At 43.1% G+C, this 115343-nt stretch carries 121 protein-coding genes, 1 tRNA gene, 1 other RNA gene and 1 pseudogene (1 of these 124 running past the window's edge); 40 read left to right on the plus strand and 84 right to left on the minus strand.

Translation table 11 applies throughout. The features are described from left to right. Positions 1-279 precede the first annotated feature (279 nt). Positions 280-726 (plus strand): YhjD family protein, encoded by a 447-nt coding sequence (locus J2Z20_RS12905; protein WP_209850842.1) that lies wholly within the window; start codon positions 280-282, stop codon positions 724-726. A 5-nt stretch (positions 727-731) separates the two neighbouring features. On the opposite strand, the gene J2Z20_RS12910 is transcribed toward J2Z20_RS12905, so the two are convergent. The 3 genes from J2Z20_RS12910 to J2Z20_RS12920 form a co-directional block, all read right to left on the minus strand. After that, positions 732-947, minus strand: coding sequence for a hypothetical protein (locus J2Z20_RS12910; protein WP_209850845.1), 216 nt, complete (start codon positions 945-947; stop codon positions 732-734). 89 nt (positions 948-1036) lie between these two features. Then, positions 1037-1369 carry a hypothetical protein gene (locus J2Z20_RS12915; RefSeq protein ID WP_209850849.1) on the minus strand — a complete coding sequence of 111 codons (333 nt, stop codon included), beginning with the start codon at positions 1367-1369 and terminating at the stop codon, positions 1037-1039. A 78-nt stretch (positions 1370-1447) separates the two neighbouring features. Continuing rightward, the gene (locus J2Z20_RS12920) at positions 1448-2029 is read right to left on the minus strand and encodes a xanthine phosphoribosyltransferase (protein WP_209850852.1); all 582 of its coding nucleotides are present in this window, start codon (positions 2027-2029) and stop codon (positions 1448-1450) included. A 165-nt stretch (positions 2030-2194) separates the two neighbouring features. On the opposite strand from J2Z20_RS12920, the gene J2Z20_RS12925 reads away from it, so the two are divergent. After that, positions 2195-3244: a YkvI family membrane protein gene (locus J2Z20_RS12925; protein ID WP_209850855.1), complete on the plus strand. Its 1050-nt coding sequence runs from the start codon at positions 2195-2197 to the stop codon at positions 3242-3244. Here J2Z20_RS12925 and J2Z20_RS12930 read toward each other — a convergent pair. Genes J2Z20_RS12930 through J2Z20_RS12940 form a run of 3 tightly spaced genes read right to left on the minus strand, consistent with a single transcriptional unit; the run spans position 3228 to position 8847 of the window. Continuing rightward, positions 3228-6419 carry an ATP-binding protein gene (locus J2Z20_RS12930; RefSeq protein ID WP_209850858.1) on the minus strand — a complete coding sequence of 1064 codons (3192 nt, stop codon included), beginning with the start codon at positions 6417-6419 and terminating at the stop codon, positions 3228-3230. The genes J2Z20_RS12925 and J2Z20_RS12930 overlap by 17 nt on opposite strands. Positions 6420-6424: 5 nt before the next feature. Beyond that, the gene (locus J2Z20_RS12935; RefSeq protein WP_209850861.1) at positions 6425-7708 is read right to left on the minus strand and encodes a metallophosphoesterase family protein; all 1284 of its coding nucleotides are present in this window, start codon (positions 7706-7708) and stop codon (positions 6425-6427) included. A gap of 14 nt (positions 7709-7722) precedes the next feature. Further along, on the minus strand, positions 7723-8847 hold the full coding sequence (locus tag J2Z20_RS12940; RefSeq protein ID WP_209850864.1) for a glycosyltransferase family 4 protein: 1125 nt from the start codon (positions 8845-8847) through the stop codon (positions 7723-7725). 102 nt (positions 8848-8949) lie between these two features. On the opposite strand from J2Z20_RS12940, the gene J2Z20_RS12945 reads away from it, so the two are divergent. Beyond that, on the plus strand, positions 8950-10110 hold the full coding sequence (locus J2Z20_RS12945; protein ID WP_209850867.1) for a GGDEF domain-containing protein: 1161 nt from the start codon (positions 8950-8952) through the stop codon (positions 10108-10110). A gap of 34 nt (positions 10111-10144) precedes the next feature. Then, on the plus strand, positions 10145-11515 hold the full coding sequence (locus J2Z20_RS12950; protein WP_209850870.1) for an RsmF rRNA methyltransferase first C-terminal domain-containing protein: 1371 nt from the start codon (positions 10145-10147) through the stop codon (positions 11513-11515). Between the two features lie 50 nt (positions 11516-11565). Here the strand turns inward: J2Z20_RS12950 and J2Z20_RS12955 are convergent, their stop codons facing one another. From J2Z20_RS12955 to J2Z20_RS12985, 7 genes are all read right to left on the minus strand, one after another. Further along, the gene (locus J2Z20_RS12955) at positions 11566-12552 is read right to left on the minus strand and encodes a hypothetical protein (RefSeq protein ID WP_209850873.1); all 987 of its coding nucleotides are present in this window, start codon (positions 12550-12552) and stop codon (positions 11566-11568) included. 84 nt (positions 12553-12636) lie between these two features. Beyond that, positions 12637-13437: a Cof-type HAD-IIB family hydrolase gene (locus J2Z20_RS12960; protein ID WP_209850876.1), complete on the minus strand. Its 801-nt coding sequence runs from the start codon at positions 13435-13437 to the stop codon at positions 12637-12639. A 44-nt stretch (positions 13438-13481) separates the two neighbouring features. Further along, the gene (locus J2Z20_RS12965) at positions 13482-14252 is read right to left on the minus strand and encodes a pseudouridine synthase (RefSeq protein ID WP_209850877.1); all 771 of its coding nucleotides are present in this window, start codon (positions 14250-14252) and stop codon (positions 13482-13484) included. Continuing rightward, complete coding sequence (locus tag J2Z20_RS12970; RefSeq protein ID WP_209850880.1) at positions 14249-15799, minus strand: RsmF rRNA methyltransferase first C-terminal domain-containing protein; 1551 nt, start codon at positions 15797-15799, stop codon at positions 14249-14251. The genes J2Z20_RS12965 and J2Z20_RS12970 overlap by 4 nt, the downstream gene beginning before the upstream one ends. Before the next feature lie 137 nt (positions 15800-15936). Beyond that, positions 15937-16410, minus strand: coding sequence for a DUF309 domain-containing protein (locus tag J2Z20_RS12975; protein WP_342454310.1), 474 nt, complete (start codon positions 16408-16410; stop codon positions 15937-15939). Then, complete coding sequence (gene yjbM, locus J2Z20_RS12980) at positions 16397-17203, minus strand: GTP diphosphokinase (protein ID WP_209850883.1); 807 nt, start codon at positions 17201-17203, stop codon at positions 16397-16399. Before yjbM ends, J2Z20_RS12975 begins: the two co-directional genes overlap by 14 nt. 21 nt (positions 17204-17224) lie before the next feature. Further along, complete coding sequence (locus J2Z20_RS12985; RefSeq protein ID WP_209851258.1) at positions 17225-18325, minus strand: quinone-dependent dihydroorotate dehydrogenase; 1101 nt, start codon at positions 18323-18325, stop codon at positions 17225-17227. 181 nt (positions 18326-18506) lie between these two features. On the opposite strand from J2Z20_RS12985, the gene J2Z20_RS12990 reads away from it, so the two are divergent. Continuing rightward, entirely contained in the window at positions 18507-18644 is a 138-nt protein-coding gene (locus J2Z20_RS12990) for a hypothetical protein (RefSeq protein ID WP_209850886.1), read from the plus strand. Here J2Z20_RS12990 and J2Z20_RS12995 read toward each other — a convergent pair. The 3 genes from J2Z20_RS12995 to J2Z20_RS13005 all read right to left on the minus strand — a co-directional run bounded on the left by J2Z20_RS12995 (position 18641) and on the right by J2Z20_RS13005 (position 21888). Beyond that, on the minus strand, positions 18641-20041 hold the full coding sequence (locus tag J2Z20_RS12995) for a L,D-transpeptidase (RefSeq protein WP_209850889.1): 1401 nt from the start codon (positions 20039-20041) through the stop codon (positions 18641-18643). The genes J2Z20_RS12990 and J2Z20_RS12995 overlap by 4 nt on opposite strands. Before the next feature lie 136 nt (positions 20042-20177). Beyond that, on the minus strand, positions 20178-20420 hold the full coding sequence (locus J2Z20_RS13000) for a ferredoxin (protein ID WP_209850892.1): 243 nt from the start codon (positions 20418-20420) through the stop codon (positions 20178-20180). 169 nt (positions 20421-20589) lie between these two features. Then, positions 20590-21888, minus strand: coding sequence for a DNA polymerase IV (locus J2Z20_RS13005; protein ID WP_209850895.1), 1299 nt, complete (start codon positions 21886-21888; stop codon positions 20590-20592). A gap of 211 nt (positions 21889-22099) precedes the next feature. Between J2Z20_RS13005 and cimA the strand changes: the two genes are divergently transcribed. Beyond that, entirely contained in the window at positions 22100-23716 is a 1617-nt protein-coding gene (gene cimA, locus J2Z20_RS13010; protein WP_209850898.1) for a citramalate synthase, read from the plus strand. 69 nt (positions 23717-23785) lie between these two features. On the opposite strand, the gene J2Z20_RS13015 is transcribed toward cimA, so the two are convergent. After that, complete coding sequence (locus J2Z20_RS13015) at positions 23786-24340, minus strand: TlpA family protein disulfide reductase (protein ID WP_209850902.1); 555 nt, start codon at positions 24338-24340, stop codon at positions 23786-23788. 190 nt (positions 24341-24530) lie between these two features. Here J2Z20_RS13015 and J2Z20_RS13020 point away from each other — a divergent pair, with 190 nt between their 5' ends. Next, a complete protein-coding gene (locus J2Z20_RS13020) occupies positions 24531-24986 on the plus strand; it encodes a M67 family metallopeptidase (protein ID WP_209850905.1) in 456 nt (151 codons plus the stop codon). On the opposite strand, the gene J2Z20_RS13025 is transcribed toward J2Z20_RS13020, so the two are convergent. The 3 genes from J2Z20_RS13025 to J2Z20_RS13035 are packed head-to-tail and all read right to left on the minus strand — an operon-like array spanning position 24972 to position 28215. Further along, on the minus strand, positions 24972-25709 hold the full coding sequence (locus J2Z20_RS13025) for an exonuclease domain-containing protein (RefSeq protein ID WP_209850908.1): 738 nt from the start codon (positions 25707-25709) through the stop codon (positions 24972-24974). The two genes, J2Z20_RS13020 and J2Z20_RS13025, sit on opposite strands and share 15 nt — an antisense overlap. Continuing rightward, positions 25706-26788, minus strand: coding sequence for a DUF294 nucleotidyltransferase-like domain-containing protein (locus tag J2Z20_RS13030; protein ID WP_209850910.1), 1083 nt, complete (start codon positions 26786-26788; stop codon positions 25706-25708). The genes J2Z20_RS13025 and J2Z20_RS13030 overlap by 4 nt, the downstream gene beginning before the upstream one ends. A 23-nt stretch (positions 26789-26811) precedes the next feature. Beyond that, complete coding sequence (locus tag J2Z20_RS13035; protein WP_209850912.1) at positions 26812-28215, minus strand: ammonium transporter; 1404 nt, start codon at positions 28213-28215, stop codon at positions 26812-26814. Between the two features lie 250 nt (positions 28216-28465). On the opposite strand from J2Z20_RS13035, the gene J2Z20_RS13040 reads away from it, so the two are divergent. Both J2Z20_RS13040 and J2Z20_RS13045 read left to right on the plus strand, forming a co-directional pair. Further along, complete coding sequence (locus J2Z20_RS13040) at positions 28466-28900, plus strand: MerR family transcriptional regulator (RefSeq protein ID WP_209850914.1); 435 nt, start codon at positions 28466-28468, stop codon at positions 28898-28900. 30 nt (positions 28901-28930) lie between these two features. Then, entirely contained in the window at positions 28931-29617 is a 687-nt protein-coding gene (locus tag J2Z20_RS13045) for a zinc metallopeptidase (protein ID WP_209850924.1), read from the plus strand. 27 nt (positions 29618-29644) lie between these two features. Here J2Z20_RS13045 and gltC read toward each other — a convergent pair whose 3' ends face one another. Further along, the gene (gene gltC / locus J2Z20_RS13050; protein WP_209850927.1) at positions 29645-30556 is read right to left on the minus strand and encodes a glutamate biosynthesis transcriptional regulator GltC; all 912 of its coding nucleotides are present in this window, start codon (positions 30554-30556) and stop codon (positions 29645-29647) included. A gap of 87 nt (positions 30557-30643) precedes the next feature. Further along, a complete protein-coding gene (locus J2Z20_RS13055; protein ID WP_209850930.1) occupies positions 30644-31267 on the minus strand; it encodes a rhomboid family intramembrane serine protease in 624 nt (207 codons plus the stop codon). An 87-nt stretch (positions 31268-31354) separates the two neighbouring features. Here J2Z20_RS13055 and tpx point away from each other — a divergent pair, with 87 nt between their 5' ends. Next, the gene (gene tpx, locus J2Z20_RS13060; protein ID WP_209850933.1) at positions 31355-31873 is read left to right on the plus strand and encodes a thiol peroxidase; all 519 of its coding nucleotides are present in this window, start codon (positions 31355-31357) and stop codon (positions 31871-31873) included. A gap of 52 nt (positions 31874-31925) precedes the next feature. Here tpx and J2Z20_RS13065 read toward each other — a convergent pair whose 3' ends face one another. The 3 genes from J2Z20_RS13065 to J2Z20_RS13075 form a co-directional block, all read right to left on the minus strand. Further along, complete coding sequence (locus J2Z20_RS13065; protein WP_209850936.1) at positions 31926-32318, minus strand: DUF1499 domain-containing protein; 393 nt, start codon at positions 32316-32318, stop codon at positions 31926-31928. A gap of 139 nt (positions 32319-32457) precedes the next feature. Beyond that, positions 32458-32648, minus strand: a non-coding RNA gene (gene ssrS, locus J2Z20_RS13070) — 6S RNA. A 61-nt stretch (positions 32649-32709) separates the two neighbouring features. Continuing rightward, the gene (locus J2Z20_RS13075) at positions 32710-33459 is read right to left on the minus strand and encodes a YesL family protein (protein ID WP_209850938.1); all 750 of its coding nucleotides are present in this window, start codon (positions 33457-33459) and stop codon (positions 32710-32712) included. A 176-nt stretch (positions 33460-33635) separates the two neighbouring features. Between J2Z20_RS13075 and J2Z20_RS13080 the strand changes: the two genes are divergently transcribed. After that, complete coding sequence (locus J2Z20_RS13080; RefSeq protein WP_209850940.1) at positions 33636-33740, plus strand: sporulation protein YjcZ; 105 nt, start codon at positions 33636-33638, stop codon at positions 33738-33740. Positions 33741-33842: 102 nt separating this feature from the next. Here J2Z20_RS13080 and cshA read toward each other — a convergent pair whose 3' ends face one another. Continuing rightward, positions 33843-35426, minus strand: coding sequence for a degradosome RNA helicase CshA (cshA, locus tag J2Z20_RS13085; protein WP_245252340.1), 1584 nt, complete (start codon positions 35424-35426; stop codon positions 33843-33845). Between the two features lie 310 nt (positions 35427-35736). Here cshA and J2Z20_RS13090 point away from each other — a divergent pair, with 310 nt between their 5' ends. From J2Z20_RS13090 to J2Z20_RS13105, 4 genes are all read left to right on the plus strand, one after another. Beyond that, positions 35737-36549: a YitT family protein gene (locus J2Z20_RS13090; RefSeq protein WP_209851265.1), complete on the plus strand. Its 813-nt coding sequence runs from the start codon at positions 35737-35739 to the stop codon at positions 36547-36549. Positions 36550-36769: 220 nt separating this feature from the next. After that, on the plus strand, positions 36770-36964 hold the full coding sequence (locus J2Z20_RS13095) for a hypothetical protein (protein WP_342454313.1): 195 nt from the start codon (positions 36770-36772) through the stop codon (positions 36962-36964). A gap of 158 nt (positions 36965-37122) precedes the next feature. Further along, positions 37123-38292 (plus strand): putative glycoside hydrolase, encoded by a 1170-nt coding sequence (locus J2Z20_RS13100; RefSeq protein WP_209850946.1) that lies wholly within the window; start codon positions 37123-37125, stop codon positions 38290-38292. Positions 38293-38328: 36 nt separating this feature from the next. Continuing rightward, entirely contained in the window at positions 38329-39681 is a 1353-nt protein-coding gene (locus J2Z20_RS13105; RefSeq protein ID WP_209850949.1) for an MATE family efflux transporter, read from the plus strand. Positions 39682-39753: 72 nt separating this feature from the next. On the opposite strand, the gene J2Z20_RS13110 is transcribed toward J2Z20_RS13105, so the two are convergent. The 3 genes from J2Z20_RS13110 to J2Z20_RS13120 are packed head-to-tail and all read right to left on the minus strand — an operon-like array spanning position 39754 to position 42050. Continuing rightward, a complete protein-coding gene (locus J2Z20_RS13110) occupies positions 39754-39963 on the minus strand; it encodes a DUF3906 family protein (RefSeq protein WP_209850951.1) in 210 nt (69 codons plus the stop codon). 11 nt (positions 39964-39974) lie between these two features. After that, positions 39975-40946, minus strand: coding sequence for a 6-phosphofructokinase (gene pfkA / locus J2Z20_RS13115; protein ID WP_209850955.1), 972 nt, complete (start codon positions 40944-40946; stop codon positions 39975-39977). Positions 40947-40961: 15 nt separating this feature from the next. After that, positions 40962-42050, minus strand: coding sequence for a tetraprenyl-beta-curcumene synthase family protein (locus J2Z20_RS13120; RefSeq protein WP_209850958.1), 1089 nt, complete (start codon positions 42048-42050; stop codon positions 40962-40964). A gap of 201 nt (positions 42051-42251) precedes the next feature. Here J2Z20_RS13120 and J2Z20_RS13125 point away from each other — a divergent pair, with 201 nt between their 5' ends. From J2Z20_RS13125 to J2Z20_RS13135, 3 genes are all read left to right on the plus strand, one after another. After that, a complete protein-coding gene (locus J2Z20_RS13125; protein ID WP_209850961.1) occupies positions 42252-43571 on the plus strand; it encodes an MATE family efflux transporter in 1320 nt (439 codons plus the stop codon). Beyond that, the gene (locus J2Z20_RS13130; protein WP_209850964.1) at positions 43568-44734 is read left to right on the plus strand and encodes an MFS transporter; all 1167 of its coding nucleotides are present in this window, start codon (positions 43568-43570) and stop codon (positions 44732-44734) included. The genes J2Z20_RS13125 and J2Z20_RS13130 overlap by 4 nt, the downstream gene beginning before the upstream one ends. Positions 44735-44817: 83 nt before the next feature. Next, positions 44818-45465 (plus strand): nitroreductase family protein, encoded by a 648-nt coding sequence (locus J2Z20_RS13135; protein ID WP_209850967.1) that lies wholly within the window; start codon positions 44818-44820, stop codon positions 45463-45465. Between the two features lie 201 nt (positions 45466-45666). Here J2Z20_RS13135 and J2Z20_RS13140 read toward each other — a convergent pair whose 3' ends face one another. Next, entirely contained in the window at positions 45667-45864 is a 198-nt protein-coding gene (locus tag J2Z20_RS13140) for a cold-shock protein (RefSeq protein ID WP_209850970.1), read from the minus strand. 183 nt (positions 45865-46047) lie between these two features. Between J2Z20_RS13140 and J2Z20_RS13145 the strand changes: the two genes are divergently transcribed. The 5 genes and pseudogenes from J2Z20_RS13145 to J2Z20_RS13165 all read left to right on the plus strand — a co-directional run bounded on the left by J2Z20_RS13145 (position 46048) and on the right by J2Z20_RS13165 (position 49899). Further along, positions 46048-46281 (plus strand): hypothetical protein, encoded by a 234-nt coding sequence (locus J2Z20_RS13145; RefSeq protein ID WP_209850973.1) that lies wholly within the window; start codon positions 46048-46050, stop codon positions 46279-46281. A 38-nt stretch (positions 46282-46319) separates the two neighbouring features. Beyond that, positions 46320-46505 (plus strand): hypothetical protein, encoded by a 186-nt coding sequence (locus J2Z20_RS13150; RefSeq protein ID WP_209850976.1) that lies wholly within the window; start codon positions 46320-46322, stop codon positions 46503-46505. Positions 46506-46700: 195 nt separating this feature from the next. Further along, entirely contained in the window at positions 46701-48497 is a 1797-nt protein-coding gene (gene pepF, locus J2Z20_RS13155; RefSeq protein WP_245252344.1) for an oligoendopeptidase F, read from the plus strand. Positions 48498-48576: 79 nt separating this feature from the next. Further along, positions 48577-48906: a LapA family protein gene (locus J2Z20_RS13160; protein ID WP_209850979.1), complete on the plus strand. Its 330-nt coding sequence runs from the start codon at positions 48577-48579 to the stop codon at positions 48904-48906. A 35-nt stretch (positions 48907-48941) separates the two neighbouring features. Next, positions 48942-49899 (plus strand): annotated as a pseudogene (locus J2Z20_RS13165) (M42 family metallopeptidase). 68 nt (positions 49900-49967) lie between these two features. On the opposite strand, the gene J2Z20_RS13170 reads toward J2Z20_RS13165, so the two are convergent. From J2Z20_RS13170 to hemE, 8 genes are all read right to left on the minus strand, one after another. Further along, positions 49968-51896 carry an ABC-F family ATP-binding cassette domain-containing protein gene (locus tag J2Z20_RS13170; RefSeq protein ID WP_209850982.1) on the minus strand — a complete coding sequence of 643 codons (1929 nt, stop codon included), beginning with the start codon at positions 51894-51896 and terminating at the stop codon, positions 49968-49970. Positions 51897-51987: 91 nt separating this feature from the next. Next, positions 51988-52794, minus strand: coding sequence for a DUF92 domain-containing protein (locus tag J2Z20_RS13175; protein ID WP_209851271.1), 807 nt, complete (start codon positions 52792-52794; stop codon positions 51988-51990). 7 nt (positions 52795-52801) lie between these two features. Continuing rightward, complete coding sequence (locus tag J2Z20_RS13180; RefSeq protein ID WP_209850985.1) at positions 52802-53425, minus strand: fumarylacetoacetate hydrolase family protein; 624 nt, start codon at positions 53423-53425, stop codon at positions 52802-52804. Between the two features lie 43 nt (positions 53426-53468). Next, entirely contained in the window at positions 53469-54209 is a 741-nt protein-coding gene (locus J2Z20_RS13185) for a glycerophosphodiester phosphodiesterase (RefSeq protein WP_209850988.1), read from the minus strand. Between the two features lie 27 nt (positions 54210-54236). Beyond that, positions 54237-55535 carry a CapA family protein gene (locus tag J2Z20_RS13190; protein WP_209850990.1) on the minus strand — a complete coding sequence of 433 codons (1299 nt, stop codon included), beginning with the start codon at positions 55533-55535 and terminating at the stop codon, positions 54237-54239. A gap of 133 nt (positions 55536-55668) precedes the next feature. Beyond that, positions 55669-57078, minus strand: coding sequence for a protoporphyrinogen oxidase (gene hemY / locus J2Z20_RS13195; protein ID WP_209850992.1), 1410 nt, complete (start codon positions 57076-57078; stop codon positions 55669-55671). Between the two features lie 7 nt (positions 57079-57085). Next, positions 57086-58027: a ferrochelatase gene (hemH, locus tag J2Z20_RS13200; protein ID WP_209850994.1), complete on the minus strand. Its 942-nt coding sequence runs from the start codon at positions 58025-58027 to the stop codon at positions 57086-57088. Positions 58028-58049: 22 nt separating this feature from the next. After that, the gene (gene hemE / locus J2Z20_RS13205; RefSeq protein ID WP_209850996.1) at positions 58050-59108 is read right to left on the minus strand and encodes a uroporphyrinogen decarboxylase; all 1059 of its coding nucleotides are present in this window, start codon (positions 59106-59108) and stop codon (positions 58050-58052) included. Between the two features lie 183 nt (positions 59109-59291). Here hemE and J2Z20_RS13210 point away from each other — a divergent pair, with 183 nt between their 5' ends. Continuing rightward, complete coding sequence (locus J2Z20_RS13210) at positions 59292-60503, plus strand: MFS transporter (RefSeq protein WP_209850998.1); 1212 nt, start codon at positions 59292-59294, stop codon at positions 60501-60503. A gap of 74 nt (positions 60504-60577) precedes the next feature. Here the strand turns inward: J2Z20_RS13210 and J2Z20_RS13215 are convergent, their stop codons facing one another. Then, the gene (locus J2Z20_RS13215; protein ID WP_209851001.1) at positions 60578-61207 is read right to left on the minus strand and encodes an O-methyltransferase; all 630 of its coding nucleotides are present in this window, start codon (positions 61205-61207) and stop codon (positions 60578-60580) included. A gap of 94 nt (positions 61208-61301) precedes the next feature. Here J2Z20_RS13215 and J2Z20_RS13220 point away from each other — a divergent pair, with 94 nt between their 5' ends. After that, complete coding sequence (locus J2Z20_RS13220) at positions 61302-62441, plus strand: THUMP domain-containing class I SAM-dependent RNA methyltransferase (protein ID WP_209851004.1); 1140 nt, start codon at positions 61302-61304, stop codon at positions 62439-62441. 103 nt (positions 62442-62544) lie between these two features. Beyond that, positions 62545-64533: an LTA synthase family protein gene (locus tag J2Z20_RS13225; protein WP_209851008.1), complete on the plus strand. Its 1989-nt coding sequence runs from the start codon at positions 62545-62547 to the stop codon at positions 64531-64533. A 42-nt stretch (positions 64534-64575) separates the two neighbouring features. Here J2Z20_RS13225 and J2Z20_RS13230 read toward each other — a convergent pair whose 3' ends face one another. The 11 genes from J2Z20_RS13230 to J2Z20_RS13280 all read right to left on the minus strand — a co-directional run bounded on the left by J2Z20_RS13230 (position 64576) and on the right by J2Z20_RS13280 (position 70947). Further along, positions 64576-65400: an aldo/keto reductase gene (locus tag J2Z20_RS13230; RefSeq protein ID WP_209851011.1), complete on the minus strand. Its 825-nt coding sequence runs from the start codon at positions 65398-65400 to the stop codon at positions 64576-64578. Between the two features lie 111 nt (positions 65401-65511). Continuing rightward, positions 65512-65796: a hypothetical protein gene (locus tag J2Z20_RS13235; protein WP_209851014.1), complete on the minus strand. Its 285-nt coding sequence runs from the start codon at positions 65794-65796 to the stop codon at positions 65512-65514. A gap of 72 nt (positions 65797-65868) precedes the next feature. Continuing rightward, complete coding sequence (locus tag J2Z20_RS13240) at positions 65869-66093, minus strand: YuzB family protein (protein WP_209851016.1); 225 nt, start codon at positions 66091-66093, stop codon at positions 65869-65871. 26 nt (positions 66094-66119) lie between these two features. After that, positions 66120-66425: a HesB/IscA family protein gene (locus J2Z20_RS13245; RefSeq protein ID WP_209851018.1), complete on the minus strand. Its 306-nt coding sequence runs from the start codon at positions 66423-66425 to the stop codon at positions 66120-66122. A gap of 112 nt (positions 66426-66537) precedes the next feature. Beyond that, complete coding sequence (locus tag J2Z20_RS13250; protein WP_209851021.1) at positions 66538-66780, minus strand: hypothetical protein; 243 nt, start codon at positions 66778-66780, stop codon at positions 66538-66540. Between the two features lie 36 nt (positions 66781-66816). Further along, complete coding sequence (locus J2Z20_RS13255) at positions 66817-68028, minus strand: M14 family zinc carboxypeptidase (protein WP_209851024.1); 1212 nt, start codon at positions 68026-68028, stop codon at positions 66817-66819. A 144-nt stretch (positions 68029-68172) separates the two neighbouring features. Beyond that, complete coding sequence (gene racE / locus J2Z20_RS13260; protein ID WP_342454311.1) at positions 68173-68979, minus strand: glutamate racemase; 807 nt, start codon at positions 68977-68979, stop codon at positions 68173-68175. Positions 68980-69206: 227 nt separating this feature from the next. Beyond that, positions 69207-69587 carry a YtxH domain-containing protein gene (locus J2Z20_RS13265; protein ID WP_209851032.1) on the minus strand — a complete coding sequence of 127 codons (381 nt, stop codon included), beginning with the start codon at positions 69585-69587 and terminating at the stop codon, positions 69207-69209. Between the two features lie 12 nt (positions 69588-69599). Next, complete coding sequence (locus J2Z20_RS13270) at positions 69600-70055, minus strand: DUF948 domain-containing protein (RefSeq protein WP_209851035.1); 456 nt, start codon at positions 70053-70055, stop codon at positions 69600-69602. Positions 70056-70213: 158 nt separating this feature from the next. After that, complete coding sequence (locus J2Z20_RS13275) at positions 70214-70633, minus strand: DUF86 domain-containing protein (protein ID WP_209851038.1); 420 nt, start codon at positions 70631-70633, stop codon at positions 70214-70216. A 26-nt stretch (positions 70634-70659) separates the two neighbouring features. Beyond that, positions 70660-70947, minus strand: a complete 288-nt coding sequence (locus J2Z20_RS13280) for a Dabb family protein (RefSeq protein ID WP_209851041.1) — start codon at positions 70945-70947, stop codon at positions 70660-70662. Between the two features lie 199 nt (positions 70948-71146). Between J2Z20_RS13280 and J2Z20_RS13285 the strand changes: the two genes are divergently transcribed. From J2Z20_RS13285 to J2Z20_RS13295, 3 genes are all read left to right on the plus strand, one after another. Next, entirely contained in the window at positions 71147-71740 is a 594-nt protein-coding gene (locus tag J2Z20_RS13285; RefSeq protein WP_209851044.1) for a helix-turn-helix domain-containing protein, read from the plus strand. Positions 71741-71795: 55 nt separating this feature from the next. Next, entirely contained in the window at positions 71796-71990 is a 195-nt protein-coding gene (locus tag J2Z20_RS13290) for a hypothetical protein (protein ID WP_209851047.1), read from the plus strand. A 139-nt stretch (positions 71991-72129) separates the two neighbouring features. Further along, positions 72130-72204 (plus strand) — tRNA-Ala (locus J2Z20_RS13295). Between the two features lie 58 nt (positions 72205-72262). Here J2Z20_RS13295 and nrdR read toward each other — a convergent pair. Next, positions 72263-72733, minus strand: a complete 471-nt coding sequence (nrdR, locus tag J2Z20_RS13300; RefSeq protein WP_209851050.1) for a transcriptional regulator NrdR — start codon at positions 72731-72733, stop codon at positions 72263-72265. 129 nt (positions 72734-72862) lie between these two features. Here nrdR and J2Z20_RS13305 point away from each other — a divergent pair, with 129 nt between their 5' ends. Beyond that, entirely contained in the window at positions 72863-73090 is a 228-nt protein-coding gene (locus tag J2Z20_RS13305) for an alpha/beta-type small acid-soluble spore protein (protein WP_209851053.1), read from the plus strand. Between the two features lie 47 nt (positions 73091-73137). On the opposite strand, the gene J2Z20_RS13310 is transcribed toward J2Z20_RS13305, so the two are convergent. The 16 genes from J2Z20_RS13310 to citZ form a co-directional block, all read right to left on the minus strand. Then, complete coding sequence (locus J2Z20_RS13310) at positions 73138-73716, minus strand: lytic transglycosylase domain-containing protein (RefSeq protein WP_209851057.1); 579 nt, start codon at positions 73714-73716, stop codon at positions 73138-73140. Beyond that, positions 73713-74309, minus strand: coding sequence for a dephospho-CoA kinase (gene coaE, locus J2Z20_RS13315; protein ID WP_209851060.1), 597 nt, complete (start codon positions 74307-74309; stop codon positions 73713-73715). The genes J2Z20_RS13310 and coaE overlap by 4 nt, the downstream gene beginning before the upstream one ends. A gap of 9 nt (positions 74310-74318) precedes the next feature. Continuing rightward, positions 74319-74990 carry a sporulation membrane protein YtaF gene (ytaF, locus tag J2Z20_RS13320; protein WP_209851063.1) on the minus strand — a complete coding sequence of 224 codons (672 nt, stop codon included), beginning with the start codon at positions 74988-74990 and terminating at the stop codon, positions 74319-74321. Positions 74991-75122: 132 nt separating this feature from the next. Next, the gene (mutM, locus tag J2Z20_RS13325; protein WP_209851065.1) at positions 75123-75965 is read right to left on the minus strand and encodes a DNA-formamidopyrimidine glycosylase; all 843 of its coding nucleotides are present in this window, start codon (positions 75963-75965) and stop codon (positions 75123-75125) included. A 51-nt stretch (positions 75966-76016) separates the two neighbouring features. After that, positions 76017-78677 carry a DNA polymerase I gene (gene polA / locus J2Z20_RS13330; RefSeq protein ID WP_209851068.1) on the minus strand — a complete coding sequence of 887 codons (2661 nt, stop codon included), beginning with the start codon at positions 78675-78677 and terminating at the stop codon, positions 76017-76019. Positions 78678-78785: 108 nt separating this feature from the next. After that, on the minus strand, positions 78786-79445 hold the full coding sequence (gene phoU, locus J2Z20_RS13335; protein ID WP_209851071.1) for a phosphate signaling complex protein PhoU: 660 nt from the start codon (positions 79443-79445) through the stop codon (positions 78786-78788). Positions 79446-79471: 26 nt separating this feature from the next. Further along, positions 79472-80227 carry a phosphate ABC transporter ATP-binding protein PstB gene (gene pstB, locus J2Z20_RS13340; protein ID WP_209851074.1) on the minus strand — a complete coding sequence of 252 codons (756 nt, stop codon included), beginning with the start codon at positions 80225-80227 and terminating at the stop codon, positions 79472-79474. A 137-nt stretch (positions 80228-80364) separates the two neighbouring features. Further along, on the minus strand, positions 80365-81516 hold the full coding sequence (locus tag J2Z20_RS13345; protein ID WP_209851088.1) for a methyl-accepting chemotaxis protein: 1152 nt from the start codon (positions 81514-81516) through the stop codon (positions 80365-80367). Between the two features lie 119 nt (positions 81517-81635). Beyond that, a complete protein-coding gene (locus tag J2Z20_RS13350; RefSeq protein ID WP_209851091.1) occupies positions 81636-82370 on the minus strand; it encodes a response regulator transcription factor in 735 nt (244 codons plus the stop codon). A 64-nt stretch (positions 82371-82434) separates the two neighbouring features. Next, positions 82435-84237, minus strand: coding sequence for a two-component system histidine kinase PnpS (pnpS, locus tag J2Z20_RS13355; protein WP_209851094.1), 1803 nt, complete (start codon positions 84235-84237; stop codon positions 82435-82437). Positions 84238-84271: 34 nt separating this feature from the next. Next, the gene (locus tag J2Z20_RS13360) at positions 84272-84616 is read right to left on the minus strand and encodes a cupin domain-containing protein (RefSeq protein WP_209851097.1); all 345 of its coding nucleotides are present in this window, start codon (positions 84614-84616) and stop codon (positions 84272-84274) included. A gap of 146 nt (positions 84617-84762) precedes the next feature. Further along, entirely contained in the window at positions 84763-85650 is an 888-nt protein-coding gene (locus J2Z20_RS13365; protein WP_209851099.1) for an SDR family oxidoreductase, read from the minus strand. Positions 85651-85792: 142 nt separating this feature from the next. Further along, a complete protein-coding gene (locus J2Z20_RS13370; RefSeq protein ID WP_209851102.1) occupies positions 85793-86218 on the minus strand; it encodes a hypothetical protein in 426 nt (141 codons plus the stop codon). Between the two features lie 133 nt (positions 86219-86351). Then, positions 86352-87293, minus strand: coding sequence for a malate dehydrogenase (mdh, locus tag J2Z20_RS13375; RefSeq protein ID WP_209851105.1), 942 nt, complete (start codon positions 87291-87293; stop codon positions 86352-86354). Positions 87294-87306: 13 nt separating this feature from the next. Beyond that, positions 87307-88602 carry an NADP-dependent isocitrate dehydrogenase gene (gene icd / locus J2Z20_RS13380; RefSeq protein ID WP_209851108.1) on the minus strand — a complete coding sequence of 432 codons (1296 nt, stop codon included), beginning with the start codon at positions 88600-88602 and terminating at the stop codon, positions 87307-87309. 115 nt (positions 88603-88717) lie between these two features. Then, positions 88718-89833 (minus strand): citrate synthase, encoded by a 1116-nt coding sequence (gene citZ, locus J2Z20_RS13385; RefSeq protein ID WP_209851111.1) that lies wholly within the window; start codon positions 89831-89833, stop codon positions 88718-88720. A 356-nt stretch (positions 89834-90189) separates the two neighbouring features. Between citZ and ytvI the strand changes: the two genes are divergently transcribed. Then, positions 90190-91308 (plus strand): sporulation integral membrane protein YtvI, encoded by a 1119-nt coding sequence (gene ytvI, locus J2Z20_RS13390; RefSeq protein ID WP_209851113.1) that lies wholly within the window; start codon positions 90190-90192, stop codon positions 91306-91308. Positions 91309-91335: 27 nt separating this feature from the next. On the opposite strand, the gene J2Z20_RS13395 is transcribed toward ytvI, so the two are convergent. The 7 genes from J2Z20_RS13395 to J2Z20_RS13425 all read right to left on the minus strand — a co-directional run bounded on the left by J2Z20_RS13395 (position 91336) and on the right by J2Z20_RS13425 (position 99864). Further along, positions 91336-91728: an FxsA family protein gene (locus tag J2Z20_RS13395; RefSeq protein WP_209851115.1), complete on the minus strand. Its 393-nt coding sequence runs from the start codon at positions 91726-91728 to the stop codon at positions 91336-91338. Positions 91729-91849: 121 nt separating this feature from the next. Continuing rightward, complete coding sequence (pyk, locus tag J2Z20_RS13400; RefSeq protein ID WP_209851118.1) at positions 91850-93277, minus strand: pyruvate kinase; 1428 nt, start codon at positions 93275-93277, stop codon at positions 91850-91852. A 98-nt stretch (positions 93278-93375) separates the two neighbouring features. After that, positions 93376-94380: an acetyl-CoA carboxylase carboxyltransferase subunit alpha gene (locus J2Z20_RS13405; protein WP_209851121.1), complete on the minus strand. Its 1005-nt coding sequence runs from the start codon at positions 94378-94380 to the stop codon at positions 93376-93378. Beyond that, positions 94381-95280 carry an acetyl-CoA carboxylase, carboxyltransferase subunit beta gene (accD, locus tag J2Z20_RS13410; protein WP_209851123.1) on the minus strand — a complete coding sequence of 300 codons (900 nt, stop codon included), beginning with the start codon at positions 95278-95280 and terminating at the stop codon, positions 94381-94383. It lies immediately after the preceding gene. Between the two features lie 83 nt (positions 95281-95363). Beyond that, a complete protein-coding gene (locus J2Z20_RS13415) occupies positions 95364-95552 on the minus strand; it encodes a glutamate decarboxylase (RefSeq protein WP_209851126.1) in 189 nt (62 codons plus the stop codon). A 104-nt stretch (positions 95553-95656) separates the two neighbouring features. After that, a complete protein-coding gene (locus J2Z20_RS13420) occupies positions 95657-96139 on the minus strand; it encodes a phosphatidylglycerophosphatase A family protein (protein ID WP_209851129.1) in 483 nt (160 codons plus the stop codon). A gap of 137 nt (positions 96140-96276) precedes the next feature. After that, positions 96277-99864 (minus strand): DNA polymerase III subunit alpha, encoded by a 3588-nt coding sequence (locus J2Z20_RS13425; protein WP_209851131.1) that lies wholly within the window; start codon positions 99862-99864, stop codon positions 96277-96279. 142 nt (positions 99865-100006) lie between these two features. On the opposite strand from J2Z20_RS13425, the gene J2Z20_RS13430 reads away from it, so the two are divergent. The 3 genes from J2Z20_RS13430 (at position 100007) to J2Z20_RS13440 (ending at position 101212) form a co-directional block, all read left to right on the plus strand. Next, the gene (locus tag J2Z20_RS13430) at positions 100007-100336 is read left to right on the plus strand and encodes a YtrH family sporulation protein (protein WP_209851134.1); all 330 of its coding nucleotides are present in this window, start codon (positions 100007-100009) and stop codon (positions 100334-100336) included. Between the two features lie 2 nt (positions 100337-100338). After that, positions 100339-100827, plus strand: a complete 489-nt coding sequence (locus J2Z20_RS13435) for a sporulation membrane protein YtrI (protein WP_209851137.1) — start codon at positions 100339-100341, stop codon at positions 100825-100827. Positions 100828-100906: 79 nt separating this feature from the next. Continuing rightward, positions 100907-101212 (plus strand): YtpI family protein, encoded by a 306-nt coding sequence (locus tag J2Z20_RS13440; protein ID WP_209851140.1) that lies wholly within the window; start codon positions 100907-100909, stop codon positions 101210-101212. 62 nt (positions 101213-101274) lie between these two features. Here J2Z20_RS13440 and J2Z20_RS13445 read toward each other — a convergent pair whose 3' ends face one another. The 3 genes from J2Z20_RS13445 to J2Z20_RS13455 all read right to left on the minus strand — a co-directional run bounded on the left by J2Z20_RS13445 (position 101275) and on the right by J2Z20_RS13455 (position 103446). Continuing rightward, the gene (locus J2Z20_RS13445) at positions 101275-102609 is read right to left on the minus strand and encodes a DRTGG domain-containing protein (protein WP_209851154.1); all 1335 of its coding nucleotides are present in this window, start codon (positions 102607-102609) and stop codon (positions 101275-101277) included. Between the two features lie 112 nt (positions 102610-102721). Continuing rightward, positions 102722-102970 (minus strand): hypothetical protein, encoded by a 249-nt coding sequence (locus tag J2Z20_RS13450; protein ID WP_209851274.1) that lies wholly within the window; start codon positions 102968-102970, stop codon positions 102722-102724. Positions 102971-103101: 131 nt separating this feature from the next. Beyond that, a complete protein-coding gene (locus J2Z20_RS13455; RefSeq protein WP_209851156.1) occupies positions 103102-103446 on the minus strand; it encodes a YlbF/YmcA family competence regulator in 345 nt (114 codons plus the stop codon). 177 nt (positions 103447-103623) lie between these two features. On the opposite strand from J2Z20_RS13455, the gene J2Z20_RS13460 reads away from it, so the two are divergent. Genes J2Z20_RS13460 through J2Z20_RS13485 form a run of 6 tightly spaced genes read left to right on the plus strand, consistent with a single transcriptional unit; the run spans position 103624 to position 110335 of the window. Continuing rightward, entirely contained in the window at positions 103624-105000 is a 1377-nt protein-coding gene (locus J2Z20_RS13460) for a YheC/YheD family endospore coat-associated protein (protein WP_209851159.1), read from the plus strand. Positions 105001-105014: 14 nt separating this feature from the next. Continuing rightward, on the plus strand, positions 105015-106136 hold the full coding sequence (locus J2Z20_RS13465; RefSeq protein WP_209851161.1) for a YheC/YheD family endospore coat-associated protein: 1122 nt from the start codon (positions 105015-105017) through the stop codon (positions 106134-106136). Further along, positions 106133-107512 carry a YheC/YheD family endospore coat-associated protein gene (locus J2Z20_RS13470; protein ID WP_209851164.1) on the plus strand — a complete coding sequence of 460 codons (1380 nt, stop codon included), beginning with the start codon at positions 106133-106135 and terminating at the stop codon, positions 107510-107512. Before J2Z20_RS13465 ends, J2Z20_RS13470 begins: the two co-directional genes overlap by 4 nt. Beyond that, on the plus strand, positions 107509-108633 hold the full coding sequence (locus J2Z20_RS13475) for a YheC/YheD family endospore coat-associated protein (protein ID WP_342454312.1): 1125 nt from the start codon (positions 107509-107511) through the stop codon (positions 108631-108633). The genes J2Z20_RS13470 and J2Z20_RS13475 overlap by 4 nt, the downstream gene beginning before the upstream one ends. A 17-nt stretch (positions 108634-108650) precedes the next feature. Next, positions 108651-109178, plus strand: coding sequence for a GNAT family N-acetyltransferase (locus tag J2Z20_RS13480; RefSeq protein WP_209851167.1), 528 nt, complete (start codon positions 108651-108653; stop codon positions 109176-109178). Beyond that, entirely contained in the window at positions 109160-110335 is a 1176-nt protein-coding gene (locus tag J2Z20_RS13485; RefSeq protein ID WP_209851169.1) for a YheC/YheD family endospore coat-associated protein, read from the plus strand. Before J2Z20_RS13480 ends, J2Z20_RS13485 begins: the two co-directional genes overlap by 19 nt. 86 nt (positions 110336-110421) lie before the next feature. Here J2Z20_RS13485 and J2Z20_RS13490 read toward each other — a convergent pair whose 3' ends face one another. From J2Z20_RS13490 to J2Z20_RS13520, 7 genes are all read right to left on the minus strand, one after another. Further along, the gene (locus J2Z20_RS13490; RefSeq protein WP_209851172.1) at positions 110422-111108 is read right to left on the minus strand and encodes an HAD family hydrolase; all 687 of its coding nucleotides are present in this window, start codon (positions 111106-111108) and stop codon (positions 110422-110424) included. Positions 111109-111258: 150 nt separating this feature from the next. Next, on the minus strand, positions 111259-111828 hold the full coding sequence (locus J2Z20_RS13495; protein WP_209851175.1) for a manganese catalase family protein: 570 nt from the start codon (positions 111826-111828) through the stop codon (positions 111259-111261). A gap of 44 nt (positions 111829-111872) precedes the next feature. Next, a complete protein-coding gene (locus J2Z20_RS13500) occupies positions 111873-112139 on the minus strand; it encodes a spore coat protein CotJB (RefSeq protein WP_209851178.1) in 267 nt (88 codons plus the stop codon). Continuing rightward, positions 112120-112380: a spore coat associated protein CotJA gene (locus tag J2Z20_RS13505; protein WP_415640014.1), complete on the minus strand. Its 261-nt coding sequence runs from the start codon at positions 112378-112380 to the stop codon at positions 112120-112122. Before J2Z20_RS13505 ends, J2Z20_RS13500 begins: the two co-directional genes overlap by 20 nt. Positions 112381-112524: 144 nt before the next feature. After that, positions 112525-113886 (minus strand): hemolysin family protein, encoded by a 1362-nt coding sequence (locus J2Z20_RS13510; RefSeq protein ID WP_209851184.1) that lies wholly within the window; start codon positions 113884-113886, stop codon positions 112525-112527. Positions 113887-113913: 27 nt separating this feature from the next. After that, positions 113914-115050: a radical SAM/CxCxxxxC motif protein YfkAB gene (gene yfkAB, locus J2Z20_RS13515; protein WP_209851186.1), complete on the minus strand. Its 1137-nt coding sequence runs from the start codon at positions 115048-115050 to the stop codon at positions 113914-113916. Positions 115051-115197: 147 nt separating this feature from the next. Further along, positions 115198-115343, minus strand: partial view of an undecaprenyl-diphosphate phosphatase gene (locus J2Z20_RS13520; RefSeq protein WP_209851189.1) — the end only. Its footprint extends 685 nt past the window's final position; only the last 146 of its 831 coding nucleotides appear in the window; its start codon lies off the right edge, out of view; it ends in the stop codon at positions 115198-115200.

The raw sequence follows: 115343 nt of genomic DNA on the forward strand, positions 1-115343 counted from the left end.
CGTAAAACCGCGGAATATCAACGCTTAGGCTATCGGACAGGCTCACGTTCACCTGAACCGTGCGCGTCTGCCAATTCCGCCACGACCGCAAGTATAAATGTACACTGATGTTCTTCAGCGACAATGTTTATGATATCACGCATAAAATGGAGAGTCAACCTTCTAAATGACCCCAATAATTTACAGCTTGAATGTATGGATTTCACCTTGATTAAATGACACATGTTCGGGTAAAATAGGAACGTAAGTTCGTATTTTTACATAAGGCAGGTGGGCATAATGGCATCGGTGCTTATCACTAACGATGAATTGTCACTGATTAAAAGTTATTTAATCTATATATTTATACAGCGTGTATTTGAACGGGATTCCAAAATTATGGAACAGAGCGGCGTATTTAAAACACCAGAACTATATATTGAAGTTGTTCAGACAGCTATTGACAGGGTATCACTGCTCCTTCGTGAAGCGAAGAAGCAGTTTCAGCAGCATCACATTCGTGTCTATTCGATTAAGCAAAGCGATGCTGGCATTACAGCGCATTACGAATGCCGTGGATATCACGGTCAAATGAATATTCTATGGTCGACATTTCGAGCTGAAATGATGAAACGGATGCGTGCTTATTTAGGATACAGACCTCGTGAAACAGTAGAAGAGCCGCTCCTTATAAACGACTCTCCTGTTTCATTCTATATTCATACATCGCCTTCAGAACACAGTTAATTCCTTCACTCGAAAGGATTACGGCGCGGAGTGCTAAAAGGCTGGATATCGTAGGATCGGTTTAATTTTACGACACGCCGATTTTGTCTGCGGATTAAGACGTGCTCCTCATCCCAAGCGACAACGATGCCAATCACATCATTCGTCTCAAGCGCATCGCGAACGACCCTCACCTTCTCTCCAGAAAGGCGGTATGTATTCAGTTGTTCATCGCTAATCATTACCTAATGTCTCCTCCTCAAAAAAGAGACCTAAATGATTCATCTCATTCAGGTCTCTGTACGTGTGTTCATTTCTAATATTCCTAAATTTATTGCCGCTGCGCATGCTCTTTGCTATCGTTATTCTCGAACCAGAAATCAAGCACTTTGGCAGACATCACTCGTTGTTCTAAGTATTCCACTTGGCTCGGAGTAAACTGTTTCTTCCAATCGAAAGACAGTTGTTCGCATAAGCTTACAATGGTCAACAATTCGGACCAAGCAACATAGCGTTTATACCAAAAGAACTGAGGATGTTCAATCATATAGGGATAAAGGTCATCAAATTCAGTATGTTTACAATCTACTGCACGCTCGAAATGAACCTTTGCTTCCGTTAATTTATCCATAAAGAATTGTTCAGTTACCGGTTCTTTCCCCATGTTACTGCCTCCTCTCCCTAGTTAACCCTATTATAAGCCATAAATTTATTGCTGCAAAGGAATTGTTGCCGTATAGGCTCAGGCTCGTTCGTCGGCAAATGTAATTTTACCATTCGCAAGCGAAGTGATTTTAGCTAGTGATTCAAGACGAATTCCTTGTTCACGTATTGAACTAGCCCCATTTTGAAAACATTTCTCCACAACGACCCCAACGCCAACCAGCGATGCACCGGAGCGCTCAACAATTTTAATAAGTCCTCTTGCCGCATCTCCATTCGCAATAATATCATCGATGAACAAAACTCGGTCCTCTTTCGATAGAAATTGGCGGGAGATAATAATATCTGTCACGATCCCCTTCGTAAATGAAGGGACACGTTCACTTAAGGAATCAGCATCTGCAAGCAGCGTCTTCTTTCTTCTTGCGAAGACGAGCGGTACGCCTAGCTCATAGGCCGTTGCAAAGGCAACTGCAATGCCTGAAGACTCTACGGTGACTACCTTAGTCACGCCTTCCTCGCGAAAGAGACTCGCAAATTCCTTTCCCATTTCCATCGTAAGCTGCGGATCTACCTGATGATTAAGCAGCGCATCCAATTTTAGAACGTCGTCTGATACGATGACGCCTTCGTCCGTAATTTTCCGTTTTAATAAATCCATGAAGGGTCCCCCTAAAATAGTTCCAGTTCCTTTCCGTAAAAGTAACACACCTATCTATGTTCTATCAACCGTTTTTACTGCTTTTTCTTCAGTTAAATACGTTCATAGTCATGTCCAGTTCTGTTGTGTCATAACTTGTACTATAAGAACATAAGGGGGATCAGTATGAAAAGTGTTGTCCGTGTGTTGCAAATTGCTTTTACATATATCGGAACGATCGTGGGCGCTGGCTTCGCTACAGGCCAGGAAATATTGCAATTTTTCACGCAATACGGCAGATGGGCGACTATAACGATCCTCGTATCTACGATTCTGTTCATTTGGCTCGGTACCAAAACGATGCTGTTAGCGAACACAATTAAAGCAACATCATATGAAAGCTTGAATAAACACCTATTCGGCGAACAAGCAGGCAAATGGATTAGTCTGTTCATGCTGGTTGTACTCATTGGAGTGAACAGTACGATGCTCGCTGGAGCAGGTTCTGTATTTATGGAACATCTAAATTTTCATTATCAAACAGGACTAATCATTACACTGGTAGGCAGTTATTTTCTGCTCAACCGCGGAATTGAATCCATCCTTCAAATGAATTCCATTGTCGTACCGATGATGCTCGCGCTGTCTGTCCTTATCATTTCTAACACCATCCATATGCCGAATGCAGACCGATTCATTCATTTAACCACTGACAGCAGTTTAACTGCAACGTGGGCTGCCCCTTTTATGTACACTGCCTTTAACTTATCGATGGCCCAAGCTGTACTTGTACCAATTGGTTCACATACGGAAAGCCGTAGAGTCATCCGCTTAGGCGGCATTATCGGCGGCATTGGCATTGGATTTATGTTAATGGCTGCACATTTTGCAATGTCTCCGCTCATGCCTGGCATTATGCAATTTGAAATTCCGATGGGCAATATCGCCTCCATGCTCGGTATCGTGATTCAAATCGTATATGTCATTCTTATTTACTTAGAAATCTTCACAACATTCGTTGCCGACATCTATGGCGTTACATTACAGCTTCAGCCGCGCATCTCGCTCTCACCGAAATTAATTCGGATAGCTCTCTTGTTCATCTGCTTCTTCCTGAGTCAATTTGGATTCAGCTCGCTGCTTTCCATTTTGTATCCATTGTTCGGTCTAATTAGTATGGTATGGATTGTTATGCTTGTTAGGGTCAATAATTCGAGTGTCAAGACGATAAAGTGATCAGCTTCGATTCGGGAATTACCTTCTTAATCTGCTCTACGACATGCTGATGGCATGTCATAAGAACGATTTGGTGCATTTCAGCTACCTGTTGGAGAACCGTTAGTGTCCCATCTAGCCTTGCCGCGTCGAAGTTCACGAAAATATCATCAAAGAGCAGCGGCAGCTTTGTCAGTCCGGACATAGAATCTGCTAGAGCAAAGCGCATAGCTAAATAAAGCTGCTCTGCAGTTCCTCGGCTTAATCTAGCGCTCTCGATCATACTGCCGTTGTTATGCTCAACGAGCAGTTCCTTATGTCCCACTTTCATCACAATTCGAACGTATCTTCCGCCTGTCATTGCCCAGAAATAGCTCGATGCCATTTTCAGCACTTGGGGCTGCTTCTCTTCTTCATATATTTTTTGAGTTCTTGCCATGAGCTCTCCGCATATCGCCATGACTGCGTATTGATCGACAATGCCTGCAAGCGCAGTACGCTGTTCCTCGAGTTGTTGCAGATGATCATCCTTATGATGAAGAGACTCTATCGATTCTCGTTCTTGGAGCAGACGTCCCCGCAGCTCCTGCAAGGCCGTTAGCTTCATCTCATGCTGCCTTAGCAGCGATCTCGAATGCTCAAGCTCTCTTTCCAGTTCATCCCCATCTGCATGAGTCAAGAGTTCATTTAATTCCTCTTGCTCTGTCTGATCGAGTCCAGTATATATAGCCAAGCTTAAATGCCGCGCCTCTTGCTCTAACTGTTTACGTCTTTCTGCCGCTGCCGCATTTCTTAGAAGACTTTCTTCATCGCTCGCTTGCCCTTCTTGCAACAGTCTGTCTTGGAGTGAACTGAGCTGCTGCAGACGATCGCGGTTTTGCGATAACTGAGTCTCTACAGCGTCCTTCTGTAAACGAAGCTTGTCCCACTCCTGCTTACGTCCTTTTTGTTCTTCCAGCGTTGCTCCAATTTGATGCAAATATGCGGCTGCAGAGACGCCTTCTTCTGGTCTGCGGCCCTCCAGCACTGCACAGCAAGCGTCCTCAAACAATTCACAATCCTGCTGAGTTTGGGCAAGCCTGTGATCCAGCTTACCTATTCGATGTACAATGTCCATCCCTTGCTCTGTAAAGGCGAATATGTCCAATACCGCCTCCGGTGAAAGATCAGGTTCCAATTTCCGCGTGACAAGCCACGCTTCCCAGTCTTGTTCCAATTGTTCAAATTTCTGCTCTTGCGCAGAAGTTTCGATCAGGACACGTTCCACTTCTGCCCTAGCAACTTCCCACCGGCTGCGTGCGGACTCCACATCGCGACGCAAGAGTTGATTATGCTGAATAAAGTGCTTAAAGCGGTCCATAAGCAGACGTATTTGCTGCAGTTCCCGCTCCATTTCACCGGCATCGATGATGAAATTGTCGGCCTTACCCGAACGTCCTGCCGCAGTAAACGGGTGATGAAATAGAGAAGAGAGCAGCTGCTGAAGCCGCTCTTCTGCCCCATTTTGTTCCCGACTTTTTGTTTTGTTAAATGAACCTCTTCTCGTAGACGTCTGTTTATTTTTCAACCCTTGCAGTAACAGGACATCAACAGCCAGCAGTACAGCCGCGGAAATAGCAGCTCCCCAAGTTGTACCTGACAGCCACAACAGCAAAGGCATAATTACAGTGAACACTGCACTCCCCGTGAACAGCTTTACATATAAGCTGCGCATTTTTCGGCTAAACTGGATTTCAGCTTCTTGCTGCTGTTCTCTGCTTACAATCGTCATTTTCTGTTCGCGCCATCGATCCAGCTCATACTGCAGTTCATTCCAGAGGCTCACAATTTGCTCTTCATCCGCAGGCTTCAGCATCGAAAATTGATTCTTCCCATCTGCAACGCTTTCCGATAAGCGGACTTCAGCAGACTTAACCTCCATCTCAGCTGCAGATAATCGGCGCCTGCTCTGCTGCAGATCGCTTTGCAAATGATCCATTTCACGATCATAGTTTGCGAACTGCTCAGCATAACGGCGAACGGCTTCCCTTTCGCCCACCGCTCCTGAGAAGGACTGAAGATCATCTTCATTCCAAGCTGCATTAATTTGGCGCAAGATTCTAGATAGCTGAAGCTGTAACGACTCTTTTTCCGCCTTTAACTGGGTCAGCTCTTCCTTACGCTTCTCATAGTTCTCCAGTCTGCTGTATAACTTATCGATAATAGCCGACTGTTCAAGCAGTGGTTCATCGAGTGTAATACTGTTTATTTCAAGAAGGAGACGATCTTTCGTACGCTGAAGTTCATTGATCGTAAGATGTATGTTGCTTAATTCCTGCTGAGTCATGTTCCAGCGCTCCACAATGTTTTCCGGGAATTGTGAAAATACAGGCAGAGAGGCAAGTTCCATCTTCACTTCTTGCAGCTTCAGCCACGCTTCCCGTACACTTATTGTTCTCTGAAGCTTCGTTACATCAGCTTGAAGCTTAGATTTGAGCTGCTCAAGTTCTGCCAAATGCTTATCGGTGCGCTCCAGTTCGGCAGCAAGCTCGTTAAACCGTCCTATATGCAGACGGCTCTCGGCTATGGTATCTTCCAGTTTCTCAATACTTTGTATAATTTTAGCTGCTTCTTGATTTCTTCCTCTCGGTTTATACAACTTGTCCATTTCAGCAGTCAGTTTACGTTCAGCATGAACGATCGATGAACCGCCGCCGATACCGGCATGAAATAAGAAGCTGCTCATTTCTTCGGATTGAAGAAGCGCAACCTCTTGCAGTTCCGTAAGTGATATCGCGAAAATTTGCTTGAACATTTCCCGGGACATACCACCTAGCAAAATACGTTCCATCTCACTCTGAGTCAACTGCTCTAAATTGCCTTCCGCATTCGTTCTTGTTATACGAAGACGTTCACTGCGGCCTCCTTGCAGCTTTGTCCCCTCAGGAGGCTGAGCGTAACGTTCGATAAGCCACTTAGTTCCCTCTTCATCCGAAGCGATCATGCTCCCTCCGTGTACTCCAGAGTGAACAGGTTCGTAACGTTCTTGCGTATATGTTCGACTAGGAATACCATAGAGCATCGATCGCATAAACCCTAGAACTGTACTTTTACCAGCTTCATTAGGACCATATAGAATCGTTACATTCTCATCCAGATCAAATTCTCTTTGCTGGATGTGGCCAAAACCTTCAATGTGCAATTTATGTATTTTCATAACCATCACCCCAGATCTGAATGATCATGAAGAAGCGCAGCTGCCATCTCCTTCGCACGCTTTATTAAATTTATTTTATCTTCATGGCTCATCTTATTTAGCAGCTGACGTATATGGCGATTCTCAGCTAAAGGCGCCAGTGCACTGTCGACAATTTCTTCACCTAGTTTTTCGTCCCGCTCAGCTTTCTGACCTAATCGAAACAGTTCGCCGAGAAAGCTGTCCTCTTCAATGAGCAGCTGATGGTCCACTTCAGCGCTGGTGGCCACCTTTATTTTCTCGATCCACACCAATTGGTGAACAGGATGAAGGGCCTCTCGTCTTCGTATTTCCTGAAGCAGATCCTCCAGCACATATCCTGCTTCCAGCTTATGATGCAAAATCCCTCGACCCGTTATATGAATCCGAACAAGACTCATTTTGCGTGCAGACTTCTCCCTAATGACGTCCAGGAGCTCCTCAATATTTAATTTCAAATCTTCTTCGGTCTGCATTCCGTCAATGGACAGTTCTTCTTCATACCAACGAACGTTGGCCAGTTCATGAAATGTAAGAGAACACTTGCTTTCCTCGTTTACATCTACAACGTAGCATCCTTTAGGGCCTGTCTCCTTAATATGCCGTCCCTGAATATTTCCAGGATACACGATTGCAGGTGACACACTCAGCACTTGCCTTTTATGAATATGACCTAATGCCCAATAATCAAACCCGGAACGGAATAAATCATTCCGGGTGCAAGGTGCATACGAATCATGCTCGTTATTTCCATCTACATTGGCATGCAGAATTGCAATATGAAAGAGATTGGATGCAGAATCCCGTGTGAAAGACAACGCTAAGTTATCCGTTATTGACGATGTCCGGTACGAAACACCGCCAACGACTGCAACGGGTTCGCCTGTGCCGCGATGGCAAGCGATCACCTTCTCAACTTCAGGTCCAAAAACATGAACATTGCTGGGCACACGCAAGTTAGCTTTCGGACTATCAAGCGGGTCGTGATTGCCGTGGATCATATATACTGGAATGCCGTGATGTTCTAACTGCTGCATTGCCTCTTGAAACCTTAGCTGAGCACGAAGCGAAGACTGCCCCGCATCATAAATGTCGCCGCTTAGTACGATAAAATCGACCTTTTCCTCTACTCCGAGCTGAACTAAGTTTTCTAAAGCGGCAAATGTAGATTCCCTAAGATGTGCCCTGACTTGATCTGTAACACCTGATAAGCCGATGAAGAGACTGTCTAGATGTAAATCTGCCGCATGTATAAAACGAAATGGCTGCATCACTACTCACTCTTTCATTTTTGATATTGCAAATATATTTTTTTCAATTCATGTACGACACGGCTTAGTGAATATTCTGATTTCGCCTTATCCCATCCCGATCTCGCTAATTCGTAGCGGTAGGCTGGGTCGATGATAACTTTCTCCATGGCATCCGCCAGAGCTATCGGGTCTTCAGGAGGGACAAGCAGTCCATTAACACCATCTTCAATTTGCTCAGCGATACCGCCGACGTTCGTTCCTATTAAGGTGAGCAGGCACAGTGCCGCCTCGGCGAACACAGACCCGAATGCTTCTGCCCTTGATGGAAGGACAAAGATATCAAAGAACGGCATAAATTCTTCGGGATGAAGCGTATATCCGTAAAAAATAGTTTCATTATATATTCCTAATTTTTTCGCGAGCTGCTCTAGTTCCATACGAATTGGACCATCACCAATAATATGAAGAACATAACTTTGCCCTCTATTTTTCAGCTCAGCACACGCATACAGCAAAATATCCAGCCCTTTCGCAGGAACTAAGCGGCATACTGTAATAAATTGCGGAACCTCATTCTCGTGAGGAATTGGCTTAAATCTTTTCTCGTCATAGCCGTTCGGAATGACTGTAATGTGATCCGGTTTATCCACGTAAGAGGATAAGTAATCTCGAAATGAATAAGACACGGTGAGGAGTCGATCCGCCCGGTGTTCTATTTCTCTATATATCGAAGTGAGAAATTGATGTTCCAGTCCGCCCTCCTCAATCCGTCCGTTGAGTATAAGCTCGCGTTCATAACTCGAGTGAATCGTCTGAATAACGGGCGTGTCTGGGAATACTTGCTTCATTACAAGTCCTGCAATGGGATGATGTGCATGAATAAGATCAAACGGCTTCGTTAATCTTAGTTTGGTCCACCACAAATAATCTTTGTACGTTTGTATATATTTTTGAACAATTGGACTTTGTTCATAACGTTTCCAATCAAAGGTATGAAACTGGATTTCCTCTTGACCTTTATTCCGAATCCGTTTTGGAAGAGAGAAAAGCTCCATCTCCCAGTGCGGTGAACTAAAACGTTCTTGTAAATGCGGAATCATTGAGGATACACCCCCCGGTTGTTCCGGCGGAAAGAATAGCGCCTGCAGTAATCTCATGAGGAGTTCCTCCTTTCAAAGTGTCTTTTCATAAGTTCTAAAATTATGATATATTAGAACATATGTTTCAGTAAAGGAAAAACAAACGTTGGAGTCGATGGAATGGCTGAAGCTTACACTAGCGGAATAACCGGCATCATCCCGGTCATTGCGGCATCATGTGCCCTGTATATCGTATTTCTTATGACCATCATGTCGGTCACCATGTACCGCAGACAACTCAAAAATAATGCCTATTTATTTATGATTGCTGCCTTTCTATTTATTATGACTTATGAAGGGCTGAACATCTATTTTAGTCTTTCTCCCAAACATGCAGAAGGAGACTATCCTTTATCGCAAACTGCGTTACAAGTCCTTTCTTTTATTCTGCTGAATACGGCTGTGTATCAGCTGTATCACCGAATGAACCAAACTGCAAATACATTGTTTGGGATAATGCTCGCCGTTCTTCTCATCCCTTTGATTCCAGATTCATTATTTCGGGTCAAAGGTCACTCTGAGTGGCGGTTCATATACCTAGATCTGTATCAGCTTGTTGTCATTTATTTGAGTGTCGTACTCATTGCCCCTCGGATCAAACAAAAAACGAAACTATTCGCAGGCTTAAGCATTTATTTTCTCATGCTCATCCTTGGACTGATGAAACGATACGTCATTCCAGACGAACCACTGCTCATGATTACAATTCAGCTTCTGCCGCTCGTATATTATACGCTCATTTTTTTAATTTTGTTTGAACGAATTGTTGAATTGATGCAAAACATTTATCGATCTTCAATTACTGACGGATTGACTAGCTTATACAACAGACGTTTCTTCTTGAAGAGCTTGACCAACTACATAAATGAAGGTTTGAAAGTATCGCTCATCTTCTGTGACATTGATAACTTCAAGAAATTAAATGACACAGAGGGGCATGCGAAAGCGGATCAAGTGCTTAAGCAAGTCGCAATGATCATCGACGAAGAATTAGCGGGAATCGGAGTTGCTGGAAGATACGGCGGCGAGGAACTTGTGGCACTCGTTGTCGATAAGAGGGCATCCGTTAGTCAAGTCGCTGAACAAATTAGATCTCGCGTGGAAAAAGAAACCATCGTAACCATTAGTGTAGGATACAGTGTATTGAAGAAAAATGTATCTACAGAACAATTTATAAAACAAGCGGATGAAGCTATGTATCGTTCGAAAACAACCGGCAAAAACAAAGTGACTGCCTTCCGCCAGTCTCCTTCAAGAGCCGCGGCTATAGAGGAAGGCTAATCTACTTCATTTATAGAAAGAGGTTACCGTGCTAATGGGACAGCAATCTTTACCTGAAGCTTATCGTGAACAAATGAGTTCGCTTCTAGGTGAAGAGACTAAGGCGTTTCTGGACAGCTATGATTCCCCCCGTACACAGGGACTAAGAATAAATACGCTTCGGACGTCTCTCACTTCACCGATCGTAGAGCAAATAAAAACAAGTTTTGGATTAAAACCGGTACCGTGGTGTCCTACCGGTTTTTATTATGAGGAGCAGTCTCGTCCTGGAAAGCATCCTTATCATGCAGCAGGACTGTATTACATTCAAGAGCCTTCGGCTATGTCCGCTGCCGAGCTGCTTGCACCGAACCCCGGTGAGACTGTGCTCGATTTGGCTGCCGCTCCTGGCGGTAAATCAACGCAGATTGCTGCCCGGATGCAAGGACAAGGTCTGCTTATCTCCAATGAAATTCACCCGCAGCGCGCAAAAATTTTAGCGGAAAATATAGAGCGAATGGGAATCACCAATGCCGTAGTGACGAATGCAGCACCGGGCGAGCTGGCATCGCGATTTCCTCAAGCTTTTGACCGAATTATGCTGGACGCTCCTTGTTCTGGAGAAGGCATGTTCCGTAAAGATCCTGACGCAATCAAAGAATGGTCCATTGAACATGTTCACATGTGTGCTGCGAGACAGTGGGACATTGTGCAAGAAGCGCTCAAAATGCTGAAGCCTGGCGGCACACTCGCTTATTCGACCTGCACATTCAATACGGAAGAAAACGAAGAAGTCATAGAGCGAATACTGAATGCCTATCCGGAAATGGAGCTCATCACCTCCAAGCGGATTTGGCCACACAAGGACATGGGAGAAGGTCATTTTGTAGCTCTTTTGCGTAAGAGCGAAGCATCGAACACATTGTCAGACAGACGTCCTGCTACATCATCACGTAAAAAGAGCGGAAGAGGCAAACAGCCTGATGCTCAAACGTATTGGAAGGAGTTTCTTACTTGGACGAAGGATGAGCTTCCTGGCTTCATCCCTCCACATGGCACACCGATTCTGTTCGGTGAATCTCTATATTTACTGCCGCAAAGCGCGAGCTTATCTCTTCAGGAGGAACATTTGCAAGGTCTCAAAATTCCGCGCGCAGGTCTTCACGTTGCTGAACTTAAGAAAAACCGCGTCGAGCCTGCTCATGCTTTAGCGATGGCTATTCAGCCTGATGCAGCAGCAAGAAGCATAAGTCTAGATGCGGACTCTGCCGAGGTTATGGCCTACTTGCGAGGAGAGACACTTCAGATTGAGGCGGATATGAAAGGCTGGACGCTTGTTACTGTCGATGGCATTCCACTTGGATGGGGTAAAGCAAGCGGCGGGCAACTGAAAAACCATTTGCCTAAAGGACTGCGGTTATTCTAAATCAAATGAAAATAACACAATCCCCCTCGTTCTATACGAGGGGGATTTGTCTAGATCAGTATCTCATCAATGACCTCATTACGATACAGCATCGTCAAATGCAGTGCATCGAACGTTTTTTCTTTTCTAAGCTCCTGCTTCAAGCAATTAGCAATGTTCTGTCTGCTCTGACTGGTTCCCGGAATATCAAAGTCAATAAAGCCGGATATTTGACGACCGCTAATATCGATCGTAGCCGTGCCGACAGGAAGTCCGCCCCTTTGCCTCTCATATACGGCGTAAGTCAGCATCTCCCCATCTTTTCGTGAAAGTGTCACATAGCATTCTTGGTCTTCTTTGTGGCCTGGATACTGATTATCCTGTCTATTGAAATCGTCATAAGCGAGTTCAATCCTCTCAAGCCAGCCTTCTTCCGTCTTCATATCTATTGAGAAGGTATCAATCTCCTGATCGTCCCATTCACGAATTAACAGATCAACAACCGCATCGATCTCGGCTTCACTTGGATCATACTTCCACTCTACTGTACCCACAATATCTGCGCCATATTGTTTCAGGGTCACTTCAGCTAGCAGACGGCCCTCTTCATCTTGAACTTCATATTGCGACACATTGCGGCCAGCACTGATCAGCTCCAATTGTAATTGCTGATTGTCATTATCATATACAAAAATGTCCGAAGAGGAATAAGGTAATGAGTTCATTTCCTCTTCATTCTCATCTTCTTCATTAAATAACCCTTTATTGCCGCTCTCATCGATTATTCGCTCGACCGTGCTGCACGTCACGAACACTTCATAGACATCCGTAGCGACTGCATCGCTTAATTGTACAACGTAATCCCGTATAAAGTTAATGACTTCATCCTTGGCGTGCTCCGGCAAATTTTCCTCGTCCAAATGTACACCGCCAGCTAGACGGTGACCTTCACGATATACTAAAGTGAGCGAACCTACATACTGATTGTGAAACATAATATCCTGCACTTCACCGTTCACAGTTCGCAGATCTGGACGCAGAGTCACGACAGGGTTCATGAGACATTTTTCCTCCTTTAATTTCCATTAGCTTAGACTAATTTCCATTAATAGCGTGTCCCATTCACGATAGACTATTCCAAATTAAGACAGACAGTACTTCACTAGCGCCTGATGAACACCATCTTCATTATTCGTAGCTGTCACATCATCAGCCGCTGCAATGACGCCGTCTGGCGAATTGCCCATCGCGATTCCAGTACCGGCATACGTAATCATCGAAATATCATTGAAATAATTTCCGATCGCGAGTACTTCGCTTGGCTTAATTCCTTTTTGCTCTGCTAGATACCTAAGTGCCGCACCTTTGGAAGCTTCCGGATGCATTAGATCAATAAAATATTCACCGCTGCGGAACATATTAAACTCTGGTGTCCATGTGCTCCATTCACTGTATACCTTATCGAGCACTTTCGCTTCACCAAAAGCTGTAAACTTTACTATTGGTTCGCTAAAATCAGCCCAAGCAGGCAGATCGAGCGGCTCCATTAAATACTTTTCATACATGGCAGCCGTTTCTAAGGCTAATCCTTTCACACTATCCACATAAAGACCAAATGCAGTATTCACATCGAAATGAATGCCGTGATCCCGGCAATAATGGATATATGGATCTAGTCCTTGCGGATTTAGCGGAAATTGATGAACGATTTCTCTTGTCTCAACATCAACAGTTGCCGCTCCGTTATGGGACAGCACATACCCTTTTAATCCAAGCTGCTTCATATACGGAATCGAATTGGCCGGTCCTCTTCCTGTACAGAGCACAATTTCTGTCCCCTGGGCTGCAACTTTCTTAATCGTCTCTGCAGTCCGGTCAGTCAGCTCATAGTTATCATTCAGCAAAGTTCCATCAATGTCTAAGGCAACCAGTTTGTATTTCATATCTCCATCCATCCTTTTATCTATCTGCTTTATCATTTATGTTATCAAAGATTTGTTTTCCCTTGATTAGCTCTCTGTAAAGACAACAGTTCTTCCTCAGTCAGCTCGCGGTATTCTCCTAATGGCAGAGATTCATCAAGCTGAAGAGGACCCATGGACATTCGTTTTAAGTAGACCACTTTCTTGTCTACCGATTCGAACATTCGCTTCACTTGATGGAATTTCCCTTCATGAATGGTCAGTAAAATATGAGAAATGACTTGTCCTTGGCGCTGCTGCTTCTCCTTCACAATGAGCTCAGCAGGCATTGTAACGTATCCGTCATCCAGCGTAACGCCTTTAGCAAACTGTTCAATATCAGCTTCCCCTACGTCTCCGGCAACATGAGCAAAGTAGGTTTTCGGAACATGCTTGCGCGGGGACAACAAATCATGGGCAAGCTGACCATCGTTCGTTAACAGCAGCAGCCCTTCTGTATCCTTATCGAGTCTCCCTACAGGAAACGGATCAAATACCCGATCATCAGGTGCGAGCAAATCCAGAACAGTTCGATCTCTTAAATCCTCCGTAGCGGATACGACGCCTTGCGGCTTATGAAGCATGAAATAAACGTATTCTCGGTATCTGATAGTATCGCCGCCGAATTCAATAACATCCTGATACGGATCAACTTGAATACCGCTATCCTTAACTACTTTTCCATTTACGAGAACGGCCCCTTGCTTTACGCTCTTCTTAATATCACTCCTAGAGCCATAGCCTAAATGTCCTAATATTTTATCAAGACGCTGCGTTTTTCTACCGGATCCACTCATGCTCCCATCCACCTCCATCCTGCAGGATATTCATTTTTCAGTATACCGTCCAGCCATTTTCCCCAGCCCATAGCATAGCCGTCAACACAGACGAGTACATAGCCTTTAGGCTCTGCATTTCCTTTACATAGAATTCGGTCCCTATCCACTTGCAGTGTCTCACCCTTCAAGTAACGGATTGCTTCAGGGTGATCTGAAGACAACTCAAGCACCCGCTTTGCTTCTTCTGGGTGAAGAGCAGCCGCTAGAGGATGTGAGGGCATAAACCGTCCATTCTTAACTGTTCCTGTATAAAATCCAGGGCGCACCACTTTCAGTCCCTGGAGCAGCGATGGATCAATGACCGTCTGATATACATGATCGCCATAAGTTACGGTTATACCTGGCAAATCAATATCAAGCTCTTGTTGGGCAAACCCAACATAGCTTTCAAGGTGTTCTTGAGCAGTATCTTTCCGCTGACCCGAATGCTTTTCTTTTTTGTTAGGGCGGCCTGATTTACGTTTTTGCTCTTCTCGCACATATGTACGATCCGCTCTGTTCGATTTCCAATGCTTTTCTATAAACTCATATCCAGAAGGTTCAGAGCGATCTCCGCCGTGCTTAAGTACAGTAACAAAATGTCCCTCGCCTTCGATTAAATGTGGCCACAGTCTGCCGCAGCCTGCCGTCTCTTCAATTGCTTCTTTAGAAAAATGAAACTCCGGATCCTCCTCTTGAAGCTGCTTAAGCCAATCTGGACGTCCTGGCGCAAAAGAACCCATACCTCCTATTGGCATAACATGGAACTCTTCGTGCGCATCTAGAAACTCAGCGATCATCGCCTCATTCTCCTCAGGGGAGAACGTGCATGTAGAGTACACAATCGTGCCTCCAGGAGCTAACAGTGATGCTGCCACCTTCAAAATATCACGCTGCATGAGCATGCACTTCTCTACCGAATGAGTTGCCCATTGCTTAGCCATATCTTCGTCCTTACGAAACATTCCCTCACCAGAACATGGCGCATCGATTAATATTTTGTTGAAAAAATGAGGGAGTACGTTTGCGATACGTTCTGGTGATTCATTCAGCACGACTGCATTTCGGACCCCGTACAGCTCAATATTTTTGGCCAGCGCCTTTGTGCGCTCTGAGTTAATATCATTCGTCACGAGCACACCTTGACCTTGCAGCTTGGCTGCAATTTGTGTTGATTTCCCTCCTGGCGCTGCGCATAGATCGAGCACTCGATCACCTGGCTCAACCTGAAGCACTTCCACTGGTGACATCGCGCTTGGTTCTTGGATGTAATATAACCCAGCATAATAATATGGATGTTTACCAGGCTTCACGTCGTCTTGAATATAATACCCTGTATCGCACCACGGAATTTGGCGAAGCGCAAACGGCGATATGTCCCTAAATTGCTCGTTTGAAATTTTCAAAGTATTTACCCGAATGCCAGCGTATTTGGGAGCCTCATAAGACTTCATAAAGGCATCAAATTCATCGCCCAATAACCGCTGCATACGATCTATAAATAATGGAGGCAACCAAATTGCCATTCGTGTCATCATCCTGTTCACATAAAAATCGTCAATGAAACTATTCTATCACATAATTGTCATAACTCTGAACAGATATAAAAGATGGCCCGCTTCAGATCAAGACATCTGAAATGGGCCATTCTTTATATCATCCTTTATTTGTGGGCAGCTTGATCTCTAGCCTTATGCTTATCGCCGCGCTCCGGCTTGCGCCGCTGCGGAATGTTAGGCGGTAAGCTGGCCGATCTTTCCTGAACGAGCCGTATTAATTCTGCGTCCCACATCTCAATCGTTAAATCATAGTACGGAAATGGTTTCTCTTCATATGACTTAAGAAGACTCAAGTAAGTATTCAACTCCGTTAGAAGCTGATCGAGCCTAATGCCTAAGCTGTCACCAGGATAGTCAGCCAATTTCGCTGCTGCTCCTGCCATCATTTTACGAGCACCGTGGATGTTGTTGTTCCGGAAATGGAACAAAGCAACTGCCACTTGCAGCAAGCCTTTGTAAATCGGTGGACGCCCCTTCTTAAGCCATAACTCCTCCAGCACTTCATGGCATTCAAAATAATCTTGGTCTCGATTAAAATATACTAGAAAATCGACATAAAGCGGTTCATAGTTCATCATCGTTATTCTTTCTCGTCTTAAGCGTCGCCATCACTTCATCAAGAAGCTGCTTCATCGCATCCATATCATGCTTCTCCCAGATGGCGTTAAATCTAGATTGAAAGTCAATCGCTTCATTTACCAAGTGGTAAAAATACAAATGGTGAATGCCGTCCAACACCTTCGCCACCGTGTTAGATTCATCTTCAAAACTGGTTTGCGCATTAATAATTTGCTTGCGAATCGCTGACATCTCGTTATCGAGTATGAATGCTGCTTCTGCCGTCTTCTTCAGACGTTCCCGCATCTCATCAGGCAGCAATTCACGATATTTATAGTTTAAGGAATGTTCGATCGTCGCCCAAAAGTTCATAGCAAGTGTACGAATTTGGATTTCAGCAAGCACCTTTTTTTGACCTAGGGCTGTTTGCACTGGATATTCAACGATCATATGAAAGCTGCGATAGCCGCTGTCCTTATAGTTCGTAATATAGTCCTTCTCATATAACACCGTTAAATCTTTACGATTCCGAATGTACTCGGCTACTCTCCGAATATCCTCAACGAACTGGCACATAATGCGAATGCCTGCGATATCCTCAATTCCCGTTTCGATTTGATCCATCGGGACATTCAAGCGTTTCGCTTTTTCCAATATACTGGTGATCTTCTTGACTCGTCCAGTAACAAATTCAATAGGCGCATACTCCTCAAGTTTTTTTAGCTCCGCACGCATCGTCTTGAACTTAACCTTCAATTCTTCAACAGCTTGTTCATATGGAAGCAAAAAAGTTCCCCAGTCTCTAACATCCATCATAATGCCTCCTATCTTCTGTTACTTTCCGTGATAGTCCGCACCAACGGCTTCGGAAATATGATTAAATCCGTCTTTACGCAGCAGCTCCATCAGTCCTGCATGCAGCTTGCGATTCACTTCAGGACCTTCATAAATAAGCGCTGTATAAATTTCTACAAGGCTTGCACCGGCTCTTATTTTGGCATATGCATCTTCACTGTCAAATACACCGCCGGAACCGATAATCGGGAGCTTACCGCTAGTTTGCCGGTAGATCCGTCCGATAATTTCAGTGGAACGTTTCAATAAAGGCCGGCCGCTAAGACCGCCTGTCTCTTTAGCGTTACTATGTGAGAGACCTTCTCTTGAGATCGTCGTATTCGTCGCAATAATTCCAGAAGCTCCGCTGACCTTAATCGTATCCACCATATATTCCAGTTGTTCATCTGTAACATCAGGGGCGATTTTGACAAGTACTGCTTTGGATGACCCATGAATACCGGCCTGGCGGTTCATTTCTTCTGTAACAGAACCTAACAGCAATGCAAGTTCACTACCATGCTGTAAGCTGCGCAAATCCGGTGTGTTTGGCGAGCTAATATTGACGACAAAAAAGTCGGCATAAGGATATAGTACAGAAATACAACGTCTATAATCCTGATCGGCCTGTTCATTCGGTGTAACTTTGTTTTTACCGATGTTAATGCCGAGCGGAATTCGTCTTGATTGTAATTTGCTAAGACGGCTAGCCATCGCTTCGGCGCCTTCATTGTTAAAGCCCATTCGGTTGACGAGTGCCTCATCTGGCGGCAGACGAAACAACCGAGGCTGCTCATTGCCAGGTTGACCTTTCGGGGTGACCGTGCCGACCTCCATAAAACCAAATCCAATAGAAGAGAATCCTTCAACGGCCTCACCGTTTTTGTCCAATCCTGCAGCAAGCCCAATCGGTGAAGGAAAGTGAATTCCAAATAAATCAGTCGCTAATTCAGGCGTTTCCTCAACACCGTAAATGCTTCTCAATAAGGACAGTCCGCCTGGAACTTTTCCCGCCTGATGTAACCCGTTAATGACGAGATGATGCGCTTTTTCAGGATCCATTTTAAAAAAAATCGGTTTTGCCAAATTGCGATAAAGCACTCCATCCACTCCGTTCTTGCCATACAAAATCATAAGAAACTTCTGCTATTCTCTATCCCTCAGTTTATCGTTTTCTTGGATAAAAGAAAAGTTCTTTGCATGGAACTTTGGAGGAAGTAGATTAATAATATAGAATTTCTATATATAGAGCATTTCATTTTTAAAGAGAGGACTGGATCATATGTCAAATAAACTTAAACCGCCCGTTATGCAAACGAGGAAAGAAGAAGTGAACAAAAAAATGCTTTATTGGATTGGTGGTATTTTATTTGTCATTGTTATTGCCATTACGGTTCTGCTTATTATATCCCCTAATTAATTAAGCCAATGATATACTTTGCCGGGGTTCGTCTGATCCTCTGCATGGTCCGTTCTATAGCGATTCATTGGAATGACCTTTTGAGCAGGCAAAACCCCGGATGTGATCGTCACTTTAGTACCTTTCGGAGCCAAATCAAACAGCTCTTCAATGTCCTCCTTCAACATCCGAACGCATCCCTTCGATACGTCCTGCCCAATACTATCCGGCTTATCTGTGCCATGAATAGCATAGTTCGTCTGTGACAATTGCATGCCTCGGCTGCCAAACTCACCATTAGAACGGCCGTTTGGATTCATTACCTTATCGGTAATCACAAATGTACCCTCCGGCGTCCGCTCTGCCCCAAGCCCAACGGGATAATTTCGCAATATAATATTGCCGCTCACCAGAGCAAGCCGATGGCTTTGTTTATCGACAATGATCTCAAGCGGTTTATTGAAATAAGGCTTGTTGCCTACCGTCATACTTAGCGGCGAAGGAACTGAGTCTACCTGCTCAGGCGACACCATTTTGCCGCTTGCTAATCGAAACCGCAATGCTTCAAACGAAGCATTCATCGTCTTGCTTTCCCCTGCAATCCAGTTATTTGGAAATGGCTTGATTAATTCCTGCGTACTCTGAGGCAATCTTCCTTTCTCACTTTGAAAATGGGTCATTGCTGAAGATAGTACGGCAAGCTGCTCTTGCTGCTTGCGCCACATTTTCGCTGGTTTGATCAGAGTGCTATGATCCGGAGGTGTGCACTTGCACAACTTCTTATCGTAAGACTGTACAATAGCCCGGCCATTCTCAGAGTCACGCTCTATGGTATATGCCACAGGCATGTTCTCATCCCAAATAAGCCAATTACCGCTTCGTTTCATACCGAGTACAACCGTATATAGCGGGCTGCCTTGTTCACTTGTTAATAGACTGGACAAACTGCTTGAACGTTGCACTGCATTGCTAATATCAATTGCCGTGAAAACAGGCATAATTTCACGAAACATCTCAGCAGGGTCATCGCTCTGAGGACGATTTGCGACCTTTTGGAGCTCTGTTATATGATCATAATCATTAGTATCTCCAGTTATTGCTTCATATTTCGGCGCCTCCACGGAGGGTAACCAAATAAGCACCAACAGAGTGAGCACTAACCATATTTTGCGGAATAAACGATATTTCCGTTCTTTTTGCTCCGCCATTTCACGAATTTTGGCCTCATAACTCATCCAAATTTCTGAAGGCACCTTACTGCTCTCGAACGCCTCATATACTTCACCAGCTTGGTTATAACAATAGTTCGCTTTCCCCATCAGTCCTTGGGCTTCGTACTCTTTCCCGAGCAAATACCAACCCATTTTATTATTAGGGTGCAGCTCAACATAATCTTTAAGGTGCATCGAAGTCTTCATCACGAGCGCCCTCCGCCAACATCTTCTATAACTTATATATCGGCAGAACGAGCTGGAAAATAAAAAACACCCCTCACGTCTGTTACTGTGAGAGATGTTATTCATTATGCCAATGAATCATAATATATGATAGGCATTAGCCTTCTGCATTAAATGGAGTATCCGCTATTTTAATAGAATCTGTAGGGCAACCATCAACAGCGTCTTGAAGATCGTCATGAAGATCTTCTGGAATTTCCGTAACACCACGGTTTCCATCGCCGTTATAGATTACTTCAGCAATTCCTTCATCATCATAGTCATAAATATCAGGCGCTGTTGCACCGCATGCACCACATGCAATACAAGTATCTTTATCAACCCATGTATACTTTGCCATTATAATTCTGCCTCCTGTAAAAAAACAAATACAATTAAGGTGTATAGTATTCCACCACATTCCAATATTAATACAAAAAAATATTGTTTTCAAATCATTTTCAAAATTATTCCTATATAAATACTATATAAATTCCATATAAATCCTTTATAAAATGAAAAGGTACAAATTATGGCAAATCCTCTTCATACTTGCGCTCCCGAACGAAATCCATCTGGAGTGATGTGCCTCTAACTTTATGGTTGCGAAGCAGTGTGGATGGATCCTCACCCAGCATGCCTGCCGTAAGCACAGCATTCTCACCAAATTTATCACGGAGAAGATCCATCGTTTTCGTCAGCTTTTCTTTCTTAGGCTGCTTCTCATAATCGAATAAATCGAGTTGAATCGCCGATTGATCTTTCGGTGACAAATTTTGCAAAGTTATGCCGAGCAACCGAACCGGCTTCTCATTCGTCCAATGCGTATGGAAAAGCCTGCAAGCTTCTTGATACACTTCATCTGTCGATTCGGTCGGTGTGTTTAACGCCCTTGAACGGGTAATAGTATGCATGTCAGGCGTGCGAATCGTAATCTGTACCGTCTGAGCCATTAGCTTCTGACGCCGCAATCTTCTTGTCACTTGATCCGCCAAATTTAAAAAGACCCGATGCACATCTTGTTCATCGCTAATATCATGAGGCAAAGTCGTTGTATGGCCTATTGATTTACTTTGTTCGCGTTCAGGGGAGACAGGCGAATGATCAATCCCATTTGCTGCCTGCTTCATCCATACACCTGTTACGCCAAACATTTCAGTAAGCTTTTTTTCATCTGCAGCAGCCAGCTGACCTATTGTATAAATATTTAATTTCTTAAGCTTTTGTGCAGTTTTACTGCCTATGCCGAATAATTCAGAACATGGTTTGTTCCAAAGTAAATTAGGAACATCACGAATTCTAAGTATCGTAATGCCACTCGGCTTTTTCATATCAGAACCCATTTTCGCCAGCAGTTTATTCGGGGCAATTCCAATCGAACAAGGCAAGGACAATTGTTCTAAAATACGTCTTTGTATCGCGGATGCAATTTCAAGCGGTGTTCCAAACTGCTTCGAGCCTGTAATATCCAAGTAGCATTCATCGATCGATGTTGCCTCAAGCAGCGGTGTATACTCATACGCAATTTTCATGAAAGCGGATGAATATTTCCGGTATAAATAAAAATTCGGCTGAATAACGATTAGTTCAGGACAACGCTTCATCGCTTGATTTACATGCATGCCCGTCGAAATGCCTAATTTCCTAGCTTCATACGAGCAAGTTACAATAATACCTTTCCGAAGCTCGATGCTGCCTGCTACCGCAGTCGGCTTGCCTCGGTACAATTCAGGCTGTTCGGCCGCATGAACAGAACAATAAAATGCATTCATATCGACATGCAGTACAACCCGGCCGTTAACTGGATAGTATTTGTCGACATTTCTCACCGGTGAACTCCCTCTTCATTATTACATTTTTTATTATTCAGCATACCTTTCTTCCCGATGCAGGTCAATTTCATCCAAGTAAAACAAAACAACGAAAATGAACATAAAAAATTTCAAATCTTTGGTTCCAATCGGGACAACAAATGCTATAATAATGAATTAAATTATACAAAACCCACATTTTGCTTATGATTCCAAAGGAGGACTTCCCATGTCAAACGCCATTTCCATCTTCGACACCACCTTACGCGACGGCACGCAAGGCGAAGGGATAAGCTTGTCTGCGGATGATAAACTCAAAATCGCCAAAAAATTGGACCAACTTGGTGTTCAGTATATAGAAGGCGGTATACCTGGCAGTAATGGCAAAGACATCGAATTTTTCAAACGGGTAAAAGACCTCAGACTTCAAGCTAAAATCGTCGCATTTGGCAGCACCCGCCGTAAGGACAGCATAGCTGAACATGATTCCAATTTGAATCAGATGATTAACGCAGGCGTACAGGCAGCAACACTCGTTGGCAAATCATGGGATTTCCATGTGCACACTGCACTACAAACATCACTAGAAGAAAATTTGGCAATGATTTATGATTCAATCGCTTATTTGAAACATAAAGGTCTGGAAGTTATTTTTGATGCCGAGCACTTTTTTGACGGCTATAAAAATAACCCAGACTACGCGGTCGCAGTGTTGAAGAAAGCAGAAGAAGCAGGTGCAGACTGGCTTGTCATGTGCGACACCAACGGAGGCACCATGCCTCACGAGATACATTCCATTGTTTCGACTTTAACACATCAACTTGGGGCAGCAAATTTGGGTATTCATACGCATAATGATTGCGAGCTTGCCGTCGCTAATACATTAAGTGCAGTTCAAGCTGGAGCACGTCAAGTTCAAGGGACGATGAACGGTTACGGTGAACGTTGCGGCAACGCTAATCTATGTTCCATTATTCCTAACCTGCAAATTAAACTTGGCTATGATTGTATCGACGAAGAACAAATGCAGCAGCTGACGAATACAGCACGTTACATTAGTGAAGTCGCAAACGTGCATATGCCTGTGAATCAGCCTTACGTTGGGAATGCAGCTTTTGCTCACAAAGGCGGTATACACGTCTCTGCTATCCTTCGCGATTCTCGCACATATGAGCATATCGTTCCAGAGCTTGTTGGCAATAAGCAGCGAGTGCTTGTATCAGAACTTGCTGGACAAAGCAATATCGTCTCTAAAGCCAATGAATTAGGGATTGAGTTTGATCCTGACCATCCGCGCACGAAAGAAGTCATTCAAAAAATTAAAGACCTAGAGCACCAAGGTTATCAATTCGAAGGCGCTGACGGTTCTCTTGAACTGCTCATTCGCGAAGCAAATGGCGAAATGAAAGAGCTGTTCAATTTTGAATCATTTAAAATTCTTGTGGAAAAATCCGCTGGTCAGCCATCTGTATCCGAAGCGTTCGTTAAAATTAATGTAGACGGGAACAGCGTTTATACAGCAGCTGAAGGCAACGGGCCGGTCAACGCTCTCGATAATGCTCTGCGTAAAGCATTAATTCAATATTTTCCGAATATTAAAGAAATGCATCTGTCTGACTATAAAGTTCGCGTACTCGATGAGAAAGATGCGGCAGCCGCTAAAGTTCGCGTACTCATCGAATCTCAAAATTATCAAAATTCATGGAATACGGTCGGCGTGTCAGGCAATGTGATCGAAGCGAGCTGGGAAGCTCTCGTAGACAGTATGCGCTATGCGCTCATCGGCAAAAAGAAAAGCGATTTCGCTCCAGATGTGCAAGAGCATCAGGGCATCATTAACCTTTAAGCTAAATTAGGTTATATAGCATACTAATAAAAACTCGGATTTCCAGATATAATGGAATCCGAGTTTTCATTATTTAATGAGTTTTTTGATTTTGCTTTCTAATTGATCTGGAGGCAGTATGCCCAAAATAACTTCTTGAATGACACCATGCTTGTCGACTAGCACATTTGTAGGAAAGGCCACACCTTTGTAAGCTTCATTCACTTTCCCTTCCTTATCGAACATAACTGGGTAGGTCAAATTAAAATGGTTCACAAATTGTTTCGCATTCTCTACCTTGTCAAACTTCGTTACATTGACACCATAAATGACTAGGTCATCTTTATATTTTTGTGCCAAACGATTAAGATCAGGAGCCTCTTCCTTACAAGGATCACACCAAGATGCCCAGAAATTAATCATGATCGCCTTATCTTGCTGTCCGCCCACTTTATATGTATTGCCGTCTAATCCTTGCAATGAGAAGGGCGGTGCTAGAAGACCTGCTTTCGGTCCCGTTTCAGCAGGCAGTTCTTTGGAAGATTCACTTTGGAACACCGCCGCGAATCCTGGACCGACATTTTGAAATAAAGCAACCCCTACAAGGACAAGTGCTGCAAGCAGAATATATAAATTACGTTTCATCACGCTCTTCCTTTTCGAGTAGATTGAACCCAACTCCTATTATTGTACCCTGATTTCACCCGAACTAACAGCCTCCCATCGCTTTGTAAAGAAATTGTTGAAATTGTGATAGGATAGAGTCGACATGAGCAAAAAAACGCCCACTGCATGCAAATGCACGCAAGCGGGCTAGTGAGAGGGGTAACGACGAATGACAGAACATTCATTTGATGAGATCAATGCGGTGTCCATGACTAGCTCTGTGTATGAACAAATCATAACAACAGTGCTCACTGCCTTACCAAATGAAGCCTGCGGGGTAATGCTGGGTACTGCCGCAGCGGGCGGCATACGAATCGATCAGTTCATTCCAATCCGTAACGTAGCGCCTAACCCGCTGCACTCTTTTGTCCTGGATCCAGGACAATTTATTCCCCTCTGCTTTCATCCTAATATGGTCGGGCTATTTCACTCACATCCAGCAACAATGCCAGAACCTTCTGCAGCCGATTATGAACAACTTCAGGGGTTTGGCAGTTTATTTAAAATATACTTGCTGGGAAGGCCGTTACCTCAACTTTCTAAGATTGAACTCAATAGTTATCTCATCACTAGAGATCATTCTTCAACTTATCAATTAAAGCAAGTCGCTTTAAGAACGACTTAAATAAGCGTATAGATCCCCTAAAGTGACCACCTGGCGCTGCCTTATTTGACTCAGATAAGAAATCCATAGCTGTGCGGTCATCTTCGCATCTTCTAATGCATGATGCCTTATCGTAATGGGAATCCCCCGATCTACAAGCAGCTCATCAAGACCGTAACTGCTTCGAGCAGGCTCGAGCCATCTTGCAATCATCACCGTATCGATCACTCGATGGCTGAAATGAAGTTTAGACGTTTTCCACAGCGCTGTATTGAGGAACGCTTTGTCATGACTGCTCGCATGAGCGAGCATGACGCGGCTGCCGACGAAGGACATAAACTGATGAAGCACATCCATGAGAGGCGGTGCTTCTGCCGCCATATCGGCTGTTATTCCTGTTAGTTCCGTAATCGCAGGCGAAATCGTCCCGCTTACATTCACTAAACTATAGAATGAGTCCTCCTCAATTATCGTATCGCCGATCACTTTCACCGCACCAAACGATAATATTTCATCACCATGCTGATAAAGAAACCCTGTCGTCTCTAAGTCGAACACAATGATTTCAAGTTCTGTAAGTGGAATGTGGAGTGTCTCTGGCTTCCTCTGCTCCTTGGATAAGGAACGCATAAACGCAATCTGTTGTGCGGTTGGTGTTCCTCTCATGGATGCGATAGCAGATGACATCCCTCCACTGCGAAGCGCACTCCAGAAGCTGTTATTCCCCCGCACCGGTTCTTTCATGTTCGTCTCCCTTCCGCAAAGCGAAGCCGCCTCTGCAGTGATCGATGAACGCGCCTTACAACGAGCAGGCTGTCTCGCAATTCATCAAATGTCGGTTTTTTCTTCCACTCGTCCTGAGGCAAATAATCACTGCTTACAAACAGTTCTTCTTCAACGGTGTACGGTGTACTCGCCCGAAATCGCAGCGCATGAATAAACGCTCTTTCAATCGAACTGAGCAGCGGATGCGGCTCTGCTTCCAGACTCATTAAATGTCTCACCCTATGCAGTGTCGACGTTTCCATTACTCCATGAAACAACGCCAAGTATCTTACGATGTTGACTAGCGGAATATATACACCGTACTTCACATCAAAATCACCTGCATGATTGCCAAAGCGTTCCGCGACCACCTGCCCTAAAATATTTAAAGTCGCTTTATGCTTCACTGTATTGCGCAGAACTGCAGATACAAGATCAACATTTCCTTCAAATCCTTCATAGAAAGAGCGCAACCACGCCTTCGAAAGTTCAATATCACCTGCAAGATAGCGTAAATCCGAAGCAATCGTAACATAGCGAACCGATTCCCAGCTATAATCACTCTGCCAAGATATAAGTTGCTGCTTCCAATGCGTTAAAGTCTTACACCACAGAGGCTCAGAACACATCACTTTACCGCGGCATTTAGGATAACCTACAAATTCCAGCAAATCGGACAACCTTTGTCCAAACAATCGAAAATAGCGCTCTTTTTCAGGGTGTTCTGCATCACTAATAATGATTCCATTATCTTGATCGCTCCATAGCGTCTGCTCGCACCTGCCGCCGCTGCCGAATGCGACAAATGCGTAAGATACCGGAGGTGGTCCATAGCCCGACTCAATCATCTCTTGTTCGCATATAATAACGGCTTGCTTCACGATTCTGTCATGCATCTCGTTCACTGCGCTCATCCAGTCCTGGGTCATCCATTCAGACAGAGCTTGCTGCAGCAAGCTTTGAAATTGAATTCGCCGTGCTCTAAGTGTACTCCGAGAATGCGCTTCTGAAATCATTTGAAAGGGTAGATTCCCGTGCATTTCGTTCACGGAGGCCATATCGCTTCTCCCCTTTTTTCAAGTTATGAAGACATCTTAGATTTATGATCTTCCGTATCAGCAATCATTTTCATTTGCTCCGGATAACCGTACGTTCCATGCTCACTAAGATCCAGCCCGATCATCTCTTCCTCTTCTGTTACACGGATGCCGATCGTCAATTTCATCGCACCCAAAATAATAAAGGATGCAGCAAACACGAACACAAATACGCCGACCAGACCAAGAACTTGAACACCCAATTGTTCAAAACCGCCGCCATAGAAAAGACCTGCCTTACCAACTCCCGTCTTCTCTACCAACGCCGGCGACCCGAAAAGTCCAGTTGAAACAGCGCCCCACATACCAGCAATACCATGGACTGAGAACGCATATACGGGATCATCAAGCCCTGCACGTTCAAACCACACAGCAGTGAAAAATGTAATTAACCCTGCAACTGCGCCGATCACCACTGCCGCCCAAGGATCAACGAAAGCACAAGCGCCTGTAATCGCTACAAAAGCGGCTAGCGTACCGTTTAGCATGCTCGGAATATCTGCTTTACCGAATATAACCCAGGAGGTAATCAGTGCCGCTACAGCACCTGCTGCAGCCGCAATGTTCGTATTTAGTGCCACGAAACCAAAGAAACTATCATTTAGAGGCGTTAAAGCACTGCCTGGGTTAAATCCAAACCAACCGATCCAAATGATGATTACGCCAAGTACAGATAATACTTGGTTATGTCCAGGGATGCTGTTTGGCTTCCCATCTTTATTGTATTTACCAAGGCGTGGTTTCAACAACAACGTAGCTGCAAGCGCCGCAGTTGCACCCGTTAAATGCACAACCGCAGATCCAGCGTAATCTTGCATTCCAAGGCTACCTAGCCATCCACCGCCCCATACCCAGTGTGCTACCACCGGATAAATAAAGATCATAAATAATGTACCGAAAATGATATACACGCTAAGTTTCGCTCTTTCCGCCATACCGCCGCAAGCTATAGCCAGTGAAACGGCAGCGAATGAGAGTTGGAACAAAAACTTAACTGTAAGAGCTACATCTGAAAATGCGAGTGAATCAAAAGCCTTTGCATCCCCTTCACCGCTTAGAAAAAATCCAGTCGTTCCAAAAAATCCATTACCATTGCCGAACGCGAGCCCAAAGCCTAAAGCCCAAAACGCGAGAACCGCGATTCCTAAAGTTAACACTGTCTTCCCTGCGACATGACCCGCATTTTTCATACGGACTGAGCCAGCTTCGAGCAATGCGAATCCAGCTTGCATAAAAAATACGAGCAATGCGGCCAAAAACGCAAATAACGTATCTAACCCTACTGTTAATACCGAATTTGCAGCTCCGCCATCATCAGCAAATGCACTGACAGGAAATGCTGTTACAGCAACTATGGTTGAGAGAATACCCAACATTCTTTTACTCATTTTCCCCACTCTCCATTCATTAATGTAATGTTTTCTAACATAATTCGAAATTATTAATGTCATTATACGCGTGTTAGCAAAATTTTTACAAGAGTATTTTCAGAAAATTTTATAAAAATATATTTTTTGAATCAATGTGCGTTACATAACCTTACATTGATTTACATTTTCAAAAGCATGACGTTTGACTGTATGGTTCTAATTCATGTATCATATTTATATAGAATAACGAGGTGATTCAATTGGGAATATGAAGCTTTATCGTATAGGAGAGTTGGCTAAAGCAGCCAATATAAGCGAGCGGACCATTGATTATTACACAAAGCTTGGTCTCATCCAGCCCGAAAAACGCTCCCAGAAAAATTACCGATTATATAGTCATGAAACTCTGCTTCGATTACAACGTATTAATCAATTGAAGCACGAGAAATATACATTGGAAGAGATCAAAAGTAAGCTGGATAGCTGGACCCAAGTTACTGATGAAGCCGTTTTGTCTGACAGACTTACATCACTCGAAATTCAAATGCAGCAGTTAGAGCGCGAGTTCAAAGAAATTGGTTCTATTGTAGGCAATATGAAACCAAGCCAAGCGAAGCTTGTTTTTATGAAGCTTTTACCGCAAAGCGCTGCATGTATTGAAGCTATTCGTATTCTTTTCGAGCAGGGTCCGCCAATGATGTAAACAAATGAAGTCTATTTTGGAGGTATGAATATGTATTTTAGCGGAATGTACTTACTCATTATTATTGCTTTCATCTTCTCCCTCTGGGCACAGTTTAGAGTACAAGGTACATTTAGACGTTGGTCCGAGGTTCGGAATTACAGTGGAATGACAGGCTATGACGCTGCACGGCATATGCTTGATGCGAACGGACTTTATGATGTCGCGATTGAACCTGTTCCTGGAGCATTGACCGACCATTACGATCCTATTCACCGTGTTGTTCGCCTATCTGAGCCTGTATACTACGAAAGCTCAATTTCAGCGATTTCAGTTGCATGCCACGAAGTGGGTCACGCGATTCAACATAAGGAAGCTTATCCAATGTTAGTGCTTCGTCACCGGATGTTCCCGGTTGTTAATTTCGCTTCCGGAATTGCGCCATTCCTGCTTCTTGCCGGTTTCTTGTTCAGCTCATTAAATTTAATTGGTCTCGGCATTATTTTCTTCTCCGCTGCCGTTGCTTTCCAAGTCGTTACATTGCCAGTGGAATTTAACGCCAGCAACCGAGCACGCGAAGTTATGGTTTCTGAAGGATATATTACGAATGAAGAAGAGCGAGGAGTAGCGAAGGTGCTAAATGCCGCAGCACTCACTTATGTGGCTGCAGCGCTAATCTCGATACTCGAGCTGATTCGATACATCTTAATATTCACAGGCAGCAGCCGCGACGAATAAGGTTAAATAACAAATACCCCAGTTCGGTCAAGAACCGACTGGGGTATTTCTATCTAATCCGAAATATTCAAGCAAAAATGTACGGAACGATTGAGCGACCTGCGGCAACTTATCATCTGCACGATGGATAAGACCTATTGTTCTCGTAATGCGCGGTTCAGAAATTCGTACACGAGCTGGCTGAAGCGGATTCGTCTGAAAGAGCGCTATCTCTGGCAATAGACTCACTCCCATACCAGCAGCAACCAGACCTCTGATCGCATCAGTCTCTTCCCCTTCAAAAGCGATTTTCGGTGTGAAGCCCGCTTCCAAACAAGCTTGCCATACAATGGGTCTGAGTGAATATCCACTGCTGAACATGACAAACTTGTCGTCCTTAAGCTGCTCTAATCGAATACTTTCTTCATTTGCTAAAGGGTGATTAGGAGGAAGAATGGCGAACAATTCCTCTGTCAGCACAACCTCTCCTGCCACTTGGTCATTTTTCTCGGGAAAAGGTGACACAAACGCTAAATCCACTTCTGCTGAAATGACATCTCGAATCAAGGAAGGGTACATTCCCTGTTTGAAACGAAACCTTACATTCGGATACTTCTTCCGAAATTCTGCTACAATTGAAGGAATTAAATGAATGCCTAAACTATGCGGAAATCCAATGCGAATTTCTCCCTTCTCAGGGTCAAGAAATTCATGAACTTCTAATACAGCTTTATCAATATCTTTTAGAATATTTTCAATACGTTTACAAAACATCTGTCCAACTGGCGTTAACTGCAAATTTCTGCCTTTCTGCATAAACAGACTCACGCCAATTTCCTCTTCAAGTTGATGGATTTGCCGGCTTACCGCCGACTGAGCCACATGCAGTTCTTCAGCCGCCTGTGTCACATGCTCTTTGTTAGCCACTTTCACAAAATACTGTAACTGTCTCAGTTCCACCTAACTGATCGCTCCATTCTGCACATTGCTGAACAATTTTTTCTATTCATGGTATAACTTAAATGTATCACGCGGTTTACCGCTTTATCAACGGATTTTCTTTGGTTTTTTGATACGAATCAGCAGGCCATAAATGAAAAAGCCGCCGATCAGACCACCCAAATGAGCCATCAAATTAATATTCGAAGCAACGAAAGAGTATACGATACCGATGATAAGCAATGTATACAACGTTTTACGCGATGCTTCGTCCATCATTCCTCTTTGGAAGAAAGCAATATATAAAAAGGCACCATAAACACCATAGATCGCACCTGAAGCACCTACAGTGTATGTAGGCTCTCCAAGATGGTTAAACTGTGCTATCGAAACGATATTGCCTAATAGTCCGCTTAGCAAGTAGAGAAGCACATATTTAAAGGAGCCTAGTAGCCGCTCAAGCGGAGGGGCAAATACTAGTAAGGCGAAGCAGTTAAATAACAAATGATCAAATCCATGATGTAAAAACAGCGACGATACATATCTCCACCACTCACTCGCATACGGACCGACATTCGTCAAAGCTCCAAACCGAATAAGCGTTTCATCATTCATAGATCCGCCGTTAAACATAAGCACGATGAACATAATGATATTGGCAAGTAGAATCAACGTCGTTATTGGATATGCTCTGACGTAGCCTTTACCATTTTCATAACGAATAAATATCATGACAACCTTCCTTTGCTCTTTTAAAAGGATTATAATTAATTTTGGAAATGAACACCAAACCATTTTCAATTAAGGAGGAGATTACATATGGCGCAAGAACGTACAGGTGTAGCTACGATTAAAGGCAACCCGCTTACACTAATCGGACCAGAACTCAAAGCAGGTGATACTGCACCCGATTTTACACTTAATAAAAGCTTATTTGAAGAAGTATCCCTCAAAGATTTCGAGGGCAAAATTAAATTAATTAGTGTAGTTCCTTCACTTGATACAGGTGTATGCGACGCTCAGACCCGTCGTTTTAACGAAGAAGCTGACAGTCTAGGCGATAAAGTCGTCATTCTCACCGTAAGTGTAGATACTCCATTTGCCCAAGAACGCTGGTGCGGAGCTGCCGGTGTAGACCGCGTCATTACATTATCGGACTACAAGAACAATTCATTCGGCGAAGCTTACGGCGTCCTTATTAAAGAACTCAAGCTCGACATGCGTGCTATCTTCGTGCTCGACGAGAACAACAAAATTCATTACGTACAATATTTGCGTGAAATGACTGAGCACCCAGATTACGAAAAAGCACTGGCTGCCGTTAAAGAGCTGCTGTAATATTCGAAAAATAAAAGCGAGTGAAGGAAAACCTTCCTCGCTTTTCTTCATTTCATTCTACGATTCTATAGCTCGCCAGTTTCTTATCTAATGCAGCATATAACTGAACAATTGTCCGATAATTCGAGCCAAGATCGCCCAATGATCCGCGGGAAGCTGAATAAATATCAACTGAGCTTCTTACAGGAGTTACCGAGATAATTGATACTGTAATATCCATCGTCCGACCGAACGCTGTTCGCTTCTCAAGTGTAATTTCACCTACACTTTTCACTTCATGCAGCACCTTATAGCCCGGAATTTTCTTCAAAGTGGAAGTTACTTCTTCCCAAATCTTATCTTTAGACAGGTTATAATAATGCGTTTTCAATTTCGGATCTTTTGCACGGTCGCTTGTTCCTTCTTGACTGCGTGCGAGTCCGACGAAAATTCTTTTGAGCGACAAGCCGCTTCCCCCTTTTCATTCCGCTTTATCTCTACTCTTTAGTTTATCATTGTTACTGCTGAAACAAAAGGGGAATGAAAACAAAAACACCATGCTTACCGACAAATGTCGATATCACATGGTGTTGACTCATTATGTAATTATACCCGCTTATGCCGTCCAGTTACATTGTCTCTGAACCTGCTACAGCAGGTGGGTGATCTCAGAACCGTTTTTGAAGTCCCCGCATCATATAGATAGGGCTTTCCAGCTGCGTTTCTATGTTGATCTCCCTAGACATCATCATTGGTTCAAAACAACGAAGAACCGTGACGTACATTGCAGGATGTATTGTTATTATAGCCTTTTCTATGTTAAAAGTAAACGTTTAAGACGGTTATAGACTCATCCATTATTCACCATTTTGCGTGCTCTGCATCTCTTCATTTTGCTTGGCTTGCTCGAGCTGATGCTGCATTTTCAAATATACAGCATAAAAATTAAAGAATGCCCACCAAGCGATTAGACAGCTGGCACATAGCACAAGAATGAATGTATATTTAAATCCAATAAAGATAATTGCAGCAGTTCCAGCAAGTGTCATGATCGCCCGAACAGGTCTGATGAGTGTCACGAGAATCGCATTTTTAATCATTTGAAATACACCCATATGGTAATGGACGAGCATAGAGAAGAAATTAAACAATGAAAGTGCTAATAGCAGCAGCATGAGCAGCATAACAATGCCTACAAATTGCAAATTGTCAAATTTGGTCATATAGACCGTATAGTCAATATAAATCACAAAAAAGAGCAGCGTATAGAAAACACCGCCAACAAGGCTTTGTTTGTAATTTTCTTTATATCCTAGGAAATATGTCTTAATGATAGGAACATCCGACTCACCCATTACCCATTTACGAACTAAGGAGAAAAGCCCCCCAGTTGCAGGGAATAATACAAATGGTGCAATAATCCCCATCGCCCAGTTCATCGATAAGGACTCGTTCGTCATTTCTGGATTTTGCATCAATAACAATTTCATGATCAGAAAAAATAAAAATGGAGATGAGCATATGAGCCACAGAAAATTGCCGCCCACGATTCTCATAATCCATTCTGATATTCTGTAAAGCCCGCCCATTGCTCCTTTAAATTCCAATGATAAGACGCCCCCTTAGTGAACATTTATTCTACTATCTATTTTAGCCTAAATAGAGAGCACAGTTCCACGCCCAATTTTTATAGAGTAGGTCATGGTTTAATCTTTAAAACAACGAACGCCATAGTATATAACGTAATTTCAAATGATTTGACTTGTTAAAGGAGGTTACAACAATGCATTACGGTTACGGTTACGGAGGAGGACTCTGGACGTCTACTGGTACAATACTGGTATTGTTCATTTTGTTAGTCATTATTACACGTACTTTCGTGTGGTAATGCATTCACTCGAAGTACCAAGATAACGAATAGGTTGTTCTCCTCAATTAAGCAAAGAAGACGAAGTGCGACCCACTTCGTCTTCTTGCTATTTATGAAACATTATTTTTCAAAAGATGCTTCTTCTTTTTTGGATGCTGGACGACGATTATTGTCGAAATCCGAACGCGGCTTGCGATCTCCGCGAGAGTATTCGCGTTCAGAGCTGCGACTGCCGTCTTTATTTCCGCGGTAACCTCCTCCGCGTCGATCTCCGCCATCACGGCCTTGTCGATTATAAAAACCGGAGCCATTGCCTCTGCCGCCATAGCCGCCAGATGGTTTACGACCGCTCGAACGAATATCCGGTTTGCGGCGTTTCACACGAATAGGCTCTTCAGGAGTAAGCTCGATTTGAGTGTTATCATTCTTATTGCCAGTCAGTAATTTCATCGCCGCAGAGAGCAATTGTACGGAATCATACTCTTCCAAAAGATGAATCGCAATTCCTTTATATTCATTGATTTCGCCTTGCTGAACAATTTCAAGCAGACGCTCTGCCATTAAACGTTGTTTACCTTCAATTGCTTCCGCAATGGTTGGAAGTGGTTTACGAGGAATGCGATGGCGCGTAACTTTTTCAATGAAATGAAGGTGTTCAATTTCACGAGGCGTTACGAACGACCATGCTTTACCTTCTTTACCAGCACGACCAGTACGTCCAATACGATGAACATAGCTCTCAGGATCTTGAGGAAGGTCAAAGTTAATAACATGAGTTACACCAGACACGTCCAAACCGCGAGCAGCTACGTCTGTAGCAACCAATACGTCGATGCTTCCATCACGGAACTTACGCATCACTGTATCGCGCTGATTTTGTGACAGGTCGCCATGAAGACCGTCCGCTGAGTATCCTCTCTTCTGAAGCGCTTCAGACAGCTCATCAACACGGCGTTTCGTTCTGCCGAACACAATAGCAAGCTCAGGTGATTCCATATCAAGTAAACGAGTAAGTGCATCAAATTTTTGACGTTCATGTACTTCGATATAAGCTTGTTCAATAAGTGGAGCACTAACCTGTTTCGGAATCACAGATACATGCTGAGGATTGTTAAGAAACTGCTGCGCAAGTTTTTGAATGTTCGGCGGCATCGTCGCGGAGAAAAGCATCGTTTGACGATCTTTAGGAACCAACTGTAAAATAGCTTGGATGTCGTCCATGAATCCCATGTCTAGCATTTCATCCGCTTCGTCCAATACAACCATTTTGACATCGTCAAGTTTAATCGTTTTGCGATTAATATGATCTAGAAGCCGTCCAGGCGTACCGATAATCACTTGTGGTTTTTTCTTCAGAGCGCGAATTTGGCGAACGATATCTTGGCCGCCATAAATCGGCAATGTGCGAATACCTTTAAAACGCGAAAGTTTTTCAATTTCATCTGCTACTTGAATCGCAAGTTCCCGAGTTGGGGTCATGATGAGTGCGACAATTCGATCTTCTTCTTTAGAGATTTTGCTAATTAGAGGAATACCGAACGCTGCCGTCTTTCCTGTTCCTGTTTGCGCTTGGCCGATCATATCACTGCCTGATAGCGCAATTGGAATCGACTGAGCTTGAATCGGTGTTGCCTCTTCAAAGCCAAGTTCTGTAATTGCTTGAAGCACTTTAGGCTCCAAGCCAAATTCTGCGAAAGTTTTCAAATTTTTCAAACTCCTTCTATATGGTGGACAATCCACTGGTCTTATCTGTATTCTTAAGTAGCGGTAAACATTTATAGGCTGTCCCATCATACAACTATCGTTGCACGGTATTGTTACATTTCATAAGGTTTAGCCGGGGGAATCTACCCCTGGGTTGTACAAAATTATTACATCCACATTGAAGCTTCTATCTTCAGGTGGAAGATCCCTACTCAAGAATATCCTTAACATTATATCACAAACCAATTGGTGAATACCAGTGAATCACCTTTTGGTATAATACATATTGAGGTGAAATATTTTGTTTAAAATGATTTGGACTTACTTTGTTATTTTCGTAGGCGCAGTCTCTATTGCCGTCGGCTTCAACTTATTTCTAGTGCCGCATCATTTACTGAGCGGGGGCGTATCAGGATTATCCATGATTGTCGGATACTTCACATCTTTAGACATAAGCGTGATGTATTTCGTATTTAATATTCCGCTGCTAGTTGCCGGCTGGTTCAAGCTCGGTAGACGCTTTGTATCGCTAAGCATTCTTTCCGTAATTTTAACAACTTGGATGATTGCTATGATCCCAGTTTGGCCAGCTACAGACGATTCACTACTCTCTGCAATATTTGGGGGAGTCCTTGTGGGTCTCGGCAGCGGCATTTCTTTTCGCGTTGGCGGTTCGTCCGGCGGATTTGATATACTCGGTTCTATCATTTCACATTCCCGTGATTTCCCAGTTGGCAGTGTACTCGTTGCCATCAATGGACTTGTCATTCTAGCTATGGGTTATCTTGAGAAAGACTGGAACTCAGCGCTCGCTTCCATGGCTTCTATTTATGTAGGCGGTAAAGTTGTTGATTTCATACATATCAGCCACATAAAAGTCACGGTATATATTATTACGAACCAAACAGAAGAACTTTTAAAAAGGCTGCTTACTCTGCACCGCGGTGTCACAAAAATTAAAACGGAAGGTGCTTATTCTCACGTTGAAAAGGATATGCTAATGACTGTGACAACTCGTTATGAACTAGCAGAACTGCAACGTATCATTAAAGAAACCGATCCTAAAGCGTTTGTGAATATTGTGGAGACAGTAGGTGTAATGGGATCATTTCGTAAAAATTGAATATTTGGAATAATTTTTTTAATTGTTTTCGCTTACAAAGAGAAGTTTGCAAAGGTAAAAATGATTGCATCATGGTATAATATTAATATGCCTTGCTGCCTTCTCGATTCATGAATTTCTAAGCTTCCGCTTTCCCCCTTTTTACACAGGTTCTTGCTTTTCCAAAGACTTTAGAATGATTCTTTACATGAATGATTCCAAGTTGGAAAGGGTGATTGTTGTGGAAATGGAAACAGTAAAACTGTCAGAGATTGTCATGAAGTGGTTCCCTGATATGATTCCTTTCTTAAAACAAAAGGAACTCAATTCCGTCATTGTACTCCGAGACGGAATGTCCATCTTGGAACCGGAAGATGCAATGGAGATTATTCAATACAGTATTCTTGAGCATCAAAATTCAGATCTTTTGCATTAAGCATGTAGAACATGCCGCTTATCTTAGCTTTGAGAAGATAAGCGGCATGTTTGTTTTTTCGTCAAAAAAATGTAAATGGTTACAAAGATTTAATTTTCGTCACTGTGTTCATCCGATATAATTGAGAGGAGATAACTTCAAGGGAGAGAGGACCGACAATGAACATCTTATGGGCACTACTACTTATGGCAATCGGAAGTTCGGGGAATCATGCAACTGCACCAGAGGACAGCAATTTTTCAAAAATTGTGCAATCTTCTGTGAGTGCGATCGTCATTCAATCTGGTCAAGGGCAAGTCAAGGAGGCAAGCGTATCCAATCCATCCGCAAAAGTTGATGCCCCCAAAGTAAAAGGCATTTATGCTACCGCATACAGCGCCGGGGGTTCTCGCATGAATCAATTGATTGATTTGGTAGACAAGACGGAATTGAATGCAATGGTTATCGATATAAAAGATGACGCAGGATACATAACGTATAAGACAACAAATGAGAAGCTGAACAAGCTTGGCAATCCACAAAATTTCATATCTGACATGGATCAATTAATGCTTCGTCTCAAGAAACATAACATTTATCCCATCGCCAGAATTGTTGTATTCAAAGACACCGTGCTCGCCAAAAAAAATCCTAAGCTCTCCTTCGTTCAAAAAGACGGCAAAATATGGACGAACGGTAAAGGAGATGCGTTTGTAAATCCATATAACAAAGAAGTATGGGATTACAACGTCGAAATAGCCAAGGAAGCGGCAAAACTCGGATTCAAAGAAATCCAGTTTGACTACGTTCGTTTTCCTGAAGGCTTCGAGAAAAGAGCAAATTCTTTAACTTATACCAAGAACAATGAAACTCGTGTTCAAGTTGTTTCCGATTTTGTACAGTATGCCCGCACACAATTAGCTCCGCTTGGAGTACGTGTCTCAGTAGACATTTTTGGCTATGCTGCATCCGTACCTGCTGCTGAAGGCATTGGCCAAGATTTTGTGAAAATTTCCAAAAATGTAGATGTCATTTCTCCTATGATCTATCCAAGTCATTACACAACCGGCTGGTTTGGTGCGAAAGACCCAGATAAAGCTCCTTATCAAACGATTAAAGGGTCCTTAGAGGATACACATAAAAAACTAAGTACGATCAGTAATGAGAAACCTATTATTCGTCCATGGATACAGGATTTTACTGCAAGCTGGCTCGGAAAAGGGCACTATATTAAATATGGTAAACAAGAAGTTGAAGAACAGATACGCGCTCTCAATGAAATGAACGTTGACGAATACCTTTTATGGAATGCCAACAATCGTTACACACCAGGTGTTGATTACAAATAATAAGATCGTCAATTTAGAAGGGACCTCTGCTGTACCATGAAAGAAACATTTTCTATAAAGCAAAAGTTTAAGCAATTTTTCATCATACTTATTCCAATATTAATTACACAGATCACCATGTCAGCGATGTTGTTCTTCGATACGTACATGTCAGGCAGATCGAGCGCTGAAGATTTAGCTGGCGTAGCCATTGGTTCTAGCTTATGGGTACCGATGCAAAGCGGTCTCAACGGCATTTTGATGGGCATATCACCAATTGTATCTCAGCTGGTCGGAGCTGGTAAACGTGACAAAGTTGCGTTTAATGTGATGCAGGCATTAATGCTGTCATTCGTTGTATCAGTTGTTGTTCTGCTCATAGGGGGATTTCTGCTTTCCCCCGTGCTGGCAGGGATGAAATTAGAGAGTTATGTACATCATGTCGCCTTCTATTTTCTCGTTTCACTTGCAGCGGGAGTTATTCCGCTGTTTGGTTACACCGTACTGCGAAGCTTTATCGATGCTCTAGGACAAACGAGAATATCGATGCGAATTACATTAATATCATTGCCGCTCAATGTAGCGGCTAATTATGTTTTGATCTACGGGAAGCTTGGCTTTCCTAGGTTTGGAGGAATAGGCGCAGGAATGGCATCAGCCTTTACGTACTGGTGCATCTTCACAATCGCCACCCTATGCGTCCATCGTTTGCAGCCATTTGCTGGATATGGAGTATTCCGCAAATGGTACAGAATCTCTCTAACCAAATGGAAAGAGCTCTTGAAAATTGGTGTCCCCATTGGCTTTGCGACGTTCTTCGAAACAACGATTTTCGCAGCTGTTACACTGCTTATGAGTCGGTTCGATACAATTACCATCGCATCTCACCAAGCAGCGATGAACTTCGCAACCACTTTGTATATGATTCCGCTAAGCATCTGTTTGTCATTAACGATCTTGGTAGGCTACGAAACAGGAGCTAAGCGGCTTAAAGATGCTAAACAATACAGTATTATCGGCATTAGTACGGCTGTCTGCATGTCGATATTGACGGCGGTGTTCCTTCTTCTGTTCAAGCATCAAGTGGCTGCTCTCTATTCAACAGAAAATCGTGTCATTGAGCTCACGCAGCATTTTCTCCTGTACGCCATTTTCTTTCAGTTGTCCGATGCGATTGCAACCCCGACTCAGGGCGTGCTTCGAGGCTATAAAGACGTAAATCCAGCATTTATCATTACGTTAATCTCCTACTGGATTATCGGACTGCCGACAGGGTATTACCTGGGTAATTATACTTATTGGGGCGCTTACGGTTATTGGATCGGTCTAATTACTGGACTTGCCGTTGGAGCTGTACTTCTGCTCCGAAGACTTGTCATCGTGCAGCGCAAAGTTGTGCTTGAGAGCTGAGTTATTGTTTCCGCAAATGAAAAGGCCGTTCCCATTCGCTATGGGACGGCCTTTTCTGTTTATGAAATGAATTTATGAGTTCTTTGTTTCAATGAGGTAACCTGAGCCAGGATTCAGTCGTTTCTTCTCCACAATACTAATTTCCTTTAACTGCGGGACGCTTAAGAAATGACGCTCTACGTGTTCCTCAACACTGCTAAACGCTTGTTCATCTGTTTCAGCAGCGACGATCAACGTTAGGAATCCTTTATCTGTGTCCACTTCAATACGGTATAATAACATTTGCAATCCTCCTACTGAGATAAGCGTTGTGCCAATTCATACATTTCCATATTGAATTCTTTTTTCGTATTCACGACTATATCGAAATCGGTGAGTACTAATTCTCCTTTCACAAGCCCGCACGCTTTGCCAGACTCACCTTCGATCAGTTTGCGTACTGCAAAGTCGCCGAGACGACTAGCGAGATTGCGATCAAATGGTGTTGGCGCTCCTCCGCGCTGAATATGGCCGAGAACTGTAACTCTTGGTTCATAGTCTGGACAGAGCTCATGGATCAATTTCCCAATGTCTTCTCCGCGTCCAACCCCTTCAGCCACTAAGAGAATGGAGTGTCTCTTCCCTTTTTCAAAATTGTTACGCATTCGATCTGCTACTTCCTGCATATTGTATGTTACTTCCGGTACGAGGATGGTTTCAGCACCAGAGGCGAGCCCAGCATGCAGAGCGATATCACCGCAGTAACGGCCCATGACCTCAACAATCGAAGAACGCTCATGAGATGACATCGTATCGCGTAATTTGTTCACCGCGTCGACGACAACATTTACGGCCGTATCAAATCCGATCGTAAAGTCTGTATATGGAATATCATTGTCGATCGTACCCGGCAGTCCCATCGTTCGAATACCAAGCTTGTTTAATTTATTAGCTCCTTGATATGAACCGTCACCGCCAATCACGACAAGACCGTCAATTCCTCGTTCTCGTAAAATTTCCGCAGCCTTTTGCTGACCTTCTGCTCTCATAAATTCCATACACCTGGCTGACTGGAGTATCGTACCGCCACGCTGAATGATATCTCCTACACTTCGGAGGTCCATTGGAAAAATATCATCGTGAATGAGTCCATGATACCCGCGCTGAATTCCAAAAACCTCTAAGCCAAAATATAACCCGCTCCTTACTACGGCACGCACAGCTGCATTCATACCTTGAGAATCACCGCCGCTAGTTAATACTGCAATTTTCTTAACTGCTGACATGATGTACTCCTCCTCTTATTTCTCATACATATGTTTACGAATCCAGCGACTGTTCACAAAAAAGAACAAACGCGTCATTGGACTCTTCTTCATCAGACGTTTGGAAACGGCGCGAACTTCTTGCTGCTCGCTTACTTTCGGATCGGATAAGTATAATGCCAAGAGTCCTTCGATGATCATACGATGAAATGATGAAGCAGGTATAGTTGTAGCATCCTTTCTCGCCCATTCTACAATTTTGGCGATTCGGTCTAACATCATTTGGCTGTTGTCATAGTAGTTACAGAAATTCAAGTCACCGCCAATTCGATCCTCGTCTTGATCAATTAAGTAATCCAACATAATATGCAGGCTGCAAATATGCGGAAAATAAGCAGCATAAATTTGTGATGCTTCATCGTCATGCAAGCGAGGTTGACTCGCAGCTAAAAACAGCATAAATACACCAAGTGTAGAGCCTGTTGCAGCTGCAAATTCGTTCCACTGTAAATGAGGCGTTCTATGCTTATGAATAGTCCACCATTTGAGCAGTGCTGGTTCCCTAAGTTCAGGACGAATATGCTTGTACACCTGCAAATCTGTGTAAAGCTTCACCAAATCCTGAATATAAGGCAGCACAGAAGGATAGCTGGGCAATTGCCGGATATATGTCTGACAAGTTGTAACTAATGCATGCAAATATCCGCCGTCATTCTGCTCTTGATGCAAAGCATAATAGTTCACCAGCTCTGCAGAAGGATCGACTGCATCTAGCATCGATTGATGGAGCAACCGAAAATCATCGCCATCCATCGACGTGCTTCGATCACACAAATTGTCTAAATAATCGCTAATTGTCTGGTAGGCAACAATTAAAGGAATGAGAATATGTCGACCTGGCAAATTCACTGCCGCGTAAACAGCCCCGCCTTCACAGTGGAACTGTTTAGTTGCTATGCTTGCGAGCGCTTGTTTTCTTAGCTCAGGATCAGGAATCAACTTAGCGGTTTCACGCCACTTGTCTAATTCCGTCCTTACTTCAGGCAATATGTATTTGTACACCCGGTTCATAAGAACTACAGCACTTCGCGGAGCTTGGTAACGACGATCCTCTTTGTAATTCAATGGTTGTGCCTCCACATTTCTGTCTACAAATCATATATCTAAATACATCTATTATAATATGTTCCCACTTATTCGACAATTAACAAAAATACAGTCGTCATCACATTCATTCTTTTGAAGGCAGCACTTCAATATTACTCCGAAAATGTCGACATTATGTTATACTAGCTTTATTTCAAATGCACAAAGGAGTCGTTTGCCATGACATCTCAGAAACCGCTCTCATGGGGACGGTTATTTTCTTTTTTTGTGCCGCTTGGGATCTCTGCATCTCTTGTAACGATCTCGCATGTTATTATCAACAGTACCCTTGCCCAATCTGCAGACCAGGCGACTGTCATTGCCAGCTATTCCATAGCACTTAGTTTGCTGACCATCACGGAACGTCCATCGACGTTACTTCGGCAGACTTGTTCAACCCTAGTTCGAGATCGAACTTCTTTCCGCGCTATAACTCAGGTGACGAACATCTTTCTAGCATTCGTGCTGCTCATCGGATTTCTAATTGTATATACTCCTGTCGGAACTAGTATTTTCGGCTCTATATTTGGAGTAGAGGAACATATGCTCCCGCATGTTGTGGCGGTCTATCAAGTGTTAATGTTCGTTAGCATTTTTTCAGTCATTCGTAATATCTATCAAGGCGTTCTCATTACCAATAATCATACAAAATGGCTTACGATTGGGATGGTCATTCGGCTGGCAGGGATGTACTTTCTCTCGCTATATTTCATTCACACTAACAACGTGAAGAGCGGTACCGTCGGAGCGGTCATCTTCTTAGCCGGCATGATCATTGAAGCAGCTGTGAGCTTCTGGGAAGGACGAAGCATTGTAAAGCGAATGCCTGTTAGATCAGAACATCTTCCCTCCCAAACAAGGGCAGATATTTACCGATTTTATAAACCGCTGCTCTTATCTTCTGTAGTCGCTTTATTCATCAGCCCAGTAACCAATATTATTCTCGGTAAAACAAGCGGCGTTGCCCTAGCCATATCCGCTTTTGCGGTAGCGGGCAGCTTGATGCAGCTGATGCTCAGCTTTTTTACATACATCCATCAAGTCGTCCTCAACTATTATCAAGTCGACGCAGTAATCGTGAGGAAATTTATTCTTGTCATCGGTTTCATTCCATTTCTTATGCTGATTGGAGTCGCATATACTCCTATCGGATATTGGGTGCTAGAAGTCGTCATGCATGTAAGAGGAGAGCTTCTAATACAAAGCTTACATACTTTGCAAACATTTATCCTTTATCCGCTTATTATGCCGTGGCTTGATTATGGAAATGGACTAATTCTTCTAAGCGGACGAACGAAAACGATGTTTCGCTCACAAACGGCTAACGCGATCTGCACAATTGTCATTCTTTTGTTGCTTGCTGCAACTGTACCTGAGTGGAACGGTATGATTGGAGCAATCGCTCAGTCATTCGGACTGCTCGCTGAATTTACGATTGTAACTCTCGTCAATAGACTATCACATAAACAATATTCAACAGATCGGAGTTTTGACGCATGAACCAGCGCTCTGAAGCCCACGCTGAACAAAATTGGCTGAGGGCATTTACATTTATGTTATTTGGAAACAGTGTCCTTGTCGTATCTTTCTTCCCGCTTTTTTACAGCCACATAGGCTTCAGCAGTTCACAAATCGGACTGCTGTATGCGATTGGGCCGCTCATCTCCATTTTCTCCAATATGTTCTGGAGCATTGCGAGCGATCGGTATAAGACGATCAAAAAAATACTAATCATCCTTACGATTGGCCAGCTTATTATGGCTTTGGTTTTGTATACGGCTTCATCGTTTGCAGTTGTGTTCGTCGTCATATCGTTTCTTTATTTTTTCTATTATCCTGCTTTTCCGTTAACAGATACGTTATCTATCGTAACCGCACATAAATATGGAAGAAATTTCACTGTCATTCGTATTTTCGGATCTATCGGCTACGCCTTTTTTGCACTGACCGTCGGATACATATTAACGAACATAGGAACCACTTGGACGATAGCCATTTGTGCAGCTATTACTTTTACCGCTCTTCTCTTTGCATTCAAAATTAAAGATCAACCAGGCTCGGTCAACAAAATGGATCTGTCGGGATTATGGGGAATTATTCGGAGTAAAGAGGTATTGTTATTTTTCATTTTTGTATTCTGCCTTGCGCTTGGTCATCGAATGAATGAAGCATTTCTTACCATTGCTCTGCATGATTTAGGTTCAAGTGAAGGCATTGTCGGCTGGGCGCTCGTCATGTCCTCTTTAAGCGAGATCCCTGTTTTCTTTCTGCTTAGCAAATATGGTGACAAATTTAAAGAGCTTCCGCTGATCGCTTTTGCAAGCTTTATGTATGCGGTTCGCTTCTTGCTCATGAGCCTGACCGATTCACCCATAGGAATTGTATTCATCCAAGGTCTGCACAGCTTAACTTTCGGTATTTTTTACGTCACTGCTGTCCGTTATTTATCTCGAATCATACCGCCGGATTTCCGGGCTACCGGGATGGCGTTATATACGATCGCTTGGTCGAGCGCATCAGGTCTGCTAAGCGGTACATTCGGAGGTATCATTTACGAACATGTAGGCCGATCGGATTTTTATTTAGTTGCGGTAGCCTTTTCGATTGTGGCCTTTATCGGTTTCCTGATGAAGCATCTCTTTATCAAAGAAACGATTTCTTGAAATGACGCTTCTTTCCGTTTACAATGAATGATGTCAGAATCATGATCTGGTTTTAGTACCTAGTCGTAAAAGGTGGGAAATTGATGCAGTTTGAACAATTCAAAGAAGTTATTCTCACACGCCGCAGTATTCGGGATTTTACCGATGAAGATGTTTCTGTGCAGGATATCGAAGAAATTATTGATTGTGCAAGATATGCTCCAAGTGATACGAACTCACAAACATGGGAATTCATCGCAATTGTAAACCGCGATAAAATTAAACACATTGAAGATTTAACGTGGCAACAACTGAACGCTGTTGCAGCCAAAGCTGAAGCGAACGGACAAGCCCGTGAAGCGAAGCTTCTTACGAAATCGTTCGGTCCCTATGCGACAGCATTCTCAGGTGCACCTGTATTGATCGTTTGTCTGGCTACACCGTATAACTCAAAATTTCGCGAACGTATTTTTGATCCAATCAGGTTTGTAGAGCCTGAAGTATGGAGCGAGGAAGGCATTAAGAGCAGCTCGCTCGCCGCTCAAAATTTAATGCTTGCCGCTCATGCTAAAGGTCTGGCTACATGCCCAATGACAGGTCCAGTTCTGCTTGCCGAGAAACAACTTCGTGAATATTTGAATATTGCGGAGGATCGTGCAATCAATATGGTTATTGCGCTTGGGCACCCCGCAGTACGTCCGAACATCATGCCCCGCAAAGATGTTGCCGAAATACTTCATATCATTGACTGATTGTTCTGCTTATTTAAGGGAAAAGAGAGGGAGACCTCCGTTCATACGGAAGTCTCCCTTTGTTATTATGACGAATCAATCTATTTCAACATTTAACGCTAATTACAGATGCAAAAAAACACAGCTCTCAGTCTGAGAACTGTGTCTTTGATGCTGTACTAAACCAAACTATATAAGTGATCCGTTACCCGGAGAAAATCTTTATAATTTGATTACGTTAGCTGCTTGAGGACCACGGTTGCCTTCAGTGATTTCGAATTCTACCGCTTGGCCTTCTTCTAGAGTTTTGAAGCCGTCTTCTTGGATTGCGGAGAAATGAACGAATACATCTTCGCCGCCTTCAACTTGAATAAAGCCGTAACCTTTTTCTGCGTTAAACCATTTAACTGTACCTTTCAAATGAACAACCTCCTAAAAATAACGCCATATGTGGCGAATAACTTCATTATACTCCATGCTTCTCTACAATGCAATTGTATCTTCTGTTTTGAATGCCTTTTCATTTGCTTTCCTGCAGTAGGTAAGGTATCATTCTACATAAAAAGGTTTTTCAAGAGTGTAAGCTGAAATGGAGAATTGCATATGATTAAAAAACATGAAATATACAAAAAAGACAAATGGAATATGATGACAGTGGAAGTTCAAGGCCGCTACATTATACTCCGCGAAATTTCAGATCAATGGGGTGAAGAAACCCACACCTTCCTCAGTCGCCCAGCCATGATGCAATGGGTAAAGGGAAGATTTCCGAAAGAAGAGTATTTGGATAGAGAAGAGGAATGGAATCAAATCATGAATGCTTTTAAAGAAGTATAGCAGGACCATCCCTTTATAAGGAGAACGATTGAATAATTATGGATTCCGCAAGCGTCGTTATATTTATTATTGCTGCTTTTTGTTTGGGTGCTGTATTAATACTGATGAAAGATACTATACCGTCAAAGCTAAAGCGTGGTATGGCCGGAACTGCCATCGCATTTATTCTGTTTGCCTTCTTTCTCATTGTATACAATTTATTGAATTTCGGTTCCACCCCATAAGAAATATTTAAATATTTTTCTGCAGCAGGGATACACTAAAGGCAACTTTGTGTATAGGGAGGCTTCGTCTTGAAAGTTATTAAGCCCCTTACAATTATGCTTGCTTTTAGTATAATGCCTATTCCGATAGCATCTCATGCCTCATCCCAGCATGATATAGATTTTTTAACATCTAACATTCAAAGGAGGATTACTATGAGCCAAAGTAAAGTTTTAAAACGGACCGAAGTACCTGCAGAACATCGCTGGAATTTGGAAGATCTGTTCCAGAGTCAACAAGCATGGGATCAAGAATACAAGGAAGTGAAGGAACTGCTTGTTAAAGCCCAGACGTTCCAAGGTAAACTGAACACGCCAGAAGAAATTAAGGCTTGCTTTGAACTTGAAGATGAAATATCTCAGCACGTGGAAAGACTATATGTCTACGCTCATCTGCATCATGACGAAGACACTACAAATCCTACATATCAATCCTTATCGCAAAAAGGTAAAAAGCTGAATGTTGAAGTTAATGAGGCGCTCTCATTTATAACTCCAGAAATTTTAGCTTTGTCCGATGAACAACTGGATTCGTTCATTGCTAATCCTATCCTTTCTGAGTATCAATTCACGCTCAAAGAGATGAAACGCGAGAAAGCACATGTCCTTTCAAAAGCAGAGGAAGCGCTGCTCGCACAAGTCGGCAACTTATCACAAGCGCCGCAAACGATTTTTGGCATGATTAATAATGCGGATATGAAGTTTCCGAAAATTAAAGATGAGAACGGCAATGAGGCAGAATTAACGCACGGAAGCTACATTCAATTTCTCGAAAGCCCAAACCGTGATGTTCGCCGCAGCGCATTCAAAGCGGTATACGAAACGTATCGGAAGCAAAAGAACACCATTGCAGCAACGCTTACAGCGAATATAAACAAAAATATTTTCTATTCCCGCGTGCGCAAATATCCTTCGGTTCTCGAAATGTCTCTCTACGGAGATAACATTCCGAAAGAAGTATACACAAACTTAATTGATACGATTCATGAAAGCTTGCCTTTGCTGCATCGCTATATGAATCTTCGTAAAAAACTGCTTGGTGTCGAAGAACTGCATATGTACGACTTATTTGCACCGCTTGTAGAGGAATACAAATGGGACATTACTTACGAGCAAGCAAAACAAATGATCAGCGAAGGTCTGAGTCCGCTGGGTGACAACTATTTAAATCCCCTTCAAGAAGGATTCAATAACGGGTGGATCGACGTCTATGAGAATGAAGGCAAACGTACAGGTGCATACAGCTGGGGCGCATATGGTACGCATCCATACGTGCTGCTGAACCATAAAGACAACTTAAACAGCATGTTCACCTTAGCTCACGAAATGGGTCATGCGCTTCACTCTTACTTCTCAGATAACAATCTGAAGTATCGTGACGCACAGTACACCATTTTCCTTGCTGAAGTGGCATCAACGACAAATGAAGCGCTGCTGATGGATTATTTGCTCAAAAAATCAACCGATCCGAAGCAAAAAATGTATCTCCTAACCTACTATGCGGACCAATTCCGTACAACCGTATTCCGTCAGACGATGTTTGCTGAATTCGAAAAAATTGTTCACGAACGTGCTGAGCAAGGCGAATCCTTAACATCACAAGACCTATCCCAAATCTATTATGATTTAAATGTGAAGTATCATGGCAAAGGCATGGTCGTAGACCAAGACATCGAAATGGAATGGGCGCGTATTCCGCACTTTTACACTAGTTTCTACGTGTACAAATACGCTACAGGCTTCTCGGCAGCTACGAGCTTCTCCAAACAAATCCTTGAAGAAGGAAAACCAGCTGTAGACCGTTACCTTGGGTTCCTGAAGAGCGGCGGAAGCGACTACTCCATCAACATTCTGAAAAAGGCCGGCGTAGATATGTCTTCACCAGAACCAATCCGTGAAGCAATGGCTGTGTTCGAAGATGTGATCAAACAAATGGAACAACTTACTAACTAATCTTTCAATTCCATAAAATCCCTTGCCCTTTTGGGCAGGGGATTTTAAACTGTTCCTATAAGGAGGTGTCATCCACCGTATGCGAAAACAATGGTCACTCATTGCTGGTCTATTGTTCGCTTTGCTCATCGCTATTTTTGCAGTCATTAATGTGAGCTCTGTAGAAGTCAATTTATTGTTCAGCACGGTGCAAATTCCGCTTATTCTGCTTATATTAGGCTGCACCCTTATCGGCGGCATTATTGTCGGATCATATGGCATATATCGTCAGTATAAATTGCAGCGTACGATTAAGAGTTTGAGTGCAAAGCTTGTACATATTGAAGAAGCTACAGGCTATGTTTTCCCTGAAAAGGACACGAAGGTGGAAGAACCGACTCCAGCAAATCAACAACCGAACACCCACTGACTTACCTTATATGATCTAAAGGAGGTATTCTCTACATGTCCATACAACCAAACGAACCTTATATTCTAGCACTGCTCAAAAAACTGCTAGATACACCAAGCCCAAGCGGGTACACTCATCAAATTATGGATGTCATTGAAAAAGAAGCAGCGGCATTAGGTTATTCAAACACACGCAATGAAAAAGGTGGTTTCATCCTTAAAGTAGACGGACAAGACAACAGCCGCACGATCGCACTCAGTGCTCATGTGGATACTTTAGGCGCAATGGTCCGTTCGATCACCCCGCAAGGAACGATTCGTATCACCTCTGTGGGCGGGTTTATGATGCAAAGTATCGAGAATGAATATTGCACTATACATACACGCAGCGGCAAAACATATACCGGAACGATCCTCTCCACACATCCATCTGTTCATGTCTATAGCGATGCAAGAGATTTCAAACGGCAAGAAGAGCACATGGAAGTACGCATTGACGAGCTCGTGCAGTCCAGAGAAGATGTACAGAAGCTCGGCATCTCTGTAGGCGACTTTATTTCGTTCGATGCTCGCGCAGTGATTACGCCAAGGCTGGGTTCCGCGCCATAACGTCGTCTTCCTCATTACGAATTATGAAGAAGTAGGACATGGCGCATCGTATATTCCTGAAGGAATTTCCGACATGATTGCTGTAGATATGGGTGCGATAGGAGATGACCTCAGCTGTAAAGAAACAGATGTATCGATTTGCGCTAAGGACTCGTCTGGTCCATATGATTATGAGCTTACTGGCAGACTTATTGAGCTCGCTCAGAAGGAGCAGCTGCCATATGCAGTTGATATTTATCCACATTACGGATCTGACGCTTCTGCAGCTCTTCGCGGCGGTCATAACATCCGCACCGCATTGATTGGACCAGGAGTTCATGCATCCCATGCAATGGAAAGAACACATAAAGAGGCCGTCATCAACACAGCGAAGCTGCTCGCTGCCTATATTCAAACTTATTAATACAAAATACAAAGGGGTATCCCAATTGCCATTTGGCAAAGGGATACCCCCATCTTTTGCTCTTCAACTTATTTCTGCTGAGCGATTCGTTCGGCCAATTCATTCAAATATGCCCAACGATCCATCAATCGTTCAAGCTCTGTCTCTGTCTCACGCTGAAGCACAAGCAGTTCTTGCAACCTAGCTGCGTCACTAAATGCCTGTTCCATTTGCAGCGTAATGTCGGCCAGTTTCTTCTCAGCCGCCTCGATTAAGCCGTCAATCTGCTCGAACTCTCGTTGTTCGTTATAACTAAATTTCAGTTTTTCACGAACGCCCGATTCCTTCGTACCGCTTGCCGCTTTCGGCTCCGCTGTGTTCCCCTCTTGTACAGAATTCGTTTGAATAGGCCGAACTCCGTTCTTCGCCATCCATTCTGCGTACTCGGAATAGTTGCCCACATGAACACGTACATCGCCATTTCCTTCAAAGGCGAAAATTTTGTCTACTGTTCGATCTAAGAAGTAGCGATCGTGAGATACGACAAGGACGACGCCTGGAAATTCATCTAAATATTCTTCTAAAATGGCAAGCGTCTGAATGTCCAAATCGTTCGTAGGTTCGTCCAGCAGCAATACGTTTGGAGCGCTCATTAACACTCTAAGCAGATACAATCTCCGCTTCTCACCGCCTGACAGCTTCGCAATAGGCGTCCACTGCATGGCTGGCGGGAATAGGAATCGCTCTAGCATTTGCGCTGCCGTAATTGTCGATCCATCGCCTGTACGAACGACTTCTGCTTCTTCTTTAATGTATTCAATAACTCGCTGGTTCTCATCCATCTCTTGATGCTCTTGGGTAAAGTAGCCGAGTTTTACCGTCTGACCCAATATAATCTCGCCTTGATCTGGCTCAAGCTTACCAGCAATGAGATTAAGCAAAGTTGATTTGCCGCTCCCATTCGGACCGACAATGCCGATTCTGTCTTCTGGTACAGCGATGTAGCTTAAATCTTTAATAAGCGTACGTTCACCTGACTTCTTGTAAACATGATCGATTTCGAGTATTTTTTTGCCGAGGCGAGTTGACGCTACGGACATTTCCATCGTATCCGATTTATGTTCTACTTGCTGTTCTTGAAGTTTCTCAAATCGATCGATACGCGCTTTCTGTTTCGTAGTCCGCGCCTTCGCTCCGCGTCTAATCCATGCCAGCTCTGTGCGGAGCAAATTTTGACGCTTCTGCTCTTCTGCAGATTCCCGTTCTTCCCGCTCCGCCTTCAGTTCTAGAAAGCGTGTATAATTCGCTTCATACTTGAACAATCTGCCGTGGTCAAGCTCAAGCATGACATTCGCAACTCGGTCAAGAAAATAGCGATCATGCGTAATCATGAGCAGAGCCCCGCGGCGCTTCTGCAAATATTGCTCGAGCCATGCGACCGAATCATTATCAATATGGTTCGTAGGTTCGTCCAAAATAAGCAGTTCAGAAGGCTGAATAAGCGCTGCAGCGAGTGCGACACGCTTACGTTGTCCACCGGAAAGCGTTCCCATCTTAGCATCAAACTGCGAAATACCGAGTTTAGACAATACGCTTTTGGCTTCACTTTCCAGCTGCCATGCTTGCAGTCTATCCATTTCTTGACTTAATTTGACCAGCTTCTCTTGAAGCAACATATTCGATGGATTAATGTCGAGCAGTTCCAGCGTCTCCGTATATTCACGAATGACCTTAAGCTCCTCGCCTTCCCCGCGAAAGATTTGCTGCAGCACAGTGATTTCTGGATCAAAATCCGGATTTTGTGCTAAATACTGTAATCTTACATCATTATTGATCGATATTTTGCCTTCGTCGGGCGGTTCTATACCTGCGACCACCTTCAGAAATGTGGATTTACCCGTACCATTGACGCCGATTACGCCAATTTTATCTTGATCGTCCATACCAAAGGAAACAGCTTGAAATAACACCTTATCCCCATAGCTCTTCGATATTTGCTCGGCTGTTAAAATATTCATATTCGTTCCCTACTTCTCTTCCCGTATTATAGATTCAAATTGAACTATACCACGGGCATTCTCGCTTGTCGAATGTTAAGCTAACCGTTATCTATCCTAACAATGAACCTAGCACAATACCCGCAATTGCTCCTGCAATCGAGCTCAATAAATTGACCGCGTCGTTTGTCATGAGATGATGACCACGGTGGTAATGCGTCTGAACACCGCAGTGCTCAGCCACTTCAACCTCTTTCTCGCATATTTGGCATCGATACATAAGCTGAACCGTTGCCCCGAGAAACGAATCAGTAAAAGCGCCAACCAGTCCACCAATAAGACCAATGACGAGCCAAAGCCATAAAGATGTCCTGCTGACATCCGTCAGTGCATCAAAGGTCCAAGCGCTTAGCCCAATGAGCAGTCCGCCCGCAGCAGCCGCCCATGTTCCAAGTGTCGATATACCTCCAGAAGCCCCAGGGGAAACCCGTTTCCAAGTTAGAATAGAGCGAGGCGCCTTCCGGCTTAAACTTCCCACTTCCGTTGCCCATGTATCTGAAGTAACCGTAGCCATAACCCCAACAAATAAATATCCCCATGCCGGGTGCGGCCAAATGAAATTTGTTAGACAGAGAAGCATTCCAATTCCGCCATTGGCGAACACTTGTCCAGCATCACGGCGGCCTGTTTTAGCATAGGACCCCTCAAGATCTGACTTTTGGCTTTGCTTAAGCTTTGATAATAACGTCGAAGAAATAAAAAATACGAGCAAAATACCAAACCAAAATAGACTGCCTGCTCCATAGTAGACCATTCCCATGAAGGTCGCAGCAATCCATCCTGACAGCGTCAGTGAACGCTTGAAATATGCCGCTCCAGCAACAATAAAGGCGCAAGCTGCGCCTATTAACCAATTTATGATGATGTTATGCAATGATGCAGCTTCCAACAGATTGATCACCCCAATAGATTTCCAGTCGGTCCCCTTCTGCTACAGGACCAACTCCTGCAGGCGTACCTGTAAAAATAATATCTCCCTCGCCAAGGCCGTAATGTTCTGCAATATAATCAACAATCTCTTGAAGTGAAAAGATCATGTCCTTAACATTTCCGCGCTGCACTTCATTACCGTTCTTTATAAGTGTAAAGTCCTGCTCCTTCACTTTATCAAGCGATGTAAAAGGGATAAATTCCGTAATAGGCGCAGCGTTTTTAAACCCTTTCGCTGCCGTCCAAGGGTGACCTTTTTGTTTAATGACATTTTGCACATCGCGCAGCGTAAAGTCGATGCCGAAGGCCATCTCTGTTACTAGTTCATTGACAGAAATGCCTGATTCATATGGTTTGCCGATCCTTATAACAAGTTCTGCCTCATAATGAACCTCCCCTTGCTGCTGCGGAAGAGGCAATTTGCTTCCGTCCAATGAAACCACTGCATGAGACGGTTTCAAGAAAATCATTGGTTGTTCAGGCACAGCGTTGCCAAGCTCAGCCGCATGAAGCTTATAATTTCGACCAACGCAATATACGTTTCTAATTGATGTATTCATCTGATATTACAGCCACCTTTACTAGTTAATGAGGAAGAACGAATTAGTCTGCATGATTGCTTAAAAATGTCTCTTTCCATACATCCGGATCATTCGTGCAAATTAAAATATCCGGACTGATCTCAGCTAATTTTATCATATCTTTAGAATGATTGACGGTCCAAGCCATCGTACTCATATTATATTGCCTAAGCTGCTGTAGCAATTTCGCATCTACATGTCTATAGTCGATGGACAGCATTGAACATTCTTCAAGGACTAACTGATCAATTAAATCATGGGGACGATAATCTACAATAAGGCCTGTAGCTATTTCAGGAGCTAGCCTTTTAGCCTTCCTGATCGAGTTTACATCAAAGGAAGTGATGCACACATCATGCTGCATATGATGAGCTCTTACGCAGTGAACAACAATCTCTTCCAGCCCAGGGTACATATCCCCTTTTGTCTTGAGCTCAATGTTAACCCGAAGTCGTCCGCATACGAGCTGCAGAACCTCCATTAACGTCGGAATTTGTTCTCCGGCATAAGCCTTCCCCTTCCATCGCCCCGCATCAAGATTCTGCAGCTCCTCGCACGTGTAATCGCCAACTCGGCCTCGTCCGTTCGTCGTTCGGTTTAATGTGTAATCGTGAATAACGACAGGAATACCGTCTAGAGACAATTGTACATCGATTTCAATCCACTGCACGTATGGCTCTGTCATTGCAAGCCTCACAGCGGCAAGCGTATTCTCTGGCGCCACAGCCGAGTATCCGCGATGAGCTACACACGGGTTCCCCATATGTAAGGTCTCCTTTCGATCCAAATACTACCTGTTTGATATTACCGTGCCATCTTGCCGAATTGTAATCCCTGAAGAAATACTTTGCACCCGCTTTAGCAGTGCCTGACTATCCTTTGCATTCATAGGGACAGGCTGAGCCAGCTCCGCCCAGTATGGAATAAGTTTAAGAGAACAAGCCCGCCCTTTATCGCATTTTGCCTCAAAAATGGCCGTCTCCCATGTTTTAGGTACAGTCGATTTCGTGAAAATAAAATTACCTGTGCTGTAAACAATCCATTTATTGTTGTATTGCTCAATGCCTTGCATCACATGAGGGTGTCCACCGACGACCAAATCTGCACCCGCTTCAACGAAACTGTGAGCTAGTGAACTTTGGTTCTTATCAACTGTATCTACCCTCTCGGTTCCCCAATGTATAATAACAATCACTAGATCGGCTTGTTTGCGTGCTTTTTTTATCTGTTCAATAGCAATAGGAGGGTTATATACTCCCGCCACGCCGGGCTTATTTTCACCTGCATTCCAGCTTGAATCCGGGAGTACACGGCTAAATCCAAATAAAGCGATCTTCATTCCTTTGCGTTCAACATATACAGGCGAATAGGCTTCCTTCTGATTGCGACCAGCTCCGATCGCTTTCATCTTATTCAGATCAATAAATTTTAGCGTATCGAGCAGTCCCTCTTGACCTTGATCTAGAATATGATTATTTGCAGCATTGACAACATCAAATCCTGATTTCGCCATTTCCGCAAGCGCATCCGGAGATGATTTGAACACATACGTCTTATTTGCAGCACCTGTGCCTCTCGCAGTGACGGGCGTTTCCAAATTGGCAACGGTAAGGTCATCATTTAGAAACCGTTCCTTCACATATCGATAAGGATAATCGTTCCCCTCGATGAGCAATTTGTCCTGGACACGTCCAGAGAACATAACATCTCCTACAAAATGAAGGGTAACGGTATGATCGTCACCCTTCTCTTGGTTGTCTGATAATGTATCGGTCTTAGCAGGATTGGCATTATTATGCGTGCTGGATCCGGCTTGTTCCTTCCCTTCAAATCTTTGATTTGCCGTAATCGTCTCACTTGTCTGACCTTCATTATGTACGCTCAACTGATCAGATACAGCAGAGTATTCGTCTGCTCTATTGGTGTCAGGATTATGAATGAGTCCTAAATCTTCAGCAAAGAAATAATAGCTGAATAAAAGGCCGATGAGTACGATGAGACATAAATTTATAATGGTCCAAGCTCGGCTTTGACGCTTCTGCTTTTCCTGCTTCTTCTCCCGATACTTACTCGATCTTGGCGGGTACATTATTCACTCCTTCATTTCGTATAAAAATTAAATACTTGGATTTCATTTTACATCCATTATATCAGGTTCTGTAACATAAATAGAACCCCTCGCTGGTGAACATGCGAAGGGTTCTTTATGAAATACGAATCAATTAATCTACGCTTGCTGCCTGCTGAGCAACTTCCTTAGCCTGCTTAATGCAGTCTGGAAGACCAACCCCGTCATAACCAGCGCCAACGATATATACACCCGGAAGATTTGTTGCTAAATCTTCACGTAAACCTTGAATGGCCTCAATATGGCCTACAGGGTACTGAGGCATCGACTTTTCAAGACGCGTTATTTCTGTGAACAGCGGTTTAGCTGTAATCCCCATTAAGTCGCGTACGTCGTTACGAACTAAATCCGTAAGAGCTTCATCCGGCAAATAAACATTCTGCTCATCACCAGAACGGCCTACGTAGCATCTTAGAAGGACTTTATCGTCTGGGCTTGTATGAAGCCATTTCGTCGAAGTCCATGTACAAGCTGTTATGTTACGGCCTTCCTTTCTAGGCACAAGGAAACCAGAACCATCGAACATCTCTTTGACATCTTCTTTACGAAATGCCATGACCACATTAGCGACGGACACATAGTTGATCGCCTCTAGCGGACTTACATCAACGTGAGGTTTAAGAATCTCAGCTGTTACAAAAGTCGGAGTCGTTACGAACACGATGTCCGCATGGAGCATGTCTCCATTGCCTAATTCTACTTTGTACTTAGACTCTCCCCCCAGATGAAGAGCTCTCACTTCGGTATTCATCCGTTGATCGACATCATTAAGTGATTCTACGAGTGTGTCCACCAAAGTTTGCAGTCCTTTTCGAAACGTTAAGAACATACTCTTCTTCGTCCCAGAATGCGTTTCTTTCGGTTTCTTGCCGCTCATCATCCCACGAATTAGACTGCCGTATTCTCTTTCCACTTCACCAAATTGCGGAAAAGTTGCCTGCAAACTAAGATGATGGGTATCCCCAGCATATATTCCGGCGAGTAAAGGCTCAGTCATATTTTCAAGCACTTCTGCACCTAATCGGCGCTCGATGAAATTACCTAACGACTCATCCTCGGTACTGCGACGAGGTGGAATAATGAAATCCATCATCGCACGCACCTTCCCGCCAAACGAAACTAAACCGCTTTTGAGGAATGGCATAAGCTGTGTAGGAATGCCAAGCACGAGTCCTGCAGGCATTGGATGGAGCTTACCTTTGTTCAAAATATACGTTTTCTTAGCATCCGGATTTGTCGATACGAGCTCTTGTTCTAGGTTCAGTTCCTTTGCCAAATCAATCATTGCCGTTTTGCGTGCCAAGAAAGAATCCGGTCCCTTCTCGATCACAAAATCATCACGGAGTAGCGTCTCAATTTTCCCGCCCATTTTTGAATCTTTTTCAATGATCGTAATTTGCGGTGAAAGGCCCGATTCACGGTAAAATTTACGAAGGTAAAAGGCAGAACTAAGACCGGTTAGTCCGCCGCCGATGATCACAATCTTTGGATTTTGAGCTGTCATGTATACATCATTCCTTTGTCCATGCACCTAAAATCTCGTCACTTAGCGTTTCCATATAAAGCGGATCCGTGTTTAATGACTCAATTCGCATTAGGCGCATATCTAACTCTTTCGCAAGTGCTTGAGCTTCGATATCAAGGTCATAGAGAACCTCCAGATGATCAGACACAAATCCTATCGGCGCTACAAGCACGTTTTTAATATTTTCTTTACTTAAGGTACGCATCGTCTCCAAAATATCTGGTCCAAGCCACGGTTCAGAGGTCCGTCCAGCGCTTTGCCATGTAAATTGCCAATTAGTCACACCTGCTTGTTCCGCAACTGTTCGAGACGTTTCAAGAAGCTGATCCACATAAGGATCTCCCATGGCTACAATTTTCTCTGGAAGACTGTGTGCACTAAAGAGTACACGAACTTGATCACGGTCTGCGCCCGCTTCTTCGAACTGTTCAAGACGTTTGTTTACACGATTCGTGAAAGCCTTGATCAGTTTTGGATGCAGGTGATAGCTCTTAATGAACGAAATACTTAAGCCAAGCTCTGCAGCTTTGGCTTCAGCGCGTTTTATATATCCGCCTATACTCATTACGGAATAATGAGGAGCGAGCACAATACCGATTGCTTTCTTAATTCCATCTTGAGCCATTTGCTGTACGCCGTCTTCAATAAAAGGCTCCGCGTGTTTCAAGCCTTGATAGCATACAAATTCTACATCTGAATATGGATTTAATCGATTAAGCGTATCTTGAAGTGCAGCTACTTGTTTGTCCGTATTTTCACGAAGCGGAAACACGCCGCCTACAATCGCCTCATATCGGTCAACAAGCTCTTTAAGAAGCTCAGGTGTTGGCGGATGACCACGGCGAATATGCGTATAATAAGCTTCGACTTGCTCTAGGTTCTGAGGTGTGCCATATGACATCACCAGTACGCCTACTTTATTTTTCATTACTTTCCCCTCCCTCTCCTCGTTATGCTTGAAGTGTGCTTTGCTTGAGTGCTGAAGCTGAATATTCGTGAACATACTCGGTCAGTTCGCGCAACTTATCGAGTGATGCTTCAGGGAACAAACCATGTCCTAGATTAAATATAAAGCCCGGCTCTTTAATGCCCTCATCGATAATTTCTTTAGCATATTGTTTAATAACATTCATTGGAGCTGTTAGAACATATGGGTCCAAATTGCCTTGAACTGCAAATTTGTTACCCGTGCGTTTACGTCCCTCTGTAATGGATACACGCCAATCGAGTCCAATGACATCAGCCCGCAAATTACGAAGCGTTGGGAGCAGTTCTCCAGAGCTTACACCAGGGAAATAAATTTTAGGTACATCCAAATCTTGAAGTTCGGCAAAAATACGAGTAATCGTTGGCAGTACATACACCTGAAAATCTTTAGGAGCAAGTGCACCTACCCAACTGTCAAACAATTGAAAAGCTCTACCTCCATTCGCAACGTGAGCGCGAAGGTAGGTAATCACCATATCTCCGAGTTTAGCCATTAACTGATGCCAAACTTCAGGTTGTTCATACATTAATGTTTTGGTACGAATATACGATTTTGAAGGTCTGCCTTCAATCAGATAACTGGCAATCGTAAAAGGAGCGCCTGCAAAGGTGATCAAAGGCACGTCCAGTTCTCTATCCAAAATCCGTATCGTTTCCATAATATGAGACAGGTCTTTATCAACATCGATTGGGCGAAGCCGCTCAACGTCTTCTTTTGTCCGAATTGGATTGTCGATGACAGGCCCTATATTTTTAACAATATCAAAATCAACACCAAGTGAAGCGACAGGATTCATAATATCTGAATACAAAATAGCAGCATCGACGCCAAGCTTGCGAACAGGCATCATCGTTACTTCAGCTGCGAGCTCAGGCTGCTGACAAATTTCTAGAAGTGTATATTTCTCTTTAATTTTGCGATAATCTGGATCGTACCGTCCTGCCTGCCGCATATACCAAACTGGTAATTGGTCAACAGGTTGTTTACGGCAAGCCCGGATTAAACGATCATTATAGGTCATTGTTTTGCCCCCATTATTTGTAGAGTTTCAATTAATATTATGCCCTTTTTGTAAGTAAGTAACAACTCTATTGTACGAACAACCGTTGACAATACTATGACATTAGTCACTTTTCAAAGTGTGCTATACTGTAATAACAAATAATGCAGTACATAGTCAGCACGAAAGGAAGCGAGAAGCGTTTTGAAATCATGGAAGGTCAATCTTATCGTCCTTTGGTTCGGACAATTTCTAGTGAACGCAGGTATGACCATGGTGACACCGTTTCTTTCTTTATATTTACAGCAAGATATTGGTGTAAAGGGAGAACACGCGATTGGAGTATGGGCTGGTGTTATTTTTGCAGCCAATTTTGTCACTTCGTTTATTTTTCAGCCTATTTGGGGCAAGCTCGCAGATAAGTATGGCCGGAAGGTTATGTTGCTGCGTTCCGGTTTTGGCATGGCGATCGTTACATTTTTTATGGGACAAGCTACGTCGCCCTGGCATCTTCTCGCACTTCGTTTGCTCAATGGTACAATTTCGGGGTTTAATCCGGCATCAACCGCGCTCATTTCCGGGACAACCCCTAAAAAACATATGGGTTTTGCCATGGGTGTAATGCAGTCGGGTGTAGTCGCAGGAACCATTCTTGGCCCTTTAATCGGAGGCAGTCTCGCTGATGTCGTTGGTTTTCGTCCGATTTTCTATATTACAGGAACACTCATGTTCATCGCTTCTTTAATCGCATTATTTCTTGTTCGAGAACAATTCGACCGGAAAGAAGCAGCCGAGCATCCACCAATTTCGGTCGCTGCTGGATTTAAAGAGCTGACGAAGGTACCTGAGCTTCCCGCTTTGTTTACAGTCACTTTCTTGTTGCAGTTCGCCATGATGAGTCCGATGTCACTTCTGCCGCTATATGTGGAGAAGCTCCATCACAGCACGGAGAATATTGCGTTTTGGGCAGGATTTGTCGGGGCAACAACAGGTGTTTCTAATATGATTGCCTCACCGCTGCTCGGCAGAGTAAGCGATAAAGTAGGCGCACACCGCGTCCTTACAATCGCCCTTGTTGGCGCTTCACTGACGTTAATACCACAGGCGTTTGTTCATTCTGTTTGGCAGCTTGTCGTTGTAAGGTTCTGTATGGGGATATTTATGGGCGGATTACTGCCTAGTGTGAATGCACTTATTCGGTCTTACACGCCAGATGGCATGGAAAGCCGGGCATTTGGCTTTAACAGCAGTACACTCGCGCTTGGCAACATGCTCGGAGCCACCATTGGAGGCGTACTATCTGGATTCATTGGGATTGAAGGCTTATTTGTCGTCTCCGGCTGCCTTATGCTGCTGAACACAGTGTGGGTTAGAAGACATCTATACAGCGCCAAAGAACACCCTTCATATCAGTAAAAATTTCATGTCTATGATAAAAGAAGCGTGCCCCTATGCATCACAAAACAGGGCACGCTTCTTCTCATTCTGCTTTATTTCACGATAGCTAGAGCTAGACCATCATACGAAGGAAGTATTGTACTGATCAGACGTTCATCCCTTGCAATTGTCTCATTAAATTTACGCATGGCAAGAACAGCCGGACCATTCTTCTCCTCATTAAGTGTGCGGCCGCGGAGCAATAAATTGTCAGCGACGATCACCGCACCAGGATTTGCTAAGGAAATGGCATATTCTAAATAATTCGGATAGTTTTCTTTATCTGCATCAATAAAATAAAAATCAAATTTACGACCTTGCTGCTTCAATATTTCTAAGCTGTCTAAGGCAGGTCCTGTCATATATTCGACTTGATGACCATATCCCGCCTCATCCAGATGGCTCTGAGCAAGTTCAGCAAACTCTTCCTTCAGCTCAAGAGAAACCAGCTTCCCGTCGCGATCAAGACCGCGCGCTAAGCATATGCCGCTATAACCGCCAAGCACACCAATTTCAAGCACGTTTTTTGCACGTGATAATCTCACAAGCATCGTAAGCAATTTCCCATATGCCGGCTCTACGGAAATATCGCGTATTCCTTTGTCAGCAAGAGATAACTTCACCCGCTCCAGCACTTCATCCTTTTCAAAAAGCTCGTTTGTATATTGTTCGGGAGTTAACATCACGAGTCTCCTTTCCTTCTACTCTTAATTATCCTATACTTGATTGTATGGTTTTTACCGAACAGTCACAAGTAAAACGGAGTTGAACACGAAAATGAAGCAATTAAAGCTTATTGCGACGGCCGCGATGGGGCTCGAATCGATCGTCGCTAGAGAATTACAGCAGTTAGGTTATGACGATTTACAAGTTGAGAATGGACGTGTCACCTTCTCAGGAGATTATATTGATATTTGCCGATGTAATTTATGGCTTCGGTCTTCAGATCGTATACTCGTCAAAATGGGTGAGTTCCCCGCTACAACGTTTGACGAACTATTCGAAGGAACAAAGGCTCTTCCATGGGAACATTGGATTCCTGAGCATGGCGAATTCCCTGTCGAAGGCCGCTCTCACAAATCACAGTTAAGCAGTGTACCTGCCTGTCAAGGTATCGTAAAGAAAGCCATTGTTGAAAAGCTAAAGCAGAAGTACCAAACAGAGTGGTTTCCCGAGAATGGACCGCGCTATGTGATTGAGGTTAACCTACTTAATGACATCGCGCTCCTGACGCTCGATACGACAGGCGCGGGACTTCATAAGCGCGGATACAGAAAACTTGTAACCGAAGCGCCTCTAAAGGAGACGTTAGCAGCATCTCTTGTTCAGCTTAGCCGCTGGACACCTAACCGACCTCTGTATGACCCCTTCTGCGGATCAGGCACGATTCTGATCGAAGCAGCAATGATCGGTTGGAATATTGCACCAGGACTTCGCCGTTCGTTCAATAGTGAGCATTGGCATACGGTGCCTGAGCATTTGTGGCAGGAGGCCCGAGAAGAAGCTTTTGACAGTGTTAAGGATGATATTCAGCTTGATATTACAGGCAGCGACATTGATCCGAAAGCGATCGAAGTAGCTACGGCAGCGATTAAGAGCGCCGGATTCGGCAAGGAAATTCAGCTTAAGGTGCTGCCGGTTGCCAAAGCTCAGCCCAAAGGCGAGTACGGCTGCATCATTACAAATCCGCCTTACGGCGAACGGCTAAGTGAAGATGTTGAAGTACAAAAAATGATTCGTCAGTTTGGAGTTATGGCAGCTCACTTACCGACATGGTCCTTTTTTGCCATTAGCCCGACGAAACAATTTGAACACTACTTCAATCGTAAAGCGGACAAACGTCGTAAGCTGTTTAACGGACGAATCGAATGCCAATACTTGCAGTTTTTCGGTCCATTGCCGCCTAGAAATATGTAATTTGATATCGAACGAGGAGTATTTTTGAGGAAATACCCCTCTTTTTAAGCTATAATAATTTTGAAAATATTTACATACATGAAAAGGGAGGAAAAGCCCTCCAATGATTACGAAGTCTTCGCTTTATAGTCGTGATCGCGGTATGAAGAGCTCCCTGAGCAGACTTCTCCAGAACCGTTATTTCGGCTATCTACTATTCACTTCATTGATTCTATTTAAATTGGTGTTCATTCATCACAATCTTAACATACCGAATATTGATATGGGTCCGCTTGATTACATTATTGCAATCGGTTCCATTTTGCTTGCATCTTTCTGGGTGTTCTGGCTTCCGCCTAGAGGCAGGAGTGTCGCATATGTCATCCTGAACGTGTTGTTAACGGCTCTCATATTTTCCGATTTAGTCTACTATCGCTATTTCCAAGATTTCATCACTGTTCCAGTTTTGCTTCAGGCAGGACAAGTTGATTCGCTCGGAGATAGTATTGAATCTCTTCTTAAATGGACTGACCTCATCTTCTTTATCGATTGGTTGTTATACATTCCTTATCAAGTGCTGGCAAAGACAAGGAGCAGACGCGATTCAATCCATGATAGTTACATACCAAGACCTTTGTTTCTTAAACAGGCTTTAAAGCGAACTTTCGCCGGCATCGCTGTCTTTGTGCTTGGCTGTATCTTAACTTTTGCGCCAATTAAAGATTATACTTCCACTTGGGCTAAAGGCATATTTGAAGGGAATTGGTGGAACCTTTCTCTATATAATGTGACAGGACTTCTTGGCTTTCATGGCTATGACATTTATCGTTATGGCAAAGAACACTTTGGTCCTAAGAAGGAGCTTCCACAGGCGGAACTGGACGAGATTAAAGATTGGTTTGCGGTCAGAAGTAACGAGCTTCATGTTAAAAATGATACATTTGGCGCTTACAGCGGCAGTAATGTCATGGTCGTGCAGGTTGAGGCCATGATGAATTTCATGATTGGACAATCGATTAACGGTCAGGAAATTACGCCGAACTTTAACAAATTGATGAAAGAGAGTATGTATTTCAGCAATTACTATCATCAAACGGGACAAGGCCGAACTTCTGATGCAGACTTCTCAACCAATACGTCCTTGCATCCGCTTGGGGCGGGTTCCGTATTTGTCCGCTATCCAGATTCTAAATACGATTCACTGTCATCTATTCTGGATGAGAAGGGATATGAAACGGCAGTATTTCATGCGTATGACAGCAGCTTCTGGAATCGATATACGATGTATAAAGAAATGGGATATGACCATTTCTACAGCATCAAAGATTTTAAAATCGATGAACCGCTGGGGTGGTCACTTGGTGATAAATCATTTTTAAAACAATCTCTCAATATGATGAAGAGCGACAGGCAGCCATTCTATTCGTTCCTGATTACGCTCTCCAGCCATCACCCATATAAGTTAGCGAAGGAAACGCAAAAATTGAATGTAGGAGAGTTCGAAGGTACGATTTTCGGAGACTATTTGCAATCCATTCATTACGTCGATGAAGCATTAGGGGAAATGGTGCAGCAGATGAAAGAACAAGGGCTGTGGGACAATACCATCCTCTTTATTTACGGAGATCATGATAACTCGATTAATGATAAAGATGATTATGAGAAATTTCTTCATAAGCCAATCTCTAATCTCGATATGGAGCAGATCATGAACCAAGTTCCTTTGCTGGTACATTTACCTGACGGGAGAAATGGCGGCGAGACTAAGACTCAAGCAGAAGGCCAGCTTGACTTAACGCCATCTGTTCTGCATCTTCTCGGTATCCAGGCTGAGCATTATTATATGATGGGCAACAACTTGTTTGATGATCAGCAAAAAGACAAGTTAGTCGTACTCCGCTCCGGGGCCTTCAGCGACAGCAAAGTCTTCTATATTCCGTCAGCAGACAATATATTTGAGAACGGAAGCTGTTACGATCTATCAACTCGCCAAATGACTGATGTCAACGTTTGTCGCCGAGGATATGAAGAAGGACAGAAAAGGCTGAACATTTCAGACAAAGTGATCACTTATGATCTTCTTGCACGACTTGAAAATGAACAGAACAAATAAAACAAAAACCGATTCCCTCAATGGGAACCGGTTTTTTGATATTTAGAAGAGAACTTCCTCAGGATTTCTGCCTATACGTTCATTTTTATTAAGAGATGTAATCTGATTCAATTCTTCCTCTGTTAATACAAAATCAAAAATATTGGCATTTTCTATAATCCGTGAAGGCGTCACCGATTTAGGTATTGTAACGATGCCGCTCTGAATGTTCCAGCGGAGAATGACTTGTGACGGTGTTTTGCCATATTTGTTACCTATGCTGATAAGCGTTTCGTTATCGTTCAATTTGCCTTTCATGAGCGGCGCCCAAGCTTCAATCTGAATAGATTTAAGGCTGCAATAATCTCGCAATTCCTTCTGGATGAAGCGTGGATGAAGTTCCACTTGGTTCACTGCCGGAGCAATATGACTGCTCTTCGCCAGCTCTTCTAAATGATGAATGTGGAAGTTGCTAACGCCAATCGCACGCACTCTTCCTTCCTCGTACAATTTCTCAAATGCTCTCCACGTTTCTGTATATTTATCCTTACCTGGCCAATGAATGAGATATAAATCAATGAAATCGAGATGAAGACGTTTGAGACTTTCTTCAAAGGCACGGAGTGTAGAATCGTATCCCTGATCGTCATTCCACAGCTTGGTTGTCACGAACAGCTCTTCTCGATTAATACCGCTCGCTGCAATCGCACGTCCTACTTCCTCTTCATTACCGTAAATCGCGGCAGTATCAATGCTTCGATAACCTGCTTGCAATGCTACCTCTACTGCTTTCTCAACTTCGTTGCCCTGAGCCTTATATGTACCGAAGCCGAACCACGGCATTTGCACGCCATTATTAAGCGTCACAGTATCTGTAATATGCTTCATACGATATCCTCCCAACTCCGCTAGATTAAATTGACTTACAACCATCATTATATCATTAAAATAAAAACAGCCTGCAAAGCTTTTACACTTTACAGGCTGCCCTTACAGGAGCTATTCAGACTGATTTTTCTTTTCGAGGCTTGCAGAGGCCTCAGCCAATCGTTCCTTCTCTTCCGCAAGCATTTCTTCAGCTAACTCGACCGGCTGATGATTTCGACTATCTTCAGCCTGTCTAACCGAAACTTCCGTATGTTCAAGACGGCTGTATGCTTGATTCACCGTCTGATCGGTAGGATGCGACATCGCCGAAGATACGGCACGGTGCAGTTTCTCAACTGAATGTTGTGCTTGGGAAAATGGGTTTTGGGACTGCAGACTGGAATCGTAACGTGACATATAAACGCTCCCTTCTCTACATGTTCCTGCTACCCTGTTAGTATGAATCGCGAATTACCGCTTCATTCATCCTTATTTTTTAACAAAAGGAAGTGCCTTCTCGATTGCCTCGTCTTCCGTTGGAGCGCTGACGTAACGGCCGTTGATATATATAAATGCTCGCTTGCCGCAAGGACCGCAATATGATTTACAACCAATCTTAATATCAGCGTCCGGAGCCATTTTTTGCAACTTAGGGATAATCGTCTTTAACTTAATATAATTACATTCATCGCAAATGCGTATATCGTTAGCCATTTTCTTTCCCTTCTTTTTTATAGACCTTAGTGTTGATGACCATGGTCCCCTTTAGAAGGATTAGTAATGATGAAACCTTCTTCCGGGAAATACAAATAGTCGATTTTCACACCGTCAAGGAACGGTTCATTCGGATCAAGAATCACATCAATTTCTTTATCTGTAGACACGACTGTATCTTTATCAGTTGGTTTGGCTAAATCTAAGCCATAATGAACATGGTCACCATGATGATGAGTAATAACAACTTTTAGCAGTAGACCTTTGTTCTCCTCTTTCGCCAATTCTTCCTTTATCTTTTTCGCAGCATTGCGAGTAATTTTGCAATTCATATTGTTCATCTCCTAGAATGGATAGTCTTAAACTCGAATATTTCTATTGTAAAGAAACATTAACATTCCTGCAAGCGGATATGTTTGGCGAAAGAGTAGTAGACATCACTTGTTACAAAATCGATGGATATTTCCGTTCCACTCGGTTCACGAACCAGTTCATCAGCAACATCGTTACGCCTATATCATCGAGAGGAATCATTGGAAGAACATCCGGCAGTACCCAGTATAGAATAACAGGAATAACAAACAGCAGCTTGTCTCCTAGTGAAACTTCTGGAGAAGTGAGTAATCTTGGCAGCCGCCGGAAAACATGGGACCATCTGCGAAGTGACCATAATTTTCTCCATTTCATGCTGATTCACTCCAATCCAATTATAATGTCCGTACTCTATTGTAACATTAAACATTCGGCTAAAATCAATGAAACTTCTGCATAAATGTCTTCATAATCGGTCAGCGGCAGAGGATTAATGCCAGTACCCGCCTCTACTGTAAATCCAGGTTTGCCATACTTCTCGATGAACCAATCCTTATACCCCGCATCGCTCCCTGATAATTTGACAGCCCTATAGCCTCCTGCCCTAGCAAGACGGAGGGCCCAGTACTCTGCATAGCTTGGCTCAAAGCTGCGGTAGTTCCAATAGATCTCCCTCCCCTGGGTATGCAAGGAAAGGGCGAGATCGAACTTCTCCCTGTCAGTTAGCCAGGCCAAAGCCACTGACTCAGGTTCACTTAAAGGCGAAGGGCCGCTATAGTCCTGCGGAGCTGGTGAACATTTGCCTCTTCGTTCTCGCTCCTCCTCCCAGTGTGCCGGGAATTGGTCGTTTAAGTCTACCCCTCTTATATTCGCCTTCCAACGTCTAAATTGTCGTCTGCCGTTGTTCCATTCAAGTAGCTGATGATAGTAAGGATGCAGTGGATGAACTCCTTCTTGCACGATTTCTACCCCATCTGGATTGACCATCGGAACGATCCATAATGTATTGTGATTGTACCAATCCGTTACATTGTAATGTTGCCAACAGACACCTCTATACAAAGCACACGCATAATCTTCTATAAACTGCATGAGACATGGCGATGTGATCCATTCGTTCGCATGCACAGCGCCATTAAAATGAACTTGCCTTGGTCCGCAGCCAATTCGTATGGCAGGTATTGGTTTGCCCATAACGCTTCTCCCGATCACCTCAGCAGTAACGAACGGATAAGTTGCCGTTAGCCGCTCAATATGGCGCATCATATTCGAATAACCATACTCACCTTCCAGCGTTACAATTCGGCTATCGTTAGACTTGGGCGGAATAACAATGACCACGCCGGCTTCACATGGTTTATTGAGTAGATGAAGGTTAGCTTGTAATAATTCAAGTCTACTAACCCCAAATGCTTCTGCAATGATGGATAGTGTATCTCCCGGCTGAACTTTATATTTTTGCGGTGCTCTTTTTTCCACTAGTACGATCTGACCTGGCCATAAATATGTCTGTTCATCCATCCACTGATTCGTGCTCATCAAGCTGTGTAACGATACTCCATATTTGAATGCTATACGACGAGGGGTATCCCCTCTTACCGTTTCATAATAAATCAATGTCATCTTCCCCTTCATGTAAATTCAATAACATGACACCAAAATGGAATGATCACTACACAATATGCCTGAACGCATGTCCATAATCTGCTTAAATACAAAAAGACGAAAGTACCAGTTATAGGGTACTTTCGTCTTGTCCGTAAACAATTAAACTGTAGATGCTTGCCAAACAATCGGCGTCAAATTGATTTGTTCTCCGAGCCATTCTTGTGCAATTTTCTTAAATATTTGGGGATCCCCGCTGCAAAAAAATTGATGTATAGGTGTCTCCACTCCGCGTGCGAGCTGACCTTTATCATACAATATCGTACTTATTTCCCTCGCCGTCTCATCAGCAGAACTAATGAGCTTCACATTGTGCCCCATTACCTCTTGGATTGTATCCGCAAGGAATGGATAATGCGTACAACCGAGAATAAGACAATCAATTGGATAATTTCTAATGTCTTGAAGAGAATCTTGTACTACAAGTTTAGCTTCTTCTGACCTGAACATCCCTTTCTCTACGATAGGGACAAATTCTGGGCAGGCCTGACTTATTACCTCAACGTAAGGCGATAATTCTTTAAGAGCTGATGCATAGGCTCCGCTGCGAATTGTTCCGAGTGTGCCAATGACACCAATATGACCTGTTTTCGTAGCACTAATCGCCGCACGAGCCCCTGGATGAATGACACCGATCACGGGAATAGACACCTTCGCACTAATATAATCAAGCGCAGCAGCCGTAGCCGTGTTGCAGGCGATGACGATCATTTTCGGATTGAATTCAATAAGAAAGTCAACAATTTGCTCTGTAAACTTTCTAACTTCTTCAGACGAACGGGGTCCATATGGCGTTCGGGCAGTATCTCCAAAATAAATGACTTTTTCCCGTGGGAGCTGTCGCATCACTTCCTTAACAACGGTTAGCCCCCCTACACCGGAATCTAGTATTGCGATTGCTTGCTGCACGAACACACCGCTTCCTTCTATTAAGTTTCTATTGCTCTCCTGTTACGATATGCAGCAAGAGGCAAATTGTACTTATAAATCTTACTGCAAAATATAGATGCATTCAAGGAAAGCACATTTATAATTTTTAACAAATGAAGCAAAACAATAGATGGACAACTTTATGATTCCCAAAAAACCATCCTTTTGTTCATTCAAACAAAAGGATGGTTTTCATCATGTTAACTTCAATCTCCGATTGGTCCCGCTGTTGACTCAGAATCAAACGAGGATAATTTGAAAGAAGAAATTTTTACTTCTGGTTCTGTTTCAAGCGCGGCTTCTTGTTCAATTTCAGAAGAGGACTCACTATTTCTCTTCTCGCGCCAAGATTGGAAATTGTGAATGACGTCTTCTGCAGTACCTTTAATTTTCTCATAAATTTGAGAGCTTTGTTCTCCCACCTTACTCGCAATAAGCTGGGATGTCTCGCCGACTTGCTTCGCTCCATCTGCAATATCTTGACGAAGCTCTCGCCCAGGTTTAGGCGCAAATAATAATGCTGTAACAGATCCTACCACACCACCGATGAGTGCACCCCACAACAAACCTTTGTTCTTTTCCCGCATCCTAATTCCTCCTTACTTCTGGTCATTGCCTCTTGAATGAATGGATTGATGACTGCACCAAGAATGCCAAACTGTAAGTCCCGCATCGAACCAGCGGAACATTTCGCCAAATCGTTGTTCGTTCTCTAAGTGCGCCTGGTTTACTCGGTTTAATGTGAGCTTATTAGCAAACTCCGCTATTCCGTTTACCGATGATGTCATTTTTTGCAGCTGTTTTGAAGCACCTTGGATGGAAATGAATACAGGCTCGATCGTCTGTATTTGCCGATCCATTCTCGAAAGGACGCCTTTCCCTTGCTGCAGAACAACTTCAGCTTCACGTGCGATCACTTCTGCATGCTGCCTTATCTCGATCATCGCTTGATTTGTCTGCTTAAGAACGTTGTGCAGCTTATATAGAATATATACGACTGCAGCCACAAGCAATACAAACGAAGCAGCAACAACCGCAGCGCTCCACTCCATCATTCGGTATCACCTTTCCTTTCTTTCTAGGGCAAATGCCTATATCTTTGATGTATTATAAGCACACTGGGCTCATCCTGTTACTCTCGCAAATAAAAATAATAAAAAACCCTAAGCGGCTTTCACACCGAATAGGGTTCAACGTTCTTTCCTTTATTCATTTACAGTTCAGCAGCCAAATAATGAAGTACACTTTCTGCAAATTGAGTAAGTACATCAGGCATTACGGCAGTTAGTGAATGAAGACTACTCCGTTCCAGGTTATAATATTCTTGAACAAGAGGTTTACGGAAACGAACCAGTTCCATCAAACTTTCGAAAATATCGTCTCCGATCACTTTTTCCTCATGAATAATTTCGATAATATCCTCATAACTGCTGGCATCACGCATGATAAAACCATCAATGAGATAGCTTCCTACATCTGTTACGACCTCAATAGCCAAATGGATTGCCCGTTCCTGGGCGAAAGCGAGCAGAAGGCTTCCATCCCACTTCTCAGCCATATTTCTTAGAGCGGAGGTGATATCTGGAATCATGTTTAAGCGACGATGAATTTGCTCCTGATTTACGTAGTACAAGGCGATTACCCTCCTGAATATTTAGGTTATATATAATAATCAACGCTGACAGAACTTTCGCGTACTTCATTCATATGTTTAATCACTTCTTGGTGCACAGGATGAACTTGATACGCCTCAATATCCTCTAACGTCTCAAATACTGTAATTAAAGCGATATCATATGAACGCCCTGAACGAACGACGTCGACTCCGACTTCAATTTGTTTCAGCCCCGAAATTTTCCCTTCCATATTACGCAAAACAGCTGCTGTTTTTTCGACGATTTCTGGTGATGGATCTTTCAACTTGAAGAAAACAATGTGCTTTATCATTTAGCTTCGCTCCTTAAATTGTAAACGCTATTCTCTGTACAAAATATAACACACTGTTCCCTATTTGTTCAGCCTTTATCTATTAAAACAGCTAAGCTTTCCTCTTTTATGTATCTTTTGTCATATAATGGATATGACCGTAAACTTGAAACCAACCCCATAAATATTGTACGCTTTAAGAAAAAATATCGGAGGAAATATGCCAGTACAACAAGAGAAACATAACATCCAGGCGTGGTCTCTGATGAACCGTAAATATTTAGGCAAAGGTGTTCGCGTCAAACGTTTTCGTAAACCTACCCGCTGTCAAATTCGCAATCGTGTATTACTGGCCATCTTAATGGCAAACGATATTAAACTTTCTCAGCTCGCTGAGAATCTATCAGTCTCTTCACGAAGTGTAAGTGCCTGGGTCTATGAAGGACGTCAACCCGGTAAAAAGAATAGTGAACGTGTTTGCGGTGAACTTGGATACCCTCGTCACATTTTGTTTAACGAATCCGTACTTAATAAGCAACCCATCATTTGTCAGCCCGAACCTTCTCGATTTATGAAACGAACCATTACTCGTTCACCTGTAAAAAATAAAATTTTGGCGGGACTATGTATGGTTCACGATCTATCCGTTACCGATATCGCGAATTGGATCGGCGTTCATCCGGGAACGTTCCGTAAATGGCTCCATCAAGGGATTTTGCCGTCGGCAACCTATCAGCAAAAAACCGAACAATTTTTTAGAATTCCAAGATCCATTTTATTTGCAGACTGCATCTTGCAAAACAACGAGCATTAAATCATAGCAAATGGATAAACTTAAAGTTATGAATTTAGACTTTGAGGTGGGATCGATGAAGATAGGTAAAGATGTAGGAGCATCGCTTGGTTTTCTAGCAGGAACTACACTCGGCAGCGGAATTTCATTTCTGTACAGTATGACAGCTACGCCTACAATAACGACTGTTTCCGTTTTTGGGGTTATTGGGACTGCTCTTGGAATAATGACTAGTATGATGTTGCAACGAAAAGCAAATGACATTTATTGAATTAAAGAGCCCTGATTGCAGAAAAAGCACATTATTCGGGGCTTTTTCATACTGTAAATTCATTGACACCTCTAAGCAATTTTGATAAATTATTAACTGTTTAAGACAAATTCCGTTTTATAGAAAAAAATAGATAGCCGGGGCATTAGTTCAGTGGGAGAATGTTTCGCTGGCAGCGAAAAGGTCAGGGGTTCGAATCCCCTATGCTCCACCAATGAATATGCTCATAAATCATAAAAGACCCTGGTTGCAAGGGTCTTTGTTGTTTTTATCTACTCATCATCAGATGTATCCTTAGAGAGCAGCGTTTTTAATTCTTTCATGAACATATTAATATCCTTAAATTGACGATACACGGATGCAAAGCGCACATAAGCTACTTCATCTAATGGATAGAGCTGTTCCATCACACGCTCCCCAATTTGACGGCTCTCGACTTCAGCAACTGCTGTATTGCGAAGTGATTTTTCAACTTCCGATACAATCATATCAAGCTGTTCTACAGATACGGGACGCTTCTCACAGGCACGAATTAAACCTCGCAATATTTTATCCCGGCTAAATTCCTCGCGGCTTCCATCTTTCTTAATGACGATCAGCGGGGCCTCTTCGATCATCTCGAATGTCGTAAACCGGCGATTGCACTTCTCACATTCTCTCCGGCGACGTATCGACTTGTTATCATTAGCCGGCCTTGAATCTAATACTTTAGTCCCTAGATGATCACAATACGGGCACTTCAATAAGTTCACTTCCTTTTATTATCTCTCGATGAATTCCCAAGCTTCCAATAACTACACTTTAACATTTTGTAATGAAGATTATCATTCAGGCACATAATACTTGTACCAACCACAAGGAGGTGAACAGCAATGGCCCAAAACAACAACAGCTCCAACAACTTGGTTGTTAAACAAGCTTCTGGTGCACTCGAACAAATGAAGTACGAAGTTGCTCAAGAACTTGGCATTAATTTCCCACAAGACGGATACGCAGGTAACTTAACCTCTTACGAAAACGGTTCGATCGGAGGTTACATTACTAAACGTTTGGTGACCTTGGCTGAACAACAATTAGCTGGTCAATTCGTTAGCCGATAATCTACTAAGAGGAGCTGGATTGGTAAATAATCCGTCCAGCTCTTCTTTCATTTCATTCCAGCACCAAACTTCTCATAAATGTCCGTATACTGATTATAATAGTAAATGACACGTTGTACATAGTGCCTTGTTTCCCCAATCGGTATATTCTGTACAGATTCTAAAGTGCCGTCCCAAATCCCTTTTTTCAGCCAATTGTTCACATTACCTGGCCCCGCATTATAAGCTGCGATAACGGCAACCTTGTTATTCCCGAATTGCTCTTGCAATAATGCTAGGTACCATGCCCCTATTTGAATATTGGTATCCGGCTCATCTTTTATTTGCTCCAAACTAACTTCGTGGAATTTTGCCTTCTTAACTACCCATCTTGCCGTATCCGGCATCACTTGCATAATACCCAAGGCACCCTTTTTAGATTCCTTACTTGTTTTGTAATTCGATTCCACTCGAATAATCGATGCAACAAGGAACGGATCGACATTATACTTCTGTGCATACTTTTGAATTTCTTCTTTATAATGAATAGGATAGAACAATGACATCCAATTCGAATTAAAAAACAGAACAAGCACAAAAGTGAGAAAAAGGAGCAGAAGGGTTCTTTTTTTACGCAGCAGCTTCATGACAGACCCTTACCCTGCCAAAAAAGTTCAATTTGCTTTTCTGTCTCTGCTAATCCGTGACTGTTGTCGATCACAATATCCGCTTTTTGTTTTTTCACTTCAATATCCATTTGAGCGCGAAGCCGCGCTTCCGCCTGTTCCATGGAAATCTGATCTCTTTGCATAAGCCGCTGAATTTGAATTTCCCGAGGCACATAGACGACCATAACTTCTTCAAATAGGTTTTCTAATCCCGATTCGTACAGAAGCGGAATATCCGCAACAACAAGCTTGTTCGGAAAATCCTGTTGATATTTCTCTAACCTGAAGCGGATCTCTGCCCGAATGGCAGGATGCGTAATCGCTTCAAGCGCTTTTCTCTCCTCAGGGTGTGTAAAGATATGCTCACCCAGCTTTTTACGGTTCAATGTCCCGTCTTCTTGCAATATAGCTTGTCCAAATCGCCCTACAACCGCTTCCAAGACAGGATGCCCGGGAAGCATGACTTCACGGGCGATCGCATCTGCATCAATAAGCAAGGCGCCCCGATTAACAAGGAACGACGACACGGTACTTTTACCAGTCGCAATTCCTCCGGTCAGTCCAATATTCATGTGTTCACCTCATAAAAGCTTAATTATTCCGATCAAGATGAGCAGAAGGGAAGGGAGAGCCGTAAACCTGCGAATCCACGTTTCTTTGGCAACACGAAATCCCATCTTCATTCCTAGTACAATAAACATTCCGCTAAAAAGTGCAATGGTAAGCGCCGTCCATAGCGGTTGAAATCCGAGCAGTGCGACGCCAAGTCCTGCCCCGAATGCGTCAAGTGATAAAGCCATTCCAAGCCACATCGCTTCGACAGTCGAAATCGTCCCTGAACGGTCTACGTCCGCCGCTGAAGGCGTACGCAGTATTTGAATGACAAGTCCTAATTTTCTAATTTCCAGAGAGAATACGGTCTTATCATTAGATGTGCTGAATTCAGTATCCATGGTCTGCGGATGCTCTAAACTAACCTCACGCTGCGTTAACAGTTGAAAAAGAGACCAACAGCCCATGCCAATCAATATGACAGCCCCTACACTTGATGCTGCACGCTCCGAGATGACGTTCGACAACAGAACGCCAAGCTGCATGCTGGCATAAATGATCAAGCCGGAGCAGGCAGAGATGATCAAGATCGATATAAGCGGTATTTTCATTTTACGAAGACCATATGTAATACCAACACCAAAACTATCCAAACTGAGTGCAAAAGCAAGTGCCACTAAAGATATAATGTGCGGAAGCACAGCGCATTCCTCCCCATGTTTCGAAGCGAGAGACTCTGACAGCGTTCCATGACGCAGCTCCCGCCTATTTTTAAATGTGGTTTATTATATGGGGAATGACTAGTGCACGTGCATCCGCATTTTGTTTTGGTTTTAAGACTTATGCTGTTTCAATTTTTGACAAGAAGGACAGTAATGCGTACCGCGCCCTCCGACAACTGTTTTCTCGATTAACGTATCGCATTTGGCGCAAGGTTCAGATTTTCTGCCATAAATTTGGAGCTGATGCTGGAACATGCCCATTTCACCTTGTCCATTGACATAGGATTTAATCGAAGAGCCTCCCGCCTTCACTGCGTCGGTTAACGTAGTTATAATGGCCTGGTGGAGAGCAGCCCACTGTTTATCAGAGATTGTGTTCGCCATCTGCTCTGGATGAATGCCTGCCCTGAAAAGCGCCTCATCCACATAAATATTCCCAATCCCAACGACATATGCCTGATTGAGGAGCAACGGTTTAATTTTCACTTTCCGTTTCGACAGTACTGACTTGAACCGATCGAGCGTAAAAGATTCGTCAAGCGGCTCCATTCCCAGTTTAGCCAACGGCGGCAACGTAAATTCTTCACCAGGCTTAAACAAATGCATTGTGCCGAATTGACGGACATCTTTATATCGCAGTTCCGTACCGTCTGTAAAATGAAAAATAACGTGTGTATGCTTTTCTACAGGCTCGTCTTTACGGTATACACCGTAGCGCCCCTCCATCCGCAAATGGGACACGAGCACGAGATCATCGAGCAATATTCTTAAAAATTTCCCTCTGCGCTCCACTCGCTGAATCGTATGTCCTGCTAGTTCAAGCGCAAATTGCTGAGTGTCATCCGGCCGCTGAATAATACGTCCGAGCGACACGGTGACTGAATCTATTTGTTTACCGACAATAAGCCGGTTAAGAGTTCGTTTAACGGTCTCTACTTCCGGTAATTCCGGCATAATGACTTCACCTCACCTTCATTATAACGGAAATAGAGTCATTTGGGGTTACTATTTGGCCTCATACCAATTTACACCATAGCTTACTTCCGCTTTCAAAGGAACAGACAGCGGCAATGCTTTTTCCATCGTCTCAGGAACTAGTTTCTTCATCGTTTCAAGCTCATCCTCCGGCACTTCGAATACCAATTCGTCATGCACTTGAAGCAGCATACGGCTCTTCAATCTATGATCCTGAAGCGCCTGATCCATTTGAATCATTGCGAGCTTAATAATGTCCGCAGCTGTACCTTGAATCGGTGTATTCATTGCTGTTCGCTCTGCAAATGACCGAAGATTAAAGTTAGAAGCATTAATATCCGGCAAATAGCGTCTGCGCTCAAGCAGCGTCTTCACATAGCCGTCTCGCTTCGCTTCCTTCACGATTTCATCCATGTAACGTCTTACACCTTGGAACACTTCAAAGTATTGTTCTATGAAGCGTGCTGCTTCTTTCCGAGGAATATTTAAATTTTGGGAAAGACCATAATCACTAATTCCGTATACGATACCGAAATTAACCGCTTTTGCTGAACGGCGCATATTTGCATCTACTTCTTCAGCTTTTACGCCGAATACATCCATAGCTGTCTTGGTGTGAATATCCATATCATGAAGAAACGCTTCTTTTAGCCTTTCATCATCTGAAATGTGCGCTAGAACGCGGAGTTCGATTTGTGAATAGTCAGCAGCTAAAATGTACCATCCAGGTTCAGAAGGAACGAACACTTTGCGAATTTTCCGTCCTTCCTCAAGACGAATCGGAATGTTCTGCAAATTAGGAAATTGACTGCTGAGGCGTCCTGTCGCCGCAATCGTCTGCCGATAATACGTATGCACTTTGCCGGTTTCCGGACGAATTTCTTTGAGCAAGCCTTCCACATAAGTAGACTGAAGCTTCGCTAATTGACGATACTGCAAAATAAACTGCACAATGTCGTGATACGGCGCAAGCTTCTCTAGAACCTCTGCATCGGTTGAATAGCCGGTTTTCGTTTTTTTAATGACAGGCAGTCCAAGCTTATCAAACAATATTTCACCTAATTGCTTAGGGGAATTAATATTGAATTCAGTTTCTGCAATTTCATAAATTTGCTGAACAAGTTTATCCAGCTGTTCTTCAAATTCCTTACCAAGCGCTCTAAGATCATCCTTGTGTACACTGATTCCCTGCTTCTCCATATCTGCCAAAATACGTGAAAGAGGCATCTCCATGTCGTAGAAAAGCCGGTTCATTTCATTGCTTCGCAGCTCTTCTTCCTGCTTCGATATGATTTTGCGAAGCGCAGCAGCTTTTCGCGCCAGATGAACGGTAAGCACGTCCTCGGAAGGCACTTTGTATTTAGCTCCTTTACCGAAGACGTCTTCATCAAGCGGTAAAGAAGGCAAGCCGTATTTTCGCGCAAGATCGCTTATTTCCTGATTTGCTTCCGTAGGATCAAGCAAATAAGCTGCGAGCTGAACGTCGAAGGATGCGCCGGCAAATGTAATTCCGTGCCAATGAAGAGCTAAATCTGTACGGTGCAAATCATATCCGCGTTTAGATATTTTGGAATCGGCGAACCATTCCGCCACTTTACGTCCGGAATCACTCTTAAGCAATTCTATTGGAATATAGAACTGCTCTTCTGGGCTGGACATAATGATACCAACGATGCTCGCTTGATGCGGATTGTCACCGTGTGTTTCCACATGGAGCACATCAATTTGAGATAGAGCTCCTTCCAGCTCATGCATATTTTGTTCAGTGACGATTTTAACGTTCAGTTCTTCTGCCGGGATGTCCTGCTCTGACACTTCAGCCTCACCGCTCGTGACCAGTGATAGCCGTTCAAGGAGAGATTTAAACTCCAATTTACGAAGCGCTGGAACTGCGGTGTCTGCCTGAAGTCCGGAAAATTTCATATGTTCCCACGTCTGCGTTAACGGGACATCACGGTAAATCGTCGCAAGCTGCTTGCTCATCCGCGCGCTTTCTGCGTGAGTTTCAATGTTCTCCTTAAGCTTCCCTTTCAGCTCATCTGTATGAGCCAACAATTCCTCGACGGAACCATATTGATGAAGAAGTTTAAGCGCAGTCTTCTCACCCACACCAGGTACACCTGGAATATTGTCAGAAGTATCGCCCATCAGTCCTTTGAGGTCCGTAATTTGACTTGGAGTCAATCCATAACGTTCCATCACTTGCTCTGGTCCGTACATCTCGATTTCCGTAACGCCTTTTCGAGTAAGCGCAATCTTAATATGATCTGAAGCAAGCTGAAGCATATCTTTGTCACCGGTAACGACGATGACCTGACGATTCTCTTGTTCAGCAAGTTTGGTTACAGTTCCAATGATGTCATCTGCTTCATAGCCTTCAAGTTCATACTGCGCAATACCGAAAGCTTGAAGCAGCTCTTTCATAAGCGGAAATTGCTCAGAAAGCTCTGGCGGTGTCTTTTGCCGTGTACCTTTATAATCCTGGTACCCTTCGTGACGGAAAGTCACTTTCCCTGCATCGAATGCAACCAAAATGTGTGTCGGCTTCTCCTCCTCAATGAGGCGAAGCAGCATGTTCGTAAATCCGTACACTGCATTCGTATGTACCCCGCTCGAATTCGTAAGCGGCGGCATTGCAAAAAAAGCTCTGTAAATAATTCCATTTCCATCTATGAGAATAAGTTTGTCCATTAAAGCACCTACCTTGGTCATATTTCGCTTCTTATATGATACCACAGGCGCGTATAATATAGAAAAAACAAAAAGCGCTGACTTTTTCAGCGCTTTTTGTTTGATTTATTATGCATTCAAATCAGGACGTTTACCTGTTACTAGATAGACAACACTTTCGCCGATATTCGTCGCATGATCAGCGATTCGTTCAATATACCTTCCAACAAGCGTTAAGAGCATCGCTTGTGAGACATTCTCTGGTTTTTCTATCATCAATTTATAGAGGTCACCGATGATTTGACTATAAATGAGATCGACTTGGTCATCGTTCTTCGCCATTTTATAAGCCAGATCGGTATTTTCTTCCAAATAAGCGGTAATCGAATCGGTTGTCATTTGTATGACGATTTCAGACATTCGCGGTATATCAACAAGCGGTTTAATTAATTGCTGTCCTTCAAGTCTCATCGTTACTTTAGCGACATCAAGGGCCAAATCCCCCATTCGCTCTAAATCACTAGAAATTTTGAACGCAACGATGATCCGTCGCAGATCTTTAGCTACCGGTTGTTGTGTCACGATTAGACTTGAACCGATATCCATAATTTTCTCTTCCATTGCATTCAGCTCAGCATCTTTTTGAATAACTTCAGATGCTTTGATGGTATCGAGTGTTTGCAATGATTTAACTGCGTTTTTTAATGCTTTTTCCACATGCTCTCCCATTTGAGTCAGCAGTGTTTTTAGTGCTTCCAGCTCTTGATCGAATTCTTTTCTCTGTACCATGTGTACTAAATGCCCTCCTTCGCTAATTAACCGAAACGTCCAGAAACATAGTCTTCAGTGCGCGAGTCGCTTGGATTTGAGAACAACGTTTTCGTATCGTCTGCTTCGACTACTTCACCATTTAGGAAAAAGACGGTACGATCCGAAATACGTGCAGCTTGGTGCATGTTATGAGTGACCATGACGATCGTGTACTGATCTTTCAGTTCTTGAACCAGCTCTTCTATTTTAAGAGTCGAGATTGGATCAAGCGCTGACGTCGATTCATCCATGAGCAGGATGTCCGGCTGAACTGCAAGTGCCCGAGCGATACAGAGCCGTTGTTGTTGTCCACCTGAAAGTCCCATTGCTGATTTTTTGAGTACATCTTTAACTTCATCCCAAAGTGCAGCCTGTCTTAAGCTCTTTTCTACGATCTTATCAAGCTCAGCTTTGTTCGTAATTCCATGAAGACGAGGGCCGTAAGCGACGTTGTCATAAATCGTTTTAGGAAATGGATTCGCCTGTTGGAACACCATCCCCACTCGCTTGCGAAGATCCTCTACGGATACTTCATCACTATAAATATTTGTACCGCCAATGTTAACAGTACCTTCGATACGAGTACTAGGGATCATATCATTCATTCGATTCAGTGTTCTTAACAGCGTCGATTTCCCGCAGCCTGACGGACCAATGAAAGCTGTGATTGTTTTTTTCGGTATATCTAAAGAAATATTTTTCAGTGCATGAAAATGACCATAATATAAATTCAATTTATCAATATGAATGAGTGCGTTCATATTATACATTTCTCCTTCTCCAAGGAAACTAGCAACTCCAATGACGCTTCTCATTTTATAGATCGTTTGTTAACAATAATAGAGACAATTGTAAACGCAATGTAAAATCTATATCGTTAATCGTTAACATTAATCTGTTAATCATTCATTTTCATACTTCGAATTTTCAAGAGCTCTGATCTGACGATGGCTGTTTTCTCCATTGCAGCCGAAGCATAGGTGAACATTTGCTGACTTCTCTTCTCTCCAGCAAGTACAGACTCTAACAACGCTTCAAATTGAGTAACGGCTTCTTCGACATATTGATTGCTTTGTGTCAGCTCATCACGAACAGTCTGAGTCAAATGCTTCGTTTGATCTGCAGTATTCTTAATAGAATGAAGCATGTTAATAATATTTTCGGATAAGCTTTTCGTCTGCTGAGCTAGATGACGCATATGCTCTGATACAACGCCAAATCCTTGGCCAAGTTCACCGGCATGAGCGGCTTCGATCGAAGCATTGATAGCGAGCAGCTGACTCTGTTCCGCTAGTTCTCTGATCGCATCTGTTGTCGAAGTAATGTGCCTAACTCTCTCATTCAGTTCTGCTGCATTATTTTCCTGAAGAGAGGACTCTAAAACGACTTGTTCTAAAGATTGTTTGACTTTCATTAACTGTGTTCTGCCAAGATTAGTCATCTCCGACATCGCCTTTGACTCATGTACACCTGCATCTGCAGCTGTCGTAAGCTCGTTGATGGATCCGTCGATTTGACCTGTTAAATAATCTGTTTCGTTTAATATATGTAATTGTGAATCGTTTGCCTGTTCTTGCAGTCGTCTTGAGATTTGCAATAGATCTTTAACAGTAAGGATTCCTATATACCGTCCTTCGTTCGTTAAAATGATGCAATCATAAAAATGTTCGTCGGTTCTTTCTAAAGCCAAATCGATAACAGATTGAATAGGCACGTCACTTTCAACCATTAAACAATTCTCATCTGCAAATTGAAACGCCGGTAAATGATAATATAGATCGGCCCCAAAACGACTCGTCAAGCGACGATAAAATCGGTCACGCATAAGAAGAGCTACAGGCTTGTTAAATTCCTCACAAATAACTGCGCAATCCGACTTTGCCTCTTTCCCAAAAACTTTCATTACATCCTGACATTTCTCATCAGCAGAGATGACTGGGGCATGCCTACAATAATCCATAACATTTATGCCGTTTTCACGATGTGTATGTTTTCGTTCTAAGGTGTCTTGACGTTGCTGACTCTCTCTTTGAATCAACGACAATGACATTTTGCTCAAATCCCCTTTGCTTCTTTGTCAAGAATACACTTAGAGTCAGTATAGTAATGAATTGTTCTGAGAATGTTTACTTGATGTAAATATTCAGATAAAAAAACCGAATTCCCATTTTATACACGCTGGGAATTCGGCTTTTTATTAACGACGAGTTTATATCCAACACCTCGAATGGAATCAATATGCACCGATTCAGGATCAAGCTCTAGTTTCTTGCGAAGCGAGCTGACATGAACGTCAACCGTTCGTTGTCCTCCGATGTAGTCAAATCCCCAAACGGCGTTCATCAAATCATCTCGCGTCATAACAATTCCTGGCTTGCGAGCCAAGTACAACAGCACCTCGAACTCTTTCGGCCTTAAAGTAATCGGTACTCCGCTTAACAACACTTCATATCTCTCAGGATATATTACAAGTTCACCGAGCTGAATGGCTGGCTCCGCTTCACTGTTAGCAGGCTCCGGCTTATCTTCAATACCAGAGGCTCTTCTTAATACCGCAGAGACACGCGCCATAAGTTCCGATACACCGAAAGGTTTTGTAATATAATCATCAGCTCCCGCTTTCAACCCTTGAACGACTTCTTCCTCAGCGTTTTTAGCGGTTAAAATGATAATCGGTGTCCGAATACCTTCGCTGCGAAGCTTGTTTAATATTTCAAATCCGTTCATGCCAGGAAGCATCAAATCAAGTAATATTAAATCAAAATGGGATTTTCGTGCTATTTCGTACCCTGTAGTTCCGTGATCTTCAACTGTCACTTCGTAACCCTCTTGGGTTAAGTTATAAGATAACAGTCGTGCCAATGTCGGTTCATCTTCAATGACTAATAAGCGCTGCGTATTCATCAACCCCCAATGACTAAATTCTTAAATGAATATATCATCAAATTGTTAACGCCGTGTAAAATCGTTACATACTTGCTTCAACCTCTTGAACTAGCGGAAGCTCAATAATAAACGTCGTTCCGATTCCAAGCTCACTTTCCACTGAGATCGTTCCATGATGCATTTCAACTAAATGTTTAACAATGGATAAGCCTAAACCGGTTCCTCCAGAATTCCGTGATCTAGCTTTATCGACCCGATAAAATCGTTCAAAGATACGCGGCAAATCTTTTTTCGGTATTCCTATACCTGTATCCGATACTGTAAACCGCACTTTCTCGTTTTCTTGGCCCTCATTTATACTTTGAGCGGTAACTTTGACCTGACCGCCTTCTTGTGTATAGTTTATTGCATTGGATAATAAATTAACAAAAATTTGTCTGATTCGATCTTCATCTGCCTCAATATACAGCTCAGCTGGTATATCCATCTTTAGTCGAATATGTTTTTTCTCCGCGACCGTATTCATCATTTCGAACACCGTTTCGAAAAATGAATGAAGATGAACTGGCGAAAGTTCAAGCGATGCGCGTTTGGATTCAATTTTGGACAATTCCAAAATGTCTCCGATGAGCCGATTTAATCGTTCACTCTCATCGTAAATAATTTGCAGAAATGATTTAGCAGTCTCTTCATCCGTAACCCCTCCTGACAACAGCGTCTCTGCAAAACCGCGAACAGCTGCAATCGGTGTCTTGAGTTCATGAGATACGTTCGCGACAAATTCACTGCGCATTCGTTCCAAGCGGCGGATTGCCGTTACATCTTGCAATAGAAATAACATCCCTCTGTAGGTTCCATTATCATCAAACATGGGCACCCCGTCGATCGCTAGCAGTTTTTCCACTGGATCAAAGATTGAATGTTCCTCATGCATCCTAACTCTATGAACAATACCTTCACGAATTAACTTCGTAAGTTCATAATATCTCTTTAATTCATTATATGATTTGCCCATCACTTGTTCTGCTTTAATTTGCAAAATTCGCTCCGCTTCTCGGTTAACTAGCGCAATCATTCCCGAAGCATCAACCATGACGATTCCGTTAGTCATATTCGCTAATACATTTTGGAGCAAATCCTCATTGTCGCGAATGCGTGTCAATTGATTCTGAAGGCTGTCAGCCATACCATTAATCGCTTGACCCAACTGACCAATCTCATCTTTACGCTGCAGTTTCACCCGAGCATTGTAATCAAGATTTGAGATTTGATTCGCCACTTTTGTAATATGTTCAATGGGTCTAGTTAGGCCCGTCGCCACATAATAACTTACGACGACCGCAGCTAGGAAAAGAATGATCAGGCCTATAATCATCACTGTCCAGCCTTTAAGCAATCCTGCATCAACGGCTGCCAGGCTCATAGACAATCGGATATACCCGTCAAATCCAGTTATGGAATGGACTGGTTCGGCAACGTACAGCATATTTTCACCTAATGTATGGCTGTGACGAATGGCATATCCAACACCATCTTTTTTCGCAGAAACAATCTCTTCCCGATTTGCATGATTCTCCATTTTCAGCGGATCGCTCTCTGAATCACCGATGACTTTCCCGTCTTTTAATATGAATGTTACACGGGAATCCGTTAAGCTTGCGATTTTTTTCGCACTTTCCGTATAGTATTGTATGGTATTAGGGTCCGTTGGCGTAATGAATGAGAAGGTGCTCTGCAGCAGATTTATTTCCCGGGTCATATTCTCTTCCAGTGCTTCCACGTGGGAGTCTTCAAACACTTTAGCCATCGTTAACCCTGCTGCTAACACAGATACACCTATTAAGATCATTAACATGACGGTCAATCGAATCCGAAAAGGCTTCATATTACTCTTCCTTTGCATTTGATGTTGTAACTAACTATGCGAGATTGCGGTCTCCATGGCTTTTGGGGTGAGAAATAACGAGAAATTCGATATCTTCATTTGACTGATTCATCATCTGATGCGGAACTTGCGGTGCAACTTCAATCCCTTCTTGAGGACTTAAGTTAATCACTTCGCCATTTATTTCAAAAGTAGCTGTACCCGATAAAATATAAAAAAATTGCCGGCTCTTCATATGATAATGTCTGATCTCGGAAGTTCCTGCAGGCATTCGTTCATGAATAACACTCAAATCATCCCGGTTCACTAAATGCCATCCGTCACAGTGATTGCCCCAAATGTAATGTTCGGCATTTTCTTTGCTCATTTTCCGGTTCATAATCGGGTCTTCATCCTTTCTGGAAAATTGCTTGTTCATATCATCATATCATATGAAAAATCGAGATGATGCCTCTTTATGTAAAATATTTTGCTTTATACAAAAAAACCTAGCCTCATGCTGCTAAATGAGACTAGGTTAATAAGTTAACCGTTCACGATTTCCCCTCCGTTAATGTGAAGCACTTGTCCACTCATATAAGCAGAATCGCTCGAAGCTAAATAGACATATGCTGGAGCCAGCTCTGCTGGCTGACCAGGACGCTTCATCGGTGTATTTGCACCAAATGTGCTGACTTGCTGCGCATCAAAAGTTGAAGGGATCAGCGGAGTCCATATCGGTCCTGGGGCTACAGCATTTACACGAATTCCTTGACCTACAACATTCATGGACAGTGCTCTTGTAAAGCTGACAATCGCCCCTTTCGTAGCTGAGTAATCAATAAGCTGAGGGTGTCCATGATATGCGGTAATCGAAGCTGTGTTAATAATCGTGCTCCCCGTTTTCAGAAACGGCATCGCCGCTTTCGTAAGATAAAACATCGCAAAAATGTTAGTCCGGAAAGTTCGCTCAAGCTGATTAGATGTAATATCTGCAATTTTAGGCTGCGGATGCTGCTCTGCCGCATTATTGACAACAATATTCAGTTTACCCAGTTCATTCACCGTCCTGCTGACGGCCTCCTGGCAGAAAGTCTCGTCACCGATGTCTCCTGATATGAGTACACACCTCCGTCCAACCTGCTCGACTTGCTTCTTCGTCACTTCCGCATCATCATGCTCATTCAAATATATAATAGAGATATCAGCTCCTTCCTTCGCAAATGCAACGGCTACAGCTCTGCCGATTCCACTGTCTCCACCTGTAATGATGGCTGCTTTGTCCTGCAATTTACCAGCCGGCTTATACTGAACGTCTGTAAATACAGGGAGTGGATTCATGATCGCTTCAATACCTGGCTGCTGATTTTGATGCTGCGGAGGCAACGTTTGTTGTTGCTTTCCATTTTGATTTTGCTGATGGTTAGATGCCATCTTCGTCCAGCACTCCTTTCAAATCCGCTCATTTCACAAATACCCTATATTAGGATGGCACAAACCAAGTGTAATATGCACAAAAAAAGACTTGTCCTGTACCAAACAGAACAAGCCTTTTTTCTCTGAAAAGTCGAACCTCTTAAATAATTGTGCTGTACACCATGAAAAATACAATGACTACAAAGCAAATGGTGAGGAGTGCACTCAGTGTACGGATTTTTCCGGTCTCAGAAGGTTCTTCTTTTTTCTCTTGAATTCCTTTTAAAATGTTACGCAGCGGTTTACCCATAATACCACCAATTGCAGAAATCGCAAGGAACAGCAATGTAACAACAATCATCCAAGGGACGGAGTATGTTCCTTGGGTCATGAGGTAGCCGCCTGTCAGCAGCTGAACCACTAAACCAAATTGAGCAATCCGATTTAATTGGCTAACCGTCGCAATAGCTCCTTCTTGCGCTGCAAGAGACATACTGCCAAGTTTACCAATAATAAAAGGCAGTACTATGTAAAAGCCCATGGATAGCGCCCCAAGGATGTGAAGAAACATAAGAACTTGATTCATGTATATAACCTCCTCTCGGTGCAGGCATATTGATCACAACTATTTACATTATACCCATCAAAATAAACAAAGAAAAGAAAACCCTCTGCGTTTAGAAGGTTTTCTTACGTGAATTGTCAAAATTTTGACAATATTATCCTTGTACCACTTTGATGACATTGCGAACAGAATCAGCAGATTTATCCAAGGCCGCTTTTTCTTCGCTCGTGAGTTCAAGCTCAAATACTTTCTCGATGCCGTTTCCGCCAAGAATCGTCGGTACGCCCAAGAACAAATCTTGATAGCCATACTCGCCTTCGAGGTAAGCAATGACTGGAATGATACGTTTCTTATCTTTGATGATCGCTTCCGTCATTTGAACGAGTGATGCCGCAGGCGCATAATAAGCACTGCCGTTACCGAGCAGGTTCACGATTTCACCGCCGCCAACACGCGTACGTTGTACAATCTCTTCAATACGGTTCTGTGGAATAAGAGTGTCAATAGGAATACCTCCAACATTGGAGTATCTAACTAGAGGCACCATATCATCACCATGTCCGCCAAGCACGAATCCGCGAACATCTTCTACCGACACACCCAGCTCTTGAGCGATGAATGTGCAATAACGAGCCGTATCCAGTACACCGGATTGACCGATAACACGGTTTTTAGGGAATCCTAATGTTTGGTAAGCTGCGTAAGTCATTGCATCGACCGGATTACTTAGAATAATAACGATAGAATTCGGGCAATATTTCTTCACATTTTCACAGACTGAACGAACGATACCTGCATTTGTATTCACAAGGTCATCGCGGCTCATACCTGGTTTGCGAGCAATCCCTGCAGTAATAATAACGATATCTGAATCAGCAGCATCTTCATAGTTAGAAGTACCTACAATATTGCTGTCGAAGCCTTGAACCGGACTTGCTTCGAGCATATCGAGCGCTTTACCCTTAGTTGGGTTTTCTAATTGTGGAATATCTAGAAGAACAACATCTCCAAGCTCTTTCTGTGCAAGCATTAACGCTGTAGTCGCCCCAGTAAATCCAGCACCGACCACTGTAATTTTTTTACGCCGAATACCCATCGAACTCTGCCCCCTACATGTTTTTAATAATTTCGTCTGCAAATTGCGAACATTTCACTTCAGTAGCGCCTTCCATTAGACGAGCAAAGTCATAAGTAACCGTTTTGTTGTTAATGGAAGTTTCCATACCTTTGTAAATCAAGTCAGCAGCTTCATTCCAGCCCAAATGCTCAAGCATCATTACACCTGACAAAATAACAGAACCTGGGTTAACGACATCAAGATCTGCATATTTAGGAGCTGTACCATGCGTAGCTTCAAAGATGGCATGTCCTGTAATGTAGTTGATGTTCGCACCTGGTGCAATACCGATACCGCCAACTTGAGCTGCAAGCGCATCAGACAAATAGTCACCGTTCAAGTTCAGTGTCGCGATGACATCGAAATCAGAAGGACGTGTTAGCACTTGTTGAAGCGCAATATCCGCAATCGCATCTTTAATGATAATTTTTCCGGCATCGACAGCTTCTTTTTGAGCTGCGTTCGCTGCATCTACACCTTTAGCTTCTTTAATCGCATCGTACTGAGCCCAAGTGAATACTTTATCACCGAACTCTTGCTCAGCAACTTCGTAACCCCAGTTTTTAAATGCACCTTCGGTAAATTTCATAATGTTACCTTTATGTACCAAGGTTACACTCTTACGACCATGTTTAATTGCATATTCAACTGCTGCACGTACAAGACGTTTCGAACCTTCGGAGGAAACCGGTTTAATACCGATACCGGAAGTTTCAGGAAAGCGGATTTTCTTAACGCCCATTTCTTCTTGCAAGAAGCGAATCACTTTTTTCACTTCTTCTGATCCTTCTTTATATTCGATACCTGCATAAATGTCCTCTGTATTTTCACGGAAAATAACCATATCAACAAGTTCAGGACGTTTTACCGGAGAAGGCACACCGTTGAAATAACGAACTGGACGCAAGCATACATACAAATCCAGCTCTTGACGAAGCGCTACGTTAAGAGAACGAATGCCGCCGCCAATTGGAGTTGTAAGCGGTCCTTTAATCGCAACAATGTATTCACGAATAGCTGCAATCGTATCAGTCGGAAGCCATTCATCATAAGTATTGAACGCTTTCTCACCAGCGAACACTTCGTACCATGCAATTTTTTTGGATCCGCCATACGCTTTCTCAACTGCAGCATCAAGCACACGTTTGGAAGCTTTCCAGATGTCACGGCCTGTACCGTCGCCTTCAATAAATGGGATGATCGGATTGTTCGGAACTTGCAATTTGCCATTGTTAATCGTTATTTTTTCTCCCTCGGTTGGAAGACTGAATTTTTCAAGTTTCAACATATTTTATGAACTCCTCCTCTTATTCAAAACTCTCTTAATATATATTAACAAAGAGGTATGCAAAAGGATTTCCAGATTGCAAATTACCTCTTTATTAACTAGCATTCATTATCCATTAGATACGGCTGCTGATCGCAACATATTTCTGATGAACTGGCCCTGTATATTCAGCACGCGGACGGATGAGACGATTGTCTTCATATTGCTCTAAAATATGAGCTGTCCATCCTGAAACCCGGCTGATCGCAAAAATTGGCGTGAACAAATCACGAGCAATGCCAAGCATTGTATACACCGAAGCAGAGTAGAAATCGACATTCGGTTTCAATCCTTTTTGCGATACGACTAGCTCTTCAATACGAACAGACATATCGTAAAGCGTAGTATCACCGTTCATTTGTCCCAATTCATAGGACATCTTTTGAAGATGTTTCGCGCGCGGATCCCCATTTTTGTAAACACGGTGACCAAAGCCCATAATCTTCACTTTGTTGTCCAGTTTATTTTGAATATATCGATCAACATCATCTTTACCATTGATCTCGCTGAGCATAACCATAACAGCCTCATTAGCGCCTCCGTGAAGCGGACCTTTAAGTGCGCCGATCGCTGATGTAACTCCGGAATAAATATCTGAAAGTGTCGCCACAGTAACGCGTGCGGCAAAGGTAGATGCGTTAAGTTCATGGTCGGCATGCAGCACTAACGCTTTGTCCAAAGCTTTAACTGCAATTTCAGCTGGCTCCTTGCCTGTAAGCATATACAAGAAGTTGTGAGCGATTGACACATTTTTCAGAGGAGCAATCGGCTCCTTACCTTCACGAATACGAGCAATGGCAGCCACGATTGTCGGCAATTGTGCTTGGAGTTTAATCGTTTTCTTTACATTTGCTTCTCTCGACATATCATTTGCTGATTCGTCATACAAAGCAAGAGCTGATACAGCAGAACGAAGCGCAGCCATTGTGTTCAAGTCTTTAGGGTATAACTTAATCTGACTTACTAACGCCTCTGGTATAGATGCATAATCACTTAAATCTGAAAGCAGACTGCTAAGCTCGGCTTTTGTTGGCAGTTTTCCGAACCAGAGCAAATAAGCTACTTCTTCAAAACTTGCATGTTCAGCCAAATCATCGATATTGTAACCACGATAAGTTAACACACCGTCTACAATCGAACTAACCGAAGAAGTTGTTGCCACGATACCTTCCAAACCTTTAGTAGCTGTCATATTACATCTCTCCTTTGTAAAACGAATTTAAGCATGCCGCTTATTTTGAAAACATTTTCAAAGCAAAAGAAAAAAAAGCAAATGACCTTTAAATATGCTGTTTTAGTGCAGTTAAAATCCTCCTTAATCATAATGTATTTTGTCGGTTATGTGAACAATTACAGCCTATATTTTGACATCAAATGATTTTATCGCGACCATAAACATTTTTTTGTAACCCCTTACAAACTTAAAAAAAATAACTATCGTTTGCAAGAAATTTGCTTTGGATCATCTCTTTACTGCATACTATTTAGTAATATGAACCTACAATAGATTGATGGGTGTAAACGAAGGATTACGAAGGAGAATGCATTGTGGACAGACTTATTATCAAACGGATTTTGCGTGGAATATGGGTCATTCTGATCGTTACTGTCATTGCGCTTTCTGTCTATTGGCTAATGCCTCTGCTTTATCCTTTTATACTGGCATGGATTTTTGCTTATGCTATGAATCCGCTAGTCAGATGGTTTCAGATACGAATGAAAATGCCGCGCTGGCTTGCAGTAACGCTCTCCTTGCTCTTATATGTCGGGATGATTGTTCTTATCGTTTCTGCAGCTGTGACTAGACTTGTAAAGGAAGTCATTAACTTAACACAATCGTTCGACAGTTACATCGAGAACTTTAGAAATGTGTTCATTCAGTGGACTCAAAACGCCAGTATTCAAAATATTATTAATCAAATTAATATCTTCTATCAGCAAAATCCGAACTATCAAAATACGATTAACAACAACATTAATAAAACGACGGACTCTGTGGCTACTGCTATTTCTAACTTAGCCACTGGATTTTTCAATAGCATTCTCAATCTCATTTCTTCGCTCCCAAATGTCGGCATGATCCTCATTGTCATATTGTTAGCCGCATTCTTTCTCAGTAAAGATTGGGAACGTCATAATCATCATTTACTAAGATGGCTGCCGAATCGTGTTCGCAAACCGATAAGTACGATTTGGAGAGACTTACAGAAAGCTCTATTCGGATATTTGCGCGCTCAATTTATTATGATTTCAATTACGACTGTTGTTGTCATCATTGGGCTAATCGTCTTAAGAGTTCCGTCTGCGCTTGCCATCGGACTCATGATTGGACTCGTCGATCTCCTTCCTTATTTGGGTGTAGGGCTCGTGATGGTGCCTTGGATCATATACACATTTATGACAGGCAACGTTGCGCTTGGCATAGGTCTTTCCATTTTGTACGGTATTATTCTGATAGCTAGACAAATCGCTGAGCCTAAAGTGCTGGCAAGCAGTGTCGGACTTGATCCGCTCGCCACTCTTATCGGTATGTTCGTCGGATTGAAATTGTTTGGTGCGCTCGGTCTTATTATTGGCCCCGTCAGTTTGATTGTGTTAGAGGCGATCAGACGTGCAAATGTATTCCGTGACCTGAGAAACTATATTATTGGCGGAAGAGTGCATTAACGAGCAAAAAGGCAGCAGAGCTGCCTTTCATTTTCTATAAAAAGTAATGCTTCCGTTTTTCATTTTTTTCTCAATCCATCTTAATAAAAAATAACGATACAATGGACGAGTTAGCGGGAATATCAACGTAAAACCGACGATATCGGTAAAAAAACCAGGTATCATCAGCAGTATTCCGCCTGCGAAAATACATAATCCGTCTAACAGTGTTCTGCCTGGAATTTGCCCGCTGTTCATCTGCAATTTAGCATCCTGAAGCACTTTACGGCCTTCAAACTTCATCATCGCCATACCGATAATGGATGTCACAAAAGTTAGCAGTATTGTTTTTCCAGCCCCAATGTGCTCACCTACCGTGACAAAACCGTAAAATTCAAGTAGCGGTATGACAATAACGGCCGCAATAAGCCATTTCAGCATAAGTAAATCTCCTCTCGTATCGATGAGTACAACGTATACTTCTCATTATAACTGTTTTATAGAGATAAGAAAAAAGCAATGGGACTTCTCCCATTGCTTTCTTATATAAATGAATCAGTTATTATTGCTTGCTTGGCACTTGGCTTACTTTCACCAAGTTTGTTGATCCTGTGCGTCCAAGCGGCACACCTGCTGTAATCACAACAAGGTCTCCTCCTTGAATCACACCAGCCTCAAGTCCGCCTTGAATAGCGATTTCAAACATTTCATCTGTAGAAGAAGCCCCACGGCCTTTAACAGGAATTACACCCCACGCGAGTGCAAGACGGCGAAGTGTTCTGTCGTCAGTAGTCACTGCAACGATTGGAGCTTGCGGACGGTATTTCGAAACCATACGAGCCGTATAGCCTGTTTGCGTAGATGAAATAATTGCTTTAGCATTAAGGTCAAGCGCAGTAATAGCTACGGATTGGCTGATTGCCTCAGTAATGGTAGTTTCTGAAGCGATCCGTTGTTTCAAGAACAGTTCGCGATATTTAAGTGCCGATTCTGCTTTCTCAGCAATTCTAGACATGGTAAGTACAGATTCCACAGGATATTTACCTGCAGCCGTTTCGCCAGACAACATAATTGCGTCTGTACCATCGAAAATGGCGTTTGCCACGTCACTTGCTTCTGCACGTGTCGGTCTAGGATTACGCTGCATAGAATCAAGCATTTGAGTTGCTGTAATAACCGGCTTTCCTGCGAGATTACATTTTTCAATCATTCGTTTTTGAACGAGCGGAACTTCCTCAGCAGGAATTTCAACACCCAAGTCTCCGCGAGCTACCATTAAGCCGTCAGAAACTTCTAATATTTCATCCAAGTTGTCAACACCTTGTTGATTCTCAATCTTGGAAATAATTTGAATGTGAGAAGCATTATGTTTCTCGAGAAGCTCGCGAATTTCTAGTACATCGCTTGCTTTACGAACGAAGGAAGCTGCAATAAAATCGATGCCTTGTTCGATCCCAAAAATAATATCGTTAGCGTCTTTCTCGGTAATCCCTGGTAAAGAGATATGTACTCCGGGTACGTTAACACCTTTCTTGCTCTTGACTGTACCGCCATTCACGATACGGCATTTAATTTCCGTCCCTTGAATATCAACCACTGTTAATCCGATCAAACCGTCATCAATTAAAATGGTAGATCCGACTTTAACATCTTTAGGCAAATCTTTGTAAGTGATGGAGATCCGATCTTTATTTCCTAGAATCTCTTCGGTAGTCAGCGTAATAAATTCGTCTTGAACCAATTCAATCGGTTCAACTTCAAGCTTGCCTGTACGGATTTCAGGTCCTTTTGTATCGAGCAAAATAGCTACTGATGTGCCGAGCTCTGCATTTGCTTGACGAATATTTTTAATCCGATTTCCATGTTCTTCAAAATCGCCGTGGGAGAAATTCAAACGAGCAACGTTCATACCAGCCGTGATGAGTTTCTTGATGTTTTCCAACGATTCACTAGAAGGACCGATTGTACATACAATTTTTGTTTTACGCATAGTTGGTTTCCTCCATTTTTAGTTATCTCTCTGTTTATCTTATCCAACAATCTAATTTACTACTTTTTTCGGCATTTGTATATAAACTTTGATATATATTATTTTCCCATATCTGGGGCATCAATAGGTTGCTCAGGCTGTACTGTACGTTCAAAAGTGTACTTTCCGATTTTGCGGAACTTCATATAACGATCTACTCTAAGCTCGTCAGCTCCCATCGAAGATAAGTCGCTTAAATGGCGAATAATGGACTCTTTAATCGCTTCGGCAGTCTTTTCATAATTCCGATGTGCACCGCCTAGAGGTTCTGGAACGATCTCTTCAATAACCTCCATCTCAAGCAGATCCTTCGCGGTAATTTTCATAGCTTCAGCCGCTTGATCGGCTTTAGAGGCATCCTTCCAAAGAATAGATGCAGCTCCATTAGGTGAAATCGCAGAATAAATCGCATGCTCCAGCATCAGGACACGGTTGCCGACGCCCAGCGCAAGAGCACCGCCGCTGCCGCCCTCGCCGATGACTACACAAATGATTGGCACGCCAAGCATAGACATGTCAGCCAAATTGCGAGCGATCGCTTCAGATTGACCTCTTTCTTCTGCAGTACTGCCTGGATACGCACCTTTTGTATCAATAAAAGTGATGATTGGTCTGCCAAATTTCTCAGCTTGTTTCATCAATCTGAGCGCTTTACGGAAACCTTCCGGATGCGGACTGCCGAAGAAGCGTGCAATATTATCCTTCGTATCCTTCCCGCGCTGCTGTCCAATAACAGTAACAGGCTGTCCATTCAATCTAGCTAGTCCACCCACAATAGCTAAATCATCGCCAAATAACCGATCACCATGTAATTCAATGAAGTCGGTAAAAATAAGGTGTATTAGATCAAGCGATGTTGGACGCTGTTGATGTCTAGCCAAATGCATTTTTTGCGATGGAGAAATATTATTGTAAATCTCTTGTTCAAGCTGCTCGTAACGTTCTTCCAAACGTGCAATCTCATCGCTGAAATCAATTTGCTTTTCTATGCCGAACTGCTTTAATTCATCTATTTTTTTGCGCATCTCAACAAGAGGCATTTCAAAAGGCAATTCTCCAGCCATTTAAAATCCCTCCTTCTCATGATCGGTATGCAGATCTAAAAACTTCGCTAATGTTGACCGCATTTCTTTGCGATGAACAACTAAATCGAGCTGTCCATGCTGCAAGTTAAATTCGGCAGTTTGAAAATCTTCCGGCAGTTTCTGGCGAATTGTCTGTTCGATTACAATTCGTCCTGCGAAGCCAAATACTGCGCTTGGTTCCGCAATAATAATATCTCCAAGCATTGCAAAACTTGCAGATACCCCGCCTGTTGTAGGATCGGTAATAACCGAAATATATAGTTGGCCTTGTTCGCTATGGCGAGCAAGCGCTGCGCTGGTTTTGGCCATTTGCATCAAACTAAGAATACTCTCTTGCATTCTGGCTCCACCTGAAGTGGAGAATATAATCATCGGCAATCTTTTCTCTGTCGCTTTTTCAATGGCTCTCGTTATTTTTTCGCCAACCACAGAACCCATACTGCCTGTGAAGAAATCAAAGCTCATGACTGCAACAACAACAGGGTGACCATCAATAGTACCTTCACCCGTAATTACTGCTTCACGCAAGCCTGATTTAAGTTTTTGTTGTTCTAATTTCGTTGCGTAACCTGGGAACCCTAGAGGGTCAACCGAAATCATATCACTGTCAAATTCTTGAAAGCTGCCCTCATCGAGCGTCATTCGGATTCGTTCCATTGCGTTAAGACGCATATGATGACCGCAATTAGGACATACTTTTAAATTTTTCTCAAGCTCTTTGCTGTATTGAATCGTCCCGCATTTACTGCATTTACTCATGAGTCCTTCGGGAATTTCTCTTCTTGGACGATCCCCCTCTTGAACATGATCGTTACGTCCTAGACGTTCAGATGGAATCGTCGCATATTTTCTTTTCTTTTGGAATAGATCTTTTAACACAACTACACCTCTCAGCCGTTATTTTGTTGGCCGCATCTTTCAGTCAATCTTCTATGAGCGACATTTCGCTTAATCACCTTGACTCAAGGGTGCAAAATGGTATTCAGAACTTCTTGAACTTCCTGTACTTCTGCAGAAGGAACCAATATTTCAAACTGCTGCTTCGATAAGTTAATAGGACGGGTCTTAACAAGAAAGCCTTCTTCCGTTAATTTCAACTTAATCTTGTCTGCAGTCTTGGCAGTAGGTGCAATATAAATAACCGTCCACATTCCCCAAAAATGCCCTCCCAGCCTAATATTCTGACCCATATAATAGAGCTATAATAACATAATTTTCTTTTTTACCGCAACAAAGGCAAAGTCAAGCTGCCTTCTCACAGATATTCTTTTGCATTTTCATTTTTGTGTGCAATCCGAGCCGAAGCTGCAGCTGCTAATCCAGCGACCAGGTCATCAAGAAATACATGAATTTTGTTTTTGTTATCGTTCAGATCGCGGATAATTCCAGTCTTCATCTTATCCAAGTAACCAAAGCTTGTCAGTCCAATCATACCAAAAACATTCGTAATGCCAAGAGCCATCGTCTCGTCTACACCGTATAACGGTTCATCCGCCTCCAATATAGATTGCAGCGGCTGCGGCAGCAATTTACGTTCTGCTAATTCATCAAGTGCTATACCAGTATACAACGTATACTGTACTTCCCTCTTCTGAAGTACCGATTTTACACTTTGAACACATTGTTCGATAGTGAGATCAGGGTGATAAATTTTCTGTAACTGAAACACAATATCAGAAATCGACTCTATGGTGACGCCTCGTGAATTTAGAAGAGCTTCCGCTATTTCATAAGACATTTTATTATTCCTCCCGCATTACCGCACAATCTCTCTTGACTGACCGCGATATTTAATATTAATAGCTGTCCTAACGTGTTCATAAGTGTATGCAGGAGGAGAATAAAACGTTCATAAAATATGCATTTGTTTACACATTATTTCACTTTAACGGTACCTTCACCCAGCATCATTTCCATTTGGTGAAAGAGCTCTGGGGAAGGTTTAATACGATATTGATCACTTAATGCTAACACCTTCTGAGTCGATTCGTAATAGAGCACCGTCTGAACAGGGCCAGAATGTTGCTGAAGCAGTGCTTTCAGCTTCGTAAGCAAACCAGCATTTTCAGACTCTGACGTTATTTTAATAAAGACACGTTGCTTCTCATTTGTACCTGATGCATTGTTGCTGGCTGTATCTTTCGCTGACACATTACGATTCGAAGGCGCTGATGAAGTTTTTGTTCTTTTAGTCGGTAATGCGCTAGAAGCCGGTTTCTCAGTTCTTGCTCGAGCTTGAACGCGCTTAATAAGCTGATTCATGGCTTCACTTCCGAGAGAAACAACTTCTTCTGTAATGAGCTTAAAACCTTCATCCTGTTGCTGCACCTTAGCTCTAATTCCAATCAAATCACCCTTATTGATGAGCGGCTGACTTTTTCTCCATACTTCAGGAAACAATACCGCTTCAGCTCTTTCCACTTGATCTTCAAGTTCGATGAAGGCCATCTGTTTCCCTTGTTTGGTGGAGATCAATTTCACGGACACAACCATCCCCGCAACAACGACTTCACTGCCATCAGGCGCTTCTGATAAATCCATCATTCTGACGATGCCGCTTGACCTAATATAATCATCATAATCGTCTATAGGATGTCCTGATAAATACAGCCCCAGCAATTCACGCTCGAGTTCAAGCTGCTGCATGGACGTAAACATCGGAATTTCCGGATATTCCACGTCCCAATTGGGTGTCTCCACAAAGTCAAACAGCTGAATTTGTAAATCTTCCCGCTCCTTACGCCATTTCAGCGCAGCCTCAACGGTCTCGTCTAGCATAGCCAAAAGCTGAGCGCGATGTCCTGGCAGAGAGTCAAAAGCTCCGCCCTGAATTAGCGATTCGATGACCCGTTTATTGCACACGCGCAAATCAACCCTGCGGCAAAAATCAAGCAAACTTTCAAACGGCTCATTTTCGCGTGCTCGAATTATGCTTTCAATCGCTTGGGTACCGACATTTTTAATGGCGGCTAGACCAAAGCGAATACGTCCGATTGTATCAGGGTTAACGACTGGCGTAAATAGTACTCCGCTCTCATTGACATCAGGAGGAAGTACATCAATCCCCATGCGGCGACATTCTACGACGTATTCCGCTACTTTGCGATGGCTGCCCATCACAGCGGTAAGCATCGACGCCATAAACTGAACGGGATAATGAGCCTTCAAATAAGCCGTTTGAAAGGCAAGCACCCCGTAAGCAGCGGCATGAGCTCTCGGAAAGCCGTAGTCAGCAAAGCGCACGATCATATCATACACCTTGTTCGCATCTTCAGCGCTGTATCCTTGTTTAATACTTCCAGTTACAAAGTGCTCACGCTCTTTGTCCAGCACTTCGCGCTTTTTCTTGGAGACAGCACGGCGAAGCAGATCCGCTTCACCAAGCGAAAATCCAGCCATGAGCGAGGCGATCTGCATAATTTGTTCTTGGTAGACAATGATGCCGTAAGTATCCTTAAGAATCGGCTCCAAATCCGCATGAGGATAGTCTACTTGCGATAAACCATGCTTAGCTTCGATATATTTCGGGATAAACTCCATTGGACCTGGTCGATACAAAGCAAGCACCGAAATTATATCTTCAAAAACAGACGGCTTCAAATCGCGCAGCACTCGTCTCATTCCTGCCGACTCCAGCTGAAAGACACCTGTTGTTTCACCCTGACTCAGCATCTCATACGTCAGTGGGTCATCGTCTGGGATCGCATGGAAATCAATTTGCACATCCATTTGATCTTGAATCCACTTTAAGGAACGTTCGATAATCGACAACGTACGCAGTCCAAGAAAATCCATCTTCAAAAGCCCAATAGACTCTAAATTTTCCATCGAATATTGAGTCAAAGCAACTGTCTCGCTGCCTTCCTGCAGCGGAACTGCATCTGTCAGCGGATCTCGTGAAATAACGACGCCTGCCGCATGTGTTGAAGCATGCCGCGGCAAACCTTCCACTCTTCTCGCCATGTCGAGCAATTCTTTAATTCGCGGTTTCTTCTCATACTGTTCCTGAAGCTCTGGACTGACCTCAAGCGCATGCTGTATCGTCATGCCGAGTGCTCCAGGGATACCTTTTGCAGCCTTGTCCACTTCTCCATATGGAATGTTAAGTACTCTGCCTACGTCACGAACAGCGGCTCTGGCAGCCATCGTTCCGAATGTAATAATTTGAGCCACATGATCTGCGCCATACTTGTCCACAACGTACGCGATGACTTCATCACGGCGTTCATCGCTAAAGTCGATATCAATATCTGGCATTGTGACACGCTCAGGATTTAGAAATCGCTCGAACAGCAAATGATACTTCATCGGGTCTACATCGGTAATTCGGAGCACATATGCGACCAAACTGCCCGCAGATGATCCCCTTCCAGGACCGGTTGCAATTCCATGTTCATGAGCGTAGCGAATGAAATCCCATACAATAAGAAAGTAGTCTGAGAATCCCATATTCTCAATGACTTCGAGCTCGTAAAATAGACGCTCTTCAAGCTTGCGGCGATCCTCTTCATGTTGCCAAGCTACTTGTCCTCCGTAACGAGCCTGAAGCCCTCTAATACACAGTTCGCGTAAATAAGATCCGGCTGTCATGCCCTCAGGGATAGGTTCATATGCTGGAAGAATATGGCTGCCAAATTCAAGTTCAACTTGAATTTGATCCGCAATAGCTGCCGTATTCGCTATCGCCTCCGGTACATGCGAGAACAGACCTATCATCTCGTCACTGTTTTTTAAATAGAGCTGATTCGTTCCAATTTTAAGCCGGTCATCATCTTCGATCGTTTTTCCTGTGCCAATACAAATAAGCACATCCTGCATTTCTGCATCCCGGCTCTCCAAATAGTGCACATCATTCGTTGCTACTAAAGGGACTCCAGTCTCTTCAGACAACTGTATTAGCCATTTATTTACTTTTTTCTGTTCAGGCATTCCATGATCTTGCAGTTCTAAATAAAAATCATCGCCGAAAATTCGCTTATAACGGATCACCGCTTTTCTAGCTTCATCCATATGACCTTGAAGCATAAGTTGCGGAATTTCTCCGCCAAGACATGCACTTAAGCAAATAATGCCCTCGCTATATTGTTCAAGCACTTCTAAATCAATGCGTGGTTTATAGTGAAAGCCTTCTAAATGACCGATGGAGACAAGCTTCATTAAGTTGCGATATCCGGTCATATTTTTGGCGAGCAATATTAGATGATAAATCGGCTGCTCTTTACGGTTCCCTTTGACGAGCCTTGACCCCGTCGTTAAGTAGACTTCACAGCCAATAATAGGTTTTATGCCGTGTGCCATACAAGATTTATAGAAAGGAACTATGCCGTACATCACGCCATGGTCAGTAAGTGCAAGTGCCTTCATGCCATAAGCTGCGGCTTGTTTGACAAGATCATCGATACGAGCCGCTCCGTCCAGCAAGCTATATTCACTATGCACATGCAGATGTACAAAACTGCTCATTCGAACTCTTCCTTTCACCGCAAAATTTAAAGGTATGTTTCTATCTAAATATTTTATCATACATAGCTTATAATCGCCCATACAATGAAATAGTACGTAAATCGGACAGGCAGACGAATAATCGAAAGGAGCAAAGAAAATCATGAGCACATTTTTGTCCAAAGCGATTCTTGATTTTTTTATCGCCTTCGGCATTGTCATTGGAGGTGCGATGTTGGGTGGAATTGGTGCTGTAGTATCTCTTCAGCCGCCTACCAGCACGATGCTTGATGTAGCTAGCCGCATTAAAATATGGGCGCTTGCAGCCGCTGTAGGAGGCACCATCGATCCGATGCGTGTCATTGAGAGCAATTTTCTTGACGGCAACCTTTCCCCGGCTATCAAACAAATTTTGTATTTAATTTTTGCTTTTCTCGGCGCGCATATGGGCACGGAGCTTGTCAAATGGCTGTGCAACAACGCTAGAGTGTAAGTATGAGAGTTCCTCCTTTTGATCGTTATCGTTCGTTGATGCAGTTAGCTTCGGTATTTGTGTTCGGAATGATTGTAGGCAGCATTTTCTATAATGTCATATTCCAAATGAGCTATAACCATCTCTGGCTCACGAATAAAGACTTGCAAATTCAAATAGAGCAGTATAAAGAAGACATAAAAACATTGAAAAAATATAATAATCGGCCTACGGTCATTAAAGAAATAAAAGTGCGTGTTGAAGAACCCGATAAGGTCCTTGATTCGCTTGTTGTGAAAGAAATTGTGCAGAAATTGCAAAAAGATTTGGAAGTCTTAAGAGGAAGAAATATATTTGAAATCGACTCGGACAGCAGGATGACCCGAATTTTATTAGATCGCAAAATATATTCAGTTCGCGATAAAGATTACAGTATACAAATTAAAACGATGCTTGTCATGGAAGGCGTGCTGCAAATTTGGGTGGAACTGAAGGAGTATGTACACAGTTGACGAGTAGTGAACATGTCTTCATTTCATGATACAATAGATTTACCGATTTAAGCATAGTAAAAGGAGCTGCGGTGTACATATGATTCTAGTTATTAAGTACGTTTTATATGCACTATTCATCATTACGAGTATCGGATCTGCCGTTAACAGTTATCGTTCGCACCGAGCCTCTGATCCAATTGATCGCGGACTATTCGGCTCTAGAATGAACATTTTTATGGGGAGCATGTTAATTGTTCTAGCTTTGATCCAAATGTTCGTCTATTCAGGTTCTACGCTGCTTGTCGTTATCGGCGCTGTCTTTATGGTACTTGGCGCTTTTAACATATTTGCTGGTCTGCGCAACTACAACCACTTTTCTAAATTGAAGGCTTCCAATTCATAAGATTCCGAGTCATAGATCGAAATTATAGAGAGCGAGGCAGAAGGTTGCCCCGCTCTCTTGTATTACACATGGTCGATGGAATGCAGCGTCATAATTGCCTTGGAGATCAGGTGATTTTGGTGGGTCATTTGAATTTCAATTTTACACGTCCTGCGAGTCATTTCGAGCATAGCCGGCCGAACAATAACTGAATCTTCAATTTGAACAGGCCTGATAAAATAGGTTGTCATATTATCGAGCACATGGTCATTGCCGCTCCAATATTTAGCTGCTCGCATCGCGGCTTGCGTCATGACAGAAGATAACACACCTTCGGAAATCGTACCTAAATCGGTAGCCATTTGCGGAGTAATAAATCCGTGATAAATGATATGTCCATCCTCATCCCGCTCCTCCGCGAATCCATTCCAAATCAAATGATCAAACGTCTCGCCTGTTTGCGGCTCCTGCTGAGCATCCCGCATCGCTTGCAGCACTTCCTTGCGTGTAACAGAGGCAACCAGCTTACGATTCCGATCAACGACCGGGAGAAAATCGATCCCTTCCCACATCATAATCTGTGCCGCTGATGCAAGAGAAGTCTGCAGCGTCGCGGTTACCGGATTGCGTGTAACGCATTTCTCAATACTCTGTCCTTCAGAAACCCCTTCAATATCTTTGAGGCTTACAATTCCAATAACTCTATTCCAATCGTCTACGACAGGGAAACGGATTTGCCCCGTTTCTCGAACGAGCTGATCAAAATCAGAAACGGTGCTGCTGCTTTTCAGAACATTCATCTTGGTCTTATTCGATACAATATCTTCGACAAGCATAATTTTCCGTTTAATAAGTCGATCGAAAATGGCTCTATTGATCATCGAAGCTACCGTGAACGTATCATGACGTGAGGAGATAATCGGCAGCGCGAGTTGATCTGCGAGCAACTTCACCTCTTTACTTGTACCGAACCCCCCGGTTATGAGTACACCAGCTCCTTGCTCTAGGGCAAGAGAGTGCGCATTTTCCCGGTTACCTATAATTAAGAGGCTGCCTTCATCAATATAACGCGCCATTGCATCTAGCTTCATCGCACCGATGACGTATTTGTGCAGCGTTTTATGAAGACCGTCACTGCCGCCCAGGACATGCCCTTCTACAATACCAACGACATCTGAAAACGTAAGCTGCTCAGAGAAATTGCGAGGCTTCTTCTCCACTCTTACGGTACCGATGCGTTCTTTTGTGACGACGATCCCTATATTTTCGGCCTCTTTCACAGCCCGGTATGCGGTACCTTCACTTACACCTAACGATTTTGCAAGTTTGCGTACTGAAATTTTCGTGCCGATTTTCAAACTTTCAATATATTGCAAAAGCTGCTCATGTTTCGTAATCGTCTCGTCATGTCCGTGCAACTGTTATACCCCCACTGAACGAACTGTATTATTCTGTCATTCATTATATCATGAATAAACAGAAAAATACGGCTCCCTTGCAAGAGGAAACCGTATTTTCATAATCGCAAAATTACAAACTGCCGCTGTCCTTGACATCTTGCGCTATTCGCCCTTGCCATCCTTCAATTTTCGCTCTACGCACTTTGGCTAGTTGCTGAGCTGTCTCTTCATTGACACCCAGCAGAAAATGCAAATGCGCTCCTATAACTAACAAAGCGAACGCTGCCCATACAGCTCCGAACAAATCAGCCCATGTAAAATTGCTCCCAAATGAAATATGGGGCAATGCGTATAAGAGCATACTCAGGGCCAGAAGCATATACACAATATGTTTGAATTTGCCTTTCACCGGTCAACAGCTCCTTCATCTCTCAATCTCGTTACTATCCTATGAAGTCATTTCACAAAATATGAGAGTAAGATTGAAAAAGCTAGAATCCCATTTCTGCGTTACATCTGAGACCCGTATAAGTGCTGCAAACTGTCCGTAATAATCTTATTCACATCTTCGATAATGATGCTAAGACGCCTTTCCGCATCGAACAAACGGCGAATATTCAAATTTAAACTAAGCACCTCAAATAATTTTTCCATTTTCTCCATTTCATCCGCCTGCGGCATATCGCCAGACATCATTCTTTGCTGCAATTCCATTTGACGATTGCGGAAATCATCTAACATTCGTTTGGCCTCGGGATCCGCCTCGATCAATTTCATCGCAGATGTAATTTCCTGAACCTCGGCGCTTTGCTGTATCGCTTTTGCTAAATCGTGAGCCTTATCGTGAATATTCATTGTAAACATTTCCCCTCTCAAAATAATTTAAAGCCATTTCTTTAATCGTTCCTTTTTCAGGTAGGTCAATCACCAAGGTATTTATGTCCTCATATGATACATTACACGCAGTGTGCTGATGAACTCAATAGTTTGCCCACCTAAATACAGGTGATGTTGCAACGGAAGGAGACTATCATGCTCAAAAAAAAGGTATCAATCCAAGTCATCAGCTCGGGTATATTGCAAGATGATGTAATCATGCTTGGAGAAAAATTAATTAAACAGTGGAAAATCCCTGCAGGCTTCCCTCTACAGTTGGCATTCGGTTCTTTCATTCAAACGGTAACAGTTACCTCTGTCCCGAAATATGATGGTATACGTATGAGTCACGTTCTTGCACGGAATATGGGCATCGTCTCGAATTCCGTACTTAGGCTTGTTTATAAACCTTCTGAAAAAACCATTTATTTAGGTCCCCTTATTAGCGTTTTAATAAGCAGAGATTACCCAGACATGCCCGAGAAGCCATTTGGCTCAATAACGATGTTTTGCAAAGAACTGGTTATTGCTTGTCAAAAACAAGGAGCATATGTTTATTTCTTTACTCCAGAGCATGTCGAAACGACGACAAACCGAGTTAATGGATGGATATATAACGGCAGCAACGGCAGCTGGCAGCAATTAACCATGCCCATCGCTAATGTCGTCAACAACAGACTCACTTCGCGTAAATTAGAGAACAAACCTAGCGTACAAGATTTTCTGAGAGAAGTAAAATTAAGCCACGGAACTTACATCTTTAATGAAAAATTTCTCGACAAGAATGAGGTATTTGATGCTTTAAAGCAAGATCCAGCCGTACGAAGATATTTACCGGAATCCTACTTGCTGCGAAATTTTAACGTGCTTAAATTGATGTGTGAAAAGTATCCTGTCGTATTCCTGAAACCCGTAACAGGCAGCCTTGGTAAAGGAATTATTCGTATTTCCAGACAGATAGACAGTGGCTACGAAACATTATCGACCACAATAAATGGTACCCGCAGGCAACAGTATTTGAATCTGCCAAAGCTATTTGCTGGAATGAAAGGTAAGATGAAGACAACGAGATATCAAATTCAGCAGGGTCTGAATCTCATTGATATTGGAAGCCGCCCCGTAGATTTCCGAGCACTTGTGCAAAAAAATAAGTTTGGAAAATGGCAGGTGACATCGATCGTGGCCCGTATTGCAAACAGCAATCATTTTGTATCTAACCTAGCTCGCGGCGGTTCACTTAGCCCAGTAAAAGATGCTGTTGCAAAGAGCAACCTCTATCAGCCATTCAAAGCGAATGCTGGAAGTCAGCTCCGTAAAGCCGCATTAGACATTGCCAAAAAAATCGATGAAACGATCAATAGCCATTTTGGTGAGCTTGGTATCGATTTGGCGATGGATACTACAGGACGTATATGGCTGTTAGAAGTGAACTCTAAGCCTTCTAAAAACGACAATACCGCACTAAATGAACAGAAAATAAGGCCCTCCGTTAAACAAATGATTGAATATTCATCATACTTGTCTGGCTTCTAGAGGAGGGAAACAATATGAATAGAATAGAATCAAGAACGATTGGCATTATGGAAAGTGAAGCCTCTGGCTTCCCGCCTTTCACAGAGCAATCTTTCTGCCGGAAACTAAGTATAGCGGGCATGAAATATGGAATTCGTATATTTGTATTTTGTCCGAATTGGATTGATCAGGAAAGATTGAAAATTACAGGATATCATTACATGAACGGTCGATGGGAAAGTGTAGTTTTCCCCTTTCCTCAAGTCATATATGATCGCTGCCTTTATCATTCAAGTGATACGAAGACTCGTGCAAGACGTCAGATTGCCTCTCTTGCCGAGAAACAGGGAACGATTTTTCTAGGAAATCCATTGTCAGGCAAATGGTCTGTTTACCAATCATTAAAACGACATAAAGAAATAGCACCTTACCTACCTAGAACAGTACGATATGAAGGCACTGCTCAGTTAAAACATTGGATGAGCGAGCATCAGGAGGAAGCACTGCTTAAGCCGCAATCCGGAACTCATGGTAAAAACGTTCTTCGTGTAAAAATGACGGACACAGATCAATTTCTTGTTGCAGGGCGAGACAGCCTTAATCGAATCATCCAACATCAATTTACAGATGAAAAGGCATTAATGATATGGATCGACCGCTTTACGAAAGGTCGCACTTTCTTAATCCAGCCTTATCTCGAGCTTAACAATGCTGAAAGTGAACCATTCGACATCCGTGTCCTTATACAAAAAAACGAACATGGCCGCTGGACGCTTACAGGGATGGCTATACGTAAAGGCAAACCCGAATCACTGACTTCTAACCTGCATGGCGGTGGTTCAGCTGAACGAGTTATGCCATTTCTTAAGAAGCTATTTGGAAAAGAAGCCACGGAAGCTGCAGTTGTTCTTATGCGAAGTTTATCCTTCATTATTGCTGAGCATCTTGAGAACTACTATGGCAGACTCGCCGAGCTTGGAATTGACTTTGGAATCGACAGGCGCGGTCAAGTTTGGATATTGGAAGTGAACTCCAAACCAGGAAGATCCTCTTTCTTCCGTATTGGTGATATGAATAGTGCAATCAAAGCCATAGAAAATCCAGTCGTCTATGCCCGTTATTTATTGCTTCGACAACTTAGGAGGGTAATTTCATGAGTTTGACTTATTGTAACGTTCATTTTACGCAGCAGCCCGATAAGGTCGTCTATGTATCAAATGCACTGATGAAAAGCCTTAATTTAACAGGTAAGAGATCCGTTCATTTAAGGCTTGGTGCTGATCGAATTCCGGCTGTAGTTAAACCTATAAAAAAAGCCGGCAAACATCTCTACCTAGCAAACGGAATTCGCAATGCCATCAGAGTCCCAAAATCAGGGAGCATCTTTCTGAGAAATTCGCAATCGGATGAGTTCCAAATCGGACCTTTGATTGGTGTTCTTTCAGATGGGTCAGCTGGTTCAGGATCCCAACCTTTCAGTTCACGAACGGGATTTCTTAAACAACTGCTGCGCGAAGGGAGTAAGAAATCATCTTACATCTTTGTATTTACTCCTCGTGATGTCAACTGGCAGCAAGAGACGATTCATGGTTATTTCCTTAACGAGGTCGGTTCCTTTACTCGCAAGAAGGTTCCTTTTCCAGATGTCATCTACAACCGTCTGCCCAGCAGACGTGCAGAAACATCTGCAAACATCATTCAGTTAAGAGAAAGATTTATAAGAAAACATATTCCATTCTTCAACTGGAGCTTCTTTAACAAATCGGACATTTATCATCTACTCGAAGATGATCCAGAAGTAAGTAGATATGTCCCTGAGTCTTACATGAATCCGACATCTGAACAGATAAAAGATATGCTTGAGAAACATCAATTCGTCTATTACAAACCATCTGGCGGCAGTCTTGGAAAAGGCATTTACCGGCTCACCTATTTGCCAAAGCGCGGGTACTTCGCTCGTTATCGCAACAGCAGCGGCAATGTTCTGCTTCGATTCAAAAACTTTGCCAGCCTATACCGAATGATGCAAGCAAGACATGGCCCATCGCTTCGTAATTATGTTATCCAGCAAGGAATCCGTCTTATCGAAATCGATAACTGCCCGATCGATTTCAGGTTTCATATGCACAAAAACGGAAACAATCAATGGGTTGTCGTCGGTATTGGCGCTAAGAAAGCTGGTAAAGGCAGTGTGACTACGCATTTAAAAAATGGCGGTTCTCTCCTTACCCCAGAACTAGCTTTAAACCTGGCGTTCGGCGATCGATCAGAGGAACTTATGGAAAAGATGAAGCAAACTGCCGTAACCATTGCGAAAGCCATCGAATTCCATCATAAACATTTGCTTGGTGAATTAGGGCTTGATGTTGGCATCGACCAAAATGAACAAGTGTGGATGTTCGAAGCAAATGCCAAACCAGGACGTTCGATATTTCAGCATCCACAGCTGCGAGCAGAAGGAAAGGCCTCGGTGGAACATATTTTGGATCATTGTCTGTACCTTACGAAGTTCCGCGGGAGGGATGGCTCGTGAGCAGCCTAAGAAGCAATGAATCCAAACCCATCATAGCCATTTTAACGATGCCTGACAATGAGCTGTTTTTCCGAGGAAACAGAACTAACTTTGTAGATATATTAAAGACAGGGAAGGATCTAGGCTTCCTTGTCTATGTTGTAACCGTCAAAGATTTAATATTGTCTGGCCCGCGTATTCTTGGATATTCCTATTCTTCGGAAGATCAGATATGGCATCCGCAATGGTTCCCGCTTCCGAACGTCATTTATAATCGGATCCCGCAACGCTCAGATGAAATGAGACCAGAGGTAAAGAAAAAGCTTGAAGAATGTATAAATCACCCGTCAATCCAACTGTTTAATCCTTTCTTCTTTAATAAATGGACTCTGTTCGAATGGCTCAAAAAATCGAATTCTACTCATCATTTAGTTCCCCTTACAAAACGTCTTCGCAGTTCAACAACGATCGAGAAAATGCTCACCTCTCACTCTTACCTCTATTTGAAACCTGAAAGCGGCAAGGCTGGTAAAGGCATTATGATGATTAAGTATCAAACAGACCGGAAAATGCCATATCGTTTGAAAATCCAAAACCATAAAAACAGTACGACTTATGAAACGGCTAGAGTCACAAAACTTTGGAGCCGGATCAAAAAGGAAGCAGGCAGCTCACCCTATATCATTCAACAGGGAATCGAGCTTTCATCGATACAGAATAGACCCTTTGACCTGCGAGTTCTTGTGCAAAAAAACGTCAGAGGACGTTGGGGAGTAACAGGCGTCGGCGCCAGGCAGGCAGGAAAGAGCAGTATTACCACTCATGTCCCGAGAGGCGGAAGCATTGAAGATCCAGAGAAGCTGTTGAACACATTGTTTGGTCAGGATACGATGCGAACGATCATGAACCGAGTCAAGTCCAATTCACTGCTCATTGCTTATCAAATTGAGAAGGCAGCCGGTTATCCATTAGGAGAGATGTCCATAGATCTTGGCGTTGATGGGGAAGGGGATATTTGGTTCTTTGAAGCGAATTCAAAACCGATGAAGTTCGACGAACCCCAAATTCGGAAGCGATCTCTCGAGCGAATTTTTCAATATTGCCAATTTTTAGCGATGAATAAAAAAACGAATTCCGTTTAATTGGAGGTGCCAAGGCTATGCACATTTCCTCCTTCCCCAATAATATGAGCAGCTCGGAGTCCACACACCGTTTTTATATTCAATTCATTTTAAAATACGGAGGCAGAACTATTCCATTCCAAGCGCTAAGAGCGTTTAAAGGTTTCACTCCAGAGCAACTAGAGCAGCCAGGCACACGCTTTGTCATATGCACCATTCGAACAGAAGCAGGTATTAATACTGTCGGTCTTTGCTATATATGTGATTACGGAGATCAAGCGTGCTTTGTCGTCGTTCACCCTTTGTATCGCGGATACAATATCGGCAGCCGTCTTCTCACGACAGCACTCGCAGATCTCGAACGTATCTCATGTAAAGCCCCGATCGATGATCTTCCTAGTCTGCACATGTGCTTTAATGCCGGTTTGATAGCCACTCAATTCATTGAAGGACCAACTGGAAAGGATACGCTTGTATTTGAAAAGAGAATGCTGCCAAATGAACCGGATATAAACTGCGCTACATCCGTTAAAGAAGGTGAATTACATTGCCTCAGCCCATCTTAGGAATTTTAACTTTGTATATAAGTAATGATAAGCGTTTGGAGGAAGGGCCGATTTACGAGCGGATGATTTCAGAAGGTCAAAAAATCGGATTAGACGTATTCGTCTTTACACCAGCAGATGTCCATTACAGCAAAAATCTTATTCATGCTTTAGTGTATGATCCTAAAACAAGTAAATGGTCGCGAAAATGGAGAGCATTTCCTGATATGATTTTTGATCGATGCCGCATTCAACAAGGCAGACGATTTGAACAGCTCAAGCGATTTCGTGCTCACTATGGGCACCTTTTGTATTTGAATAAACCACTGCGAAATAAATGGATTACACATCAAATCTTATCAGAGAACCCCCGCTTCAGGCGACACTTGCCAGAAACTGTCCTGTATGAGTCTATTAGAGATGTGAGGCACATGTTAAAGAGCAAGCCTCTCGTCTTCTTAAAACCGATAAACGGAACTGGGGGCCGCGGTATTCTTCGGATTCAGAGAATAGATGCGGGCTGTTTCTCGATCCAAGGCAGAAATAACGAACGGAAAATCATTACGCCGAGAATTATTCATGCGTCTTCTCTAAGAGCCGCACTAGACGGCTGGAATATGCGAAAACGGTATATCATTCAGGAAGGTATTCCACTGCAACTACCTAGCGGAAGAGTTCACGATTACCGAATGTTAGTGCAGAAGAACGGTCAAGGCGAATGGGTGTTAACAGGCTGTGCTGGCCGTATAGGAGCTAAAAACAGTGTAACCTCCAATCTCCATGGCGGCGGTAATGCCGTACCTATGGTGTCTATGCTTAGGCAGTGGATCGGCGAAGAGGAACAGCGGCATAATATTCGTGATGAGGCGGAACAACTTGGTCTTGATGTTGCAGCTTACTTGGAGGAATCAATCGGACCTCTCTGTGAACTCGCACTTGACTTAGCGATTGATAAACAAGGCAATATTTATATATTAGAGGTGAATCCCAAACCTGCAAGAGAAGTGTTCAACCGAATTGGAGAGAAGGAAATCTATAGACAGGCAATTGTAAAGCCGCTAGAATATGCGCTTTGGCTCTATAAGCAACATACGGAATCATCTGACCAAGATACGAACGCAACTAGATCAGAGCTCGATATAACCACCTTAAGTCCAGAGCAGGAAGATGCTCCATAGTGCATCACATGCAAAAAGACACCGTCAGCTAAAATCACAATCAAGCGGCGGTGTCTTCTTCAATCTTAAAAAGTATTGAGGTTCGTTTATTTAGCTTCTTCATAGAGCTTAAGAAGTTGATCAAACGAATGGATGATGGTGTCTGAGCCCTGAAGCTCGCTATGATTACCAAATCCAGCATATTCGCATCCAATCACAGTTTGTCCATTTTTCTTGCCGGCTTCTACATCTGAGGAACGATCCCCAACCATCCATGCGGATTGTATGTTATGGTCGGTCAATAGACGATGAACGAGATCAACCTTCGTTCTTGTTTTATACTCTCCCGCACTATACACTCCATCGAATAGTGAATAAATGTCATGCGCATGCGCGACACCTTTCACATAATGCTCAACTCCATTACTGGCAACAAACAGCTTCACCCCTTGGGATTTTAAGGCTTGAAGCGTCTCTTTGACCTGAGGATACAGCTTCGTATTCCCGCTTTGCAATCCCTCCACTTCAAGCTCTAGCATGATTTCATTCGCGCGATTTCTCCCCTCAGCATCCAAATCTGGGAGAACCGTTTTCCAAATATCATCAAGAATCATCCCGAGTGTACTTAGAACAAGGGATTCAGGAGGTGTCTCTCCAGTGTATATCCCTTCTGTTCTCAGTCTGTCAAACATTTTATGATAAGCTGGCAGAAGCAATGTCTCCGTCTGAAATAACGTTCCGTCCATATCAAACAGCATCGCTTCTGGTTTCTTTAATCGTGTAGTCGTCTCCATCCCTGCCGTCCCTCTTTCTTCTCTATTCTCAAAGTTCTACGCCTATGATACGGGAACAGCAACTTACTTGTAAATCATTTCTTGGTTTATCTTACAGTTACACTGCAAGCAAACGTCTGTTTTTACAGCCGTCAGCTTGCAGATGTTCATTCAAAAAATTTTCTTCGTTTCACGGTCCTCCTTAATAATCTCAACGGCTTCTCTAAACCGCAGCGAGTGAACGATTTCCCGTTGCCTTAGAAACTTCAAGCTGTCCTGCAAATCAACATCATCCGTCATATCGATAAGCCATTGATATGTAGCCCTTGCTTTCTCTTCTGCTGCAATATCTTCATAAAGATCCGCTAATGGGTCACCCTTTGCCTGAATATACGCTGCTGTCCACGGTACACCTGCTGCATTATTGTAAAAGAGCGCGTTGTCGTGATTGGCATAATGCGCACCAAGGCCTGCTTCTTCCATTTGCTGGGCGGAAGCATCTTTTGTTAGCTTATAGACCATGGTTGCAATCATTTCCAAATGCGCAAATTCCTCTGTGCCGATATCTGTCAGTAATCCAATAACTTTGTCCGGTATCGAATACCGCTGGTTTAAATACCTGAGCGCAGCGGCAAGCTCTCCGTCTGCTCCGCCATACTGTTCGATTAAATATTTGGCCATTGTAATGTCACACTTATTTACACGTACCGGATACTGCAGTTTCTTCTCATATATCCACATTTGATATACCTGCCTCCCTTAGTGAAATTTTGCTTGGGATAGCGCTACACCTGCCATGGCCATGGACTCTTTGACCACTCCCATGGAAACTTAGAATAGGCATGACCAAAATTTTGCAAAGGGCCGTACAGCTGCTGAAATTGATAGGCAAGCTTTGTCCGTTCTTGCGTCAGTGTATTATACTGCTGAATACTCTGGAGATCATTCGGGTGAGTATCAAGATACAAATTTAATTCGACTAAAGCAAAATCAAACACCTGGAGCTGCTCAAGGAGCTCATAATATGTGTAATCATAGGCTTTCGTTTCCATCCTTAGTTTGTTCCCTCCTCCCGCGTCTTGATTCATAAGGACTGTATAATGCCGGCCACAAAGTGCCTAACTTTAATGCTTCTTGTAATGGAAACTGCGGTAAATTTAATGGTTGGAATACAATATATTGGTTAGGCGGGATTACATACGTTTTATGAGTAACAGGAACACAAGGATCAAAGGGGCCAATAAAAGGGGTGTACGACCGTTCTTGAGACGATTGCAGCTCTTTCACACACATTCCTCCTTTATCGATATTTCTCCATATTTAACATATGACGTTCGCCTAAAATCTGAACCAACAATGTCGAATTCTTCACTATAATTGAAAAAAAGGACCTAGCCTTAAGACGGCTAGGTCAAATCATGTAGTTATAAATAGAATTTAATTGTCTTGATCATCTTCTTCTGAAATATCTACTAATGGCTCTTGTGTATGTTGATGAATATGTACTCTTTGAATTCGTAACCTCGTGGATTCAGCAACTTCAAAGATGACTCCATCGTACTCCACTTTTTTGCCGCGTGATGGATTCCCTTCGAGCTGTTTGAACATCCATCCGCCTATCGTATCCACTTCATGATCTTCAATATTTACACCCGTTAGATCATGAACATCCTCAAGAAGAAGTCGTCCATCTACAGAAATGACATTTCCGATGCGTTCAATTTCTGCACGTTCGTCCTCAAACTCATCGTACAAATCACCCACAATTTCTTCCAAAATTTCTTCAATGGTGAGAAGTCCCGCTGTACCGCCATATTCATCCACAACAAGCGTAAGCTGAGAATGTCTTTTCTGCATTAACCGCAGCACGTGGCTGACCTCCATCGATTCTGGCACATTGAGTATCGGCCGTGCAATAGAAGCTAGATCTTGCTGCTGATCCGGATTTTTAAGAAGCAGATCGGTTATATGTACAAAACCAATAATATGATCCTTATCTTCCATGGCTACAGGATAACGGGAATGCTTCGTTTCGTTAATGATCTTCATATTTTCCTCGAAGGAAAGGTTCGTATATAAACAGACCATATCCGTTCTTGGAAGCATCACTTCACGAGCCAGTAAATCTGAGAAATCAAAGATATTATCCATGAGCTTCATTTCATCCTGATCGATGACGCCGCTCTTCGCACTTTGATTCATCAATATCCGAATTTCTTCCTCGGAGTGAGCTGCCTCTGCTTCACCAGCCGGCTCAATGCCAATGAGCCGAAGCAGACCATTCGCCGCACTATTCAAAAGCCAAATAATCGGAAAGAAAATTTTATTGAACAAAAGCAGTGGTGCTGCTAGCCAAAGCGATGCCGATTCAGACTTTTGGATTGCTAATGATTTAGGAGCCAGCTCCCCGAGCACAATATGCAAAAAAGTAATAATAGCAAAACCGACAGCGGCAGATACTGTAGAAATAAATGTTCCATCAGAAACTCCTATGCTGTGCATAATCGGTTCGATGAGCAATTCAGAAATGGCAGGCTCTCCAATCCATCCTAAACCAAGAGAAGTTAGCGTAATACCAAATTGAGTAGCAGATAGATAGGAATCTAGTCTGTTTTGTACTCTAACAGCATAGCTAGCCAGTCGATTGCCTTCACTCACAAGCTGAGTTAGTCTGGACTGGCGAACTTTAACCAGTGAGAACTCCGCCGCGACGAAGAAGGCATTTAGAAAGACAAGTATAAAAACGAGAAATATATTTAATATTAACTTTCCGAGATCAAATTCAGTATGAACGTCCACAATAATGACTCCCCGCTTCAATGATGTCTATATTGTTGCCGCTTTTCTCGATTTAAAATCGACATCTTTGTAGTACATATCTTTTACAAGCAAGTTAGGTCCGCAGCAGTTCGCGGTATCGCAGAAACAATTCACCGTTTTATTTAATGGATGCTCGGATAACCATTTTTCAAAAATATCATCGAGCTTCTCGTCCTTTACATTACCGAAGGAAGGTACTGCTGCGAAATCCGTTACATATACGTTACCCGTAAATAGATTGACATTGACACGGTTTCTTCCGTCAGGATCATTTCGGACTGTTACATTCGGTTCGTTACGTAGCCGTTTAATCAGTTTCAGATCCTCTTCGCTGTTGCTGCAAGCGAAAAACGGCAGTGTGCCAAACAACATCCAAATGTCTTTGTTCCGATGATCCAGTAAATCATAAATGGCTGTCCGCATCTCATCTAGTGACAACATTGGAAGGCTTACAGCAAAGTCAGCAGCGTACATTGGATGTACTTCATGACGTTTAGATCCCATTTCAGTAATAAGCTGATGAATTTGCGGCAGCTTCTTATGTGTTCGGAAATTAATCATGGACTCTGCTGAAATATACATCCCTTGTTCGCTAAGACTGCGCGCATTTTCGATCATCGTCTCATACAATTTTACAGCTGTCTCACGCTTTACCGGATGGTTGCTGTTCGCAAAGCCCACTTGATGGAAATCATCCGCATTTATGTAGTTAAACGAAATATGCATCACATCTAAATAAGGCAGCATCTTCTCGTAACGGCTAATATCCAGTGTAAGGTTTGAATTAATTTGCGTGCGAATTCCGCGCTCTTTGGCATATTTCAGAAGCGGAACAATCGTTTCGTTGACTGTTTTTTCGCGGAAGGACGGTTCACCGCCAGTTAAACTGATCGTTTGCAGATGCTCTACTTCATCAAGCCGTTTTAATATTAATGACAGCGGGATCTGCTCAGGATCTTTAAGAGCAAGCATATCGCCTACAGCACAATGCTCACATCGCATATTACACAGATGAGTCACCGTCATTTCTACACTCGTAAGTGTATGCTTTCCGTATTTTCGAAGCGAATTTATTGGATCCCACGGATCATAATCAGGCGATATCCCCTGTAACGTGTAAGACTGTTCTGTTGAAATACTCATATATAATCACCTTTTTTCTTTAAAATAAATCAAAAAATCCACTTGTTATATGATACCATGAACTTCATAATAACTGCAGTCACGGACAAAATGAATAACCCGTCCTTATTTCAAAGACGGGTTACTCTGCCTTAGTTCTTTGTTATATTAACGTATAACGAATAGCCAAAATATAGCTGCGAGAACGAAACGGTAATAAGCAAAGTGGCGGAGCTGAATCTTTTGAATCCATCTAAGGAAGCCAAGCACAACGATATATGCCACTACGAATGAAACGATAAATCCAACAATGA

It is taken from the genome of Paenibacillus sediminis (assembly GCF_017873765.1).
GTDB lineage: Bacteria > Bacillota > Bacilli > Paenibacillales > Paenibacillaceae > Paenibacillus_AG > Paenibacillus_AG sediminis.

What these genes read in the sequence shown, in the direction of transcription:
- J2Z20_RS12905 (WP_209850842.1), top strand. Translation starts at nt 280, where the DNA reads ATGGCATCGGTGCTTATCACTAACGATGAATTGTCACTGATTAAAAGT.
- J2Z20_RS12910 (WP_209850845.1), bottom strand. Translation starts at nt 947, where the DNA reads ATGATTAGCGATGAACAACTGAATACATACCGCCTTTCTGGAGAGAAG.
- J2Z20_RS12915 (WP_209850849.1), bottom strand. Translation starts at nt 1,369, where the DNA reads ATGGGGAAAGAACCGGTAACTGAACAATTCTTTATGGATAAATTAACG.
- J2Z20_RS12920 (WP_209850852.1), bottom strand. Translation starts at nt 2,029, where the DNA reads ATGGATTTATTAAAACGGAAAATTACGGACGAAGGCGTCATCGTATCA.
- J2Z20_RS12925 (WP_209850855.1), top strand. Translation starts at nt 2,195, where the DNA reads ATGAAAAGTGTTGTCCGTGTGTTGCAAATTGCTTTTACATATATCGGA.
- J2Z20_RS12930 (WP_209850858.1), bottom strand. Translation starts at nt 6,419, where the DNA reads ATGAAAATACATAAATTGCACATTGAAGGTTTTGGCCACATCCAGCAA.
- J2Z20_RS12935 (WP_209850861.1), bottom strand. Translation starts at nt 7,708, where the DNA reads ATGCAGCCATTTCGTTTTATACATGCGGCAGATTTACATCTAGACAGT.
- J2Z20_RS12940 (WP_209850864.1), bottom strand. Translation starts at nt 8,847, where the DNA reads ATGAGATTACTGCAGGCGCTATTCTTTCCGCCGGAACAACCGGGGGGT.
- J2Z20_RS12945 (WP_209850867.1), top strand. Translation starts at nt 8,950, where the DNA reads ATGGCTGAAGCTTACACTAGCGGAATAACCGGCATCATCCCGGTCATT.
- J2Z20_RS12950 (WP_209850870.1), top strand. Translation starts at nt 10,145, where the DNA reads ATGGGACAGCAATCTTTACCTGAAGCTTATCGTGAACAAATGAGTTCG.
- J2Z20_RS12955 (WP_209850873.1), bottom strand. Translation starts at nt 12,552, where the DNA reads ATGAACCCTGTCGTGACTCTGCGTCCAGATCTGCGAACTGTGAACGGT.
- J2Z20_RS12960 (WP_209850876.1), bottom strand. Translation starts at nt 13,437, where the DNA reads ATGAAATACAAACTGGTTGCCTTAGACATTGATGGAACTTTGCTGAAT.
- J2Z20_RS12965 (WP_209850877.1), bottom strand. Translation starts at nt 14,252, where the DNA reads ATGAGTGGATCCGGTAGAAAAACGCAGCGTCTTGATAAAATATTAGGA.
- J2Z20_RS12970 (WP_209850880.1), bottom strand. Translation starts at nt 15,799, where the DNA reads ATGGCAATTTGGTTGCCTCCATTATTTATAGATCGTATGCAGCGGTTA.
- J2Z20_RS12975 (WP_342454310.1), bottom strand. Translation starts at nt 16,410, where the DNA reads ATGATGAACTATGAACCGCTTTATGTCGATTTTCTAGTATATTTTAAT.
- yjbM (WP_209850883.1), bottom strand. Translation starts at nt 17,203, where the DNA reads ATGGATGTTAGAGACTGGGGAACTTTTTTGCTTCCATATGAACAAGCT.
- J2Z20_RS12990 (WP_209850886.1), top strand. Translation starts at nt 18,507, where the DNA reads ATGTCAAATAAACTTAAACCGCCCGTTATGCAAACGAGGAAAGAAGAA.
- J2Z20_RS12995 (WP_209850889.1), bottom strand. Translation starts at nt 20,041, where the DNA reads ATGAAGACTTCGATGCACCTTAAAGATTATGTTGAGCTGCACCCTAAT.
- J2Z20_RS13000 (WP_209850892.1), bottom strand. Translation starts at nt 20,420, where the DNA reads ATGGCAAAGTATACATGGGTTGATAAAGATACTTGTATTGCATGTGGT.
- cimA (WP_209850898.1), top strand. Translation starts at nt 22,100, where the DNA reads ATGTCAAACGCCATTTCCATCTTCGACACCACCTTACGCGACGGCACG.
- J2Z20_RS13015 (WP_209850902.1), bottom strand. Translation starts at nt 24,340, where the DNA reads ATGAAACGTAATTTATATATTCTGCTTGCAGCACTTGTCCTTGTAGGG.
- J2Z20_RS13020 (WP_209850905.1), top strand. Translation starts at nt 24,531, where the DNA reads ATGACAGAACATTCATTTGATGAGATCAATGCGGTGTCCATGACTAGC.
- J2Z20_RS13025 (WP_209850908.1), bottom strand. Translation starts at nt 25,709, where the DNA reads ATGAAAGAACCGGTGCGGGGGAATAACAGCTTCTGGAGTGCGCTTCGC.
- J2Z20_RS13030 (WP_209850910.1), bottom strand. Translation starts at nt 26,788, where the DNA reads ATGGCCTCCGTGAACGAAATGCACGGGAATCTACCCTTTCAAATGATT.
- J2Z20_RS13035 (WP_209850912.1), bottom strand. Translation starts at nt 28,215, where the DNA reads ATGAGTAAAAGAATGTTGGGTATTCTCTCAACCATAGTTGCTGTAACA.
- J2Z20_RS13040 (WP_209850914.1), top strand. Translation starts at nt 28,466, where the DNA reads ATGAAGCTTTATCGTATAGGAGAGTTGGCTAAAGCAGCCAATATAAGC.
- J2Z20_RS13045 (WP_209850924.1), top strand. Translation starts at nt 28,931, where the DNA reads ATGTATTTTAGCGGAATGTACTTACTCATTATTATTGCTTTCATCTTC.
- J2Z20_RS13055 (WP_209850930.1), bottom strand. Translation starts at nt 31,267, where the DNA reads ATGATATTTATTCGTTATGAAAATGGTAAAGGCTACGTCAGAGCATAT.
- tpx (WP_209850933.1), top strand. Translation starts at nt 31,355, where the DNA reads ATGGCGCAAGAACGTACAGGTGTAGCTACGATTAAAGGCAACCCGCTT.
- J2Z20_RS13080 (WP_209850940.1), top strand. Translation starts at nt 33,636, where the DNA reads ATGCATTACGGTTACGGTTACGGAGGAGGACTCTGGACGTCTACTGGT.
- J2Z20_RS13090 (WP_209851265.1), top strand. Translation starts at nt 35,737, where the DNA reads ATGATTTGGACTTACTTTGTTATTTTCGTAGGCGCAGTCTCTATTGCC.
- J2Z20_RS13100 (WP_209850946.1), top strand. Translation starts at nt 37,123, where the DNA reads ATGAACATCTTATGGGCACTACTACTTATGGCAATCGGAAGTTCGGGG.
- J2Z20_RS13105 (WP_209850949.1), top strand. Translation starts at nt 38,329, where the DNA reads ATGAAAGAAACATTTTCTATAAAGCAAAAGTTTAAGCAATTTTTCATC.
- J2Z20_RS13110 (WP_209850951.1), bottom strand. Translation starts at nt 39,963, where the DNA reads ATGTTATTATACCGTATTGAAGTGGACACAGATAAAGGATTCCTAACG.
- pfkA (WP_209850955.1), bottom strand. Translation starts at nt 40,946, where the DNA reads ATGTCAGCAGTTAAGAAAATTGCAGTATTAACTAGCGGCGGTGATTCT.
- J2Z20_RS13125 (WP_209850961.1), top strand. Translation starts at nt 42,252, where the DNA reads ATGACATCTCAGAAACCGCTCTCATGGGGACGGTTATTTTCTTTTTTT.
- J2Z20_RS13130 (WP_209850964.1), top strand. Translation starts at nt 43,568, where the DNA reads ATGAACCAGCGCTCTGAAGCCCACGCTGAACAAAATTGGCTGAGGGCA.
- J2Z20_RS13135 (WP_209850967.1), top strand. Translation starts at nt 44,818, where the DNA reads ATGCAGTTTGAACAATTCAAAGAAGTTATTCTCACACGCCGCAGTATT.
- J2Z20_RS13145 (WP_209850973.1), top strand. Translation starts at nt 46,048, where the DNA reads ATGATTAAAAAACATGAAATATACAAAAAAGACAAATGGAATATGATG.
- J2Z20_RS13150 (WP_209850976.1), top strand. Translation starts at nt 46,320, where the DNA reads ATGGATTCCGCAAGCGTCGTTATATTTATTATTGCTGCTTTTTGTTTG.
- pepF (WP_245252344.1), top strand. Translation starts at nt 46,701, where the DNA reads ATGAGCCAAAGTAAAGTTTTAAAACGGACCGAAGTACCTGCAGAACAT.
- J2Z20_RS13160 (WP_209850979.1), top strand. Translation starts at nt 48,577, where the DNA reads ATGCGAAAACAATGGTCACTCATTGCTGGTCTATTGTTCGCTTTGCTC.
- J2Z20_RS13170 (WP_209850982.1), bottom strand. Translation starts at nt 51,896, where the DNA reads ATGAATATTTTAACAGCCGAGCAAATATCGAAGAGCTATGGGGATAAG.
- J2Z20_RS13180 (WP_209850985.1), bottom strand. Translation starts at nt 53,425, where the DNA reads ATGAATACATCAATTAGAAACGTATATTGCGTTGGTCGAAATTATAAG.
- J2Z20_RS13185 (WP_209850988.1), bottom strand. Translation starts at nt 54,209, where the DNA reads ATGGGGAACCCGTGTGTAGCTCATCGCGGATACTCGGCTGTGGCGCCA.
- J2Z20_RS13190 (WP_209850990.1), bottom strand. Translation starts at nt 55,535, where the DNA reads ATGTACCCGCCAAGATCGAGTAAGTATCGGGAGAAGAAGCAGGAAAAG.
- hemY (WP_209850992.1), bottom strand. Translation starts at nt 57,078, where the DNA reads ATGACAGCTCAAAATCCAAAGATTGTGATCATCGGCGGCGGACTAACC.
- hemH (WP_209850994.1), bottom strand. Translation starts at nt 58,027, where the DNA reads ATGAAAAATAAAGTAGGCGTACTGGTGATGTCATATGGCACACCTCAG.
- hemE (WP_209850996.1), bottom strand. Translation starts at nt 59,108, where the DNA reads ATGACCTATAATGATCGTTTAATCCGGGCTTGCCGTAAACAACCTGTT.
- J2Z20_RS13215 (WP_209851001.1), bottom strand. Translation starts at nt 61,207, where the DNA reads ATGTTAACTCCCGAACAATATACAAACGAGCTTTTTGAAAAGGATGAA.
- J2Z20_RS13220 (WP_209851004.1), top strand. Translation starts at nt 61,302, where the DNA reads ATGAAGCAATTAAAGCTTATTGCGACGGCCGCGATGGGGCTCGAATCG.
- J2Z20_RS13225 (WP_209851008.1), top strand. Translation starts at nt 62,545, where the DNA reads ATGATTACGAAGTCTTCGCTTTATAGTCGTGATCGCGGTATGAAGAGC.
- J2Z20_RS13230 (WP_209851011.1), bottom strand. Translation starts at nt 65,400, where the DNA reads ATGAAGCATATTACAGATACTGTGACGCTTAATAATGGCGTGCAAATG.
- J2Z20_RS13235 (WP_209851014.1), bottom strand. Translation starts at nt 65,796, where the DNA reads ATGTCACGTTACGATTCCAGTCTGCAGTCCCAAAACCCATTTTCCCAA.
- J2Z20_RS13240 (WP_209851016.1), bottom strand. Translation starts at nt 66,093, where the DNA reads ATGGCTAACGATATACGCATTTGCGATGAATGTAATTATATTAAGTTA.
- J2Z20_RS13245 (WP_209851018.1), bottom strand. Translation starts at nt 66,425, where the DNA reads ATGAATTGCAAAATTACTCGCAATGCTGCGAAAAAGATAAAGGAAGAA.
- J2Z20_RS13250 (WP_209851021.1), bottom strand. Translation starts at nt 66,780, where the DNA reads ATGAAATGGAGAAAATTATGGTCACTTCGCAGATGGTCCCATGTTTTC.
- J2Z20_RS13255 (WP_209851024.1), bottom strand. Translation starts at nt 68,028, where the DNA reads ATGACATTGATTTATTATGAAACGGTAAGAGGGGATACCCCTCGTCGT.
- J2Z20_RS13265 (WP_209851032.1), bottom strand. Translation starts at nt 69,587, where the DNA reads ATGCGGGAAAAGAACAAAGGTTTGTTGTGGGGTGCACTCATCGGTGGT.
- J2Z20_RS13270 (WP_209851035.1), bottom strand. Translation starts at nt 70,055, where the DNA reads ATGATGGAGTGGAGCGCTGCGGTTGTTGCTGCTTCGTTTGTATTGCTT.
- J2Z20_RS13280 (WP_209851041.1), bottom strand. Translation starts at nt 70,947, where the DNA reads ATGATAAAGCACATTGTTTTCTTCAAGTTGAAAGATCCATCACCAGAA.
- J2Z20_RS13285 (WP_209851044.1), top strand. Translation starts at nt 71,147, where the DNA reads ATGCCAGTACAACAAGAGAAACATAACATCCAGGCGTGGTCTCTGATG.
- J2Z20_RS13290 (WP_209851047.1), top strand. Translation starts at nt 71,796, where the DNA reads ATGAAGATAGGTAAAGATGTAGGAGCATCGCTTGGTTTTCTAGCAGGA.
- J2Z20_RS13305 (WP_209851053.1), top strand. Translation starts at nt 72,863, where the DNA reads ATGGCCCAAAACAACAACAGCTCCAACAACTTGGTTGTTAAACAAGCT.
- J2Z20_RS13310 (WP_209851057.1), bottom strand. Translation starts at nt 73,716, where the DNA reads ATGAAGCTGCTGCGTAAAAAAAGAACCCTTCTGCTCCTTTTTCTCACT.
- coaE (WP_209851060.1), bottom strand. Translation starts at nt 74,309, where the DNA reads ATGAATATTGGACTGACCGGAGGAATTGCGACTGGTAAAAGTACCGTG.
- mutM (WP_209851065.1), bottom strand. Translation starts at nt 75,965, where the DNA reads ATGCCGGAATTACCGGAAGTAGAGACCGTTAAACGAACTCTTAACCGG.
- polA (WP_209851068.1), bottom strand. Translation starts at nt 78,677, where the DNA reads ATGGACAAACTTATTCTCATAGATGGAAATGGAATTATTTACAGAGCT.
- phoU (WP_209851071.1), bottom strand. Translation starts at nt 79,445, where the DNA reads ATGGTACAGAGAAAAGAATTCGATCAAGAGCTGGAAGCACTAAAAACA.
- pstB (WP_209851074.1), bottom strand. Translation starts at nt 80,227, where the DNA reads ATGAACGCACTCATTCATATTGATAAATTGAATTTATATTATGGTCAT.
- J2Z20_RS13345 (WP_209851088.1), bottom strand. Translation starts at nt 81,516, where the DNA reads ATGTCATTGTCGTTGATTCAAAGAGAGAGTCAGCAACGTCAAGACACC.
- J2Z20_RS13350 (WP_209851091.1), bottom strand. Translation starts at nt 82,370, where the DNA reads ATGAATACGCAGCGCTTATTAGTCATTGAAGATGAACCGACATTGGCA.
- pnpS (WP_209851094.1), bottom strand. Translation starts at nt 84,237, where the DNA reads ATGAAGCCTTTTCGGATTCGATTGACCGTCATGTTAATGATCTTAATA.
- J2Z20_RS13360 (WP_209851097.1), bottom strand. Translation starts at nt 84,616, where the DNA reads ATGAACCGGAAAATGAGCAAAGAAAATGCCGAACATTACATTTGGGGC.
- J2Z20_RS13365 (WP_209851099.1), bottom strand. Translation starts at nt 85,650, where the DNA reads ATGGCATCTAACCATCAGCAAAATCAAAATGGAAAGCAACAACAAACG.
- J2Z20_RS13370 (WP_209851102.1), bottom strand. Translation starts at nt 86,218, where the DNA reads ATGAATCAAGTTCTTATGTTTCTTCACATCCTTGGGGCGCTATCCATG.
- mdh (WP_209851105.1), bottom strand. Translation starts at nt 87,293, where the DNA reads ATGGGTATTCGGCGTAAAAAAATTACAGTGGTCGGTGCTGGATTTACT.
- icd (WP_209851108.1), bottom strand. Translation starts at nt 88,602, where the DNA reads ATGTTGAAACTTGAAAAATTCAGTCTTCCAACCGAGGGAGAAAAAATA.
- citZ (WP_209851111.1), bottom strand. Translation starts at nt 89,833, where the DNA reads ATGACAGCTACTAAAGGTTTGGAAGGTATCGTGGCAACAACTTCTTCG.
- J2Z20_RS13395 (WP_209851115.1), bottom strand. Translation starts at nt 91,728, where the DNA reads ATGCTGAAATGGCTTATTGCGGCCGTTATTGTCATACCGCTACTTGAA.
- pyk (WP_209851118.1), bottom strand. Translation starts at nt 93,277, where the DNA reads ATGCGTAAAACAAAAATTGTATGTACAATCGGTCCTTCTAGTGAATCG.
- J2Z20_RS13405 (WP_209851121.1), bottom strand. Translation starts at nt 94,380, where the DNA reads ATGGCTGGAGAATTGCCTTTTGAAATGCCTCTTGTTGAGATGCGCAAA.
- J2Z20_RS13415 (WP_209851126.1), bottom strand. Translation starts at nt 95,552, where the DNA reads ATGTGGACGGTTATTTATATTGCACCTACTGCCAAGACTGCAGACAAG.
- J2Z20_RS13420 (WP_209851129.1), bottom strand. Translation starts at nt 96,139, where the DNA reads ATGTCTTATGAAATAGCGGAAGCTCTTCTAAATTCACGAGGCGTCACC.
- J2Z20_RS13425 (WP_209851131.1), bottom strand. Translation starts at nt 99,864, where the DNA reads ATGAGCAGTTTTGTACATCTGCATGTGCATAGTGAATATAGCTTGCTG.
- J2Z20_RS13430 (WP_209851134.1), top strand. Translation starts at nt 100,007, where the DNA reads ATGAGCACATTTTTGTCCAAAGCGATTCTTGATTTTTTTATCGCCTTC.
- J2Z20_RS13435 (WP_209851137.1), top strand. Translation starts at nt 100,339, where the DNA reads ATGAGAGTTCCTCCTTTTGATCGTTATCGTTCGTTGATGCAGTTAGCT.
- J2Z20_RS13440 (WP_209851140.1), top strand. Translation starts at nt 100,907, where the DNA reads ATGATTCTAGTTATTAAGTACGTTTTATATGCACTATTCATCATTACG.
- J2Z20_RS13450 (WP_209851274.1), bottom strand. Translation starts at nt 102,970, where the DNA reads ATGCTTCTGGCCCTGAGTATGCTCTTATACGCATTGCCCCATATTTCA.
- J2Z20_RS13455 (WP_209851156.1), bottom strand. Translation starts at nt 103,446, where the DNA reads ATGAATATTCACGATAAGGCTCACGATTTAGCAAAAGCGATACAGCAA.
- J2Z20_RS13460 (WP_209851159.1), top strand. Translation starts at nt 103,624, where the DNA reads ATGCTCAAAAAAAAGGTATCAATCCAAGTCATCAGCTCGGGTATATTG.
- J2Z20_RS13465 (WP_209851161.1), top strand. Translation starts at nt 105,015, where the DNA reads ATGAATAGAATAGAATCAAGAACGATTGGCATTATGGAAAGTGAAGCC.
- J2Z20_RS13470 (WP_209851164.1), top strand. Translation starts at nt 106,133, where the DNA reads ATGAGTTTGACTTATTGTAACGTTCATTTTACGCAGCAGCCCGATAAG.
- J2Z20_RS13480 (WP_209851167.1), top strand. Translation starts at nt 108,651, where the DNA reads ATGCACATTTCCTCCTTCCCCAATAATATGAGCAGCTCGGAGTCCACA.
- J2Z20_RS13490 (WP_209851172.1), bottom strand. Translation starts at nt 111,108, where the DNA reads ATGGAGACGACTACACGATTAAAGAAACCAGAAGCGATGCTGTTTGAT.
- J2Z20_RS13495 (WP_209851175.1), bottom strand. Translation starts at nt 111,828, where the DNA reads ATGTGGATATATGAGAAGAAACTGCAGTATCCGGTACGTGTAAATAAG.
- J2Z20_RS13500 (WP_209851178.1), bottom strand. Translation starts at nt 112,139, where the DNA reads ATGGAAACGAAAGCCTATGATTACACATATTATGAGCTCCTTGAGCAG.
- J2Z20_RS13505 (WP_415640014.1), bottom strand. Translation starts at nt 112,380, where the DNA reads ATGTGTGTGAAAGAGCTGCAATCGTCTCAAGAACGGTCGTACACCCCT.
- yfkAB (WP_209851186.1), bottom strand. Translation starts at nt 115,050, where the DNA reads ATGAGTATTTCAACAGAACAGTCTTACACGTTACAGGGGATATCGCCT.